Genomic DNA, 115,343 nt, shown 5'->3' on the forward strand with positions numbered 1-115,343 from the left:
TCTTGGTATTCTACTTCAATTTCAAAATCCTCAATACCTAAGATTTTCTCTGATAACTCGATAATGTTTAGTAATTTTTGTGGTTTTAAGCGATGTTCAAAATCATTGGCATCCCATAACTGGAAGTTAACAACGGTTTCTTTACGAACCGTTCCACCACAATCGATAAAGTTTTTGGTTATTAAACCCACTTCGGTTACATGGAAATGTTCTGGCACTGAAGTGCCGTCTGGTAATGTGAAGTTAACTGCTTCAACTGTTTTTAAAATGGTTTTAATTTGTGATAATTTCATAGTGATTTGTATTTATTGTTTAACAACATTCCTTTCTTTTTTTATCAAAGTGTTCAGTAATGTGTTGAAAGAAGCCCTTAATTTTTTCGATGCCCGGCTCGCTGATGCAATAACATATTGAGGATCCTTCAACGTTTCCTTTAATCAAGCCTGCATTTTTCAGTTCTTTCAGATGCTGGGAAACCGTTGGCTGTGCCAAAGGCAATTCGTTTACAATGTCTCCGCAGATACAAGTATCTACTTTAAGTAAATACTCTATAATGGCAATACGAGCCGGATGCCCTAATGCTTTTGCAAGAATTGCTAACCCATTTTGCTCATCTGTAAAGTGGTCTGTTTTAGTTGCTCCCATAGGATTATATTATAATTGAAATAAAGATGTTGATTAGAAAAGCTGCGTCACTAAAAAACAGCTACAATTTTTAGAACGCTGTGAAATAGATATCGATTTATCTAAAGCATTCAGTTTATTAATAAACTCTGCATTATTTTTATAAAGCTCTTTCAAATTTCTTTTTGTCAGTTCGAAGAGCGGTGTAGATTCATCCAAACTAAAGTATCGCCGGTCGTAAACGACAGGTGAATCGTATGGTACAAATCCGGGCAATGTATAGATTATGATCTTTTCAGAACAATCTATTTTATAGAGTTTTCCTTTATACAATCTCCAATCAGTCCTATGTATTCGAATACCCCATATATTTTTACTTTTTTGCTTTATTGAATCCAAGGTTGTATTAATCCAGCTTTCTTTATTCAATTGTTTACATGTGGGTGGATTTGGAAAAATATTGGTCAATATTGAATTTTTAAAGTCGTTGTGCGTTAGATATATACCATTAACGTCACTTTGGCTATTAGCTTCAAAGCAAAAAAGGCAAGATAATATAATGATTAGCTTCCACATAAGAGACATTATTATATTGCAATATTACAATATAATATTTATAAAAAAAAGCAAAGTCACGAAAACTTCACTTTTACAGGAAAATATAGTCCAGCACAACGCATTCCGAATGGCTTTAAAACACCAAAGAATTGTCTCTATCCAAATTTTGTTTATTATGCTAAAGTTGGCATTTGTTTGTCTATTCTTTTGTTTACAGCATTGTTCTTATATTATTTTGAAAAAGATATTGATATAATATAATCCTGTTAGAATAAATACAACACCTGCCACTACACGCATTACTTTTTCAAATTTAGTGATTGCGTTAAAATACATTCCTAATTTTTGAATGCTAAATGCTATAACAAAAGCAAATAGAATTACGGGTAAACCTGTACCAAAAGAAAAAGCAATAGGTAAAGCCAATCCTGATTTTATAGTCATAGGAAGCAACATTCCAAAATAAAGTGCTCCGCTATATGGACAAAAGGCTAAAGCAAACAAAGCACCTAATAAAAATGAACCTAACAATCCTTTTGTCTTGAATTTATCTGATAATTTATCCGTTATATTTCCTCCTTTGATGAAGTTGAACTTAATAACATCTAGCATTACCAGACCTAAAATGATTAAAACAAAACCAATGTATTTTTCGCCATTTCCTTGAAATAATTTGGCAACTTGAAATTTACTTGCCCCAAAATAAATAATGGCTGCTAAAGCCGTGTAGGAAAACATTCTGCCTAAAGTGTATAAAAAACCACTCAACAACACTTTCTTTTTACTATCAATAGTTTTGGCAATAAAAGCAGTTGCAGTAATGTTGGTTGCCAACGGACAAGGTGCAATAGCAGTGAGTAACCCCAATGTTAGTGCGGCTAACATTGGGGTTTCTCTGTTTTGAGCTAAATCATTTAACCATTCCATATTAAGACTTTAAAAACAGTTGGATTTCTTTTTTTAGTTCTTTTTTAAATTTAGCTTCATCGCCTGCATTCATAAAAGCAAAATCGGTTAAATCTTTTTTCTTTCCTGTTTTGGGATTGTAAAGGAATAATGCTGTTCCGATGGCTTCAAATTGAGTTGCTTTTTTCTCATTTTTTTCATCATCAACATTTACTAAAGAAAATGGAATGGCCGAAAAATCTTTCAATGTTAATCGAGCTAGTTTTTCTATTTTATTGCAAGTCATACAACGATGTTCCGAATGAAATTGAATGATTTCGATTGTTGCTTTTGCTGTTGTGGTTTTAGCTGTAGCTTTTTTTGTTTGCGAGTTTCCGTTGCAAGAAACAAATAACAATAGAAATGTTGCAATTGCTGATGTTAAGATTCTTTTGTTCATTTTTTTATATTAGTTAGTTCCATATTTATTTATAATTGCCAATTGTCCTGCGTGGTAAGCAGTATGTGAAACAATTCTGCCGAATGCTTCTGCTTTAGTTTTTGTGCCGAATTCTTTTGTTGTTATTGTGGTTTCCCAATCTTCATCAGTTTGTATTGCTATAATTTCTTTTAGCTTTTCAAATGAAAGTGTTACATATTCTATCAAGCTATCTAAATCTGTCCATTCGCCACTATCAAATTTCTCAATGACCGTTTTTGCTACGACTTTTACATCGGGAGCACCAAAAACATTTTTAGCAAACAATAGTTCTACATCGCCTATATGACGAATGAGAAACCCAACACTATTTACTGAGGGCACTAATTTTTTTGGCAAATCAGTTATCGTTATATTTTCTAATTGGTTAGAAAAACGTGTTCGTGCTTCCATCCAAAGTTCTAAAAAAAGCGTTGTTTTAGTTTTCATTTTTATAATATGATATTAAATAAATAGCCCGAAATAATGATACAAATGGTTACTACAGCAAAGAATATAGCAATCAGTTTCCAAGTCATTACTTTTTTAAGCATTGTAGCTTCGGGAATTGACAGGCCAACTACTGCCATCATAAACGCAATAGCCGTTCCGATGGGAATTCCTTTTTGAACAAATACCTGAATAATGGGTAACACTCCTGCTGCATTACTGTACATTGGCACACCTAAAATTACAGCAATAGGAACTGCAAACGGATTGTCTTTACTGATATAAGCTTCAAAAAATCCTGTTGGAATAAATCCATGCATTAATGCTCCAATACCAATACCGATGATAATGTAGATGAAAACACCTTTGATAATTAACCAAGCTTCATGAAAGATTAAAGGTAAACGCTGTGTGAATGTTTGTTTTTCTTCTTCCAAATCGCCTTCTTTTTCGGCATTTGCTAAAATGTTTTGTACCCAAGGCGAAAGGTGTTTTTCTAATTTTAGTTTTCCCAAAATAAAACCACCAATCATCCCTAATAAAATGCCACTTATGGCATAGATAAGCGTCGCTTTTAAACCAAACATTCCTATAAACATGGCTATTGCTACTTCGTTTACTAATGGTGATGTAATTAAAAAAGCAAAGGTTACACCCAATGGAATGCCACCCTTTACAAAACCAATAAATAATGGAACTGAACTGCACGAGCAAAAAGGAGTTATAGCTCCAAAGGTCGATGCAAATAAATATTCTAGCCCATAAAGCTTGTTTCGAGAAAGGTAATTCCTGATTCTATCAACAGGGAAATAGGAATTAACCATTCCCATTATGGTAGTAATCAAAAATAATAAGATTAGAATTTTAATTGTATCGTAGACAAAGAAATTTAGCGCATCGCCGAGTTTGCTTCCTTGTGCAATTTGAAATACGGTAAAAATTAACCAATCGGCTAAGTTTTGTAACCAATCAAACATGATTTTCTATTTTAATTAACAACAACTTGAAGAAGAACAACATCCGTCATCATTCCCTTTAGCAGAAGCAGCATTCCCTTTGGTTGGAAAACCTTTTTCTGCCCAACGAATCATTCCGTGTTGCATGTTTAACACATTTTCATATCCGTGATTTACTAAAAAACCTGCCGCTCTCAAACTACGACCACCACTTTTGCAAACCACAACTACTTTTTTATCTTTTGGGATTTCTTGAAAACGCTCTTCAAATTGCGTTAATGGAATGTGCATGATATTTGGCACATCGTAAGCCAATTCAGCTACTTCGTCATTTTCTCTAACATCTACTAACAATGCACCTTCCTTAATCCATTCCTGAGTTGTAGTAGGGCAAATTTCTTTTACTAAAGTTTGATTTTCCATTGCTCTATTATTTTAAAAATTCTTTGATTTCATCAATTTGAGCGATTCTGCCTTTTACTTTTATCACTTCGTCAACCAGCAACACAGGCGTAGTCAGCACATTGTATTTCATCATTTCCTCGATGTCTTCAATTTTAATGATTGTTGCTTCAATGCCCAATTGTTTTACTGCTTCTTCAGCATTGTGGAGGGTTGTTTTACATTTAGGGCAACCTGGCCCGAGTATTTTAATTGTTTTCATTTTTACTTTATTTAAGTGGTTTCCTATTCGTAAAAATACGAATAGGGAAATTAAATTTTTTTAGGTTAATAATTTGTTCATCAGGCTTTTGGCTAACGTCCAATTTTCTCTATTGATACAATACTTTACAGTTGGTGGCGTTATAGTTCCCTGTATTAATCCCGCATCTTTTAACTCATTTAAGTGTTGCGATAAAGTTGACTTAGCAATCGGTAATTCTTCTGCCATATCTCCATGATAGCAACAAGATTGCGAGTTTAACAGTTCTAAAATTGCTACTCTGACAGGATGGCTTAATGCCTTTGCAAAACGAGCAGTATCTATTTGGCTAGTGCTGAAATAATTGTCTTTAGTGGTGTTCATTATTTGAATGCTTTCTGTTCGTAAAGTTACGAATAGTATTTTGATTTGATCGCATACTTATAACTAAAAAGTGCCTGAAAATTTCAGGCACTTTAAGAACTAAAAATTATCGAGATAAAGCAAGTTAGCTTTTTTTATTAGCACAACATGATTTTTTATCTTTAGTACAAGCTTTCATTTCTTCTACTGTACACGTTTTCTTGTCTTTAGCACATTTTTTATCTTTTGTGCATGCTTTCATTTCAGCAGCAGTACATGTTTTTTTGTCTTTACTGCTTCCTTTTTTTTCTTGAGCACTTACATTCATTGCAAATAAAAATGTTAATGCTACGATTGAAACTATTTTTTTCATTTTATATGTTTTTAAATTATTGTAAACTTTTGATGTGTGTTGTTTTACGATACTAAAAACATATTTTCTGGTGGCTGCCATATAGCACTATTATATTTGTCAATAAGATTATTGTTGTATAGGACGTTTATACGCCTTTCAAATGATATAAAATTTTTGGGTACAGTATAATTACTATTGAAAACAATAAAAGACCCACTACTAAAATTTAAAGTGAGAATACATTTTTGTTTTGGGCAACCAGTTGAAGCGTCCTTCTTAGATTTACTTTCTCCGCATGAATTATTACACTTTTCAGACAGGTGCATTTTTATAACCCTAACAGTCGGTAACGATGTCAGAATTGAAAAATAGGACACTATAATAATTGCGAATATTTTCATTGGCCCAAATTTATGTATTTAAAATGAATAATATCCTAAATCAATAATTCAGTTATAATAAAGTCAAAAGATATCCCAGTAGAGAGTCTCCCAAGACTATGAATGCACTATTGATTTTTTTAAATCCAAATATCAAAATGATGCTTAGTAGGCTTTTAGAACTATAACTTTTTGAGGTTTTCCACCTTGGTAAATGTTGCTTTTTGGTTTAGAAAAAAATGCGACACTAAAATGCCCGTAAAAAAACATCCTTATAATCAGATATGTCAAAAATTAGTATTCCTTAATATACTATTACATTTGTTTTATAGTATTTTTACTTTTCAAAAAATCATCCCAATGCACGAACCTATTAAAAAATTATTTTCTTCTTTTTCAAACTCACTTATAGATGATATAGAAAAAAATGCTGTAATTCAGGAATCTAAGGCTGGTGATATTTTAATGCGAACAGGGCAATATATCAAAAGCACCGTATTAGTCATCAGCGGTAGAATAAAGATCTATAGAGAAGATGATAACGGTGGAGAGTTTTTCATGTACTACTTGCAACCCGGGCAGGCTTGTGCCATATCGATGATTTGTGCTACTAAAAATGAAACTAGCCAAATCATGGCTAAAGTGGTTGAAGATGCGGAACTAATTATGATACCGCTACCCTTAATGGATAAATGGATGATGCAACACCGCAGTTGGTATGAGTTTGTAATCGAAACTTATCGCAGCCGATTTGAAGAAGTCTTAGACGTAGTAGATAATATTGCTTTTAAAGCTATGGATGAACGATTAGTTTTTTATTTAAAACGACACAGGGAAGTCAGTAATACCAAAGTACTGAACCTATCCCATCAGGAAATTGCAATAGAACTTAATACTTCAAGAGAAGTAATTTCACGATTATTAAAAAAAATGGAGCAAGGAGGCTTGTTAAAACTACACCGTAATCAAATAGAACTGCTGAAGTAATCCTCTGTGATAAAAGTAACAGTGAACCGCTATATTTTGCGATAAGTTTGCCTTAAATTTATCCAAAGCATCAGTCATTATTGGAATTTCTTTAGGTTTAATAGGCGGTGGCGGTAGCATTCTTACTGTGCTATTTTTAAAATAAATCCTGAAAATGCAACTAGTTATTCCCTGTTTATTGTAGGTGCTACGGCTATGGTAGGAGCTTACAGACACTATAAATTAGGGAGCCTCAAAATCAAATATCTAAAAAAATAAATGGCTCCAAACTAGAGCCTGCCTTTGGTTGGTTTTAATTATGTTATCTCATAGTAAAATAAATTTTATTCTAATGATCTCATGCTGTGTAATTTATATCACTAAGTAAGAATAGTAAGCAGTAAAAATGTCCTGTATAAAATTACCGAAGACGAAAAAGGCGACAAAATTCCTAACCTAACATTGAATTATAATATTTGCCAAGCAGTACCTCCACAGCCAACTCCTGACTTTATTAAAAATAGCCCGCTACGAGAACTTAAAATTCCTTTCAATTTCAGGTAGATTTTTTTTACAGATATGTAACTAATATCACAAACTATAAGAAGTATAGGTTTTAATTTTACAAAAAAATTAAGAACAATGTTCACATACATAAAAAACATACTATCGCAAAAATGCCCACGATGCCATGAAGGAGAATTATTCACTGAAAAATGGTATAAATTAAATAATAATAAAATGAAACCAAACTGCAGTGTTTGTGGACAACGAACAGAATTAGAACCCGGTTTTTATCACGGTACCGGTTATGTAAGTTATGCACTTACAGTAGGGTATTCCATAATTATATTCATCTTATGGTTTGTAATCACGGATATCGGCATCAAAGACAAAAGGATATTTTGGTGGCTTGTTATCGATGTAGTTACCTTAATAGCATTACAACCCTGGCTCATGAGAATATCAAGAGTCTTATGGTTATCATGGTTTTTCCATGATGATGACCACCTGCATGCAAGCCAAAATGAAACTATAAAAAGAGATGTCGAAAAATTAGAGACAATAAATGCAAGCAGCAAATAAGATAGAAACTAAAATCTAAATAAGATGAAAATAGAACAAATATACACTGGTTGTTTAGCACAAGGAGCTTATTACATCACTGCTAATGGCGAAGCTGCCATAATCGACCCGCTTAGAGAAACACAACCCTATCTTGATCGGTTAGAACGTGATGGTGTGACTTTAAAATACATTTTTGAAACACATTTTCATGCTGATTTTGTTTCAGGACACATCGATTTAAAAAACGAAACCGGAGCACCTATCATCTATGGTCCAAATGCGGTATGCGAATTTGATTGTGTATCAGCAAAAGACGGGCAGGAATTTAAACTAGGCAATGTAAAAATAAAAGTTTTACATACACCAGGACATACTATGGAAAGCACCTGTTTTTTACTGATTGATGAAAACGGAAAAGACACAGCGCTATTTTCAGGGGACACACTATTTATTGGTGATGTGGGCAGACCAGATTTAGCCCAAAAAGCAGCGAACATGACAAAAGAACAATTGGCAGCCACTTTATTCCATTCCTTGCGAGATAAAATAATGATTTTAGACGATGATGTTACAGTATATCCTGCACACGGAGCTGGCAGTGCCTGTGGTAAAAACATGAGTAAAGAAACCGTCTCAACTATTGGAGAACAAAAGCGATTAAATTATGCGCTAAGAGCTAACATGACTGAAGCTGAATTCATCAAAGAAGTTACCGATGGTTTACTGCCTCCACCTGCTTATTTCGGAATGAACGTAGCCATGAATAAAAAAGGATATGAAAGTTTTTCTTCAGTATACAATAACGGAATGAGAGCCATTCACGCAGAAGAATTTGAAATAGTAGCCGAAGAAACCAAAGCTTTAATTCTCGATACCCGTAATAATGATGTTTTTTCAAAAGGGTTTATTCCACAGTCAATCAATATTGGTATTGATGGCGATTTTGCTCCATGGGTAGGGGCATTGATTGCCGATGTAAAACAACCTATACTAATCGTTTGCGAAGCGGGTTTTGAAAAAGAAACGGTTACCCGTCTAAGCCGTGTTGGATTTGATAATTTAATCGGACACTTAAAAGGGGGCTTTTCAGCATGGCAAAAAGCAGGAAAGGAAATAGATACGGTAAACAGGATTTCGGCAGAGCAATTTGCCAATGAAGTAAAAATTGGGGAAAGCAAAGTAATTGATTGCCGAAAAGAAAAGGAATATGAGGCAGAGCATTTGGAAGATGCGTATAGCAAACCTTTAGCATACATCAATGAATGGGTAAAAGACATCAATCCTGAAGAACATTTCTACTTGCATTGTGCGGGTGGCTATCGCAGTATGATTGCCGCTTCTATTTTAGAATCCAGGGGGTATAGAAATTTCACTGAAATTGCCGGAGGGTTTAATGCTATAGCAGAAACCAAACTTCCCACCACCGATTTTATTTGTCAAAGTAAAACTTTAAACTAATCAACCAATTTTTAAAAACTAAAAAAATGTTCGAAATACTCAAAAAAATGTTTTCAAATAAAGAAGACAGCAAATTATCCCAAATAGTAAATGATGGGGCATTTCTGGTAGATGTACGTTCACCTTTAGAGTTTTCCTCCGAAAAGGTAAAAGGCTCGGTAAACATTCCGGTAGATCAAATCCAAAATCACCTGGCTAAATTCAAATCCAAAAAGAACATTGTTGTATTTTGCAGAAGCGGTGCCCGAAGTAGTCAGGCAAAAGCCATTTTAGAACGAAATGGAATTACAAATGTGACCAACGGCGGTACCTGGAAGAATGTCGGGGCACTTTTAACAAAATAAAAAAAGAAATCATGAAAAAAAACATGGGAAGAACAGACCAGCTAATCCGAATTGTGTTAGCTGTCGTAATGGTAATTTTATATTTTACCAATACCATTAGCGGAACAGCCGCAATTGTTTTGGGAGCTTTAGCTGTGATTTTTGTATTGACCAGCTTCATTAGCTTTTGTCCGTTATATATTCCATTTGGCATCAATACATGGTCTAATAAAAAGAAATAAAATAATGGAACAACAAATTATCGTTGAAAATATTAAATGTGGAGGTTGCATGAATAGCATTCAAACCGCCTTATTAAAGTTAGACAACATAGAGAAAGTGGTTATCGACAAAGAGACAGAAACTATTACTATAACTGGTGATATAGAAAAAGTCATAGTAGTAAGCAAACTCAATGAGTTAGGCTATCCCGAAAAAGGCGATAATTCAATGCTAAAAATAGCAAAGTCTTATGTAAATTGTGCTATTGGAAAAATGAGTTAAGATGAAACAAATCCTATTTACAAACTGGCATACCATGCGTTGGCTCAGATTGGGACTCGCGCTTTTTCTGTTCTTTCAGGCATACACTACACACGAATGGTTTTTTATAGCTTTTGGAGTATTCTTCTTAGCCCAAGCTATTTTTAACTTAGGTTGCGGTGCAAACGGTTGTCAGGTTTCCTATACTAAAAAAGATAAAGATGAATGATTCATTTCAGGATATTATAAATTCCGACAAACCGGTTTTACTCGATTTCTATGCTGCCTGGTGTGGCCCTTGTCAAATGTTAGGGCCCATCCTCAAACATGTAAAAGACAGTTTGGGCGACAGAATTACAATTATTAAAGTTGATGTCGATAAAAATGAAGAAGTAGCAGCTAAATATCGGATTAAAGGAGTGCCAACGATGATGCTATTTCAAAATGGTGTACAACTATGGAGACAATCCGGAGTATTATCTAAAGAAGAGATTATTGAGGTTGTTTTTAAATTTAGTAACTAAAGAAATACGAAAACAAAACTATAAAGGAACATCAATATAAAAGTGTTTTTTATGGCAGAGTTTATTTAAAAAAACAAACTACTATAGATTATGAAAAAGAACTTAGCAATTCTAATTTTAGGATTGATTTTTATTTCCTGCAATAATAAAGCGGAAGAAAAAAAAATTAAAAAAAATACAGAGAAATATACCATGAAATCAATGGAAGTTAATGATGCCAGGGTTTCTTTGAAATTAAATCCAATGCAAAAACAGCATCAATTAATGAATATGCGAAGTCATGTAGAAGCAGTACAAAAAATTGTTTCACTTCTTGCTGTTGACAAATATGATGAAGCATCAGTAATTGCTTATGAAAAATTAGGAACAACAACTCAAATGAAATTAATGTGTGCTTCCTTTGGAAATGAAGATTTTGAAAATTTAGGGTTGGAATTTCATAAAAGTGCCGACAAAATGAGTGAGATATTTAAAGCCAAAAACAAACAAAATTCGTTAAATGCACTATCTAATACTATGAATTATTGTGTTCAATGCCATGCAACTTATAAACAATAAAGAAACTATGATGAGTGGATTACTATTTAATGTGTTTATAAAATCACCAAAAAATGAAAGCCTTTTGGAACGAACGATATGCAAATAAGGAATATGCTTATGGCATAAAACCCAATGAATTTTATAAAGACCAGCTAAGCCAAATTCCAAAAGGGAAAATCTTATTTCCGGCAGAAGGCGAAGGCAGAAATGCGGTATATGCAGCACTACAAGGATTTGAAGTCTTTGCCTTTGACATGAGTGAAGAGGGTAAACAAAAAACCGGGCAACTGGCTTTTGAGAATAAAGTAACAATCGACTATGAAGTCGCTTCAGTAGATGAAATAACCTATCCTCAAGATTATTTTGATACTATAGTTTTTGTCTTCGTTCATTTTCCGCTTAATGCTAGAAACCAATACTATCAAAAATTACTGTCCTATCTAAAACCTAATGGTGCTATCATTTTCGAAGCCTTTGGCAAAGCACAAATTCACCTCAACTCGGGCGGCCCAAAACAAGAAGATATGCTATTTTCAGAAGATGAAATAAAAAATGACTTCAAAAATATCGATTTTATAACTATAGAAACAGCCGACATTAATTTAGATGAAGGTGTTTTTCATCAAGGTAAAGCCAATGTCGTTCGTTTTTTAGGCACAAAAAAATAAGAAGAATAAACCTTATTTTTTTTCTCAAAAAAGCAAAAGTAATAGTCCCTTCTGTGACTTAAGTTACCTATAGACCTTAAATTTACTCATACATTTGAAAAAATAATTTTAGTATGGATGTTGAAATATTAGCTCGTATTCAATTCGCTTTCACTGTTGGATTTCATTATATCTATCCACCTTTAAGTATAGGCTTAGGTTTTATTATGGTCATCATGGAAAGCTTGTATCTCAAAACCGGAAATAAAGACTATGAAATTTTAGCACGTTTTTGGACAAAGATCTTTGCACTAACCTTTGGTATCGGCGTAGCAACCGGGATTGTAATGGAATTTGAATTTGGAACCAATTGGGCAACCTATTCCAAATATGTTGGCGATATTTTTGGAAGCGCTTTAGCTGCGGAAGGTATCTTCGCTTTTGCCTTAGAAAGTGGCTTCCTCGGAATCCTTTTATTTGGTTGGAATAGGGTCAGTCCAAAAGTACACCTTATGGCAACTATCGGGGTATTTTTAGGTTCTATGTTTTCTGCCGTTTGGATTGTGGTGGCTAACAGTTGGCAACAAACACCCGCTGGGTATCATATCGTAGGCACCGGATTGAATGCTCGCGCTGAAATAACCGACTTTTGGGCTATGGTTTTTAATCCGTCAAGTATGGATCGATTAATTCACACATGGCAAGGAGCCATACTCGCTGGAGCCTTTATGGTATTAAGTGTTCATGCCTATTATATTCGAAGACAACGATATGTTGAAATATCTAAAAAAGCATTCAAAATAGCCTTAATAGTAGCAATAATAGTTTCGGTAAGTCAATTGTTTTCAGGACATAGTTCTGCTGAAGGTGTTGCCAAAAATCAACCGGCTAAATTAGCCGCTTTTGAAGGACATTTTGAAAAATCTGCTCCGGCCGATTTATATCTCTTCGGTTATGTAGACAAAGAAAAACAAAAAGTCACTGGACTAAAAATACCAGGCGGTTTGTCTTTTTTGGTCAGTCAAAAATTTGACACACCGGTTACAGGTTTAAATGCATTTCCTGTTGAGGACAGGCCTGGGCAAATAAACGCTGTTTTTCAATTTTATCACATCATGATTTCGATTGGGATTTTGCTTATTCTGCTATCGTTATATGGCTGTTTTTTATGGTGGAGAGGAAAATTATTCGAAACCAAATGGATATTGTGGATTTTCTCATTTTCTGTATTATTACCTCAAATTGCCAATCAGGTAGGCTGGTTTTCTGCCGAAATGGGAAGACAACCTTGGGTAGTTTACGGATTACTCCGAACCAGTAAAGCTTTTTCTTTGGCAGTTTCTGCCCATCAGGTGTTATTTTCGCTTATACTGTTTTTCTTCGTTTATCTGATTTTATTCTTATTATTCATTTATCTGCTAAATAAGAAAATAAAAAACGGTCCTTATGACGAACACAATACCACCGAAAGACCATTTCAAAAAGAACTCACACAATCTATAATTGGTAAATAGTATGGAAACATTTTTAGGTATTGATTATCCAACCTGGTGGTTTATAATTGTAGGTGGTTTATTTTCAGGCTATGCCATTTTAGATGGTTTTGATTTCGGCGCAGGTGCCTGGCACTTATTTTTCAAAAAAGAAGAAAGCCGCAGGATAGCACTAAACGCAGTAGGCCCAGTTTGGGATGGCAATGAAGTTTGGTTAGTAATTGGTGGTGCTGCCTTGTTTGCTGGTTTTCCAATTATGTATGCCACATTGTTTTCGGCTATGTATACTCCGTTCATATTGTTTCTGATGTTCATCATTTTCAGAGCCATATCAATCGAATTCAGAAGCAAAGAAAAAATGTTATGGTGGCGCAAAATGTGGGACATCGCTTATAGCGTTTCCAGTATCATGTTGGCATTTTTGCTTGGGGTTGTTTTGGGTAATGTTCTAGCGGGATTACCACTAGATAAAAACTTTGAATACAAAGGCGGGCAATTACTAGATTTCTTAAACCCTTATGCCTTGATGGTTGGTTTTACCACACTATCCCTTTTTATGACCCATGGAGCCATTTACTTGCTTATGAAAACGGAGGGGCGTTTATATACTAAGCTCACTATTTTGCTTAAAAATGCGATGATATTTTTCATTGTGAGTTACAGCATTACAACGCTTTATTCTCTTATCTACATTCCACATCTTTCAGATATGTTCAAAAGCAATCCACTACTTTTTTCAGTACCGGTTTTTGCCTTCTTAAGTATATTTAACGTACCCCGTTTGGCAACCAAAAGAAAGTTTGGTTTGGCATTTCTGTTTTCTGCAATAACCATCGCTTTATTATTTGCTATAGTAGCCATAGAGCTCTATCCAACCTTATTAATTTCAACCATCAGTCCCGATTATAGTATTACTATTTACAATGCAGCCTCTTCTCAAAAATCATTGGGTATTATGCTTATTATAGCAGCTATTGGAACACCGTTAGTTTTGGGGTATACCCTATTTGTCTATACTACTTTCAGAGGAAAGGTAACCATAGACGAAACAAGTTATTAATTTTTTTAATCATTAAATCATGTCAGATAAACACAAATACCAGGTAAAATTAAACTGGATAGAAGATAGAAAAGGAACACTACAGTCCGATGTTTTAAATACCAAAATTGAAGTAGTAACACCTCCCGAATTCCCAAAAGGCATTCCCGGATTATGGTCGCCCGAACACTTATTCGTGGCCTCGGTTAACAGTTGTTTTATGACAACATTCTTAGCCGTTGCCGAAAATTCTAAACTGGAATTCACAAATTTTGAATGCAATGCTATTGGAACATTAGACAGAATGGAAGGTAAATTTTGCATCACCGAAATAACGCTTTCACCTATCCTTACTATTAAAGACGAAACATTCAGGGACAAAGGAATCCGCGTGATGGAAATGAGTGAAAAAGCTTGTCTTATTTCAAACTCAATCACTTCTAAAGTGATTTTACAACCCGAAGTTAGAATCGAGCCTTAATTATAAATATTCAGATATGGAAAAGCTAATCTTTGGCATTATACTATTACACCTGGTAGTGGGTTTCGGATGGTTATTCTACAAATTTGAAATTCAAAAAAAGAAACCTAAAAAATAATAGTGTAGGCCCATGAAAATAAAAGCACTTCATAATTAGCACCTATTTAATACTGCACTATTGACCATTCCTACTTTAAAAGTAGTCAAAAGTCAACTAGGGTGTAAAATGCAAATGCCAAAAGGATCAGAAAGGGAGTACATTTTAAATTTCAATTTTAACACTGGACGGCTTAAATAAATCAAAAAAAGTTTCAATGATAAGTTTTAGCAGCAGTCTTATTTCTATCAAATGGTGATACTCAAGTGCAAAAAAATAACACCAAATAAAAAAGCGAGAACAAAAATAACCTGCTCGGCTAAAGAAAATAAAAATGCTCTAAAGAAATCAGGCTGTTGCGTTAAATAGTTTTATGTTCATAAGTTCATTAAAGAAGTGTCTTAGTAATAAGGCACTTCTTTTTTTTTTACAGATTACTTTTGAATGTGATAAATATCACTTCTATTGGTGAATCGTTGTAATACCTTTACAATCAGGGCTTATTTCCTAAATAATAATAACACACAACTTAAAAAACACTAAGTATGGAATCAATCGAACAACAAGTAGTCTCAATGCCCAGAATTGGGGATAAGGCACCCGAATTTAAGGCAATAACTACACAAGGAGACATTAATTTTCCTGCTGATTACAAAGATAAATGGATTATTTTCTTTAGCCATCCTGCCGATTTTACACCTGTATGCACCTCTGAATTTATGACATTTGCCAAAAGGGAACCTGAATTCACGGCGCTTAACTGTCAATTAGTAGGGCTTTCCATCGATGGATTATACAGCCACATTGCCTGGTTAAGAACCATCAAGGAGAAGATTGAATTTAAGGGAATGAAAAATATTGAGGTAAAATTTCCATTAATCGAGGATATAACTATGGAAGTGGCAAAAAAATACGGTATGATTCAACCTGGTGAAAGTGCTACTAAGGCTGTAAGAGCCGTCTTCTTCATCGACCCAAAAGGAATGATACGCGCGATTATTTACTATCCGCTTTCAATGGGCAGAAATTTTGACGAATTAAAAAGAGCCCTGATTGCAATGCAGACTGCAGATACCTACAATATTGCAACTCCAGCCGATTGGAATCCAGGCGATGATGTAATTGTACCAACAGCTGGTTCTTGTGGTGTTGCCAAAGAAAGAATGGAAGACAAAGAGGAAATGACCTGCTATGACTGGTTTTTCTGTACCAAACCATTGCCTGTCGAAAAGGTGAAAACAAAATAATTAAAAACAACAATCATGTCAAAACCACATATAGTTATCCTGGGTTGCAATTTTGCCGGACTAACCACAGCAAGATACATCCATGCTGTCGTTAAAGACAAAGCAGATATTACGATAATAGACCGAAAATCACTGCTCACCTTTGTACCCAATATCCCCATGCAGATTTTGGCAAATGTTAATCCTGCAATTGACCTTCAATTCAAATTCATGTCTTTTTTAGAGCATGATGGCAGCGAATTCATTCAGGCAGAAGTAACCACTATTGACCCGGAAACTAATACAGTTTTTTATCAGCCAAACGAACGTTTAGGCCATCCGGTTCGCAAACTGCAATACGATTATTTGGTTGTAGCACTTGGTAATCGCCTGGCATACGATAAAATTGAAGGGTTTAATGAAAATGGCCATAGCGTAACCGATGTGTTTCTTGGGAATCGTTTACGCAATTATTTGCACAAAGAGTATAAAGGCGGCCCTATTGCTATTACTTCTGATATTTTTCATCAGGGCAAAAGCGATAAATTACCACCAAATTTACCGATTGCCTTAACAGCTTGCGAAGGCCCGCCTGTCGAGATGGCTTTTTCATTAGCACATTGGTTAGAAAAACAAAACAAAGGAAATGCAGCAACCATATTCTTATCTACTCCGGCCAAAGTAATTGCAGAAGATGCCGGTGAAACAATACTCAATCAACTCCTGCCAATGATGGGTAAAATGGGCTACAATTATCAGGCAAATACCAAAGGCATCAAAAAAGTGCATAAAGGCGGCATCGAATTCAATGACGGTTCAACGCAAGAAGCCGAAGTAGCCATATTGTTCCCGGACTGGCAAGCGCATGATTTCTTAAAAGAGCTGCCTTTTACTGATGATATGGGTTTTGTAATCACCGATTTATATATGCGCAATCCCGATTATCAAAATATTTTTGCAGTAGGCGACGCAGCATCCATTACGGTTCCAAAAATTGGTTCATTAGGGCACATGGAGGCAGAAGTTTTAGCCAAGACTTTAGGAAAAGAATTAGGTATCATTAAAGGCGATATTGCCCCTATGGAATTCGAATTACTTTGTATGGGAGATATGGGGGGCATAAAAGGATTTTATATGCGTACCAATGAATGGTGGGGCGGAAAAGAAAGTCATTTAGAAATGGGAGTGACACCTTATGCGCTCAAAATGGGCTTCAAGAAAATGTATTATACTCTTGGGGGTAAAATTCCACATTGGGGTTTGGCATTAAGCGAAATTGTTGGCGACCATACAGTTATTTAAGGCCTGATAAATAATTTGTAGTATAGATTTTATAAGATTTTAAAGAGTGTCTGTATCATCAGGCATTCTTTTTTTTGCTGTGTGACAATAGTTACTGACCAAAGAAAATGGCAAGCCTAACTTTGCTTCATCATTCAGAAAAATAATTATGAAACATCAATTTCTTATCACTATCGGAATTTTCAGCTACTCTCTTTTGGGTTACAGTCAAGATACTATTACTATAACTAAAAAGGACCTGCTCGAAAAAGTTTCTGAAGCCAATTTGCAAATCCAATTGGGGCAAAAGAGCTATCAAGCTGCCAAAGCTGAGTACCAAGAATCCAACGCACTTTTTTTGCCCAACATTACAGCAAGTCACACTGCCATTTCGACCACTAATCCTTTAATGGCTTTTGGTTCCAAACTAAATCAGGAAATTTTAACAGCATCCGATTTCAATCCGGCACTATTGAATGACCCGGCAAAAACCCAAAACTTTGCGACAGTCATTAGTGTGCAACAACCGCTGCTGAATGCGGACGGACTCTACGAAAGAAAAGCTGCTAAAGCTAAAATGCAAGCTTATCAACTGCAAACAGAACGTACCAAAGAATACATCCAATTAGAAGTGAGTAAAGCCTACATGCAATTGCAGTTGGCATATAAAGCAGTTTCTGTCTTAACCACAGCAACAACAACGGCCAAAGCGAACCTAAAATTGGTAGCCAATTATTTCAAACAAGGGTTGGTGCAAAAAACAGATGTTTTGAACGTGCAAATTCGGGTTAATGAGGTTTCCAATCAATTGCAATATGCTAAAAGCAACATTCAAAATGCCTCAGATTATTTGGGTTTCCTCTTAAATGAGGACGTCAAAAACAAAACATACAAACCTTCGGAAGAGCTGGAAAATTCAATTACAGTAACCGCTATAGCAACGGAGGTTCCCCAAAACAGAAAAGACATTCAGGCGATGGTACAATCCACATCGGCATACCAAAAAATGTATTTGTCAAGCAAAATGAATTTCTTACCAAGACTGAATGCCTTTGGGAGCTATGAATTGTATGATCAAACATTATTTGGCACCAAAGCCAACGGATATGTAGTCGGAGCACAATTATCCTGGAATGTATTTAACGGCTATAAATCCATCGGTAAAATGGCCAAAGCAAAAGCTGATTTTCAAAAAGCAGCTCTGGAAAGCGAACAATACAAAAAACAAAGTCAATTAGAAGTAAATAAGACCAATCGCCAATTACAGGATGCTGAAAACAAAGTAAAACTTTCGCAATTAGCTTTCGAACAATCACAGGAAGCCTACCGAATCCGTCAAAACCGTTTCGCACAAGGCTTGGAAAAAACTACCGATTTATTGCAATCGGAAACCCAAATGATCCAGAAAGAACTAGAACAGCTGCAAACGGTGTTCGAATATAATTTTACCAAACAGTATTTACAATTTTTAACCAATTAATCATGAAAAAGATATATATACCACTACTTACAATCGGATTAGCCTTGATAGTTTCTTGTTCAAAAGAAAAGAAAGAAGTAGCCAATAACGAACCGGTAATTGCAGTGAAAGTTAGCAATATCGCAGCAAATACTAATGGTGAATTTATAACAGCAAGCGGAAAAATAGAAGCCGAAAACAGTGCCAACGTCAGCACCCGAATGATGGGATATGTGACAAAGGTTCATGTTAAAGTAGGGCAAAAAGTAGCAGCTGGCCAACTCCTGGTAAGTATCAATAACACTGATTTACAAGCCAAAAAAGCACAAGTGGATGCGTCAATTCTACAAGCTACGGCGGCGTATAATAATGCTAAAAAAGATTTCGACCGTTTTACGGCTTTATTCAACCAACAAAGTGCTTCCCCAAAAGAATTAGACGATATAACCTCTCGTTACGAAATGGCAAAAGCCGGTTTAGAAGGAGCCAGACAAATGCGTAATGAAGTTATGGCACAATTCTCTTACTCCAACATTACCGCGCCATTCTCAGGAGAAGTGACCAATACCTTTGTCAAAGAAGGCGATATGGCGAATCCGGGTATGCCTTTAGTAAGTATTGAAGGTGCTTCACATTTACAAGTAACCGCTATGGTTTCAGAAAGTGATATCACTTCCATTAAAAACGGAATGAGCGTAAAAATCCTGGTAAAATCAACCCATCAGGAATTGACAGGAAAAGTAATTGAAGTCAGCGGCTCGGCTAAAAACACTGGGGGGCAATATTTAGTTAAAGTCAATTTGAATGCTGCAGGAAGTAAAGTCTTATCGGGTATGTTTGTAAATGTACAATTCCCATTGGCAACCAAAAAGCAAACTGCAACAGTATCATTCAATAAAGTTATTGTGCCTGAGAGTGTTTTAGTACATCAAGGACAACTAACTGGAATTTATACTATTGGCAATGGAAATACAGCCATTTTAAGATGGTTGCGCACAGGCAGGATTTATGGCAATCAGGTAGAAGTATTGTCAGGTTTATCTGCAGACGAACAATATATCGTTTCAGCCGAGGGCAAATTATACAACGGTGTAAAAGTGAAAATTGACTAACCCATTTTCATCCGAGCGTAGCCAATTGACGCAATAAATTTTCAAATCCTCCCATTTTTAAATTAAAAATCATGCAAGAAGGTATATCAGGTAAAATCGCCCATTTTTTCATTCACTCCAAATTAACCATTTTATTAATGGTAGGTTTGATGATAATCGGTGTTTATAGTTCATTTCTAATTCCTCGCGAAGAAGAACCGCAAATCAATGTGCCCATGGCAGATGTGATGGTGGGTTATCCGGGAGCCAATCCAACAGAAGTAGAAAGCCGTGTGGTCAAGCCCTTGGAGAAGATCCTTTCCAATATCAAAGGTGTAGAACATGTGCATAGTATGGCCATGAACGGAAAAGCAATGTTGATTGTTCAGTTTTATGTAGGTCAGGATGTAGAACGATCATACGTGAAATTATATGACGAATTGGCCAAACACGAAAATATGTTTCCCCAAGGCGTTTACAAACCTATTGTAAAAACCCGTTCTATTGATGATGTTCCGATGTTAGGATTAACACTTTGGAGCGATAAATTAAATGATTTCGAATTGCGCCAGATTGCCGAAGAAGTGACTTCCGAAGTAGAAAAAGTAAAAGATGTTGCCATCACCCGTGAAATTGGCGGCAGAAACCGAGAAGTAAAAGTGGTACTCGATAAAGATAAAATGGCTGAAAATGGTATAGATGCTTTGGGCATTATGCAGATGATTCAGGCTAATAACGGCAGTTCACAATCGGGCAGCTTTGTCAATAACGACAAAGAATATTTGATCACTACGGGACAGTTTTTAAAATCTTCCGAAGATGTGGAGAACCTGGTGGTAGGAATTAATGCGAATATGCCGGTATATTTAAAACAAGTAGCCAAAGTAGAAGATGGGCCTTCAACACCAAGCAGTTATGTGTCTTTTGGCTATGGCAAAGCGAATGAAAAATTTAAAACGGCAAAATCCGAATATCCTGCGGTGACCATTTCCATCGGAAAAGTAAAAGGTGCCGATGCCATGAAGATTTCGGAAAAGATATTGGAACGTGTAAACCAATTAAAGAAAACTATTATCACAGATGATGTTCATGTTGAAGTAACCCGTAATTATGGAGAAACCGCTTCAGACAAAGTGGGTGAATTATTACTACACTTAGGCATTGCTATTATTGCCGTAACGCTTTTGGTGATTTTGGCGATGGGCTGGCGTGGTGGATTGGTAGTATTCTTTTCGGTACCGCTAACTTTTGCCCTGACTTTATTTGCTTATTATTTGTTAGGTTACACACTAAACAGAATTACGCTTTTCGCCTTAGTTTTTGTCGTTGGTATAGTTGTGGATGACAGTATCATCATCGCCGAAAACATGCACCGTCATTTCAAAATGAAGCGACTGCCATTCAGGCAAGCGGCAATCTATGCCATTAATGAAGTCGGTAACCCAACCATTTTAGCCACATTTACTGTTATTGCCGCTATTCTTCCCATGGCATTTGTATCGGGTATGATGGGACCTTATATGAGTCCGATGCCGATTGGAGCTTCGATTGCGATGTTACTTTCTCTTTTTGTTGCTTTGACCGTTACACCGTATTTGGGGTATCATTTATTACAGGAAAAAGAAACACAGGAACACAAAGCCGAACATGGTTTAGAAACCTCATTCATTTATAAAATTTACAATAAACTCGAAGGGCCTTTATTGGAAAGCAGTAAAAAGCGAAGACTTTTAGTGGGTATTACGGTGTTGCTTTTATTAGGTTCGGTAACTATGTTTTTTACCAAATCCGTAGTAGTAAAAATGTTGCCTTTTGATAATAAAAACGAATTTCAAGTGGTGATTGATATGCCTGAAGGAACTACTTTAGAAAGAACAGCAGCAGTGACACAGGAAATAGCGCAATACCTTTCAACCGTTCCCGAGGTAGTCAATTATCAAAACTATATTGGCACATCAGCACCCATTACGTTTAACGGATTGGTTCGCCATTACGATTTGCGGGGTGGGAGTAATATGGCAGATATTCAGGTGAATTTGTTACACAAAGAAGATCGTAATATGCAAAGTCACGGTATTGCCAAAGAAATCCGCCCCGAAGTGCAAAAGATTGCCAAAAAATATGGTGCCAATGTTAAAATCATTGAAGTACCGCCAGGACCTCCTGTACTATCCACTCTAGTCGCTGAGATTTATGGACCTAATTACAAAGACCAAATCAAGGTAGCCAATCAAGTAAAAAACATTTTAGCAACAACTTCTGATATAGTAGATGTAGATTGGATGACAGAAGACAACCAAACCGAATACAGACTGGAAGTGGACAAAGAAAAAGCGATGTTGAACGGTATTGCTCCGCAACAAGTAATTGGAAACCTAACGTATCTTTTAAAAGAATATCCGGTTTCCAACCTATATGATGAAAACTCGAATGACAATGTGGGTATAGTGCTTTCGCTGGATGATAAGGACAAAACTTCGTTACAAGACATTGGGAATTTAAAAATCAAAGGCAGTCGTGGCAATGTGATTCCTGTGAGTGATTTGGTAAAAGTCGTTCAGGACACTTTGCAGAAAACAATATACAGAAAAGACCAGAAAAGGGTAGTGTATGTAACGGCGGATATGGCGGGTGCATTGGAAAGTCCCGTATATGCTATTTTGGGCATGAATGAAAAACTGCAAAAAATGAAATTGCCCAAAGGGTATAAAGTCAACGAACTCTATATGGAGCAACCTACTGATGAAAGCGATTTCACAGTAAAATGGGATGGCGAATGGCAAATTACCTTAGAAGTATTCCGTGATTTAGGATTGGCCTTTATGATTGTTATTGTGGTTATTTATATGCTGATTGTAGGTTGGTTCCAGAACTTCAAAACGCCAATGGTGATGATGATGGCGATTCCGCTTTCCTTAATCGGAATTGTATTGGGACACTGGTTACTTGGGGCTTTCTTTACCGCTACTTCTTTTATCGGAATGATTGCGCTGGCTGGAGTTATGGTGCGGAACTCGGTATTATTGATTGACTTTATTGAAATCCGGTTAGAGGAAGGAGTCCCTTTGAAACAAGCCATTATTGAGGCCGGTGCCGTGAGAACTACTCCAATATTATTAACAACCGGAGCTGTCGTAATTGGGGCTTCTATTATCTTATTTGACCCTATATTTCAAGGATTGGCGATATCGTTGGTATTTGGTGCCATAGTATCGACCATATTAACACTATTGGTTGTACCACTCATCTATTATGTTACCGAGAGAAAAAAATGGGAACAATAATTCTTTAAAAAGTAAAAAGTAAAAAATGAAATTAGTAATTATCACCTCCAATATAGTTTTTCAAAAGGATATCAAAGCCATTTTGAATAATGCGGGTATCAAAACCTATTCGTTCAGTAAAGTAACAGGTTATATGGATTTTTCAGATACGGCAACCAGTGAAAATTGGTTTGCCTCTGAAGTAAACGAAACGGAATCCATTCTCTTTTATGCTTTCGTTAAAAAAGAAAACGTGGACCAACTTTTCCAATTGGTCGATGAATTTAATACTGTTCAGGAACCGCTGTCACAAATTCGTATAGCGGTTCTCAACATAGAAAAATCAAATGATCAGACACACGAGAGCAAGCGAACTGACACACTAATCTAGAAGTCTAACATTAAAAAAATAAAAAAATGATCAACAGAATAATAAGAGCCATAGCAGGAACATTTATCCTAATCAGCCTTATATTGGCTATTTATGTTAATCAAAATTGGCTTTGGTTTACAGCCTTTGTAGGAGTTAATCTTTTGCAATCATCTTTTACCAAATGGTGTTTGATGGAAGAAATTTTAAGAAAATTAGGCGTTAAAGATTAGCAGGAACTTTTTTTAAGATATTGCAAAAGTCAATTGTGGCAAATTCATGGCACGGTTTTAAGATAAAGAATATGGTATTAGTGATTACGTAGCGCATATACACCCGGAATAAGGGAGATATGCGATATAAAGGTTACGCACAATTAAATTATTGATTATTAACGAAATATAAAATTACTTAAGCATATAACTCAAAAATCATTTTAAGTAATTTAAATAAGAATTAAAGAGCTAGTGTATTAACTCTTGATATTAGAAAAGGTATTAACTTCATTATCTTTTTTATCAAAATGAATGTACCCATTACAAGGCCAAAAAAAGTATCATTTATTACCTATTCAAAATTTTCTTTGTTACAAATTCATTAAAAAAGAAATCCCTGTAAATATTTCCGATCGGTATTTCATTTTTTCCAATATATACAGTATTGTTATCTACAGAATCTATTTTATTTACATTGATTATATAAGATTTGCTGACTCTGACAAGGAAATTTTTTGGAAGCAGGTCAAGAATGGTCTTAATATTCATCAGGGTAATCACTTTCTGATTTTCTATATAAATAACCACGTAATCTTTTAAACCTTCGATAAAAAGGATGTCACTGAAATGTACCTTAAACATTCTGCGGTCTGCCCTTACGAAAATATAGTCATCGGTTATGTTTTCTATATTACTGTCTATAGGGTCAGTATGGAATAACTTGCAATATGTCTGTGCTTTTTCGACTGCTTTTTGAAAGCGTTCTAATTTTACAGGCTTGATCAAATAGTCAATAGCGTCGACTTCATAACTCTCAGAAGCAAATTCATGAAAAGCGGTAGTAAATACCACTAAAGTTTTTTTAGGGATAGTCCTGGCAAATTCAATTCCGTTCACTCCCGGCATCTGGATATCAAGAAATACTAAATCAACAGTGTTTTTCGCCAGAAATTCCCTTGTAGCATCCACTCCATTAAATGAAGCTATAGATTCTAGGTTTTCTGTCTCATTAACCAGTTTTTGGATTGCTTTTCTTGCCAATGGCTCATCATCTACTATTATGCAGTTCATTTTACAATTTTAAAGTTAGGATAATGCAGTAGGTTTCCGGATTGTCTTCTATTTTCAAATCATGTGTCGAAGGGAACAGGAGTTCCAATCTTCTTTGAATATTGGCGATGCCTAATCCGCCTGGCTTATTAATTGCTTTTACGGCGGGTTTTGAGTTTATGCATTTGAAAAAAAGCTCAGTCCGGCGAACATCGAAGAACAAATTTACGTAGGATGATTTCGCTGAGTCATTATTATGCTTTACGGCATTTTCTACAAATGAAATAAATAGCAAGGGAGGAACCTGGACACCGCTCAACTCACCTTCTTTGGATATTAAAAAACTAAAATTATCCCTTCTGACTTTTTCCAAATTTAAAAAATCTTCCAAAAAATGAATTTCTGAAGTTAATAAAACTTTATCTCTGGAACTGTCATAAAGCTGATATCGAAGCAGGTCGCTCAGCTTCACCAGAACCTGCGAAGCTTTTTTGGGATCATCTTCAATTAAAACATTGGCATTATTGAGCATATTGAAAAGGAAATGAGGATTGATCTGATTCTTGAGCTGTTCCAGTTCGGCACCGGCTTTTGCCAGTTCCAGATCGTGAATCAGCTGGGCATCAGATATCCACTGCTGGAATAATTTAATTGCTGCCGATGCAATAATAAGCACCATGATCATAAAGGAATAGGTAAAAAAGTTAATATCGTCGTCCTCGTAAGGCAGCAGATAAGGTTTAAGATAATAAGAAGCAACCTGGTGTATGACATACGCCAATATCATGCCTAAAAGCACAGAAAGACCATAACTCAGGTATTTTTTTCTCAACAAAAATTTAGGCACAAAAAAATACATATTACTGTAGGCCAATAAAATTATCTGGAAAAAAATGACTATTCGATTATAGGTCTCGAAAGGCTGTACATAGTCCGGCGGACTGTAATACAAAACAACGATACTGAATGCGATCAGCAGCAAATGGCGGTGAAACCGGTACTTTTCTGAAATGAAAAACTCAGCCATCCAGTTGGTATCCATAGTTTTTCTGTGTAAAGTTTTATTCATGAGACAATTTTAGATTTCCAGCAAATGTAGCAATACGTGTAAATTATAAATTTTTACTATACAAAAGCACATTATTTATATACCAAAATAGGATTTTAAGATAGTAAACCTTTTCCATGCGCCTAAATAATAACATACAAGCCCCCCAGAAAAAAAGGATATCCCAGTAATGAATTTTTTGCTTTAAAAATCCAGCTTCTTTCGATGAAATCTCAGTGTGCATTTTTTTTACTATATGAAAATGCTGCTTTACTATATAAAGTAACGCATTTTGTATATATAAAATATGCGGGTTCAGCAAAAATATACTTTAGCCGGGAAATGTAACATTTAATCCTAAATTTTAATAAATGAAAAGCAGAATCCAACCCTTTCTATTACTCTTTTTTGCCTTTGTAGTTCATGCATATTCGCAGGAAAAAGCTACCCTTAGTGGCACAATAGCCAATGAATCCAATACCGAAACGTTAATTGGCGTAAACATTTACATTCCGGAAGCTAAAGTAGGCATCACTACCAATTCTTACGGATTTTATACCACGACACTGCCAAAAGGAACTTACACCGTTATCATAAGCTATATGGGATTTGATAATATTGAAGAAACTATCACGCTGACCGAAAACACAAAGATGAACTTTGGGATGACAGAAGTCAGCAAGACATTGGACGAAGTTGTAATTAAAAGCAATACGACAAAAGCAAACATCAGAAAGCCTGAAATGAGTACCAATAAACTCTCTATTGCCACCATAAAAAAGATGCCTGCCGTTTTGGGCGAAGTAGATGTCTTGAAATCGATATTGCAGCTTCCAGGGGTTACCAATGCCCAGGAAGGCGCATCGGGCTTCAATGTCAGGGGAGGTTCTGTTGATGGAAACCTTGTACTGCTTGATGAAGCCGTTGTTTACAATACCTCGCATTTATTCGGATTCTTTTCTGTTTTCAACTCTGATGTAATCAAAGATTTAAAACTTTACAAAGGAGGGATTCCCGCTAATTTTGGAGGACGGATATCCTCAGTTCTGGATATTTATCAAAAGGAAGGAAATAATAAGGAGTATCATGTTAATGGAGGTGTAGGATTAGTCTCAAGCCGACTGCTTGTTGAAGGTCCTATTGTTAAAGATAAAAGTTCTTTTGTGGTTGCAGGGAGAGGGTCTTACGCACATCTTTTTATGAAACTGGCAAATGAACCAAATTCAGCCTATTTCTACGACTTGAACGCCAAGTTCAATTACAAATTCAATGATAGAAATAATGTTTTCGTATCAGGTTATTTTGGTAACGACAACCTGAATTTTAATAACAGCTTTATAAACACTTACGGAAATAAGCTTTTTAATCTAAGATGGAACCATATATTCTCAGACAAGATTTTCTCTAATGCATCTGCCATTTACAGTGATTATGATTATCAGATCAAAGTAAAAACCGTTGGTCTTGACTGGAAATCAGATGTAAAAAATTACAATTTTAAATATGATTTTAAGCACTATTTTTCAAATGACCTGACTTTAAATTACGGTATAAATTCAATTTACTACAGTTTTAATCCTGGAACAATCAGGCCGTTTGGAGAGGGTTCAGCCATCAATCCGGATCAGATCGCCAAAAAATATGCTTTTGAAAATGCCGCATATATCAGTGCCGAACAAAACCTTTCTGAAAAATTATCACTGAATTATGGACTTCGCTACAGTAACTTTCAAAGATTAGGCGCACAGGAAGTGTACACTTATGCCAATAATCAGCCCCTTGTTTTCAATCAGGAGTTTCAAATTTATGAGGAGGCTGATCCTACAGGAACAATAAACTACAAGAAAAATAAAAAGATAGCAAGTTTTGACAACCTGGAACCAAGACTTGCCGTTGCTTATTCGCTAAACAGTGACCAATCCATCAAGGCCAGCTACATCAGAATGAGCCAGTATGTGCATTTAATTTCAAATACCGCTTCTGCAACTCCGCTTGATATCTGGGCCCCTAGTGACCAATACCTTAAGCCGGAAATTTTAGACCAGGTAGCACTGGGCTACTTTCAGAATTTCAAGGACGACAAATATTCCCTGGAAGCAGAAACCTTCTATAAAAAAGTCAAAAACAAAGCTGACTATATTGACGGCGCAGATTTACTTGGAATCGATGCTATAGAAAGGGTACTTTTAAACGGAGAGGCAAGATCGTATGGCCTGGAACTGATGTTCAAAAAAAATACAGGAAAGCTGACGGGCTGGGTTTCCTATACTATTTCTAAAGCAGAACAAAGAACACCAGGCAGAAATGCAGATGAGCCGGGTATAAATAACGGGGAATGGTACAGGGCAAATTATGACAAACTGCATAATTTATCTGTTACGGGCGCTTATGCTTTAAATCCCAAATGGACATTTGGGAGTATTTTTACTTTCCAGAGCGGAAAAGCTGCAACATTTCCTAATGGAAAATACCAATACCAGGGTATCACTGTGGCGAGTTATGGAGCAAGAAATGACGATTCTTTATCTGCATACCATCATTTGGATGTATCTGCAACTTATACTCCTAAACCCGACAAGAAAAAAGGATGGCAGGGTGAATGGAATTTCAGTATCTACAATCTTTACAGCAGAAGCAATGCAGCCTCGTACAGTTTTAGACAGAACGAAGATACGGGAGCAAGCGAGACAAGAAGAACATCCATTTTTGGTATTGTTCCGAGTGTGAGCTACAACTTCAAATTTTAAAAAATAAATAACAGACTTTAACTTTTAAAGAGATATAAAATGAAACTAGTACAAAAAATTCTCATACTATCCGCTGGACTGTTCTTGACAGGATGCGAAGACGTTATTACTGCCGATCTTGATACAGCACCGCCAAGACTGGTTATAGACGCTTCTATAGACTGGGTAAAAAACACGGCCGGCAATGAACAAAAAATTGTATTGTCGACAACGACCGGTTATTACAGCCCCGAATTCCCGACCGTCTCCGGAGCAGTAGTTACTGTAACAAACCCGTCAAATACGGTCTTTGAATTTGTAGAAATTCCCGGAACGGGGCAATATGTCTGCAGCAATTTCCTTCCTGTTATCGGACAGACTTATACCTTAAAAATTGTTTTGAATGGGCAGACCTATACTGCATCGGAAACATTGACAGCTGTTCCTGAAATTGAAGATCATATTGACCAGAACAACAAGGGGGGCGATACCGGTGATGAAATTGAAATAACATTCTACTATCAGGATGATGCAAGTCAGGCAAATGCTTATCTAAACAGTGTTACCCAGCCGCACACGCCGTTCCCCGAGCTTGAAGTTGAAGATGATGAGCACACTAATGGTAATTTAATGCAGGAATCCTATTCGCATGAAAAGTTAAAAGCTGGGGACCAGATAGACATAAGACTGTACGGAATTTCAAAAAGCTATTACAATTACATGTACAGGTTAATAGTGGCTTCTGGTAATGATGGCAGCCCTTTCCCAACCATACCAAGTGCAGTCCGTGGCAATATTGTCAATCAGACCGATAGCAAAAATTACGCTTTTGGCTATTTCAGACTGGCAGAAATGGATACTAAAAGCTATACGATTCAGTAATTAAGTTCTTGTAATGCGGTAAAATGCAGTTTTTTTTATCGCATTTTAACTTTTACAAATTCAGTTTAAAAATGGACAAGATATTGGTAACCGGTGCAAACGGACATTTTGGAAAAGGGGTACTGAAAGCCCTGCTCAATAATGGATTAGGAAAAAAAAACATTTATGCAATGGTAAGGGACAAAGCCAAGGCAGCAGACCTGCAATCTCTGGGTATCCATGTTGTTTTTGGAGATTATGAAGATTATGATTCTTTACTCAAAGCATTTTCAGGCATAGATAAGCTGCTTTTTGTTTCCGGAAGTGATGTGAGGAACCGTGTAGCACAGCACAAACTGGTTGTCAAAGCGGCTAAAAATGCTGGGGTAAAGCATATTCATTATACCAGCCAGCAGCACAAGAGTGACGATAGGGACTCGCCTATTTATTTTATTATAAAATCACATTTGGCGACTGAAACGGCTATTATGAACAGCGGCATAAACTTTACAATTCTGAGAAATGCCTTGTATATGGATATGCTTCCGGAATTTTTAGGTGAAAAAGTTGTAGAAGACGGTATTTTTCTGCCGGCAGGCCAGGGCAAGATAGTATTCACGCTCCGAAGCGAGATGGCAGAAGCCGCAGCCGTTATTTTGACATCTCGGGGTCATAAAAACAAGATCTATGAGATATCGGGCAGCAGTATTTCCTTTACAGAAATTGCCCAGAAAATTTCTGAAATAAAAGGACACAATATTACCTATCTGAGTCCCGATCCAAAAGTATTTATAAATGCAGCCGTAAAGAAAGGTGCACCAAGAATGCTTATAAAAATACTGGCAGGCTTTGCACAGGCAGCCCGAATCGGAGAACTGGACAGCGAAAGCCCGCACATGGAAAAGCTTCTGGGAAGAAAACCTTCGCAGGTCAATGATTTTTTACAACAGATATACAGTTGAAAAGAAATTATTATGACTCTTTAATTTCAATATAAAGACTTCATATTTTGTTTGTTTTAGTTAACGGAAAATGCTGGAAATTCAAAAGTTCAGCATTTTTTTAAATAAGAACTTTGCATGGAAAATTACAGCCGGAGGATACCAATCATATCCGGAATTTTAATACTACCCTAAGATAAAATGATGTAAGGCATCTGTCCATTAATGGAGAAATCTTGAAATGCATAGAAACGCACAATCGAAAGGGCGAGAATTTATTTTTAAAGACTACCATTTACGAATTGCTCAGGTTATTCGAGATTATGGAATGTTCGATAGAAATGAAGCACCAAATGACAGCAAAAAAGTTAATAAATAATATTTCTCTTGTTTTTAGTTGTTTTTTGCACCCAAGGCTTTTGCAAAAAGTCAGGGCTGCTTTCTCACCACGGAGCGCAATCGGGTTCATCAAAGATAATCCCAGCCCGGTCACTGGAAAATTGGTTTGATATGTTTTTTCTATCGAATCCATGCATTTAATTGTTATAATTCAATCCCCCTCGGTTCGAGTCCTTTCATGTCTGCCAGCGTGGTGATATATTTCAGTACGGTTAACTTCTACGTTTATTATCCAATTGTACCTGAATCTCTATGACAACATCAAATTTAACCTTTTAGCTTTTTTCACTTCATCCATATTTAGCTAATCCTTGATTTGCATACAACTTTCAGGGCTTTGCATACAGCCATTAAAGTGTCCTTAGCGAACTTTGACCTATAAAAAAACAATAGTATGGTAATGAAGAAAATAAATTTGGGAAGCGAAGGTTTGGCTGTACCTAGTATAGGTTTGGGCTGCATGGGTATGACGGGTTTTGAAGAAGGAAATATGTATGGAGCGGCGGATGAGCAAGAAGCTATTGCCACGATTCACCGATCGCTCGAATTAGGTGGCAATTTTTTAGATACTGCGGATTTATACGGCCCTTTCAAAAACGAGCAGTTGATTGCTAAAGCAATAGATGGTAATAGGGATAAATATATTATCGCAACAAAATTCGGCTGGGAAATAGATGGTAACGACAAAGTGACCTGGGCTATTAATGGCAAAAAAGATTATGTAAAAAAAGCGGTGGAACGTTCCCTTAAGAATCTTAACACAGATTATATTGATTTGTACTATATGCACCGACTTGACAAAAACACGCCCATTGAAGAAACCATTGGGGCGATGAGCGAGCTGGTGAAGGAAGGAAAAGTGGGTTATCTCGGACTATCGGAAGTATCTTCAGAAACTGTAAAAAGAGCTCACGCAGTTCACCCGATTACGGCGGTACAAAGTGAATATTCCTTATTTGAGCGTACAACAGAAGAACGTGGCATACTGGATACGCTGAATGAACTTGGGATAGGTTTTGTTGCTTATTCCCCATTAGGACGTGGCTTTCTATCCGGACAGATCCGAACCATAGATGACTTGCCGGAAAATGATTTTCGCCGGGCAATTCCCCGTTTCCAGGAAGCTCATTTTTACAAGAATATGGAGTTGGTTAAAGCAATTGAGGCAATGGCCGAAGAAAAAAAAATAACCGCATCACAGTTGGCATTGGCTTGGATTATAAATAAAGGCATCTTGCCTATTCCGGGCACTAAACGCAGAAAATATGTAGAGCAAAACATAGCGGCCACCGAAATTGAATTAAACGAAGCTGATCTGTCGAAACTCGAAAGCATTGTGCCGTTGGGTACTGATACCGGTAATCCATACGATGAGTTTAGTATGGGGCTTATTGATTAGCGTATTTGTACGGTTGCGTTTTAAGGATGCAACCGCTACTCTCTAGAATAAAATGCTTAAATTAGTAGTATGAATGCTATCAGATCAGTCTCAGAATTTCACCGGTTACTCTCTTTGCCCGAGCCACGCCATCCATTGGTCAGTGTGATCAACCTCGCCGAAACTATTTTCCTGGAAGATGATGTATGGAACGGTTTTGTGAATAGATTTTATTGTGTTGCCCTCAAAAGGGAAGCCAAGGGTAAGATACGATATGGCCAGCAACACTATGATTACGATAAGGGCGTTCTGAGCTTTACTGCACCTAATCAAGTCCAATACCTGGATCTGGACAACGTAGAATGCGGATCAGGTTACCTGCTTATTTTCCATCCTGACTTTTTGCTTGCCCATCCTTTGGCAAGCAAAATCAACGGTTATAACTTCTTCTCTTACGCTGTAAATGAGGCACTGCATCTTTCTGCTGAAGAAGAAGACGATCTTATTACAATATTAAACAAGATCGATAAGGAATGCCTGCATATTGATAAATATACTCAGGAAATTATCCTATCGCAAATTGAGTTGTTGCTCAATTATTCCAATCGATTTTACGAGCGGCAATTTATCACTCGGAAAAACCACAATCATCAACTGCTTACCAAATTTGAACTTCTTATTGAGGAATATTTTGACAGCAGTACTACAACGCAACCGGAACTATTAACGGTACAACGCTTGGCCGAACTCATGAACCTGTCTCCAAACTACCTGAGCGATCTACTGCGTATGCATACAGGGCAAAATACGCAACAGCATATACATCAAAGGTTGATTGAAAAGGCGAAGGAAAAACTCTCGACGACAAATTTATCGATAAGCGAAATTGCTTATACATTAGGCTTTGAACACGCACAATCTTTCAGTACGCTATTTAAGAAGAAAACCAGTTTGTCACCTCTTGAATTCCGGCAGGCATTCAACTGATAAGCAAGATAACCTATGAGGCTCATATAATAATAAGAAGCCTAAGCAGCCATTAAATCACTTAAAAGCTTCAAACCTTCCAAAAGTTGGTTAGAATTTCGTACCATAGGGATCACACCTTGCTTGAAGTTAGATAAAAAATACGCCAATGATACACAAGCACTAGCCAAAGCACTTGAAAAGTCATCACAAAAAATGAGTGAGGTTCTAAGCCAATTATTTGAAGTATTGCCAGATACAAACTTCACCCAACAGCTTTTTTTGCTCAGATGATTGCTCATGAAGCACATCATCGTGGACAAATTATGACAATTGTAACAAGGAATGGATTTAAAATTGATAAATCTGTTAATTTCGGGTTGTGGAATTGGAATAAAAAGTAGATTTGAGTCTAGTTCTAAAATTTGTTTTTATTTATAAGCCTTCTTTTCTTTCCAGATTGCGGCCAAAGAAACAAAAGAACACCGTTGTATTGATGTTGGATTTATTGTCATTTTATCCAGAACATATATTATTTGAGTATTTTGCAGTTGAGATAAAAAGATTTTGAGGTAATTCCAAGCGGTATAAACAGGGATATTTGGATATTGCTTTAAGTTTAAAACCAGAATTAGAAAAAATAAATGGATTTATTTCCATTGAGAGATTTCAAAGTATTTATAATCCCGAAAAAATATTGTCTTTATTTTTTTGGAAAAATGAAGAAGCAATTCGGGAATGGAGAAATCTTGAAATGCATAGAAACGCACAATCGAAAGGGCGAGAATTTATTTTTAAAGACTACCATTTACGAATTGCTCAGGTTATTCGAGATTATGGAATGTTCGATAGAAATGAAGCACCAAATGACAGTAAAAAAGTTAATAAATAATATTTCTCTTGTTTTTAATTGTTTTGCATCAATCTTAGAAATATACAACACATATAAATCTTGGGAACATATTTTTTAAGATCCTCAATTTTTAAAATATCATTTTTTATAGTTTCAAAGAACGTCAAAATTGGAATTAAGTGTTCGATTGCAGTCCCTGACACTCCACTAAGAAAAACCTCAATGAAAATAGACTGCACCCAAAATTTAGACAAATTTGATTTAATTCTTATGTTATTATAATAGTTTATGTAGCTTTTAATTTCTTGTTTTAGTTCTTCTATATCAGCAAATTTTTTGTATGTAAAACAGTTCTGATTTTAGCTCTTGTCGATTTCTTTAATGCGTTAATCAGTACTGATTAAATTTTGTCTGCATGCTAAGCATAGATTGTCCTTTCGGGCTATAAAACTATAACTCAATTTTTTCTTTGTGAAAAATGGGATATAACTTCAAAAATAGAATAATTGCAACAAATGGAGGGATGTTTTGACACAAAAGGATACTATAAAGCTATAGAGTTTTAAAGATATTTGCAACCATAATTTTTTATTGAATAACTAAGGATAAAAAAATAGTACTTTTTTAAGATCTAGTTTATTAATCTGCAAATAATTATTATAACAAGAAGTTCGATTTCCTATTCATCATAATCTGAAATTTGCCAGATTGTTTGATTTAAATCGGGTGATTTTTAAATGAATTTATTTAAGTCATTCTATGTTACGTTTTTATTCAATATTTATTTAAAATCAAATTAGTGTAATTTACTAGGATATAGATAAGAATAAATTGACTTTGAAAATTTTTGTTGTAGATAAAAAAAGTCAATTACTGTTAAAACGTGATTTGATGTATGTTGTGGGTTTGTAGTTTATTGTTTTCTTATAAATAGGAAGGTGATATTAAAATTGCTCTAAATATTAAGCAAGACAGTTTTTAAACTTGAATGGATTAATAAGGTTATTTTGCTCTAAAGCTAGGGAGTTTAATAGTCTCCCTGGCTTTTTTTATTAATAAACAAATGAAAAAAAATAAACTTTTACCAGGGTAATTATGGAAGCTTAAAATAAAATTTAAAAATGAAACATAGAATTTCTCTAATTATAATAATAAATTAATAAAAATGAAAAAATATTTTATATCCCTGTTTTTATGCATTAGCATCTTTTCTAATGCTAATGTAAAACTTCCTTTATTGTTTAATGATGGTATGGTTTTGCAACGTGAACAAAAAATTCCTGTTTGGGGTTGGGCAGACGCTAATGAGAAAATTGAAATTCGTTTCAACAAACAAATTATAAATACAAAAGCAGATAAAAATGGAAAATGGATGATAAATTTGAAGGCTGAAAAAGCTGGAGGTCCATTTGAATTTCTTGTTAAAGGAAAAAATACTATTGCTTTAAAGAATGTTTTAGTAGGGGAAGTTTGGATATGTAGCGGACAATCCAATATGGAATTTACCGTAGGTCAGGCAATGAATTTTACGCAAGAAATAAAGGATGCCGATTTCCCAATGATACGTCAGTTTCTAGTTGAAAAAGATATGGCATTAACTCCAAAACAGACATTAAAATCAGGACAATGGAATGAATGCAATAAAAATACGGTTGGTAGTTTTACTGCTGTGGGTTATTTTTTTGCTAAGAAACTATTTACTGAATTAAAAGTTCCAATTGGGATTATAAACACTTCTTGGGGTGGAACTTGTGTAGAAACATGGACTAGCAGAGAAGCTTTTGAAAGCAGTAAAGAATTTAAGGAGATGATTTCAAAAGTACCAAATATAGAAATCGATTCACTTTTAATAACTCAAAAAAAACAATTAATAGACAAGATAGAACAAATTCAAGGTTCAAAAATAGCAACTGATGTAACTTCTTTCAAAAACCTTACTTTTAATGATGTCAATTGGCCCGTAATGAATGTGCCAGGTTTATGGGAAAATCAGCAACTACAGGATTTAAATGGTGTAGTCTGGTTTCGTAAATCGTTTGAGATTTCAAAAGAAAATGCTGGTAAAGCAGTAACTTTAGAATTGTCTAAAATTGATGACCAAGATGTGACCTATGTTAACGGAGTTGAAATAGGAACTACCAATAATTATAATCAGAGTAGGGTTTATAATATTCCTGCGGGAGTACTTAAAGAAGGAGCGAATATTATTAGTGTAAAAGTTACTGATTATTCAGGAGGTGGTGGTATTTGGGGGGATGCTTCAAATTTAAAATTAACAGTGGAAAAAACAGTTATCCCTTTGGCAGGACATTGGAAATTTAACGTAGTAGATATTAAAAGTGAGCTTTCTCCAAATTCATATCCATCATTATTATTTAATGCGATGGTTAATCCATTAATTCCTTATGGAATAAAAGGAGTATTATGGTATCAAGGGGAAGCCAATGCAAGCCGTGCTGAACAATACAAAAAAGCGTTTCCATTGATGATAAATGATTGGAGACAAAAGTGGCATCAAGCAGACTTTCCATTCTATTTTGTTCAATTATCAAGTTTTGATGAATTTGGAGGAAACAGTAATAAAGGAAGTATGTGGGCAGAATTGAGAGAAGCTCAGCAATATACGCTGGAAACAGTTTGTAATACTGGAATGTGTGTGACTACGGATATAGGAGATGCAAAAGATATTCATCCTACCAATAAACAAGATGTAGGAAGCAGGTTGGCAGCCATTGCGCTTAATAAAAACTACAATCAAAAAGTAATTTATAGCGGTCCTAAATATGAATCAATCGAAATAAAGGATAATAAAATTATCTTGACCTTTAGTAGTGTAGGTTCCGGATTAATGACACCAGATAAATATGGGTATCTTAAAGGCTTTGAAATAGCAGGAAAAGATAAAATTTTTCACTATGCAAAAGCATATATTGATGATAATAAAGTTATTGTGTTTAACGATGAGGTGCAGGATCCTATAGCAATCCACTATGGATGGGCGGATGATGCCAGTGATTGCAATCTTTATAATAATGAAAAATTCCCCGCAATACCATTTAGAACAGATGATTGGGATATGACAACTGCAGGGGTTAAATATTATGCACAATAAGTTATTTGTGTTTAGTTTATTGATAATTTTGGTTTTATAATTAAACTTAAGTATGGAGGTAAATCATTATCAATTTGGCATATTATATTGATAAGAATAAATTCTTAGTTCTAATGTATATTATGTGTATGAGTCAGGAAAGTTATAAATGAGAAGGAAATCTATAAGTAATCTTTTGACAAGATTATATGATAATTTACAATTGTTCTTTATAAATAGGGTTTAATGAATTAAAGCAGAATATAAAAACACTCCTGATGATATAATTTGAAAAAAGTTATCAGGAGTGTTATTGATTAAAATGGTTTAGAAATATAATTTTTTAGAAGAGATACATTAAAATTTTGGGTAGTATTTATCTTTCTATATTAAAATTTTTAATTGATAGTTTTATTATGAAAACAAAAGTAAGACAAGTATACATAAATCTACTCGTACTATTTTGGACTATGTCTTTCCAAAATATTTTGGCACAGTCTAATTATATTTTTCACCACTTGGGCACAAATGACGGCCTTTCAAATAACAATGTAAAGGCCGTCCTTAAAGATAGTTATGGATTTCTTTGGATAGGCACCGAGTCAGGCTTAAATAGATACGATGGATATGGATTTAAAAATTATACCATGCAGAAGGGCATTTCCGGCGCACTTCAGGCAAATGATATATTTGGACTTCAGGAAGACGGCTTAGGCAATATCTGGGTTGACATAGGATATAATAATTACATGGTATATAAAAGAGATAAAGATAACTTTATATCAGACACCAATAGATTGCTGCTTAGCCTGGGGATCAAGTGTGACCCGAACGGAAAGATTTTTATCGATAAAAAAAAAGATATATGGGTATTTAATAAAGAAAAAGTATTTCACTATAACATTAACAAAAAAAGGACCGCCGTATATAAATTAAAAATACCTGTTAAAGAGATAATTTCTATCGCTGACAGCGATGAATACCTTTACACCATTGCAAATACATCTGGTGTCTGCTGGAAATTGAATAAAAGTTCAGGTGTGGTGTCTTTAATTGATTTACCTGACACTGTATTGCAGAATGCTATTAATGCCTGGAATAAAATTTATTTAGACAGCAGTAACGGGATATGGCTTTATTCTGGTAAGACGGAAAAGGTTTTTTACAAAAAAAACTACCGTGAGAACTGGAAAATATTAAGTCTGTCTTCTAAACTTAAAACCGAGACTAATAAGGTATTGTCTATTATCGAAAACCAGCCAGGGGAGGTCTGGATAGGAACAGATCATAAGGGGTTATTTATATATGATAAAAACAATGATTTGTTAAAAAATATAATAAGCAGCCCATGGGAAGAGACAAGTTTAGCATCAAACTATGTTCAGTATCTGTACAAGGACAATAATGAAACCATGTGGCTGGGGTACAATAAGAAAGGCCTGTCTTTATATCATGAAAGTTTTCGCAATTTTATTAATTTCAAACATCCTGAATGTTTTGATATCAGTGCTATAATGCAGGACAGCCGTGGTAATATCTGGCTGGGAACAGATGGAAATGGGGTATTTGTAAAAGAAAAAATTTCAGAAGCAATAAGAAAACTTCCTATTCCCAATGTCCCTATAGTCTGTATAGTAGAAGACATAAAAAACAGGGTTTGGATCGGCACATTTCAAAATGGGCTTCTGTGTTATGAAAATGGTAAAATAACTCAGTTTACCACGAAAAACAGTAAATTATCCAGTAATAATATCTGGAGTTTGAAAAAAGACAGATATGGGAATATATGGATCGGACCATTAGGCGGAAAAATTCAGTTAATAGAAGCAGAATCAAATTATTTGGATTCTCTGAAGACACCTGTTGATAATTTCATTTATGTGCAGGATATGTTTTATGATGGCGGTGATAAAATCTATGCCGCCACTGTATCGGGACTTTTGGAGATTGACATTATAAGTAATAAAAAGACTTTATATAAAGGCAATAAAAAAGCAAGTCAGCATTTTCCCCTTACTCAGATTGCAAATGTTTACAAAGATAAGCGTGGTATAATCTGGCTGGGCAGTAATAACGGACTGACCATTTTGGATAAAAAAAAAGATACGCTATATTTCTTTAATAAAGAAAAGGGTTTAAGTGATAATTCAATTAAAGATATAACAGAAGATAATTTTAATAATATCTGGGTAACCACAAGTAATGGTCTTTCAATATTAACTGTTACATCAGAACCTAATGGCAGTTATACTTTTTCAAGTAAAAATTTCTCAATTAAGGATGGTCTGATGGATAATTACTTTAACAGCCATGCTATCTGTAAACTGCAGAATGGAGATATTATATTTGGAAATGCAGAGGGTTTTACTTTTTTGAATCCCAGCAAAATGTTTGAAAAAGACCAGCCAATGGCAAAAGTCATTTTTACGGAACTGACTGTGGGAAGTCATACTATTCAGGCAGATTCATATTATGACGGCCGTAAGCTCCTGGAATATTCTATGCCATTAACTTCCAAACTAAATTTAAGGCATGATGACAAGCTTATTTCTTTACAGTTCACTACGGGAGATTTATTAAATGCAGACAAGGTTAAATATGTTTACAAAATAGAAGGCTTTAATGATCAGTGGACGCCAACCCAGGGAAATAAAATAGGAATATCCTCGCTTCCTACGGGAAATTATAAACTTTTAATAAAGGCATGCAATAGTGATGGTGTATGGAATGATGTCCCTACTGAATTATCTATAATTGTAATGCCTCCTTTCTATTTTTCGATTTGGGCTTTTATCATATATGCAATTTTAATTATTGGTATGCTCGTATTTTTTGTTCACAAGACAAAAGAAAAACATCTTATAAAGATGGAACAGCATCGACTTGAAGTCGATCATGAGAAAAAAATCCATATTAATGAGATTAAGTTAAGATTTTTTACCAATATTAGCCATGATTTACGCACACCCCTTACACTTATTATTACCCCTTTACAGATTTTATTAAAAGAAGCAACGAACGAAAGTATGCGAAAAAAGTTGGATGTTATGTATAAAAATGCACAACAACTAATGGCATTAATAAACTCATTACTTGATTTTCATAAACTGGATGTTGGTGTAGAAAGGCTGAATTTAAAATCCGGCGATTTTGTTAGTTTTATTAATGAAATTTACACTTCATTTTGTGTTTATGCAGAAGAACTTAATGTTAATTTCTTCTTATTCAATGATATGGAAAGCTTAATAATGCCGTTTGATCAGGATAAAGTTCGTAAAATACTCATAAATATACTTTCAAATGCATTTAAATATACCCCAAATGGCGGTGTTATAAGTATTCATATAAAACAGGAAAATGATACTGTTTGTGTCAGTGTTTCTGATTCAGGATCCGGTATTGTTGATAAAGAAAAAGAACATATTTTTGAAAGGTTTTATCAGGCTCAGCAAGAACAGGAAAAAACGGGTGCCGGAATTGGATTGCATATTGTAAACGAATATGTCAATCTTCACGGAGGAACAATAGAAGTTAATGATAATGTACCGAAAGGCAGTATTTTTACCTTTAGAATTCCGATTAAAATAGCAGATTCCGATACGGAAGAAGAATATTTAACAGAAAACCTTTTAAGCGAATTTGCTATTGAGGAACTGGAAAATGATGGTATGGCTACAAATAAAAAAATATTATTATTTGTAGATGACAACAATGATTTTTGTGAGTTTATTAAAGATAATCTGAAAGATATATATATTGTAATAACTGCCAATAATGGAGAAGAGGCTCTGGAATTGTTGAATAAATTTAATGTAACCATTATCGTTAGTGATATAATGATGCCTGTCATGAGCGGAACTGAACTTTGCAAACAGGTAAAAACAAATATTTACTGGTCACATATTCCAATTATCTTATTAACAGCACGTACTGCAGAAGAATATATTATGGAAGGATTAGAGCTTGGTGCTGATGACTATATAACCAAACCTTTTAATTTTGATCTGTTAAAATTACGCATTCAAAAATTTGTAGAATGGACAGAAAGGAGCCATGTTTCGTTTAGCCAAAAATTAGATGTCTCTCCTGCCGAAATCACTATTACTCCTTTGGACGAGGCCCTGATTGGGAAAGCCATTAAAGTCGTTGAAGAATCTATAAATGATACGGAGTTTTCTGTTGAAACTCTCAGTGTGGCTTTAGGTCTAAGCCGTGGACATTTATATAAAAAATTAATTGCCATTACAGGAAAAGGACCTAACGAATTTATTAGGACAATTCGATTGAAACGAGGGCGCCAACTGCTAGAAAAAAGCCAAATGAAAATAGCTGAAATAGGCTATGAAGTAGGTTTTAATTCCCCGACACGATTTGCTAAGTATTTTAGAGAAGAATTTGGTCTTTCTCCGTCGGAGTATTTACGCATTTATAAACAGCAATAACTAGATACCTGATTTGGGGATGTATGCTCCAGAATTTGCAAGTCATATTAAAGGAATTCGAGTTCAGGTGAAATAATGGTTTTATATACCTCTTTTTGTTGAGTGATTTTGATTTACTTTATTGGTCTCAGATATAGTTTAAAACTATGTACTTTAGTGCATTTTGCTTTAGCTTCTAAAAATATTTTAGCTACAAATTACACAAATTAAATTAGCGCTAATTTGTGTAATTTGTGGTTAACAAATAAGTGCTACTACCTTGCCGACTTTCAGTCTGCCAACATAATCCTATGGACTTTCAGTCCATAGTGGTTTAGTTAGATATAAAAGGGATGTTAAAAATTTTTGTCGCAAGATATAATTATTTCAACTTCATCTTTATACACAATTTGCTAGATAAATAGATATTAGGCTTTCCAGATTGGAGAGCCTTTTTTTATACACAAAATATTTGCACTGCTATTGGAAACCATTTTCATATAAGCTATTCTCGGAATGTTAGCCTGACTTTTAAACATCCTCTTTTTTAACATCGAAACAATGCTTTCTATTAAAAAAACATTAGTTCGTGTTTTATGATAGTTCCTGTTGAACTATAATTTTAAATTCATTGATTTCTGCATCAAGATTCTTCGTGAATTCTGTTAAATTTTGTCAAAAAAATGATAGAAGAACTATTGGACTCATTAATACCTGGGCTTTTCATGTTAAATTTTTATGTTAAAGAAGCTCAGTTTATTGTTAATACATTTTTATTTACTAATAAAATTATATTAATGAAATAAATTTAGCAGTTTTATTATGTTAATCTCATTAAATGACACAATTGGTAGTAGCTTTTGATACAAATGAGTCATAGTCTCGTTTTAGTTTATTGTTAATTTGTTCCCAATGCTACATAGAAAATATAAGAAAGTGAAATAAGAAACATTAGAATATTTCATGAACACACCTTTTCATGTAAAATTAAACCACTTAACTAATTAACTAACTAAAACTAATTAATGATGAATGAAAAACATGTAATTCAACGCTTTGTAAAAGCAAAAAAACTCTTTGGCAAGTATGCCCTAATGGCTATGCTTTGTTCGTTTAGCCTGGTATCAGCCCAAAGTTCTGATGTAAAAATTACTGGTACAGTATTAGAAGATTCGAACAGCCAGCCACTTTTTGGAGTCAGCATTTTTCTTAAAGGAACTAAGACAGGTGTGACTACAGACGTAGACGGGTCATTTTCTATTAAAGCTAAAATTGGAGAAACCCTTGTCGCAAGTTATTTAGGCTATGTAATTCAGGAAGTAAAGGTTACAGGCAGCCAATTAAAAATTCGTCTGAAAGAAGACCGAAAAGCATTAGACGAAGTAGTGGTAATTGGGTATGGTAAAGCAAAGAGAAAAGATCTTACAGGAGCAATTTCTTCTATTAGCGGAGATGAGCTTCGTAAAATACAACCCACAACATTTGACCAGGCTCTGCAGGGCAAAGTAGCCGGTGTAGTAGTGCAGCAGACTTCCGGTCAGCCGGGAGGTGGTGTGAATATACAAATACGTGGTCTGTCTTCTTTTGGCGGCAGTTCCCCCTTATATGTAATTGATGGGGTTATAATTGGCCAAAGTTATGGTGGGGCAAATGGTACAAATCCGTTAGCAACTATCAGCCCTTCGGACATTCAGTCTATTGACGTTTTAAAAGACGCATCAGCAACGGCAATTTATGGTTCGCAGGCCACTAATGGCGTAATTGTTATTACCACTAAGAGAGGCAAGGAAGGAGCGCCAAAAATCACTTATGAATTTACAACCGGATATCAGGAGATCATCAAGCAATATCCAACTATGGATTTAAGGGAATATGGCAAGTTTATTAACAACAGGGCTGCTGTTTGGGGTTTTGATACCAGACCGGAATTTGCTAACCCACAGTACTTAGGCAAAGGGACCAACTGGCAAGACGAATTATTCAGAAGAGCTCCGGTAAAAAGCCATACGCTTACTTTAAGCGGCGGTAATGACAAAACGCAGTATTTATTGTCGGGGTCTCATTTTAACCAGGAAGGTATAGCTCTGGGCTCTGAGTTTACCAGGACTTCGATGAGGTTAAACCTGGACAACAAAACTACAGACTGGTTAAAAATAGGGACCAGTTTACAGTTGACCCATATTGACGAGAATGTAAATTCAACAGGTTCAAGTGTTATTAGAGAGGCATTAGCTCAGACACCGGATATCCCTGTAAGAAATCCTGATGGCAGTTTTGCGGGAGAAGAAAGCAGCGAAGGATGGATTGCAAAACGTGTAAATCCTTATGCTCTTGCCCTTATTAATAGAAATAACCCTAAAAGAAATCAATTATTTGGTAATGTATATACAGACATAGCATTTACAAAGGCGTTGTCTTTTAGAAATGAAGTGTCAGGAAATTTCTCATTTAGGACAGAGGACAGATATAACCCTACTTACAAATTTGGCTTGGCTGAGAGATTAGTGAATGATGCATTTTATTCCTATAGCCAGGACTATTTTACGACTTTCAGAAGTTTCTTAACGTATGCTAAAGTGTTTAAAAGCAAATATAATGTTAACATATTGGCAGGACATGAGGCACAGTTGTCCCAGTACGAAGATGTTTCTGCAGCAAGAAGAAATTTCATTTCGGATGATATTACCAATATAGGCAGCGGTGATGCGCTAACAGCAACCAATGGCGGGGTTAAAAGAGAGAGTGCACAGGAGTCTTATTTTGGGCGTGTTAATTTTATTTATGATGACAAATATTTATTTACGGCTAATGCCCGTGCCGATGGTACTTCAAAATTTGCGGCAGAGAACCGCTGGGTGACCACTTATTCAGGAGCCTTTGCCTGGAAATTAAATAAGGAGAAATTTTTAAAAGGCTCAAAAATGGTCAATGAGTTAAAGTTAAGGGTAGGTTACGGTCTTACTAATAATCAGAATGCCGGAAATAATGCTAATTTGACTTTATTAAATTCAACTCAAAATGGTTTGGCTGGTAATGCACAAGTTACTTTTAATTTAGGAAACCCGGAAATTGAATGGGAAAAAACAGAATACAGCAATGCAGGGATTGACGCAGCACTTTTTGGCTGGAAACTTAATTTTTCAGTTGATGTTTATAATCGTCAGACAGACGGACTGTTGATTCAAATTCCCTTGCCATTGTATTCCGGAACAACTGCCGTGTATTCTCCGGGATCAATTGCAGCTCCATATATAAATGTAGGAACTGTTAGAAACAGAGGGGTAGACCTTCATTTGAATTCAAGAAATATAACAGGAAGCGGAGATGATTTTAACTGGAGTACAGATTTTACATTATCCCATAACAAAAATAAGGTACTAAAATTAAATACAGACGGTGCTTCATTGCCTGGGTACCTTGGGGGTGACATTGTTGCCCAAACGAAAGTGGGTGGATCTATTGGTGATTTTTACGGCTATAAAGTAGATGGGATATTTGCCACTGCGAGCGATTTTGAGACCCATGCTTTGCCTACAGATACAAATGGTAATGTTTTGCCAATTACACCAAATTCAGGAGGGGTATGGTATGGAGACCTGAAATTTAAAGACTTAAACGGGGATGGCGTAATTACAGAAAAGGACAGAACCTATTTAGGCTCGCCTATCCCGGATTTTCAACTGGGCCTTGGCAATACCTTTAGCTATAAAGGCTTTGACCTGAATGTTTTCTTTAGCGCCAATATTGGTAATGAGGTAGTAAATGGAATGAGGATTACCGGAGAAAATCCTTCGACAAACAATAGTTTCCTAAAATCATTAAATGATCATGCCGTTTTGGCTTTAATCAATCCAAATGGGTCGGCTTCAGATGTTAATAACGTATATGTTACCAATCCAAACACTACAATTGTTGGGCTTAAAAATAATGATAGCAACAGAAATCATCGTTTCTCTGACAAGTACGTCGAAGATGGATCTTTTATAAGATGCAGGAACATGACTATGGGGTATACAATGCCAAATGAGTGGATGCAAAAGATGCACATAAATTCTTTGCGTATGTATGTTAGTGTTACCAATCCTTTTCTTATTACAAAGTACAAAGGAATGGATCCGGAAGTAGGTTCATGGAACCCGTTAGCGGCCGGAATTGATAATGGCTTTTATCCACAAGCCCGAACATTTACTTTAGGGGTTAACGTAGGATTAACTAAATAAAAATTAAACTTAACAGATATGAAATCAATTTATAAAATAACTATTTTAACCCTGTTGGGCGTACTGGTTTTGAGCGGCTGCGCGGATGATTTTCTTGATCGTCCTAATCTGTCAGAGACAAACACTGAAAATTTTTATAAGACAAAGAAAGAAATCAGGCTGGCTACGGCGGGACTTTATGGCGGTAAAGTATGGGGACAATGGCATAATCAGGCCTATCTTCCATTAGGGGATATATTAAGCGGAAACCTTTATCTACAATACCAGGGGGCAGATCTGGTGCAGCTTAATACTTTTACCCTTTCAGGATCTAATGGACGTTTAACAATCGGCTGGACAGGACTATATATTATAGTGGCACACTGTAACAGCACAATTAAAGGTATTAATGAAAATACGCCGGAAACAGTTTCTGCCGCAGATAAAAATGCCGGACTGGCTGAGGCAAGATTTATACGTGCGATGGCCTACTATCATCTTGCCATGTTGTGGGGAGAAGTGCCTATTATTGAAGATAATACGAAGTTGATAAAATCACCTTTGGTAAATAAAAGCAGAACAGCAGATGTCTACCGGTTTATTACTGAAGATTTAACTTTTGCTGCCGAAAATCTTCCTAAAACTGATGAGAAAGGCAGGGTTACCAGCTGGTCAGCAAAAGGGATGTTAAGTAAAGTATACTTGACTATGTCAGGATTAGGACAAATGGGAGGTATGCGTAATGAGGAATACTTAGACAAGGCAAAATTCTATGCAAAGGATGTAATCGAAAATAGCGGTCTGGCTTTGCTTCCTGATTATGCCAATCTTTTTAAGACGCAATATAATGATAATCCTGAGTCATTATTTGCATTGCAATGGTCAAGTATCAGTAGTGGATGGAATGAAGGTAATCAATTGTTGACCTACTCGCCAAGTGTTGAGATTAATCCACAAAAATCATCAGCGTGGGGATCTCCGGCACCTAGTTATGATTTGTATCTGGCTTATACGGAGCAGGATTCTGTAAGACGTAAAGCGAGTATTATGCTGACAGGGGACCATTATGCCGAATTAAATGCTGCAGGAGGTGGTTATACTGCCACTGCACCGGGTATGAAAAAGCATATTATTGGTAATGAAGTAGATAATAATTCACCTACAATGACAGCTACATCTTCTATAGAGCATAATTCATTATTAAGATTGGCAGATATTTATTTAATATATGCAGATGCTGTCCTTGGTAATAATGCTTCTACAACTGATGCTGCCGCATTAACCTATTTTAATAAGGTAAGAACACGTGCAGGTGTTGATCCGGTAACAGTACTTAACACAGATGTTATCCTGAATGAAAGAAGAGTTGAGTTTGCTTGTGAAGGAGAATATTGGTATGATTTGGTAAGGCTTTCTTATTATAATCCTCAAAAAGCAGTTAGTATTCTCGGTAATCAAAAAAGGGTTCCGTTTGATTATGTAAAATCTACCGCAATAGCTACACCTAAAGATCCTATTGCGCCTATTTCTCCGGCTACCTTCGGTACTTTTACTTTAGAGTTGCCTGCATCAGAGATAATTGCTAATCCTAAATTGAACGAACCAGCAGTGCCTTATTATGAATAATGATAAAAAATATATAGATATGAAAAAAATATTAAATAACCGTATTAGTCATTTGCTTTTTTTAAGCATGATGCTGATTATTACAATACTGACATCTTGTAATAACGATGATGATGCAAATGGTACCCCTGTTATTGCAGCAGTAAGGAATTATGCGCCCGCTCCTAATGATACATTAGTGACAAGTATTGTACCTGGGCAATGGATTGTAATTCATGGGAAGAATCTAAAAGGAGCTATTCAGATAAGTATAAATGGTAGTCCTGCTCAGTTTGATGCCGCATTGTTTTCAGATAAAACAGCTGTTTTGCAAGTTCCAATGTCTGTACCATTTAATAATGTTGATCCGGAAGTTATAAATACCATAAAATATGTCACGAACGAAGGAACAACTACTTATAAATTTAAAGTAAATGCACCGCCAGCTACTATCACAGGTAATTCATTGCTTGCTAGTAATAAGGTAGGAGATTCGATTTATATTTATGGTACTAATTTATATTTGATAGAAAAATTGACGATAGGAGGTGTAGATATAGCACCACTAAAAACCGTAAGCAATGGTAGTTCTATCGGATTCGTGTTTCCAGAAATTAATGCACCACAGCCTTGGGAAGCGGTTGTTGTTGCTGCATCAGGTACTTATACTTTTAGTATTAGTATTCAACCGGAAATTTTGGCTGTTTCCTATGTAAATCCTTCGCAAGGTGACATAGTAAGAGTGTATGGTAAAAATTTGAATGGGGTTACAAATTTAAAATTTGGAGGTGCTACTATTTCTTCAGGGATTACAGAATCTCCTGATGGTTTCTGGATTCAGTTTGTAGCACCGAACAAGTCGAGTTACGCTGGCGGACCGGTAACTATTACTTCTACGTATGGAACCGTTACTACCGCTTATGACGTTAATAACAATGGTGTTAAGGGCGGTCTTTTAGCAACTTTTGAATGGGATGCTACCTATTTTGGTTATACTTGGTGGCAACATCTTAAAATAGGGAGTAGTTTATTAGACTTTAATGGTTCGATGGGAACAAGTACAAGTCAGGTAGGTTATTTTGATACTCCTATTTTAGCAGCAGGAGAATCAAATTTTGCCAATATGGGTAGTTCTGCTTCTGGTAATTATTGGATACCTGTGGCAAATATTTCAGATCCTGTTGAAAAATGGGGGCTTCAATTTGATATAAGTGTGGCTAAACCATGGAATGGTAGTACGCTTTATTTTCAAACGGCATTTGCTGGGGATACTTATGTAGCGCGTTATGAACCATGGAAAATTCCTGCTTCTAATAAGACACTTGATTTTAAAACGGATGGTTGGCAAACTGTAATCATTCCTTTATCTGAATTCAGAAAAAAGGATGCTGATAATGTTCTTGGAAATGGAGTTTCACTTACGAGTTTGAGTAGTCTATTAGGACCTACCGGTTCTAGTAATTATGTTATTACCCTTAAAAATTTTGGTACTGCATCAACTAAAACAGGGTTTTATGCGGCAATTGATAATATCAGAGTAGTCAAAATTAAATAATTAAATATTGTAATAACGATTAGAACCTGCGGTGTTCAATGAAAGTTAATTTTCCGCAGGTTTTTTTAAAATGAATAATAATTAAAAATAAAACAAAATGAAGAATAAACATTTTTACAAAATTCTAATGCTCCTTGTTGTCATGGTATTTTCTGTATCTTGTTCAAAAGATGATGAAGCACCAGAACTAACAGTTTCAACAAAAAACCTTTCTTTTGAAACTGAAGGGGGGACATCTGAGGAAGTTACTATTACCACAAACAGAACATGGAGTGCTAGTAATGCGGCAACATCGTGGTTAAAGTTAAGTAAAGCGAGTGGTAATAATGGGACAACAACAATAACATTAACAGCGACAAGTAACGAAACTGTATCTACCCGATCTGCTGTAGTATCAATAGAATCAAGCAATGGTCAGGCCCGAAGAATTGCAGTTACACAAACAGGCAGTTTATACCCAAGTTACAATCTGAGTCCAAAGCCAGCTGATGCCACGGGAATGAGTAGTACAGCTGTAGAATTGGCAGCCAAAATGGGACTGGGAATCAATATAGGCAATACAATGGAAGCTTTAGGCGGAGAGACAGCCTGGGGTAATCCGAAAATTACAGAAGAATATATTAAATTTTTGAAAGCGAAAGGTTTTAAGAATGTGCGTATTCCATGTTCTTGGGTTCAGGGATACCTAAGTGATGAGTCGAAAATGAAAATTGATGAGCAGTGGCTTAACAGAGTGCACCAAGTTGTAAAATGGTGTGTTGAAAATGATATGTATGTAATGCTGAATATTCACTGGGATGGTGGATGGCTGGAACATAACGTTATTGCTGCTAAAAAAGACATTACAAATGCGAAACAGAAAGCCTTGTGGGAACAGATAGCAACTAAAATGAGAGATTTTGATGAACATCTTATTTTAGCTGGTGCCAATGAACCGCCTTCTAAAGATGCTCAGGAAATGGCAATTCTTAATAGCTACCATGAAACGTTTATTAAAGCAGTTAGAGCTACAGGCGGAAAGAATAGTTACCGTACATTAGTTGTACAGGGACCTGGTACAAACGCTGTTAGAACGTATGAATTGATGAACCTTCCTTATGATGCTGTACCTAATCGTATGATGGTCGAAGTACATGAATATACACCTTCTCAGTTCGCCTTTGTAGACAAAGAGGTACTTGGTACATGGGAAGTGCCAGTTTTCTACTGGGGGGCAGGTAACCATTCTACTATTGAACCAAATCGTAATGCTACTTATGGAGAAGAGGCTACGATTCTTGAATCATTCAAAAAATTAAAAGAGAAATTTATTGATAAAGGCGTGCCGGTAGTATTGGGTGAGTATGCTGCGATGAGACGTGATAAATCTATTAGTCCATGGATTAAATTTGTCCCGAAAGATATGGATATGCACAACAAATCTGTTGATTACTGGAATACTTTTATCACAAAACAGTGTAAAATCAACGGTGTAGTCCCAATGTATTGGGAGGTTGGAAATGTTATGGACAGAAATAATAATACAGTAAAAGATCAAGCCATGGTTAATGCTCTTATTGCAGGGTTTAACTAAATAAAATACTTTTTTTTTCAGGGCAATCATGCATTGATGGCTTTTAAAAACGGGACTGATTTAAATATCTGTGACTCTTAGGAGTCACAGATTTACTTTACATAATGAATGTTACAATCACAATGAATAGTAAAAAATGTTAGATGTTTGAAAGGATGTCAATAAAAATCAATAATTAAATAGGAAAGGCTTGAAAGGCAACACTAAAAGACTATTGTACAAGGCGTTTTTTTAAACAAATAGATTAATGAATCGTATTCTTAAACACAATTATTAATATTTAAAACTCTTGTAAAATGAAAAAAATTACATTACTCTAAATGAAAAAATATTACCTAATATTTCTAATAATTTTGACCGCTTTTGCTACCCATGTTCAGACAGATTGGAAGGATGTTCAAATTAGAGGGTGGGTTTTGTTACCGGAATTATCTATAGTCAGAAGTAAATTTGAAATATACTTCGTATAGCCTAAGTTTTTTTGTCATTCATAGTCTTGGAGTGAAATAGTCATTTAAATAAAATAATCATTATGAAGATTCTCTTTTTTAAAGAAAATAAAAGCATGTATATAAAAAAAAAAGTTTTAAGTACAATCGTCATTATGTCTTTTCTGGGATGTAATGAATTCGCAGTAGCTCAGTCAAAAACAAATAAAACAAAAGAGGTTAAAGAAAACCTGATAGAAAAATTTGCGAATGTTTCGCCGAAACTTAGCTCTAATAACGCGAATCCTTTATTGGACTTTATGTTTACGGCCGACCCTACAGCTATAGAATATAAGGGGAGGATCTATGTTTATGCTACCAATGATCATCAACAGTATGAGAATGTAGGAAGGGATGGTAAAAACACATATCATCTTATCCGTTCATTGGTTATGATGTCTTCTGATGACATGGTAAACTGGACGTATCATGGTCTTATAAATACAGCGGAAATTTCGCCATGGACTCAAAATTCATGGGCTCCTTCAATTACGTCCAGAATAGAAGCGGATGGAAAGACACATTTCTATTTGTACTACTCCAATAGTGGTATAGGAACAGCTATGCTTACCTCTACTTCTCCTGTTGGACCATGGAGCGACCCATTAGGAAAAAACATAGTTGATCGTTCTGTACCTGGGGTGAATTGCGAGTCTCCATTCGATCCAGGAGTAGTTATAGATGATCAAGGTATTGGTTGGCTGGCTTTTGGAGGGGGAACACCTAAAACAGAATATATGCCGGGTAATTCCCGTATTGTTAAACTAGGAGAAGATATGACTAGTCTTGCTAGTGATATTGCTGAGATACCTGCTCCTTATTGTTTTGAAGCAAGCGAGCTTAACTTTATGAATGGAACCTGGGTTTATACTTTTAATACAAGTTGGAAACCACGCACGGAATGGCCTTATGACAATATTGACAAACCCAGCCAATGCAGTATGTCTTATATGACAAGTAAAACCCCCTTAGATTCGGACAGCTGGAAGTATCGTGATAGCTACTTTAAGAATCCAGGTGATTATAAAGTGGGACCTTATACAAATAACCACACGCATCTGTTTCAATTCAAAGGGAAATACTATATCGCTTACCACTCGATGTATTTACAGGATTATTTAGGCACAAAAGGTGGTTTTCGCAATGTAAGTATCGATGAAATACAGGTGGATGAAAAAAACGTGCACATACACATGGGCGAGGCGACTTATAAGGGGGCTTCTCAACTTAATCCATTGAATCCATTCGTTATCCAACAAGCAGAAACCACTGCTGCTACTTCGGGACAAGTTCAATTTGAAACTGTTGGGAATGTGGGCAATATGGTTGCCAAAGGAAAAACAGACAAACAATGTCTCATGGTTCGAGGAGCCGATTTCAGCAAACAGATTCCTTCCAAATTCGAAGCCAGAGTAAAAGGAAAAGGTAAAATTGATGTTTATGTAAATAATCTTAAAGGTACTCCTCTCGTTTCCCTTGTATCTGATGGGAAGGAATGGACTACGCTTTCAAAGAAAATTGCACTGAAAATAAATAAAGGAGTAGGGAACATCTATTTTGTATTTAACGGTGAGGGTTTTTTGTTTGATGAATGGAAATTCATTTATTAATCTGCTACTGGTCTTGTCAGCAGCAGCGTTTATTTATTCCCATGCTTTCTTGTTGGTGATAACAACAAGGAAGAAAAGTTAATAAAACTTTTTTGAGTTCAGATGATTCAGAATTTGAAACAGAAAAGATAGAATAATAATATTAAAATATTAAATATGAAAAACTATATACATAATGTAAAAGTTTTCTTTCTACACCTTGTTTTGGTATTTAGCCCGGTTTTAACAAACGCCCAGACTTATACATGGAAGAATGCACCCATCGGCGGAGGCGGATTTGTGACGGGAATCATTACCCACCAAACATCCGGCGATAAGTATTGCCGAACGGATGTGGGCGGAGCCTATCGCTGGGATGCCGCGAATAATAAATGGGTTCAACTACTCGACTGGTTGAAGGAGTCAGAAGGCGGATTTTATGGAGTGGAATCTTTGGCACTGGATCCGCAGAATTCCAATAACGTTTATATGCTTTGCGGCATCGAGTATATGAACAACGGAAGAACGGCTATATTGAAATCCACCGACAAAGGAAATACTTTCACGTATACCGATGTTACCTCCAAATTTAAGGCGCATGGTAATGGGAGCGGGCGAGGTAACGGAGAACGTCTTGCCGTAGATCCCAAAAACAGCAACATATTATTCTGTGGTACCAGAAAGAATGGACTATGGAAAAGTACGGATGCCGGCGTTATCTGGAACCTCGCCTGGAGTGGTGTCACTACCACTGCTAATGGTAATGGGATATGTTTTGTCCTCTTTGATCCTTCAGGCAGTGTGGTAAACGGCGTTAGTCAAACCATTTACATTGGCGTTTCCCGCACGGGCAGCGCGAACATTTATAAAAGTACAGACGGAGGTGCCACCTTTATAGACATTTCCGCAACCACTGGTTTTATGCCGCATCGGGTTGCTTTGCAGGGAACTACTATGTATGCCACCTATGCGGATGGTGCAGGTCCGGCCACCAATGGCGATGGGAAGTTATATAAGCTCAACACGGCTACCGGTGTGTGGACAAACGTTACCCCTGTTAGTTGGAAGGACCATTCATACGGCGGAGTAAGTATAGACCCAACTAATGTAAACCGGGTAATAGTTTCTTCCTGTGGCAGTTATACTAACAACCAGTTCGGTACCGGATGGGGAGACTTTGTTTTCCTTTCTATCGATGGAGGATCGACCTGGACACTTAAAAACGGCACCAACGCCTCCTATGATGCTAACGGTATGGAATGGTCAAGGGGAGGAGCGGTTAACTGGATGGACTGTATCGAGTTTGACCTTTCGAATCCTTCAATAGTACGGGTAATCGGCGGAGGTGGCGTATATACGTGTTCTGATATCACAGCCGCAAATCCATCATGGAAATACGATGTGATTGGAATTGAAGAAACAGCATTGCTTGACGTGACAAGCATTCCCGGAGGCCCGGTTATTTCCTCTTTCGGAGACGTAACCGGCTTTGTGCATGAACCGCTGACTTCTTATCCTTCAACCAGACTTTCTCCTTTAGGTGGTTATAATAACAATAGCATTGCTTATGCTGCTGCCAACCCAAGCAAAGTAGTAAGAATTGCCAATGAGGGAAATGTGGTTTACTATTCCAACGATAAGGGTGCTACATGGACGGCAGCCGCTACCAATATGGGTACTGCAGGAAGGGTGGCCGTCAGCGCTGATGGAGGCACAATCTTGCATTGCCCCTGGGGGTCCTCAACCACCTACTATTCGACCAACAATGGAGGAACTTGGTCGAGTTGTTCGGGTGTATCTCTCGGAAATGCTGCTCCGGTGGCCGACCAGGTAAATACCAATTACTTCTACATCTACCATCCATCAAGTGGCCAGTTGTTAAGAAGCACCAATAAGGGAGTCAGTTTTTCAGTAGCAGGTACTCCGGGTGCGTCAACAGCAAATCATCCGTGGGAATCGGCCCTGGCCCGGACAGTGCCCGGTCTTGAAGGCAATATCTGGATACCACTTGGCCGCAATGGATTAAAATATTCGACCAACGCCGGATCCATTTATACAACCGTTGCCAATGTAACTTATTGCAAAGCTGTCGGGATAGGAAAGGCAATATCCGGAGCCAGCTATCCTACTGTTTTCATCTGGGGAACAGTTTCAGGTGTGACAGGCCTTTTCAGGTCTACCGATCAGGGTGCCACATGGGCCAGGATAAATGATGATGCCAACGAATTTGGTGGTGCCTCATTCCTGATAGGAGACATGAATGTTGCCGGAAGAGTATTCATGGGTCCCGGCGGAGCAAGAGGTTTAATTTATTGGGATACTGCTGCCTTGTCTGTAGATGATATTTCAGGGGAGTCAAACTTTTCGATAGATTTTTATCCAAATCCATTTGTTAATGGTTTTAAGGTTGAAGCTGCAAAATCGAATGAACCAATTCGTGTTCGCATTTTTGATATTACGGGAAAAAAAGTAGAAGAAAAAGAATCCACTCCTGAATCAGCGCACTTGTTAATGGGATCTTCATTGAAACCAGGATTATACATAGTGCAGGTTGAAGGAGTAAACTCAAATTTCTCAAAATCATTTAAGATTATTAAAAAATAGATCTGTTTGTTGAGATTTGAAAAAATTATAAATATAAAAGTATAAAAGACATATGAAAATTGACCGGTTTATAGTGGTTTGTATCCTGTTTTCACATTTTTTGACAGCTCAGGAAAATTATGTATCGCCAATTAGGGACGGTAATGAACCGGTTGCTGCCGGAAAGTTTGTGCCAACATGGCAATCACTGCAGCAATATAAAACTCCCGAGTGGTTCCAAAACGCTAAATTCGGGATATGGGCGCATTGGGGACCTCAATGCCAACCGGAACAAGGAGACTGGTTTGGAAGATTTATGTATAATGAAGGTGGTGACCAATATAAATGGTTTGTTGAACATTACGGGCATCCATCCAAAGTTGGATTTAAAGAAGTCATTAATGATTGGAAAGCCCAAAATTGGGATCCTGAAAAATTGGTAGCGCTGTACAAACGGGCTGGAGCCCAGTATTTCTTTGCCATGGCAAATCATCATGACAATCTGGATTTGTGGGACAGCAAATACCAGGAATGGAACTCCGTACGCGTAGGACCTAAGAAAGATATTGTAACTGGCTGGTCAAAAGCAGCCAAAAAATATAATCTTCCGTTCGGACTTAGTGTACACGCTTCACATACATGGACGTGGTTTGAAACATCGCAGCGATCAGATAAAAACGGAGCGTTGGTCGGTGTTCCATACGACGGAAAGTTGACCAAAGCCGATGGTAAAGGAACATGGTGGGAAGGGCTTGATCCTGAGGAGCTTTATGCCCAAAATCATCCTTTGAGCGAAAAAAGCGATAAAGACTTATTTGCCCTTTGGGGTCAGTGGGATTGGGGCAATGGTGCATCGATACCTTCGCAGGCTTACTGTGAAAAATTCTATAATCGTACCATAGACCTTATCAACAAGTACAATCCCAATTTGCTTTATTTTGATGATAGTGTACTGCCTCTTCATCCTGTAAGCGATGCAGGATTAAAAATTGCGGCTGATTACTATAATCATAATATGGCAACCCACAATGGAAAGCTGGAGGCTGTCTTGTTCGGGAAAATGCTGAACGATGAACAAAAAAAATGCATGGTATGGGATGTAGAAAGAGGTGCGCCGGATAAAATTGAAAACCTCCCATGGCAAACATGTACCTGTATCGGCGATTGGCACTACAGTAAATCAGTTTATGAAAATAACGGATACAAGTCTGCGGCCACAGTAATCCACATGTTGGTTGATATTGTTAGTAAAAATGGAAACCTGCTGCTTAATATTCCTGTTAAGGGAGACGGTACAATCGATGATAAGGAGGTTGCAATTCTTGAAAAAATAGCGGCCTGGATGGATGTAAACAAAGAAAGTATTTTTGATACACGTCCGTGGAAATTCTATGGTGAAGGACCAGTTTCAGATGCTGTAAAACCGGGAGAATACAAAAGCTTTAATGAGGGAAAAGTAAAGTTTTCTGCCAATGACATCCGCTATAATCAAAATGGGAAAATTCTTTACGCCACTCTTTTAGGAGTGCCTTCCAAGAATATTTGCTTAAAATCGCTTGGCAAAAATAAAAACAAAGCCAAGATTAAGAATATCGAGATCCTTGGCAGTAAAGAAAAACTTTCGTGGAAACAATATGCTGATTCACTGGTAATTATAAAACCGAAGATTATACCGAACGATATTGCAATGGTGCTTAAAATTAAAAGAAAATAAACTTAACAACTAAGAAATAATATGAAAAATTTAATTATTATGAATGCCATGTTTTTTAGCAGAATAATCTTAATAACTCTTTTATGGGTTACCACAACATCATGCGGAAATGCAAATGATGATATAGAACCATTATTGGATATTTCTAAAAAATCGATTTCCTTACCAGCAGAAGGGGGTACAACAGATATAACTGTTACAAGTAATGACCATTGGAGTGTTAATGGTGTAGCATCATGGTTACAATTAAGTAAAACCAGTGGCAATGGTGGTGACATAGCAATTAAGTTGACAGCAGAACTAAATGTTACAGGTTCAACGCGCTCAGCAATATTGAACATTTCCCTCAATAATGGAAAGATCCTACGAACAGTTTATGTATCACAGGTTTCTAAGGATGTTGCTGTTACTCCAAAAGATCCCAATTTTTACATCTTTCTTTGTTTCGGACAATCGAATATGCATGGCGCAGCACCTATTGAAAGTCAGGACAAAGTAGGGAATAGCCGATTCAAGCTGTTACAGCCACTGGATTGCCCCAACCTTAACAGAACAAAAGCAACTTGGTACACTGCTGTTGCACCTACTTGCCAATGCGGTTCAGGTCTTTCACCTGCCGATTATTTTGGAAGGACTATGGTTGAAAAATTACCGGATAATATTACTGTGGGTATTATTAATGTTTCTGTTGCCGGTTGTGATATCAGGCTGTTTGATAAAGATAAGTACCTGGATTATGATTCCACATCTACAGATAGCTGGTTTACTAATCAGATAACTGGTTATAATGGAAGTCCTTATCAGTATCTTATCGACTTGGCAAAATTAGCACAAAAGGATGGTGTGATCAAAGGGATTCTTTTGCATCAGGGAGAAACAAACAATGGTCAGCAACAATGGCCATCCTACGTAAAGAAAATTTATGGAGACATGATGACCGACCTTTCTTTAAATGCTAATTCAGTTCCTCTTTTAGCAGGAGAATTATTTTCCGGTGAAAAAAATTGCTGTTCAGGTATGAATCCGATTATAAGAACGTTGCCTAATGTGATTTCAACGGCACATGTAATTTCTTCAGATGGTTGTACTGGACAAGACAGTGCCCATTTTGATTCTAATGGTTATAGGGAACTGGGCAGAAGATATGGTTTTGAAATGCTGCGTCTGTTAGGGGTTAAACTCTAACGTTTCTTCTTGAGTTTGTTTTGATTATTTAATATTTAAATGTACTAAATATAAAAATGGTCTAAAGAATTGCAAGAACATCAAGTTAAGAGATAAGAGAATAAATTATCTATTATTTATAAGAATGTATTAATAATAATAAAATGAACAGCCGCTAGTACTCAGGTTCGGGAATTTATCGTCATGTTTGGATGGTCGTTACCGATCCTATACATGTTGCACATTGGGGGTGACATTTCAATTCCTGAGGTGTCTTCAAAAAAAGCAGTTATACTGGTAAAAAACCAAGATAAAAAATGAAACAGAATCTGGACAGAGCATTGTTGTAAAAACACTTCTTTCAAACACTTCTAAAAAAGCCGGAAACCGCCAGACACAAGTTGAACTTCCGACTCATAACGAGAAAGAATTAACCCAAACTATACAAGTGTCAAATCCTAGGCTTTGGACTCTGGAAACGCCTTTTTTATATCAGACTCAGATTCAGATTTTAAAAGGTAAAAAAATGGTTGACGAAACAAAGACAGATTTTGGGATTTGTTCTATAAAATTTACAGATGAAAATGGATTTCAGCTAAACGGAAAAACAGTGGCAGTAACACTAGTCTAAAATTTAATTGCTGGAAGAACTAAAAATGAGATTATATACAGCTATAAATATGTTAATGAAAAAAATTAGATAATATTTAGATAAATTAAAATGAGAAGTACCTTAAAAATAAAAAGAATCGGGACAACACTGTTTTTTCTGTTAATGATCGCTGGAGAAACATTTGCCCAAAGTAAAGTAATTAATCTTTGGGACAAGAAAATACCCGGCGCTATTTCTAAATCGGATTATAAAGAGACTAATTCAGAAGACAGCTGGATGCAGTCTGTTACAAATCCAAGACTCGATATGTATCCCGCCCCTTCAGAAAAATCAACAGGCACTGCAGTTATAATCTGTTCTGGCGGGGGCTATGCTGGAATGGCTGTTGGACACGAAGGAAAACAGATTGCGCAGTGGTTAAATGGTCTAGGTATTACAGCATTTGTGTTAAAATATAGATTACCAGATATCAGTATAATGACAGATAAGTCTGCAGGTCCATTGCAAGATGGGCAGCAGGCTGTCCGATTGGTAAGAAGTCATGCCAAAAATTGGGAAATCAATCCAAAAAAAATCGGCATAATGGGTTTTTCCGCAGGTGGGCATCTCGCTTCTAGTCTTTCAGCCCATTTCAATGAAAAAGTATATGATCCAGCTGATACAACTAGTGCACGCCCTGATTTTTCATTGCTGATATATCCTGTAATATCGATGCGGGAGGATATAACACACATGGGATCCAGAGTTAATCTGCTGGGTGAAAATCCTTCTTCGGAACAAGTAAAACATTTTTCAAATGAGTTACAGGTTACTAGTGAAACACCACCGGCATTTTTGGTTCATTCAATGGATGATGCTGCTGTACCAGTAGAAAACAGTATGGAATATGCATTAGCTTTGAAGAAATATAAAATTCCTTGTGAACTTCATATCTACGAAAGAGGAGGGCACGGTTACGGCCTTGCTAAATCCGGCGGTACCGAATCTTATTGGAGCGAGGCATGCAGCAGATGGCTCAAAGAAAGAGGCCTTATTAATTAATAGAGGCAAATCTAATTTTAAAGCAGATGAATATTTTTTCTTAATAGAGATCTTCTTACGAATTATTTACAGATTTAATTTTATACTGATGCATATTGGTAATAATATGATTATTACAACAATTACGGCTATCTTTTGATACAAAATGTACCATAGTTTGGTGTTTTTCTTGTCAAATTTGCTTAATGAAAAAAAAGCGCTTTTACTATAAATCGACCATAGTAAGGTTATGGATAAAAGTAATAGCTGGCAGGGGGGGATGTTATTATGGGTTTTATTCAGAACGATTGTGTTCAGATACTTAAACAGATACATATTAGTTGGCACAGTTGATACCAAAACTGATTTTTCAAGAGATGATATAGGTAAGCTGAACTTTTTCATAGCCTATTTTTAACAATACATTCGAAAGATATCAAAAACACGTAAATAGTAATTATAATAATCAATATATCAAATGAAAAAGATTTTTCTACAGGCAGTTATTTTTATATTTTTATCAGCAAGCGGAGCTGCGCAGGAACTTCACCTGAAGTCTCCAAACGGCAAGATTGACATGGCTTTGGAAAGCGGCGCAAAAATTCGGTGGTCTGTCAAGCATGAAAACACACAAGTTGTAGCACCTTCTGCTATCTCATTAACATTAGGCAGCGGAGTAGTCTTAGGTAACAATGCAAAAGTTGTCGGCAGTAAAAAATCGTATTCGAATACTTTTTTTGAAACGCCTGTTTATAAAAAGAAAACGGTTAACGATGAATATAATCAGCTGACCATAAGCTTTAAGGGTGGTTTTGGTTTGATATTAAGAGCCTACAATGATGGGGCTGCTTATCGTTTTTTTACAACCAGCAAAGAACAGATCGTTATTGAGTCTGAAGAAGCTAATTTTAACTTCAGCGAAGATCATAAAGCTTTTGTTCCTTATGTACGCGACTTAAGGGAAAAAGATATGTATATCTCTGCTTTCGAAGCCACGTATGATGAAATACCCCTCTCTAAATTTGTAAAAGATTCACTGGCTCTTTGCCCGCTTCTGGTCGATTTAGGAAACGGAAAGAAAGCTGCTGTGATAGAAGCTGAACTGGAGGACTATCCGGGTATGTTCTTAACCCGCGGCAGTCAGACACCGTACGGCCTGCAGGGAGTATTTGCCCGTTACCCGAAAGAGGAACGTTTAGGAGGTTATAATAAAATGAACTATATGGTGGTGAAGAGAGAAAATTACATTGCTAAAACAAACGGCAGCCGCAATTTTCCGTGGAGGGCAGTAATAATTAGTGAGAATGACAAAGAGCTACTGAATAATGATATGGTTCAAAAACTTTCTTCACCTTCACAAATTTCGGATATAAGCTGGATAAAAGCCGGCAAAGTTGCCTGGGATTGGTGGAATGACTGGAATCTATCTAAAGTTGATTTTAAAGCCGGGATAAATACGCAGACCTACAAATATTACATTGATTTTGCTTCCAAAAATAACATAGAGTATGTAGTGCTGGACGAGGGGTGGAGTGAAGAAACAAATATACTGAAGATTTCACCCACTATGGATATTGAAGAACTTATCAATTATGGAAAGCAAAAAAATGTTGGAATTATTCTCTGGGCTTCCTGGTATGCCATAAATCTGGTTCTGGATGATGCTTTTTCCAAGTATTCCAAAATGGGAGTAAAGGGTTTTAAAATTGATTTTATAGATCGTGATGATCAAAAAATGGTGAAGTCGATCTATAATATTGCTGAAAAAGCGGCTTCTTATAAACTTCTTATTGACTATCATGGAATGTATAAACCCACTGGTATTCAACGAGTATACCCAAATATTGTCAATTTTGAAGGGGTTAAAGGCTTGGAAAACGCCAAATGGACGCCAAGTGATGATATGCCGCACTATGAAACTGCTATCCCCTTTATAAGAATGCTGGCCGGACCTATGGATTATACACCAGGAGCTATGCGAAATGCGACAAAAGCAGATTTCCGGCCAAGTAATTCGCTTCCTATGAGTCAGGGTACAAGATGCCATCAGCTAGGCATGTATGTTGTTTATGAGTCACCTCTGCAAATGATGGCTGATAGTCCTACGGCATATGAGAAAGAGCCGGAAAGTACCAGTTTTATAGCTAAAATCCCCACCACTTTTGATGATACAGTTGCACTTGACGGAAAGGTTGGAGAATATGCGGCCATCGCCAGAAAAAAAGGCAATGTATGGTTTGTAGGCGGTTTAACAAACTGGTCGGTCAGGGAAATGGAAATAGATCTGTCTTTCCTTGGAAAGGGAAACTTCACGGCAGAAATTTTTAAAGATGGAATTAACGCGGATAAAGATCCTACAGATTATAAACGTGAAATGCTTAAAGTGACAAATACGGATAAATTGACAGTAAATATGGCTGCTGGAGGCGGTTTTGCCATTATAATTCATCCGGAAAAGTAGTTAAAATATCCTGAAATAATCCTCTGTTATTTAAACTAAGCCTGATGATTGTTTAGAACAATAATACAAAAGAATACAAATATCATGAAAAAAAGAAAAATAAGCATTTTAATATTACTATTTAGTCTGTTGTCTGTCTGCGGATGGGCACAAGAGCCTGTTTACCTGGATACAAGTAAACCTATAGAAGTTCGTATAAAAGATGCCTTGTCACGAATGACATTAGAAGAAAAAGTGGCACTTTGCCATGCCCAGTCAAAATTCAGTTCAAAAGGAGTTCCCCGTCTGGGCATTCCGGATGTATGGTCTTCTGATGGATCGCATGGTGTGAGCGATGAGAAATTATGGGATGAATGGAGCGGGGCGCAATGGACAAATGACTCCTGCACCGCTTTTCCTGCATTAACATGTCTTGCGGCAACATTCAATTCCGAGATATCGCTGCTGTATGGTAAATCTATTGGAGAGGAAGCCCGATACCGAAACAAAACCATGTTGTTGGGACCTGGAGTCAATATTTATCGTACCCCGCTCAATGGCCGGAATTTTGAATATATGGGCGAAGATCCTTTTTTGGCCTCACGCATGGTGGTTCCATACATTCAGGGCGTACAGTCCAATGGGGTTGCTGCGTGCGTAAAGCATTTTGCATTGAACAACCAGGAAATTTCCCGTGGCGAAATCAATGTGAATGTAAGCGACCGGGCGCTGCACGAAATTTATCTTCCAGCCTTTAAAGCTGCGGTTCAGGAAGGAAAAGTGTGGTCCATCATGGGCGCCTATAACAAAATATGGAGTGTGCATAGCTGTCACAACGACATTTTGTTGAATAAGATCCTGAAAACTGATTGGAAGTTCGATGGCGTGGTGGTCAGCGACTGGGGCGGCGTACACAATACCGATGAAGCTGTCAATGGCGGACTTGATATTGAGATGGGTACTTATACCAATGGATTGACAACACAAGGACATTTCCCTTTTTCCAGCTATTATTTGGCCGATCCGTTCCTGAAAGGAATTAAATCGAGAGAATATGAAATGTCGAAACTTGATGATAAAGCAAGCCGTATCCTGCGGATGATTTTTCGCACTACCATGAGTGCCAATCGCCCATTTGGACGTTTTGTATCGCCCGAACATAGCTTGGCAGCCAGACAAATAGCAGATGAAGGTATTGTCCTGCTTAAAAATGACAAACAGTTTTTGCCTATTCCACAAGGAAAATACACAAAGATTGCCGTGATAGGCGAAAATGCTGTACGCAGCCTGATTGTTGGGGGAGGTTCTACGTCGCTGAAAGCGGCTTATGAAATTACACCATTAGAGGGATTAAAGAATAAATACGGTGAAGATCATATTGTTTACAGCATGGGATATGCTTCAGGCCGCCCACTATATGGATCGGAAGAGCCTTCTAAATTAAATATAGACTCCTTGCAAACTGCGGCTATTGAAGTTGCCCGTCATGCCGATGTGGTTCTTTTTGTTGGCGGGTTGAATAAAAATTATTTTCAGGATTGTGAAAGTGGTGACCGTCAATCGCTTAGTTTACCATTCGGACAAGATAAACTCATTGAAGCGATACAGAAAGCCAATAAAAATACTGCCGTGATTTTACTAAGCGGAAATGCGGTTTTGATGCCCTGGCTGGATAAAACACCAGCAGTTGTACAAGGTTGGTACCTCGGCTCTGAGGCGGGAAATGCTTTGGCCGATATTATTTCCGGTGAAGTAAACCCTTCAGGGAAACTCCCTGTCTCATTTCCTAAAAAACTGGAAGATGTTGGGGCACATGCCTTTGACAAATCCTGTTATCCGGGTGATGGCGCCAACGTGTATTACAAAGAGGATATTTTAGTTGGATACCGTTGGTTTGATACTAAAAAAATTCCAGTCCTTTTCCCATTCGGATATGGATTGAGTTATACCACATTCCAATACGGAAAACCCACAGTTTCTTCAAAATCAATAACAACAGCCGATTCATTAGTTGTGACAATTCCGGTAAAAAACACAGGAAAAGTTGCGGGCAAAGAAGTGGTACAATTGTATGTCAATGATGAAAAATCGAGTTTGCCCCGTCCGCTTAAAGAACTAAAAGGGTTTGAGAAAATTTCCTTAGAACCGGGAGAGGAAAAAACAGTCAGTTTCACCTTGACAAAAGAGGCTCTTTCTTATTATGATGACAAAAAAAAGGAATGGATTGCAGAACCCGGTAATTTCAAAATTATGATTGGAGCTTCAGCCACCGATATCAGGGGTACAGTTGACTTTATTTTGAAATAAGACATTACAACGATTTTATATGGGTTCACTGCGATTGAAAGCAAGCCCGCTTAATTTGGACGATAATGATTTGCCGATTTTGCAGGACGAAGGCAGGAACATATTGATTTTTTCAGCTGCCACTATGTTCTCATTAAAGAAAACACAGCAGTGAGACGAAGCCGGGATGACAATCTTCTACCCGAGTCAGTCAAATAACGACCTTTTTTAAAAAAATAGAAAAGGCAAGCACAACCGCTTTTCCGTTATAAAATGGGTACACGAGTTCATACAGCATGCGAAGTGGAAATTCCGCATGATACTATGTTATTTGAAAGTTGAAGGTAGTAAGGATTTTTATAATTCTATTATTCTTTGAATGGGAAAGGTTTTAAATTTTTATAAAATCAATATCTTGTATCTGAGTAGAAAAGTATAAAATTTAAAAAAAATGAATCAATTACGAAAAATATTAAGACTGTCAATGATTTTATCGACAGTCATTTCAGCAGGCATAACAAATGCCCAAACAGCAATGGTTAATTTTGAATCCCGCAATTCAACTAGTTTGAATGGGAAATGGAAGATAATGCTTGATCAGGGAAACATTGGCGACTGGAAAAAATTTTGGATAGAACCAAAGCCCGAGAAAAAAACGGATTTTTTCGAATATTCATTTGACGGTGCACCAGAACTGAATGTTCCGGGTGATTTTAACTCGCAGCTGTGTGAGTTGACTTTTTATGAAGGTACTGTATGGTACAAAAAAAAGGTAACCGTTTTGAAGCAGAAGAATTCAAGACAGTTTCTGTATTTTGGTGCAGTAAATTATATTGCAGATGTATATTTGAACGAAGAAAAATTGGGCAGTCATGAGGGAGGCTTCACACCGTTTCAATTTGAAGTTACCGATAAACTAAAAGATGGCGATAATACAATAATTATAAAAGTTGATAACCGTCGTTTAGGGAACGGTATTCCTGGTTACGGCTATGATTGGCTGAATTATGGAGGCATTACACGCGATGTGGAAATTATACAAACCCAAAGAACTTACATCCACGATTATTTTATTCAATTGAAAAAAGGCAGTTTGAATGATGTTTCGGGATGGATTCAGCTAAATGGCGAAAAACCAAACCAAAAGATTACGGTAAGAATACCGGAACTAAATATTGTTTACAGAACAAAAACGAATAACAGTGGTTATGCAAAGCTTGAGTTTTCCTCTCAATTCAAGCTTTGGTCACCTGAAACGCCTAAACTTTACAAAGTAATTGTAGAAAGTGAAACTGATTCTATTGTTGACGAAATTGGTTTTAGGAGTATTGAAACTAAAGGAAGTGAAATCTTACTGAACAAAAAGCCTGTTTTTCTTAAGGCAGTAAATATTCATGAAGAAAATCCAATGAAAAAAGCAAGAGCATTTTCATTGGAAGATGTCAGGATATTGTTGAATTCAGCTAAAGAATTGGGTTGTAATATGGTTAGATTAGCGCATTATCCGCACAGTGAAAATATGATTAAGGAAGCCGAAAAAATGGGGCTGATGGTGTGGAGCGAACTGCCGGTCTACCAGCATATTAAATTTGATGACAGTCTTGTTCCTCAAAAGATAGAACTAATGCTGCAGGAAATGATTAGCAGAGATAAAAACCGATGTGGAGTTGTAATCTGGAGTCTTTCAAATGAAACGTACTCTGGCACTCCAAACAGGGATAAAGCACTTATTGACCTAACTAAAAAATGCAGGGAAATTGATCCTGCCAGATTGGTAACCCACGTTATAAATACACAAGGTTATACAAACAATTCATTCAATGTATGGGACCCACTTTATAATTATTCCGATTTAATAGCTATTAATGAGTACATAGGCTGGTATATTCCCTGGCAGGGAAAACCTTCCGAAGTGAAATGGAAAATAGATTTTTCTAATAAACCTGTATTTATCTCTGAGTTTGGAGGAGAAGCATTATATGGAAACAGAAATGATCCGCCAGACCAAGCTTCTTCCTGGTCTGAACAATATCAGGAGCAGATTTATAAGAATCAGATAGAAATGTTTAACACCATTCCTAATTTAAGTGGTGTTTGTCCTTGGATATTATATGATTACAGATCGTTGGGAAGAATGAATCCAATGTATCAGAAGGGCTATAATAGGAAAGGTTTAATCTCTGAAAATGGTGAAAAGAAAAAAGCCTGGTACATTATGAACGAATATTATAAAAATAATTAAAAATTAAAATGACAGAATGTTGCAGGTGCTATAGGTTTTAAATAAAAAGGATGATCACAAAGACTGCAAAAAATGTAAATAAATAGTAGAAATGAAAGAATTAATCAAAGCAGGTAGTCGACTATTGTATTCAGGCAAACATGTATGTAATCATTAATAGCTACTGGATACGGGTTGGCTCTTGCTAATATTTAGATTTAAACTATGTGAATTAAGTTTATAATCATTTCGTTTTTATAACTCAATACCGAAAATCTAGGAAATGGAGAAATTTCTGTCACCTTGATATTTACTCGAAAACGCATTTTAATCATATTAAATATTTGATAATCAGTGTTATATATTGTTGATGATTTGTTTTTTGGGTTATAGAGTTCTACATTTATGAAATTTAAACTGTTGAACTATGCTAGAAATTAGTTTTGGAATAATCTTCTTTTTGAAAACCCCGCGGAAACCAGCAAATAGGTATATCTATCTGAGAATTACCGTTGATGGAATTCCTAAAGAAATCTCCACAAAACGTAAGTGGGATATGAATAAATGGGATGAGAAAACAAAATGAGCGGTCGGTACTAAAGAAGATGCAAGGACTATTAACTTATTTTTAGACTTTTTGGTAATCAAGATCAATCAATTTAGAATGGATTTGATGTATAACGACAGAACGATTACTTCCCAAAAGATTATTGATTGCATACTTGGAAAAATAGCGTCAAAGGCTAAAGTACTGGAAGAATTCCAAATGCATAATAATGAAATTTACGCCTTAGTCCCGAAAGAATTTGCTAAAGCAACATACGTTCGCTACAAGATAACCAAAGCTCATATAAAAGAATTTATTAAATTTAAATACGATATTGATGATATATAAAGAGGTTAATATGTGCTATAAATTAGCGGTAATTGAAACCAAACTCCGTGCTAAATGAAAGTCTATCAAATAACTGACATAATTCCCGAACTAACCAAACCGACTGAATATTCTGTTGGCGTTTTTGAAGATACACCAGACCCCGAAATTGAATGGCCTCACAGACACGCTTTTTATTCGGTAGTTTGGTTTACGCAAGGAAGCGGAATTAATGTAATTGATTTTGACGAATACAAAATTCAGCAAAACAGAGTTTTTACCATCAACCCGAAACAAATCCACAATTGGAACTACTCCATTGACAGTTGCGGATATTTTTTGCTTATTGAAGAACCGCTTGCAAAACAGCTAAACCTTGACTTTTCATTTCCGTTTGTTGACATAGAAAAAGACGATTATAATTTCATTGAAGAAATTTTTAAACGAATGTTGTCAAAGAATAATCAACGGACAGCAATTCCTTATTTATTTTCACTTTTGAGTAGTTCTGAAACATCAAAAAAAAGCGATACCATTACGAAATTTAAAAAAATGGTTAGTGAAAATTTAGATAAAAACCTGGCAATTGAACAATATGCCGAAAAACTCAGTGTTACTACAGAAATCCTAAACCAGACCTGCAAAGATGAAACAGGATTTACCACAAAGCAACTTCAATTAGACATTAAGATAACCGAAGCAAAAAGATTGATGTTGTATTCTTCGTTAAATACAAGTGAAATTGCTTTTAAATTGGGATTTGAAGACAACTCTTATTTTTCACGAATTTTCAAAAAGAAAACTGCTTATTCTCCTGCCGAGTTTCAGAAAAAGTACCTAAAAAAAGAAAAAAAGTCCTAACAAAACAGGTGGCGTTGAAGCTAATTTTGTCTGTAAAAAAGATGAGATTAGTTGCAATTATTTCGCTCTTAGTATTGAGCATCAATGCAAGCGGACAAATAAAATCAAAAACAATGCGATCAGAAAGATTTAAAACAGGTTGGGAAAAACTCAAAGAAATAGATGGAGAAGCAGGAGAAAAAGTAATTGAAGGTTTGAAAGATATTTCTCCCGATTTGGGAATTTTTATCATTGAATATGCTTTTGGCGACATTTACATGAGAGATGGTTTAGATTTAAAATCCAAAGAAATTGCAGTAGTAGCCGCATTAACTGCGATGGGAACCGCTCAACCACAGTTAAAAGTACATATCAACGGAGCTTTGAATACAGGAAGCTCAATCAACGAACTGAAAGAAGTCATTTTGCAAATGTCTGTTTATTCGGGTTTCCCAAGTTGTATCAATGCAATGAACACTTTGAAAGAAGTTTTGGAAGAAAGACAAAAACACGGACTTAAAGACAAAATCGGAAAATCGGCTACAGAAACAAAATCAGACAGATTAAAATTAGGAGAACAAGAATTGTCAAAATTGGACAGTTTTCAATTGGACAGATTAAAAAAAGCTTACAATGATTTTTCGCCTGAATTGTTAAAATTCACATTGGAATACGGCTACGGAGACATTTTTTCAAGAGATAATTTAAGCAACAAATACAGACAAATTGCAACCATCTCTGCATTAACGGTTTTAGGAACAGCACAACCACAACTCAAATTTCATATTAACGCAGGTCTGAACATCGGACTTACCGAAATTGAAATAAAAGAAATAATGCTTTTAATGACTGTTTATTCTGGTTTTCCATCTGCAATTAACGGAACAAACGCACTGAAAGAAGTACTGACAGAACGAGCGGAAAAATAGCAACGAACCAACATCCTCTTGTTTTACCGAATACTTCATTTTATATTTTCGAAAAACATCAAAATTGGTATTAAGTGTTCGACTGTAATCCCTGACAGCCCACAGAAAGACAAACAAAGCCACTGGAAGACAGTGGCTTTGTTTTTTATTTAAGTCTCGTTTTGAATATTTAAATTTAGTTTTTCATTAAATTCTTTTTTCCCTTTAGATGTTATCATTATTGCTCTGGAGTTAGCGATTTTTCTAATCCAATCTAATTCTAACATTTTATTTAAAATAGCCGTTGCCAGTGATCCAGAAATATGATGTTTTCTTTCACTCCAATCTAAACAAGGTTTTGCAAATGTCCTTCTTTGCTTTTTTAATTCCAAAAGGTCAATGCCAAAATCTTTGAAAAATAGTTCGCCTTTTTCTGTAATTAGATATACTTTATTTTTTAGTTTAAGATAATTTTCTGAGAGCAATTTTTCCGTAATTTCTACACCAATTTTTCCAGCCAAATGGTCATAACAAGTTCTACAGTGTTTAATATCGGAATTGTTAGTGAAAATTTTTCTATGCTTATCTTTAGGGATTAAGTTTGCAATTCCTTCAATTGCCGAAGCCACTTCTTGATTTGATATTTTGTAATATTTATGTCTTCCCTGACTTTCAACACTCAAAAGTTCGGCATTTACCAATTTTGACAAATGGATACTAATATTTTGAGCTGAAGTTTCTACTATATTGGATAATTCGATTGCAGTGTAGGCTCTATTGTCAAGCAAAGTCCATAAAATTACAGACCTCATTGGATTGCCTATCAAAGCGCTTATTTCACTTATTTCAGTATTCATACTATTACAAGCATTGTTAAGTCTAAATTTAAGTGTTAAAGATAATGCGTTTTTATATTTGTGAAAAACTTATTCAAAATGAAAAATACAAAACTGACTTTATTATTGGTTTCTTTGACTTTTGTTCCATTATTTTCACAAAACAAAAATGACATCTCTCAATTTAATCAAATCAATACTATGGAAATTTTAAAAACTCAAAGTCATATTTCAAATTTAGAAATAGCTATAAATCATATTGTGCCAAATGTTGTTTCAAATGACTATCCAATTCTTTTTCTTCACGGTTCAACATTTCCAACTGCACTTTCTTTTGGTTTTAAAATGAATAATGTTTCCTGGATGAGCAGTTTATCCTCTAATGGTTATGATGTTTACGGACTTGACTTTCTAGGCTATGGAAATTCTGACCGTTATCCCGAAATGGAAAGTACCTCTAAAAGAACTAAAGTTGTCGGGCGGGCAACTGATGTTTGTTTAGATGTTGAAAAAGCAGTTGAAATGATCTTAAAGAAAACAGGTAAAAATAAAATTTATTTAATCGGACATTCCTGGGGCGGTACAGTTGCTGGATTGTTTGCAACAAAATTCCCAGAAAGAATAGAGAAATTGGTGCTGTTTGCAACAATAACGCCTAGAAATGAGACTTCTGCAATTGAAAACATTGAAGGTTCTTATAATGAAATGACACCAAAAGAAAGAATTGAGAGAATGAAAAATTTAACTCCAAATGGTAAAATTTGTCGATTAGAACCTGAAATTTTCGAGAATTGGGGAAGCATTTGGGCAAAAAATGATCCTTTAGTAGTAAAATTTAAAAGCGAAAGCATTCGTTTTCCATCTGGACCTTCACAGGATGTTGAAGATTTGATGCACAATAAACCGTATTTTAATCCTAAAGATATTAAATCAAAAACATTAATTATTAGAGGCGAATGGGACAAATACCCAAATAATCTTGATGCTGGAAATTTATTTACTGCTTTAGAAAACGTGCAGTCAAAAAAATATGTTGTTATTGAAAAAGGTACTCACGTTTTGCATTTAGAAAAAAGCAGAAATGATTTATATGATGAAGTACTTTCTTTTTTAAAACAAGGAATTAATTTTAAAGAAATTAATAAACATAATATTGCAGTGATTTTTGAGGTAATTCCAAGCGGTGATCATAAACAGGAATATTTGGATATTGCTTTAAGTTTAAAACCAGAATTAGAAAAAATAAATGGATTTATCTCCATTGAGAGATTTCAAAGTATTTATAATCCAAAAAAAATATTGTCTTTATCTTTTTGGAAAGATGAAGAGGCGATTCGGGAATGGAGAAATCTTGAAATGCATAGAAACGCACAATCGAAAGGGCGAGAATTTATTTTTAAAGACTACCATTTACGAATTGCTCAGGTTATTCGAGATTATGGAATGTTCGATAGAAATGAAGCACCAAATGACAGTAAAAAAGTTAATAAATAATTATTTCTCTTGTTTTTAATTGTTTTTTGCACCAGCCTTAGAAATATACGACACACATAAGTCTTGGGAACATATTTTTTAAGATCCTCAATTTTAAAATATCATTTTATAGTTTCAAAGAACGTCAAAATTGGTATTAAGTGTTCGATTGCTGTCCCTGACACTCCACAAGTTACTACAATTAGTTTCAAAACCCCACAAATCTTACAGTTTGTGGGGTTTTTGTTTTTAGGCAAGTAGCAAATTATTCATTTAATCTTAAACCTTACGAAACAAATTTTTCTTAAGAGCTGATTTCAAGCCTATATCCTTTGCCACGTATAACAACAATTTTGATGTTCGGATCATATTCCAGTTTTTTTCTAAGTTTTGATATGAACATATCCAGACTACGCCCCACAATAACACCTTCATCTTCCCATATTTCTTTTTGCAGCCGGCTTCTCTCTATGGTCTCGTTGGGAGACAATGCAAAAATGAGCAATACACGGGTTTCCGTTGCGGTCAGATCTATTGTCTTTTCATTCATGATAAGCTTCCGATTCTTCGCATCGAACAACACTGAACCCAAAGTGAACCTATTAGTATGTTGACTGTCAGGTAAATCTCTTCGTGGCTTAACAGATCTCAAAAAAATAAAACCAATAAATGCTAAAAATGACAGACCACCCAAAAAATATTCATTCTTTACTGTAGCCAACCCATTCGGTTTGAATTTAATGTTAATCATGTAACATGCTATGGGCTGCTTTCTTCCTATACAGGCTACAATATCTTCTTTCTTATTTTTGGATACGGCAAATCCATAGGCTACACTAGAGTTGCCACAGTTCAGAACGTTAACAATATAATTATGTGCGAGCGGGTCTTTGGCCAACAAACGCCTGGCCGTATTCACCAGAGAGTCCGGTTGAAAAGTAAGATCATTTTCAAACCTGATTTGGTATTCATTTTCTGCAATCTTTTTTACCGGAAGCACCCTTGATGTACTGTCCTCCGATTGTAAGAGTATCTCATGTCCGATCCTGCGGAGTAAAACTTCCCTTCTTGCGATAGCAAAGTCATCACCATCCTCTGTACTGAAAGCCACGCAGATTAAAGAGATCGATAAGAGTAGTATCAACCCTAACAGGTATTTGCGTTTTCCGGAGAGGAGATTTCGACTAAAATGCATAATGTCAAGTTTTTATTTACAAAGTTTACATTTTTATTTACAATTCAAATCCCTCAAGCCGAAAAATATCAAATTAAATTCGCTGAAACAATTGGATAAGATATGAAATCGTCACTAAGAACAAGTTTATGCAAACAAACACCAGTAAGTAAAAGGTGATACCAATATGACCGCTAACAAATAAATTTTACATATATGAAAAATAAAACAAATGTTTTATACAGCTTGATTATCATGCTGGCAGGAGTAGTCAATTTTCCCGTACAAGGGCAACAAAAAAATGGCACTCAGGATGCCGTTGAAACCAAAGACGTATCCACTTCTCAAGGACCCAACAGCATTGTTCGTACCATCAAGCAAGATAGAAAGGGCAATATTTGGATTGCTTCATGGGAGGGTGTTTTTAAATATGATGGAAAATCTTTTACCAACATCACCAGTAAAGTGAGTGCGGCCCGCTTCTTTTCTGTTTTAGAAGATAGAAAAGGAAATTTCTGGTTCACTTCTGTTGGCTCAGGTGTTTATTATTACGATGGGAAATCTTTTCAAAATTTTACAACTAAGGATGGGCTAGCGAGTGATCGGGTTGGAGATATTTATGAAGATAAAACCGGTACTATTTGGTTCAGTACTGAAAACGGAGCAAGCCGTTACGATGGGAAATCCTTTCGGAATTTTAAAATGAAAGAAGCCCCCGCCGTTACTCCTGCTGATTCTCTGCATAGTTCAGTTTACCAACATTCGCTTCCAGAAGTTAGTTGGATGCATAATGATGTTAATGCTATCATTGAAGACAAAACAAAAAAACTTTGGTTTGGTACAAGGGGCTATGCCTTTGTTTATGACGGAAAGACATTTACCACTATAACCAATGCAGCCGGCAAACCTTTTGCCAACGTCCGTTCGATAATCAAAGATAAAAAAGGCAATATCTGGCTGGGTGGTTATGATGGCCTTTGGCGCTATGACGGCAGTACATTTACCAATTTTAGTCAGAAGTTTGTTGGTTATATCTACGAAGATAGAAAAGGCAATATTTGGACTAGTTCAGAAAGTGCTAATGTTCAGGGTTGGGTACTTTCGCGCTATGATGAAAAGACATTGACCGATGTAGCCCCAATTGTAACTGAAATAATAAATAAACCAATGATCTTCGGGATCTTAGAAGATGATAAAGGAAATATTTGGTTTGGCGATTTCGATGGGGTGCGTCGTTATGATGGAAAGACCATCACGGACTTTAAAGGTGCAGCTGGTCAGAAATAATGTTTATTGCTGATTTAAAAATCATTTAATCAATTATTATTAATCAATATAATTTCTATAGTATGAACAACAAGCTAACAATCACTTATTTAATTTTAATTATTGCTCCTTTCTTCTTCGGCTGCCGTGGACCTGTAAAAGAGGAAAATAAAAATAATGCACCGGCAAGCTCCTTATCCTTACATGTTGGGAATGAAAAATATGTTGTAATTGATACTAAGGAAAGTACTGTAATATGGAAAGGTTCAAATCTAATTGGTTCAAACAGTCACACAGGGTATGTCTATATATCAAAAGGAGAACTGATTATTGAAAACGGTCAACTTATGGGTGGTACAGTTGAAGTCGACATGAATACAATTGAAGATGAAAACCATGGGAGAAATAGCGGACTTGTTAATCACTTAAAAGATCCTGATTTTTTTGATGTTAAAAAATTTCCCTTTTCTACAATCGTACTTACTAAGGCTGCATCAATAAATGGTGAGAACAAGAAAGTTGCTGGCAACCTGACCATTAAAGGTATCACACACCCAGTTATTTTTCCTGCCAAAATGGAAGTTAAGGAAGGAATTGTCAAAGTGAAAGGCAAGCTGGTCATTGATCGAACAAAATGGAATGTCCGTTATAAATCAGGAAAATTCTATGATCTTTTAGCCGATCAAACTATATCTGATTCCATTGAATTCCATATAAAGATTGTAGCAAAAAAATAAACATATGAATCTATAAAAGACTTTAATTAAATTCAGATCATGTTATTCTATTCCGGTACAATAGCTTTTAGATTTTACTCCATGGACATTATATTTTAGATTATAAATGTAAAATACAACAAACAGACTAACAATAACTTGGCACTAATAAAAGAAACATGGAAATACAACAGCGATTTTTAACGTCCTCTTATTCTAATTTTATATTTTCGAAAAACGTCAAAATTGGTATTAAGTGTTCGATTGCTGTCCCTGCACTCCACACATTTAAAAAAAAATGGTCACAAAAGCCGATAAATCTTAAGATTTATCGGCTTTTTGCTTTGGGGCATATACCAAATTATTCATTCAATCTTAATACGAAAGGGACAAAATCTAGACCCTAAAAAATTCTACAATTTTGGGCCTCGCTAAATTCCCTTAAGCCTTGTAAACACTGTACTAAAAACCAGTTTAATGCTGGTTCAAAAAGTGTACATCTTGTTTGCTAAAAGTTTAAAAATTAAATTGAATACTAATTAAAAGGTCACCACCATGAAAGCAAAAATCACTGTGCATATTTATGCAAAATCTTCAAAAGCAAATAAAAACGGTCAATTGCCAATTTATTTCAGGCTAACTGTAAACGGAGAACGTTTTGAATTCAGCACTAAAAAATTCATTGACAAATCAAAATGGTCTTCGGAACAATCAAAAATGAAAGGCAACTCAGAAGAAGCCAGGTCATTAAATAACTAGATTGGTTGGATAAAGACCCAACAACTCAATATGAAGGAAAAATGAAAGAAGTTGAAAGAGATTTTCTAACCGAAGAGGAATTATTGAAAATCTATAACAAAAAAATATCGTCTGAAAGACTACAATTAGTAAGAGACATCTTCATCTTTTCATGTTACACCGGCTTAGCTTACATTGATGTAAAAGGACTGAAAAAAGACCATATTGGTATAGGCATTGACGGCGAAAAATGGATTTTCAAAAACCGTCAAAAGACAGAAACAAAATCTAAAATTCCAATTTTACCAATAGCTGAAGAAATTATTGAAAAATATAGTAATCACCCTAAATATCTAAACGAAAATAGTATTTTACCCATACTTACTAACCAAAAAATGAATGCTTATCTAAAAGAAATGGTGATCTATGTGATTTTCCAAAAGAAATAACTTTCCATATGGACAGACATACGTTTGCTACTTCTGTAACACTCACTAATGGAGTACCCATCGAAACGGTTAGTAAAATGCTTGGCCACAAAAACCTGCATACAACTCAACATTACGCAAAAGTATTAGATAGAAAGGTGAGTGAGGATATGAAATCACTAAAAGTAAAATTAAGCATTCCAAACAGTATTTATAAAAGCAAATCTTCATAAACAAAATATCTAACAACAAATATAAATTTGATTTTCATAACTTTGCTACATGGAAAAAATAGAAATCAATAGTTTTAAAGATTTAGACCCTGAATTAAAATTAAAAGGATTTAGTGCTTATAGTTTTGAAAGTTCAACATACGTAATAAGATCTTACAATAGAAAAGACTTTTATAAGATTTGTCTAAACAGAGGTAAGAATATCATCCATTATGCAGACCGCACATTTGAAACCAACGAAACCATTCTTTTCTTTGGAAATCCAAATATTCCATATGCCTGGGAAACAATTTCACCTGTATTTAGCGGTTATGCTTGTCTTTTCTCTGAAGAATTTTTCCAAATGAGCAATCGTGTAGACTCATTACTGCAATCGTCTCTTTTTAAGATAGATGGAACACCAATTCTTGTTTTGAACGAAGAACAGGATAAAGCCATAAGCCTGCTTTTTGAAAAAATGATTGATGAGCAAGAAACCACATATAATCATAAAGATGATTTGATTAGAAACTACCTTCAACTAATCATTCATGAAGCATTAAAAATGCAACCGTCTGAAAACTATTCAAATACCAAGAACGCAAATTCTCGTATTGCATCCGTTTTCCTTGAATTATTGGAAAGACAGTTTCCAATTGAGACCATTGACCGAACATTAAAATTAAAAACACCACAAGATTACGCTTCTGCTCTTTTTATACATGTCAATTATCTCAACCGAGCTGTAAAAAATACCACTGGAAAATCAACTTCAACACATATTTCAGAGCGTATTATCAGTGAGGCAAAAGCATTATTACAGCACACCGATTGGAATATAGCCGACATTGCTTATGCTCTTGGGTTCGAATATCCGTCCTACTTTAACAACTATTTCAAGAAGGCTACAAATACTAATCCTAAAAATTTTCGTTCAACCGAGGTTTGATTTTCTTAACTATCGGTTTGATTGTTGTTAACATCTTAATTGATGTTAGCAGTAATTTTGTATTTGATAATAATGAAGTATCATTAAATTTTCAAAATCAAATATAAACGAGATGGAAACACCAAATACAAATATTTTTACTAGAGACAAAACAGGTGAAACTATACAGCTTGATGATCCTAAATATTCAGATTTATTCAAGGTTATTAAAAAAGCCATAAGGACGACTACAAAACTTAATAGTCTTATCACAGACGATTTACAAGAGATAAACAGTGTTTTTAGTGAACTTATTGGTAAAAAAGTAGATGATACTTTTTTTATAATTCCTCCTTTTTATTCAGATTTTGGAGAAAATATCACTATTGGAAAAAATGTTTTTGTTAATCACGCCTGCACTTTTATGGATCGTGGTGGAATTACCCTCGAAGATAATGTGCTTATTGGTCCAAAAGTAAATCTTATTACGACCAATCATCCTTTAAATCCCAACGAAAGGAGAGCTACTATTTCAAATCCAATAATCATCAAAAAAGGTGCATGGATTGGCGTAGGGGCAACAATTTTACCAGGTGTTACAATTGGAATTAATTCGATAGTTGCTGCTGGTGCTGTTGTTTCTAAAGATGTCCCTGATAATGTTATTGTTGGGGGAATTCCAGCTAAAATTTTAAAAAACTTAGAATTTAAAAATTAGAAAAATGAAATACATAAAATTAATTGCTTTTGCAACACTAGTAATGATTACTTACTCCTGTAATCAAAATTCAAAAACTGATAAAATGGAAGCTAAAAAAAATAATGATAGTTTGACCTTTAAACTAAGCGAAGAAGTGATAAAAGAAAATGTGCAATTCAAAAACCGATACGGAATTACGATTGCAGGTCACTTGTATATGCCGAAAAATATGGACAAAGCTAAAAAATATGCCGCTCTAGTATTGAGCGGTCCATTTGGTGCGGTTAAAGAACAATCATCGGGTTTATATGCCCATGAAATGGCAAAAAGAGGGTTTGTAGCTTTGGCTTTCGATCCCTCGTTTACAGGCGAAAGTGGTGGCGAAGTTCGTAATGTAGCTTCTCCTGATATTTTTACAGAAGATTTTAGTGCTGCAGTAGATTACTTTGGTCTACAATCATACGTTGACCGAAACAAAATTGGTGCCTTAGCCGTATGTGGTTTGAGCGGAATGGCAATTACAGCAACTGTAAGTGATACACGAATTAAAGCCGTAGCAACCGCATCAATGTATGATATGTCTCGTAGCATCAGCAAAAGCTATATGGACGGCTATACCAACGAACAACGCCATAAAGTTATCGACTATCTAAGCCAGCAACGTTGGGTGGATGCAGAAAAAGGAACTTATGCTCTAGGATATCACGAAGTTCCGTTTGACGAAAAAGGAAATATTGTAAAAGGAACAAAACTTTTACCAGATACCTTACCAGAAAATCCAAATCTAGTATTGGCTGATTTCTATGCATATTACAAGACCAAACGTGGTTATCATCCAAGATCAATAAATTCAAATTCAGCTTGGACTGCTACAACGCCGATTTCATTTTTTAACTTTCCAATGCACGCAAATTTAGATTTGCTTTCGCCAAGACCAATCATGCTAATTGCTGGAGAAAAAGCACATTCTCGCTACTATTCTGAAGATGTTTACAAAATGGCATCAGAACCAAAAGAATTAATAATTGTGCCTGGTGCTACACATTGCGATTTGTATGATAAAGTAGATATGATACCTTTTGACAAATTAGCAGAATTCTTCAATAAAAATTTAAAATAAAAGTATGAAAAATGTAATTCTCACTTCTTTAATTGTTTTTAGTATTCTAGCATTGGGTAGTTGTTCGAAAAATAATGACGACAACTCAAATCCTACTAATAATTCGCAACCTGTAGAAACTAATGCCGCTAACACTAATTATACTCCAGCTTTTCAAGGTCAGACCAGGATAGGTTCTGTACAGGCTACTTCTGCCTATCAAGCGGATATACTAACAACTGCACTTACTAGTCCATGGGGTATAACTGCATTATCTGATGGTAGATTATTAGTTACCCAAAAAGCAGGAAGCATGCGTATCGTTACCAATGAAGGAGTAGTTAGTAATCCTATTGGCGGAATACCCGCTGTAAATGCTGCAGGACAGGGCGGATTACTCGGTCTTTGTATCGATCCTCAATTTACCACAAATCGAATGGTATATTGGGTTTTTTCAGAAGTAGTTTCTGGAGGCAATGTTGCTTCAGTAGCCAAAGGAAGATTATCCAATGATGAAACTACTATTGAATCCGCTACAGTAATTTACAGGGCTAACCCCGCACGTTCCAGTAGTGCACATTATGGAGGACGAATCCTTTTTGATCAAACGGGAAACTTAATGGTAAGCACAGGCGAAGGTTCAGATATTTCAACACGGCCACTTGCGCAATCCGTTACTGTCGCATTAGGCAAAATAATTCGAATCACTACAAATGGTCAGGCTGCTACTGGAAATCCTACTTTTTCACAACCAGGTGCACTTCCGGAATTATTCAGTATTGGACATAGAAATCCTCAAGGAATGGCCATACATCCCATAACAGGTGACTTTTGGCAAAGCGAACATGGGCCAAGAGGTGGTGATGAAATCAACCGTCTTACTGCCGGACAAAATTTTGGATGGCCTATTATTTCCTACGGTATTGAGTATGGTGGGCAACCTATTGGTGAAGGAATTCAACAACAAGAAGGTTTGCAACAACCCGTTTATTATTGGGATCCTGTAATTTCACCAAGCGGAATGACCTTTTACACTAGTAACCGCATTCCAGAATGGCAAAATAATTTGTTTATTGGAGCACTTAGTGGTATGCACATTGTTCGACTTGTAATTGAAAATAACCTTGTAACAGGTGAGGAAAGATTATTAGCAGATCAAAACCAACGATTCAGAGACATAACACAAGGGACTGATGGTGCTCTTTATACAATTACAGATCAAGGTAGGTTGTACCGTATTGACCGCCAATAGAAGAATACACAAAATAAAAAAATCAGAATAAGAATGATAGCTTGATTAATGCAAGTGAAATTAATAACGCTTGGGATAAAGTCGTAAATAGAGAAGCGAGGTACAGATATGTAATTGAAGCTGGAACATTCTAAATCAATAAAAAAACTATGAAATATTTAAGTACTACTTTGATGATTCTAATCTCGTTGACAATAAGTATTGCCAGTTGTGCAAACGATGAATCACCAAACAATTCAAGCGATGGCAATGGTGTAGAAAACGATAACCCAACAAGCAGCAACATGAAAATAACTGTCGGATCTGCTGTTTTTACAGCCACACTTTATGACAATTCTTCGGCTATAGCATTCAAAGCAATATTGCCACTAACAATTAATATGAGCGAACTGAATGGCAATGAAAAATATTTTTACTTTTCGGGCACTTTGCCTACCAATGCAACACCTGGAGGAACTATTCAGAATGGCGATTTGATGCTTTATGGAAACAACTGCTTGGTATTATTTTACGAAGGTTTTAATACCTCATACAGCTACACAAGATTAGGAAAAATTAATAACACATCAGGATTGGTAGCTGCCTTGGGAACAGGAAATGTTACTGTAAAGTTTGAATTGGAATAAATTGACGTATTGATATTTAATTATGTCAATGTTTTTATGCTAAAATTCTCTCGTATTTGACAAAAACATAAAATTTATAAAATTATGGATAGAAAAGAATTCTTAAGAAATGGTCTTCTTGGTTTAGGTGTGATAGTAGCCTTACCTACAGTTGTTACCTCTTGTTCTAATGATGATGAAAGAGATGCAAATGTTCCTGATAATCCAGATAATTGTGCGGTTTCTCCAACTGAAACTATAGGACCTTTTCCCATTCTCACTCCTTTGGAATATATAAGAGCCAGCATAATAGGTGACAGAACAGGCGTACCTCTGTTGATGACTTTAACAATTCAAGATCAGAGTAACGGATGCACTCCATTGGCAGGCGTATATGTAGATGTTTGGCAATGTGATAAGGATGGTAACTATTCTCAGTATGGAGGAAATTCACTGCAAACAACAAATTATACTAACCAAAATTTTCTTAGAGGAAGACAAACTACAAATGCAAATGGGCAAGTGTCATTTATCAGTATATTTCCAGGATGGTATCCAGGCCGTGCGCCACACATACACGTAGAAGTACGAACAACAACTGGAACTTCTCTTTTGGTAACACAAATTGCATTTCCTACAACTATATACGCAGCTGTTTATGAAACATCTGGTTATAATGGGGCTCCTGATAGATCCAACACACAGGATAGTATCTTTTCAAATAGTTTAAGCCAAAATATGGCTGATAGCGTTACTGGCAACATTACAGATGGATATATGCTTTTAAAAACTATTACGGTAATCTAGATTAATTGATTGGGAAACCCCCAGAACCTACTAAAATAATATTGCCTAAATGCACTACCAAGAGAGTGCCAAATTGCCTAGGAAAGAAGCAGCCGGTACAATTTCGATCTTATTCATCGAAAACTATTCTATGCTGTGGTGGATTTTCGCTTAATTTTTACATTGCTTTTAATACCTGTACTTCCCAAAGAGAGGCATTTCTGTCTTCTGAATTTTTTACGGTAACTTTTACATATCTCGCTTTTACAGCTTTTTGATGCAGCATTTGCTTGTATCCCTGAACTGCCTCATGACTATGATCCGTATACAACTGCCAGTTCTGATAATCCGTCGATGTTTCTATTTTGAAAGTGACGTATTTATCTGGTACGAATAGCATCAAAAGAAAATTCCTGCCCCAAATCTATTGTAACATCATCACTTGGTACAGCAGCAGTTGTCCAGCGTGTGTCGTATCTTCCATCAATAACTTTACTTGCTTCAAAACCTGCATTTTCCCTGCTCGCGAAGGCATTTTTATTTAAAGCCAGATTAACGTATTTGCCTTTTTTATTTAAAATTTTGCCTAAATCATCAACATAAGAGATCAGATTTATTCTGCCGTTTTTAAATTCGACTTCCGAAACCGTAGGAAAACGATAATCACATGTCGGGCTTCTCTTATAAGATCCTGCCTGTGATAAAACATAAAAGAACAGCCGTCGATTTCTGTAATCGAATGATGTCCCGGACCTGAAATCCCTGCTTTTTCATCTGTTTTTAAAATCGGACTGTTTGCAGCTTCTTCATAAGGCCCTTCAATATTTTTTGATACTGCATATCGAACTTTATAGCTTGTTTCGTCACAGCGTCCGCCAGCCCACATGCAGTAATACAGCCCTTCTTTATACACTAGGTTACGTTCGAGTTGCCGAACGGTTATACAGTTTTTTGAGGCAACTTCGCGAATGCTGAGCATACCTTTTGATAGAGCAATATCGACTAATATGCGCCTTAAACTATAATCTATATCTTTTGCCCTGCTGGTAAAAAAAGTATCAAGATAGATCTCGGAATCTTTTGATAGGCTCGAAGTATTAAAAGAAAGACGTTTGTCAAATTCAATTGTTGTGTCTGTAAGTTCTTTTTGTGATGTATATGTGTACAGGGATGAAAACATACCGGGTTTAATACAAACTCCATGCAGTTTTGTATTGGGCTTTATATAACTTTCCTTAAAGGAAGTCATCACTCCAACTACGTAGGTTTTACTATGCTCCATTTTCGTCTGCCCTTTATCGGTTAGGCAATCATCGCCCAGATTTACGACAAGACCAGCGCATACATCAGGAAATATACGTTCCCATTGGGTTGTCATCCAAACTTCCTTCAAGACTCCAGTAGGAATGGATGAAAGGCTGTAGGCCATAACAAGGTTTCACTTCACTATATGCCATCAGTGATTTATTTGTATGCTTATTATTTTTATACTGATGTTGTACAAGTAATCCGGCATGCCTTGGATTGCTTAGCGGATACTGTAAAAATAATAATAAATGATGAATGATGAAAGGCTGTTTTAATACTTCGCTATTTATCAATTCCGCGTTGAAATTCCAATTTCTTTCCAGATTTTATTTTTACGTGTATAGGCCTAACCTTTATCTTCTAAACTCTATAAGAATATTTATTCTATATACTTAAAAAAGGGTTAAAAAAAGGAATCAAGTGTTCGATTGTGTAACCCCTGACACTTCACAAAACTTCAACAGAAATGTTGGAGTTTTGTTTACCTTGTATTTAAAATTTTTCTCAAAAATTTCTATTCTTTAAAATTTATTACTTTTACCATCAATTATACCTTTTATAATATGGTGTTGCAAAAAGTATTTGAATTAAATTATAAAAAACTGGGCTTACTTCCTATTGACGAAGAAAGTCTGTCAAAAATCAATAATGATGCACAATTTAAAGCATTGATAAAAATACTTTATCTTCCAAAAGGCTATACCCTCACCATTGATTTCAATCACTATACCACTTCTCAAGACAGTCTGTTTTTTGTAAATACCAATCAGTTTTTACAAATTCAAAAAGCTGGAAATGAGAAAGGCTATTTTATCTTTTACAACCGCGACTTCTATTGTATTCAGATTCACGACGAAGAAGTAGCCTGTGACGGATTGCTGTTCAACAACATCTACAATATGCCGATGACGGTTTTGAATGATGCAGACAAACAGTTGATTCAAAATCTATTCCTGCAAATCAATGAAGAATTGGATTTAAAAGATTCTTCTGAAGAGGAAATGATTCGGACTTGCTTAAAGCAAATATTATTAAGAGCCGCTCGTGCCTGGAAAAAGCAGCAATTAGGACAGGAAATGCTTGCTCAGGATAGCGAAATGGAGTTCTTTCGTCATTTTAGCAGGTTAGTTGAAATTCATTATAAAGAAAAGCACACCGTAGCCGATTATGCCGATTTACTGTATCTGGCACCGAAAACCATTACCCATAAATTCAAAAAATTAGGTTTATCACAACCAAATGACATTATTAAAGACCGAATTATTCTTGAAGCAAAACGGCTGATCATTCATACCAATAAGACTTCAAAGGAAATTGCGTATCAATTAGGATATGAAGATCCTGCCTATTTCAATCGGCTCTTTACCCTAAAAACAGGAGATAGTCCGGGGAGTTTCAGGAAAAAATACAGTGGAAACAATTAAAAACTTTAGCCAGTCAGCCTTTTGACTGGTTTTTTTTGCTCAAATTTTAACCCAGTAGCTTACAAAATCGTATCTAAATCATATAAAATCACCTTGAAGGGAAAAATATACAATCTTTAAGGAATAATGACTCTGTTTCCGAACGTATAACTGTCGCAACTTTGTAGTGTTAAAATTAATCATTTAAAAATAAACATTATGAACAGATCAGCAAAAGCCGTTTGGAACGGTACAATCAAAGAAGGAAAAGGAAACCTGACTACTCAAAGTACAACCTTAGATCAAACACCTTATTCATTTGTTTCAAGATTTGACGAAGGAAAAGGAACTAATCCGGAAGAACTAATGGCGGCAGCACATGCAGGTTGCTTTACGATGAAGTTAAGTTTAGACCTGACAACCGCCGGATTCAATCCTGAAGCTTTGGAAACAACAGCAGTCGTAACATTAGACAATGGCGTTATCACAAAATCAGCCTTGACACTATATGCGAAAATCGATGGCATTTCGGAAGAACAATTTTTGGAAATCGCACAAAAAGCTAAAGAAACTTGTCCCGTAAGTAAGGCATATAATCTTGAAATCACTTTAGAAACTCATTTAAATTAATCATTAAAAAACATTCATAATGAAAACAATAAAATCAATAGCACTACTTTTAATACTAACATTAAATACAATTGTCATGGCACAGGAAAGACCTTTCAAAGGAGAAAACGACCCTCAGGTATTCACTTCTGTTCAATCATTTTTAAAAGCATTGAACTCTGGGGATGGAAAACCATTGGAACAACTAAGTCCTGCAGATGCTCGTCAGGTTTTGATTGGAGCACAAAAATCTGTTGAAGTAGATTATTCAGGAATTGAAGAATCAGAACGCACCATTTCTCAAAATGGATATACTGTAAAAATTCATATTACAAAACCAAAAGGAGCTAAAGCTAATGCACCAGTTTTTATTTTCGTTCACGGTGGGGGATGGATTTTAGGCGATTATCCAACTCATAGAAGATTGGTTCGTGATTTAGTTGTTCAAAGTGGAGCTGTAGCCGTATTCCCGGATTATTCTCCTTCTCCAGAAGCCAAATACCCTACCGCTATCAACGAAATTTATGCTGCTACAGAATGGGTTTCTATAAATGGAAAAGAAATTGGTGTTGATGGAAAAAACCTTGCCGTTGTGGGAAACAGCGTTGGTGGAAATATGGCAGCGGTAACAGCATTAATGGCAAAAGACAAAAACGGACCTAAAATCAAATTGCAAGTTTTGTTATGGCCTGTTACTGATGCAAATTTTGAAACAGAATCTTACAACCTGTTTGCAAACGGAAGATTTCTATCTAAAAATATGATGAAATGGTTCTGGGACAGCTATTTGCCAAATACTTCAAAAAGAAAAGAAATATATGCTTCTCCACTACAAGCTTCATTGGAACAATTAAAAGGTCTGCCTGTAACACTCGTTCAAACTGCCGAAAACGATGTCTTGAGAGATGAAGGCGAAGCTTATGCAAGAAAATTAGAACAAGCCGGAGTTCCTGTAACCTTGACAAGATACAACGGATTGATACACGATTATGGCTTGTTGAACCCGATTGCCAATGTTCCTGCAGTTCAAACTGCTATTTTGCAAGCTGCAGCTGTTATCAAAGCGAATTTGAAATAAACTTAAAGCGTGTACTTGAATTTTAATGAAAACTCTTCGGGAAACTGAAGAGTTTTTTGGTTTTAGAATTGATTAATGATTTTTCTCCGAATTTATTTTAAAAGCATCATCTTTTGCACAATTGTCTTTTTCGGTTGTTTGTTGCTTAATAAATAAGATTTAATTTTTGAGACTAAAAATTAAATCTTAATCGAAGATACAAAACACTACCTGTAGCCCAAGTGGATTACAATATATTCTGAAAAATTATCAAAATTGCAGTAGGGCAGAATTGACTAAAGAAAATACTATACTACAAATAAAAATTGCAGAAAGAATTCAGTTTTTACGCTTAAAAACAGGGCTCTCGCAAACGGATTTTGCTCAAAAACATCCTATCGGCAGACAGGTTATCAATCGATGGGAAAGTATAAAAAATAAGAGGTGTTACCGTATATTCTATTCAGAAATTTTGTAAAATGCTAAATATCACGTTGAAATATTTTTTGATGATGAAACTTTTAATTAAAGATAGGGAAGAGGCTATCCGAAAAGTATGGACACCTCTTTTTTAATTTGGGTAGCTGTCGGAATTCTCCTTATCAATAGACATAAATTCAGCGGTTAAACTAAATGCAACAATCTCTAAATCAGATATTTTTTCTTTTCTGCCCATTCCAGTTTCAACACTAATTCACAATTCATAGAACTTATAATTTCTAAAACGCTATAATAATTTTTTACTATATTTGACATAGGCGCTGGTTTGTTTATTGACTTAAATATATTGATTTTCAGTACTTTGACAAGTGTTTTATCAGGCTTTTTTATTTTAAATAGTTATATTTTTGCTTTAAACATTGCACCATGGGGTTAAACATGCCGATATTGTGAAGTCTCTTTATAAAATAAAAAAAAAGAATTTAATCAGAAGCAAAAATGAATACGAAAAACAAATACGGTAACTTGATAACCAAAAAAAGTATAAAATAAGTAAAATAAGATGGTAGCAGCAGTTACTTTGAAAGAGTAATTTCATATTACTAAGAAAGAATCAAATTATCAATCAAAATTTAAAAATGAAAAAAAAACTAATAACTCTTTTATTTGTATTTACTGTTATCAATATGTCAGGGCAAATACCAACCACGTCAAACCTTGACAAAACTAAGTCTGATAATGAAGTTTTAATTCCTAATGATAAGATCGTTAATAAAGTCATAAATCCGCTTAAAAAAGTCCCATTAGATGAAGCATTAATTCTAATTTATGATTACGACGGCTCTCTTTTTTCATTTGATTTAGAATCCGAACAAATTAGCTGGACTGTAAAAGCTACAGATTTCCATACTGAAATGTGCGCAAATAAAGTAACGCTAAATGATGGAGTTATATACGTTCCGTTTATTAACGGTGAAATTTTCGCAATTGATAACCAAACCGGTGCTGTTTTTTGGAAATCAAGGATAGGTAATAGTACAGATCAAATTATACTAAAAGATCAAATCCCGATCATAAATGATGGAAAACTATATATAACTGCTCAAAATCAAAACATTTACGCTCTTGATATAAAAGATGGCAGTTTAATATGGAACTATAAGCTGGATTCTCCCAATAATGATATTCCGGTTCTCTATTTTGACAACAAAATTTTTACCCAAAGCGGGACCAATTTTTATAGTTTTGACGCAAATACCGGAAAACTTCTTAATCAAAAAACCTTTGAGGAAGCTATGCACGGAAAACCTGTAACAGATGGTGAAAATGTATTTATAGCAAATGAAAAAGATGTGCTTTTTGCCCTAACTCCTAATAAACTAGATATTATATGGCAATTTAAATTAGATGAAAACCAACATAATATCAAGGAACGTATATTTTGCAAAGACAAAAAAATATATTTTGCTGCACAAGGCTCAGAAGTTTCTTCTGTATATGCTGTTGATACAAAAACAGGAACTCAGCTATGGAAAACTGATTTTAAAGATGACAATATCGAATACCTCACAGAGGAAAGTGATAATGTTTGGGGATATACCCGTAAAGGAAAACTTTTTCAATTAGACATAGCGAATGGTGAAATAGCATTTGAAGTAAAATTAACAACCAAACCTATTTCAAATCTTGAATTTGCGGATGATGATTTCTTGTTTTATTATTCTGATGCTGCTTTAATTCAATTTGAATTTAAGACACGAGACGAAAACGAAATTTATCTGCGAACCTCTATTAAGGACGACGTCTATAGCGCATATCTGAAAATAATCCGATAGTGAAGTCACAATATTGATTGCAGTTTTTATTTTTTCACATAATACTCCCAAACTGCCTTTGTAATATCTGCGATTATTTTTTCGGTATCTTCTTTTTTTTCGGTAATATTTTTCAGGTAAACCGAAAGAATAAAATGTTTTCCATTAGGAAGTTTCACAATACCAACATCATTCAACGCAACCCTCAGATTTTCATCATTAGTTCCTGAAATTCCAGTTCTATGCGCCAATTCGGTGTTTTCGGGAAGTCCGGCTTTCATCCAGGTAATTCCTCTTGAAGTTTCTGTCATTATTTGGTAGAGGTATCTTGTGGTGGCTTTTTTCAGGATTTCCCCTTTGTAAAATTTTTCAAGTAATTCTGTTGTTGCCAAAGGCGTTGTTGTGTTTAAATAAAGATTTCCCCAGATTGACATTTCCTGTTCATTGACTTTTATGACAAAGTCTTTAATACCTTGTTTATGAATGAATTTTTGAACTGTTGCAGTTCCTCCAATAATTTTCAAAAGAATATCACATCCATTATTATCGCTGTGCGAAACTGTATATTTTAGCAATTGATCCAAAGTCAAATCCATATTTCCATTTGGAAATTCGTCCCTTATCGGACTCCATGTTTCAGGAAGTAAATCTTCTTTTTTGATGAAAATTTTATAATCTAATTTCAAATTTCCTTTATCAACCTGATTTAAAACCGCCAACGCAATGTGAAATTTGAAAACGCTCATCATCGGAGCTTCTAAATTTCCATTGATGCTTAATGTGTCTTTATCTTCAATTCCTTTGATGGAAATTCCAGCGGTTAGTTTTTTTGTCGAAATTATTTGCTCTATTTTTTGCCGAAGTCCTGATGGAGTTTGAGCAAATGTTTGAACCGAAGAAAGAGAAATACATAACAGAAATACAATTTTTTTCATATAAGTTTTATTGGTCTCAGAAATAGTTTAAAACTATGCACTTTAGTGCATTTAGCTTTAGCTTCTAAAAATATTTTAACCACAAATTACACAAATTAGCGCTAATTAATTTGTGAAAATTTGTGTAATTTGTGGTTAATAAATAAGTATTGCAACCTTGCAGACTTTCAGTCTGCCAACCAAACCTCTGCACTTTCAGTGCAGAGTGGTTTAGTTCAAAAGTTTACTTTCTTTTATGATTTTTCTAATTTCCTGCTCAAAATAATAAGCAATGTCAAAATTTTCGTTTGCTTGATTTTCCATAACAATAACGCTGGTTTTTGTTTTAGGATAATATAAATTGACGGCAGTAAATCCTTCGTCGGGATGAAAACCTGTGTGTCCAATTTCCATTATGCCATCTTTATCATTTATTCTTAATCCATACCCATACCCAATAGGTTTTTCGCTAAAAAGTTGGTGTGCATTGGTTATAGAGTAGTTAGTCATCAATTTATAAGTGTCTGGTTTTAGTAATTTGCCATTGTGTAAACATTCGTTCCATTTTGCTAAATCAGGAGCTGTTACTATTAAATGACTGCCAAAATAATTATGAGCATCAAAACTTAATTGTTCGTTGAATTTATATGATCCGTCTTTTTTTATGGTGTGTCCTTTTGTTAAAAAGGTATTATTGATTTCGTTAGGATAGTAACTTTTATTCATGTTACATTTTTTGAATAAAGAAGTTACTAATTCCTGAAAACTTTTGCGACTTTGCTTTTCAAGAACTTGCCCTGCCACATAATAACCAACATTGGAATAACTAAAAGCTGTTCCTGGGGTAAATTTTAAAGGTTTATCCATATTTTCACTATTCAATCCCGAAGTATTGTTAAGTAAATGATGAACAGTAATAGTGTCTGCCCAGGAATATTTAAAATCTGGTAAATATTTCCGAATAGGTGTTTGCAAATCAATCGTTCCTTTTTCTACCTCTTGCAAAATAAGCGCAGCCGTAATTTGTTTGGCAATTGACATTGTAGAAAACCTGTCAGAAATTTTTAATAGTGTTTTTTTGTTGAAATCAGAATAACCGTATGCTTTTGCATATTTTGTTTTTCCGTTTTGCTGAATGAAAACCACCCCGTTAAAACTTCTTGGATTTTTTGCCTGAATTAAGCGGTCTGTTTTTGTTGTATAGTTGTCTTTTTTTTGTCCGAAATTATAGGAAGTAAATAAAATCGTGATGGCAAAGCAGGTTAGTCTAAAAAAATGTTTCATTTAAGTGCTCAAATTTTTGATATGAATTGGTCTGTGTCGGTTATAACGTTCAGCTGTAATATTGCCACTAATTTACATGTATGTCTCATAGGGTTCTTATATAACTTACCTCATAAATCGAGTTCTGATTTTTAGCAAATATAAGAATTATCCTTAATATAAATTATTTGTATTTTCAAGTATTTAAATGAATATCGGAAATAAATTTCGGGAAAGTTTCCTTAAATCCTGGAGAAAATAGTTGGTAAAAAGGGGCGTAAGGACTACCACCTATTTCAGGAATAATTTTATAAAATTCCATGACCTTAAGAATACTGCAATTTTGGATTTGCAGTTTTTTTATTGGTCACAGATTTTAGTTTAAAAGCAGGTACTTTCTTTAGTGCGTTTTCTTTCGCTTCTAAAAAAAATTAGCCACAAATTACACAAATTAATTAGTGCTAATTCGTGTAATTTGTGGCTAATAAAATTCATTTTGGTCTAATGTGATATTAGCACTTATTATATTAATGTCAATAAATACCCAATAAGCGAACCGCCCAAAACAATAAAAGCACTATTTATTTTTTTGTACCTAAAAGTAATTGCAATACTTAAAATCGCAATGAATATTGTCCTCCAATCTGTAATAGTGTCTTTGCCCATATCAAAACAAACCGCTACAATAATGGCTACCGAAGCCACATTAACAGCGTCAAGAAATGCAGAGAATAGTTTTGAGTTCCGCATTTTTTTTACAATTGGATTCAACAATGCAACAAACACAAAAGAAGGTAAAAATATAGCGATTGTTGCAACAATTGCACCGGTGAGCCCGTTGATTTGATACCCAATAAATGTTACAGATGAAAAGACAGGGCCAGGAGTAAACTGCCCCACAGCAATTGCATCAATTAATTGCTGTCTGCTTAAAAGTCCTGTCGAAACTAATTCCGTATCAAGGAAAGCGAACAAAACATAACCACTGCCGTAAAGTATTGCGCCAATTTTTAGAAATATCCAAAATAGATTAGAATTAGTTGCAGAGAGAATTGTGGTGTTAGTCAATTGCAAAAATGTCAATGGAAATATACTATTGGCAGTGTTTAAATTTCTGTTTCGAATAAAAGCCAGAAATAAAGCGAGGAAACCAGCTCCAAACATCAGGTAAATTTCATTGAAATGCAACAGGGAACTGATTAAAACTAAAATTCCAATGATTGCTAATTCAATTGATTTTATTGATTTTTTTGCCAAAGGAAAAATTGCACCAAGGATAATAGCAATGATTGCAGGTTTTATGCCATAAATGAAAGGTTGTACTTGAGGAAGTTGTCCGTATTGTTTATAAAGCCAGGCAAAAATGCCTGTAATGAAAACCGCTGGCAGAATAAAACAAAGTCCTGCTACAATTAAACCTTTCCAACCCGCTTTTTCATGTCCGATATGGATAGCCATTTCGGTACTGTTTGGTCCGGGAATTAAATTGGTTGCGCCTATTAAGTCAAGAAAGTGTTGTTCGGTCAGCCATTTTCTCTTCGCAACCACTTCTTGCTGCATCATGGCAATATGCGCCGCAGGACCGCCAAAACCAATTACGCCAAGTTTTAGAAAAAGTTTAGCAATATCTTTTAGTTCAGCGTTGCTATTCATTCTTCGTCATTCGATTGTCAAGTGACCATAAGCCACCGCCTTTTATTAAAAGAAAAATACTGCCTAAAAGCATTGCCCAGTCGGTTCTGCTTCCGTGTAGCATTTCCCAAAAACCCTTGTCGGCTAAAACTTCTGCCTTTGTTGTAGCAATGGCAACAAGCATAATGATGATTAATGGAATACTCGCAAGCCTTGTAAACAAACCAAGTAAGACCAAAACACCACACACAATTTCAAAACTTGCAACAAAACTTCCTAAAAACTCAGGGGCAGGTAATCCAATTTTTGCAAATCGACCAGCACCAAGGGTTTCAGTAAATAAAAATTTCTGAATTCCTTCAGAAAGAAATACTACTCCTGTCATTAGTCTGATCAGGATAGTAGTTTTGGAATTGTCTGTACTTATTAATTTATAAAATCTCATGTTAATCATTTATTTAATTATTTTTTTTAGCCCCCCTTATAATCATTAATATAATGGCGTATTCCTCCTGGAAAAGGCTCATGACCTGGTCATAAACGTTCAATCAATGGTTTAAAAAATCCGGTAATAACAAAGTAACTAATTCCAATTAAAATAAGCATGCTCATTGATTTGCTTTTGTACTTGTGTGAAGTAAAACTATTAAAAGCAAATAAAGAGGAAACCAAGTAATTTACCGATTGCAAACCACATTACCTCACCCAAAAAGGAGTATGATTACCATTCATTTATATTACTAACGTATTGGTGATTGTCTTACTGTTGGTGTTTTTACTGAAAAATAAGGTACTTTTTCCATAGCATGACAGGCATTACAATTTATAGTCATTGTTTCAAAATTTTCATCAAATACTTTTCTATCTTTATTTTTAAGGCTTTCTTTCATTTGAGGTAAAACATTTGTCAAAAAATATTCTGCTGATTTGGCTCTTTTTGGTCTTCGCTGTAATCCATTCTCAATGGCAGTATTGATTTTTTCTAACTGATAATTTGCGTATTCCCAATTTTGGTCTTGACCAGCCCAATATAATTCCTGATAGCGATAACCTACCTCAACCATTGTATTATCAAAACCTCTAAACTGTTTTTCGATAGTTTTAATTTGTTCTGACTGTGTTCCTTTTATCCAATTCCCCTGAATAGTGTTGTTTTTTGTTTCTCCATTACAAGACGTGAGAATGAGAACTGCTAAGAGAATAAAAAGATATTTCTTCATAGTAATTATTGTTTTATAAAATGCAAACGAATCAAGGGACAAATATCGTACAATAAGATTTGTCTGTTGCGGTATATTTGAAAATAACATGGTATCATAATTTATTGTTTACGAAACATGAGAGGTGTATGACCGGTATATCGTTTAAAGTATTTTACAAAATGTGAAGGGTGTCTAAATTCTAGTGAATATGAAATATCTGAAATAGTATTGTTTTATTTGAGGTATTGCTTGGTCTGGTAGTTTGCTTAATAATGCCTTTAGTAATCCTTCAATTATAGAAAAACTATTTTCGCTGATAGTTTCGTTTTCTTTTGTAAGTAGTTCAAAGAGCAATTCAATGGTATTGTTATCTTTTATATGTAAATAAGATAAACTACTTATTTTGGCCAGCAATACTTTAAGTTCACGATCGAAACTTTTGTCAATAAATGCCTTTTTTAAGATTATTACATGTCCTTTGGGTTCATTTAGTAATTCCCAATGATGTATTTGTTCTTTTCTTACAAAGAAAATGACAGGAAGTTACCAATGCTAACTCTCTCCAACTAAATTACTGACTAAAAGTCCCTGTTTTTAGATGAAATGTTTACAGTTTTATCAATTCGGTATAGTAGTATTCGCGAATTACTTTTTAGTTCCAAATGTTTTATGTCTTTGCTGCAAAAAATACGTGTAATCAAATAAAAAATAGGTTAAAAGCTGTTAATTATTGTTTTGACAGATGCTTTATATAAGAAAGAATAAATAAATTTATCACTGATATTGGTGTCTTATAATTTAATTCTGGCCTATTGGCAAACTCAAAAGGACTATAAAATATTAAGTAAATTATAATATTAATCTTTTACCTTCTATTAAAGCTTATATTTGAAGTAAATGGTAATGTAACAATGAATAAAAAAAAGAATATTAGGATTTTACTCACGGATGATGATGAAGATGATAGAGAATTTTTTGCAGATGCAATTGTTGATCTTCAGCTTAATTTTCCAGTTGAGTTTTGTAAAAATGGTTTAGAACTTTTAAATCGTCTGTACGATAAAGATCTTGATATTCCGGATATCATTTTTTTAGATTTAAACATGCCAGGAATGTCAGGTTTTGAAACATTACAGCAAATTCGGGAAGATATTCGATTTAAAAATATTCCGGTTATTGCAATTTACTCAACCTCTGCAACCTCAGATAGTATAAAGAGCACTTTTGGTTTAGGTGCCAATGCCTACCTGGTCAAGCCAGTTTCATTTGAGGATTTAAAAAAATTATTAAGAAAGGTAATTGAAATGGATTGGGGAGAAAAATCTAAGAGTTCTGAAATGGAATCTTATATTATTACGACTTAGATTAAAAGGAATTATGTGTTTGTAATACAATGTCTTATAATTGGTGTATTGATTTACCTCAGGTTGTACGATCAAATACTAAATAAGAAATCAATAAGAAATAATGCAGAAGCAAAAAAACATCTTGCCACAGGCGACACGCCAGGATTTTCCCATTGTGGGTATTGGAGCTTCTGCAGGAGGACTTGAAGCCTTTAAGCAATTTATAAATGCAATTCCTGATGATTCAGAAATGGCTTATGTCATTGTTCAGCATCTGCATCCCATGCATGATAGTATGCTTACAGAAATTCTTTCCGGTGTTGCCAAAATTCCCATTAACGAAATTACAGATGATATTAATTTGGCTCCAAACACAATTTATGTAATTCCTGAGAATAAAATACTTACTTCCTTTGATGGGGTTTTAAAATTAAGTCCCCGAATAAAAGATACAAAAAACCAGGCAATAGATATATTTTTTAATTCTTTGGCCGAAGTCCATCTTGATCTGGCTTATGGTGTTTTACTCTCAGGTAATGGATCTGACGGAACAATTGGTTTAAGAGCAATAAAAGAGCATGGAGGTGTTACGTTTGCACAAAATCTTGACGCTTCTAATAATGAAATGCCTCAAAATGCTATCAATGCGAATGTTGTTGATTTTGTAATGTCACCCTCAAAAATAGTAGAAAAACTAATTGAGATATCTAAAAAAAAATCCAGTAGTATTGAAAATAGTGATGGAAATGAGGAGCACGCATTTAAAGAAATAATTAAAATTTTGCACCATCACAGTGGAGTTGATTTTAGTTATTATAAACAAACCACAATACACAGACGTATCGCCCGAAGAATGTCTTTGAATAGAATTATGAGTTTAAAGGATTATCTTAAAATATTGCAAGACGATAAATTAGCGACAGAAGATTTATTTAATGATCTCCTGATCCCTGTTACGGAGTTTTTTAGAGATGTTAAAATATTTCAAACCTTACGTGAAAAAGTTTATCCTTTGCTAAGTAAAAATGTAACCGAAGGAAACGTAATACGAATATGGATTGCGGGATGTTCTACTGGCGAAGAGGCTTATTCACTGGCTATTTCCCTTCATGAATTTTTAGGGGAAAATTTGGAAGGAAAAGAAATTCAAATTTTTGCTTCGGATATTTCAGAAGTAGCAATTGCAAAAGCAAGGACTGGATTTTACAGAAAGTCTCAGATGAAAAACGTATCTGAAACTATTCTGACCAAATATTTTACAGCGAATACAAATGGTTATAAAATTAAAAGGCAAATAAGGGATTTGTGCATTTTTGCAGTTCACAATTTTTTGACAGATCCTCCTTTTGCTAAAATGGATTTAATTGCGTGTAGAAATGTATTTATTTATATGGATTCATTTTTACAGAAAAAAGCACTTACGACTTTTCACTATGCCTTAAAAGAAAATGGTTTTTTACTTTTAGGAAAATCAGAAACAGCTGTTCCGGCGGGTGAACTTTTTCAACCATTTGAAAAAGCAGGTAAAATTTATACGCGTAAACTTGTTTCAGGCAGGTTTGTCCATTCAGGTATGGGATCAAGCGGCAAGCCGGCAAATTTAAGAGCAGATATTCCAGGAAAACAAATTATTAAGGAAGATTTTAGAAAAAGCGCAGAATCACTTTTACTTTCTAAATACACACCCGCCAGCGTCATTGTAAATGAGCAAATGGATATTGTGCATGTTAACGGAACAATTGCTGAATTTATTGAACTTTCGCAGGGTAAACCCACTTTTAATCTTCTAAAAATGGCCCGTGAAGGACTGGCTTTTGAACTTCGTAATGCCTGGCATAAAGCAAAGGAAACAGCATCACTTATTGTAAAAGAAGGAATTCAGATTAAAAATAAAGGAAATATTAGCGAAATAACTATTGAAATACAACCTCTTGCGGATACATCAGAGCCTTATTTTTTAGTCTTATTTTACAAAACATCCAACGAGAAACAAGATATAATCTCAAATGAGTTTACTGCTGAGGAAATGCGTGATAATGTTTACTTAAGGAGGATTGTGCAGCTTGAAAAAGAACTGGCAAAAATTCATGATGACGTAAATGCCATTAGTGATGAACAGGATGCATCTAAAGAAGAGTTACAAAGTGCCAATGAAGAATTATTAAGTGGGAGTGAAGAGCTGCAGAGTCTTAATGAAGAATTAGAAACCTCTAAAGAAGAATTACAATCCAGCAACGAGGAACTTTTACAAATTAATCAGGAACTTTTAAATAAACAGCGGCAAATTAATATTTCCAAAAATTATACAGAGGCCATCGTTGCTACGCTTCGAGAACCTATTGTGGTGCTTGATATTAACCTGAGAATAAAAAACATTAATAGGGCTTTCTCTAAAAAATATAATATAGCCAAAGATGAAGCAGCTGGTAAACTGATCTATGAAATTCAGAACCATCTTTTTGATAATATACCCATGCGCGCAATGCTTGAAAAAGTACTTCCTGAAAAAATGCAGCTGGATGATTATCAGATATCAGTAAATCTGTTGCCTTACGGCGAAAGTATTATGTTACTTAATGCCAGGCAAGTTACTAATGAAACCAGTAAAGAACAATTGATTTTGCTGGCTATTGAAGATATTACAGAACGAAGAATTATCGAAAAGAGATTACAGGTACTTTCGGATGGTTTTGAAGCCAAAGTACAAGAGCGAACTTTAGATTTGCTTACCTCTAACACAGAGCTGGGAACCACAATCAAACACCTGCATCATGCCAATGTTCAATTACAAGAATATGCCTATGTAGCAAGTCATGATCTGCAAGAACCATTGCGTAAGATATTGATGTTTATAAGCAGATTGTTAGGAATGGAAGAAAATATTTCTAAAGAAGCCCTTGTCTTATTAGAAAAAATCAGTAAATCGTCTACAAGAATGAATACCCTTATTAAAGATTTACTGGCCTATTCGTACCTTAGTAATCCCGATAGACAATTTGTTTCAACAGACTTAAATTTGATTATTAAAAATATCCTCGTTGATTTTGAATTAATGATTGAAGAGCGTAATATTGAAATAAAACTGGAGAAATTACCGGTTATTAATGCTATTTCATTACAAATGAATCAGCTTTTTTACAACCTGATTAGTAATGCCCTTAAGTTTTGTAAAAATGACGATTCGGTTTGTAAAATAGAAATTAGTTCGAAAAAACTTACTGTAGCCCAGGTTAAAAAACATTTATCTTTAGACCCTGCTGTTGCTTATTGTGAAATAGTGATTAAAGACAATGGAATTGGTTTTAATGAACAATTTAAAGATAAGATTTTTACAATTTTTCAAAGACTTCATAATACTGAAGCGTATACCGGTACTGGTATCGGACTTTCGATCGGTAAAAAAATTGTAGAAAATCATAAGGGGATTATTTTTTCCAGGGCAGAAGAAAACATTGGGGCTGAATTTCATATTATACTGCCCATTTAAAAATATATCAAAACAGATTAGAATTAATTTTAATGGTCTCAGATATAGTTCAAAAGAACAAATAGACCATTATATATGTTTAAATGGTATAAGTTTAATTTAAAAAATAAAAAAGCAATAACGACTAAAAGTTATTGCTTTTTTTGAATTAACCTTATGAAAAAAAATCTTTTATGGAGTGTCTACTGCTACTTTGTAAGTTGGATCCTCGATAATATTTACTTCTATTACTGCCTGGGCATTTTTAAGAAGTTCCCTGCAATCAGCACTAAGGTGTTTTAATTCGACTGTTTTACCTGCCTGAGAATATTTCTTAGTCAGGTTATTTAAAGCTTCAATAGCTGACATGTCATTAACGCGACTTTCCTTAAAATCAATTATTATTTGTTCTGGATCAGCTGCAACATTAAATTTTTCAGTAAAATTCATTACAGATCCAAAGAAAAGAGGTCCGTAAATTTCGTAATGTTTAATTCCTTTTTCATCAATGTAGGTTCTGGCGCGAATGCGTTTGGCACTTTCCCAGGCAAAAACCAGTGCTGAGATAATTACACCAATCAATACTGCTAAGGCTAAATTATGCAATAAAACAGTAATTATAGCGACTAATATTCCAATGAAAATATCATGTTTTGGCATTTTATTGATAATATTAAAACTAGCCCATTCAAACGTTCCGAAGGCTACCATGATCATTACACCTACTAATGCTGCCATTGGCAGTCTCCCAATTACGGGTGCACCAAAAAGAATAATCAGCAGTATAGTTATTGCAGCTATAATTCCGGAGAGCCTTGCTCTTGAACCGGCTGAAAGGTTAACTAATGTTTGTGCAATCATAGGACATCCTCCCATACCAAAAAAGAACCCATTAGTAATATTGGAAGCTCCCTGGGCAATACATTCCCTATTGCCATTACCCCGCGTACCTGTTATTTCATCGACTAAGTTTAGTGTTAGTAATCCTTCGGTTAAACCAACTGCTGCCACGATAAGTGAGTAAGGCATAATGAGTTTTAAGGTTTCGAGATTCAATGGAATATTTGGAATGTGAAATGGGGGAAATCCACCATCGACAGAGGCAATATCCTGCACGGTTTTGGTATTTATACCAAAGACAAGTACTAGTACGAAAATCACTATTATAGCAACCAGAGACGAAGGAACTGCTTTGGTTATTTTTGGAAACAAAACGACTATAGCGATAGTCAGGGCAACCAAACCAAGCATGATATAAAGACTGGAACCTTGTATCCAGGTGCTTTCTCCATTAATTAAGGTTTTGAATTGTTCTAATTGTGACATAAAAATAATTACAGCCAGTCCGTTCACAAAACCATACATTACGGGTTGTGGAACCAATCGTATAAATTTACCCAATTTGAAGATACCAATAAGAATTTGAAAAACTCCTGCCAGGGCTACTGCCGCAAATACATATTCAAGGCCATCAGATTTCATTAGTGCAATAAGGACAACTACAGTGGCTCCGGCACCACCTGATACCATTCCGGGTCTTCCGCCGAAGATAGCTGTAATCAGTCCAGCTATAAAAGCGGCATATAATCCCATCAAGGGAGGAAAACCGGCTAAAATGGCAAAAGAAAGAGATTCAGGTATCATGGTCATAGCCACAGTTAAACCTGCTAATATTTCATTTTTATAATTGACTTTCTGTGAGAAGTCAAATAAATTGTAAACTTTTTTCATGTATATAGTATGAGAGTATGTATCTGTTAATAATAGTGAACAGAAAAACATACAGATAAGTAATCGGTAGTATTATTTTAGGCTTTGCCCGACGATTTTAAAGGCTAAAATCAAGGCGGGGTAACTTTAATGAAGTATGTAGTAGTGCTATTTTTCATAAGGAGTTGCAAAAATAAATAAAAATAATCGTTTTGCAAGTATCGGTGGTTAAAAAAAGGTTTACTTATATTGGCCTAATGATATTGCTTGTGGTAATCTCTTTTAAATATGACTGTTACATAACAATAGCATAAACTAACTTCATATTTTAATATGTAAAATTGCAATCGTTTACAAAATTCGGCATTTTATAAGATAAATACATTTTATGATTTTATATTCTTTTTACCTTAAGGACATTTCCTTAATTCGTCTGGGATTGTTATTGTTCCTTGTCTTGAATACTAACATAGCAACTGCCCAAAAAAAAGCTAATCTCGAAGGTGTGCAGGTTGCCTTTTTATCAGATGTGCATTTGCAGGATTTATTTGGGACATTTTCAGATAATGATTACCATGGAATCCTAAATCCAAAAAACGGAAAATATACTTTGATGCGAACGATGGCGTCTCAATTGCATTCAACACGAATTTTTAATGAAAATTATTTTGCTTTTATTGCCGCTTTAGAAGATATCGCAAAGCGAAAAATTAAATACGTAGCACTTCCCGGTGATTATACCGATGATGGTCAGCCAATACACGTGCGTGGATTAGAAGAAATTCTGGATCAATACCGAAAAAAATATAACATTGAATTTTTTATCACAACAGGAAATCATGACCCTGTTGGGCCTTTTGCACAGGAATCAGGCAAAGAAGATTTTTTAGGAAAGGACGGTAAAAGTCAGCCCATTTATAGCAAAACAGATCTGTATAAGCCGAATTTAAATTTAGAACAGCCAGTAGTTGTAACCGCTGATATTGCTAAGATGGGTTATTTAGGAATCACAGAAGGGTTAAAAAATTTCGGTTTTTATCCAAACAAAAAATACAAATTCTGGGCAACACCTTTTTCAACATATAACAGTCAAAATTATAGTTATGATAAAGCTGTTCAAGCCGCTTTATTATCAAACCGGGTTTATGATGTTGCGCCGGGATACGAAGTTCCGGACGTAAGTTATGTCGTTGAACCTGTTGAAGGTTTATGGTTAATGGCGATTGATGGTAACGTTTATATTCCGAAGAAAAATGCAACGGCAGATACTAAAGACCCTAAAAATTATTCAGAAGCAAGTACGGGGTATAACAATGTGCTTTCGAATAAAAAACATCTTATAAAATGGGTTGAGGTTATTTCGGCGCAAGCGAGGCAACAAGGTAAAACGTTGATAGCTTTCAGTCATTTTCCGATGATTGATTTTAACGATGATGCTTCCGCAGAAATAAAAGAATTATTAGGGACAAACAAATGGCAGTTAAACCGTGTTCCGGTTGAAGAAGTAGCCCGGGTTTTTGCTGATGCAGGTTTAAAGATTCACTTTGGTGGTCACATGCACATCAATGATACGGGAATGAGAACAACAGCAAAAGGTAATACTCTAGTGAATATTCAAACGCCATCATTGGCGGCGTATATTCCTGCTTATAAATTACTAACGATCAAAAAAGAGAATTTAGTCGATATTCAAACTATTACAATTAATGAAGTTCCGAGATATAATGAACTTTTCGATTTGTATAAAATGGAATATCAGTTTTTAGAAACCCAAAATACAAAGGACATTTGGAATATAGATATCCTAAAAACCAAAAATTATCACGATTTTACTGATTTTCATTTGAAGGAATTAGTTCGTTTGCGTTTTCTAGCCGATGACTGGCCATCATCTTTTAAAGATTTTATCCTGAATGTTTCAGGCGAAGATTTATTGGTTTTGGCAAATATAAATTCGGATCAGGATTTTGATATGGTTCTGAAAAACAGAAATAATTTAAAAAAAGAATGGAAAGAAGCAGAAGATAAAATGGAGAAAGTTTTAGCTGAAAATAATCTTAAAAGAGAAGATTTTAATTGGACAGGTTATGATTTTCTTGTTGATTTTTACCGTTTCAGAAGTGCTGATGAATTGGCTTTAGTAGATGTTGGAGAAGCACGAGCCAGACAATATAAAGTATTATCGCAATTGTTCTTTGGGAATCATAAAGAAGATTCCTCAAAAGAAAAGCCATTGCAAAACCAAATGCGATTGTTTTTGATCATCTTCAATAAATTCATGCACGAAGTTCCGGCAGATCATTTTACTTATGATTTGAAAACGGGCGGAATTTACCGCAAACACTAAGATTTATGCAAAGTGCACAAAGCTTTATGTAGATAAAAGTCTCAATAAGGAGCTATTGCGAGGAACGAAGCAATCTCACTATCAAAATTTCACATTTTAATCGCCCCAATATTGTCATTTCGACGAAGGAGAAATCACATGCGCTGCATCCACACAGAGCGCTGCTCTCTGGATGTGATTTCCGGTTTTCAACAATATCAAGGATACAATTAAGTTTTTGTGTTAGTTTATTTTTTTTACAAAATGTCTGCTTCTTCCCGGGAGCAGGCTTTTGTTTTTTATGATGTTTATACGTTAAAAAAAAGCAAATCATTTATGGCTAAATGATCTTTCAATTGTGGCAGTGTTACACGACTAGTCGCCACCACATCCGCCACAGGAACTACCACAAGAACTGCCGCATGAATTTCCACAGCTTGTCCAGCTATTGCCGGAATCAATACCGCTGCTGTTCAAATAATTGGTTAACGGAATAAAAGAACTTACCAGGATTACTTTTCCATAGAGAAAATAATTCCACTCCCAATCTTTTTCAGCTTCTGTATTGCTTTTTTCTTTTTTGAAAAAAAGAGGTATTGTGTAGGTGAACATATAGTTTTTTATTCTTTTCAAATAAAAATTAGAGCATAATACTAAAACAATTATCAAAAATAATAAATAACCTATAGGTTTGTCTCTGGAAACCCCGGAAAAAATTCTGCTCAAACCTATGCTTAACGCCAGTCCCAAAACAACCATTCCGGTGATTAAAATTATTATAAATTGTTTTGAGTTGAAAATAGTTTCCTTTATTCTTGTAACAGCTTTTTGTAATTGTTCGAATAGTGGTTTCTTTATTACTATTTTATATAATTGCGGATAAGGAATTGGTTCGTATTCTTTCATGATTTCGATGATACAATTTTCATATTGATTATCAGTTAAGTTATCATCAATCAGATTTAATCTTTTGTTATTTAATACTTCGATTTTTTTATTGCTGATTAAATTGTTTACCACTCCATGAACAACAAATTCTAATTTGCCTTTTTCAAGAAAAATCAACTCGAAAGGACTTAAATTTAATAAAATGGAAGACTTTATTTTATTGAAAATCGAATTAAAAATTGCCTTGGTCAAAAATTCTGACAGAGCAAATAATGAGGCAAATAGCAATACGTAATAAATTAAAAAATCAGGATTTTGAATCTGTATTAAAATAGGTTTAGCTATATAATAAATAGGAAGGATTAAAAGTATAAATAAAAATAAAAATATTTTTTTAAGTAATGTAATTTTTAGGTAACTTTCATTTAGGTTCAGGGCATTAAATTCATTGATATGACCCCAAATTGCATCCAGTTGTTTTCCAAAGTTGATTTCGTATAATTCTTTAGTTTTTTCTTTAGCCTTTTGAAATTTTTCGATTTCAGACCGGTTATGTGTGGAAGGAATGTGTTCAATTCTTTTAGACAGCAAAAGACAAAATTCAGAATAAGAATTTGTAAAAATCAAATGCTGATGCCAAACAATATCCACTATCTCTGATGGCGATACCATCTCGTTGTATGTTGCTGCCAAATACATGAACTTTTTATATTCAAGAATTGCTGTTTTTGTAAAATACAATGTCCAGTTATTTTCAAATGCCAATCTTGTTGAAAATCCATATTGATCATTTGGATTGTCTAAATTAAATTTTTGAATTTCTGACCAAAGTGTAGTATCCATTAGCGTGCTTTATATTTATTGCTAATATATTATATTTTTGTATCGTAATTATAAAAAAGCACCACTTCAGGGACTGATTTAGGTTTTACTCACTTTTGGATAGTTTACTTCACAAACTCAAAAGTTATAAATTCTTCAGGCTGATGAAAACCGAAATCAGTGGTTGTATAAGGCTCTAAGGCCAGATATTCTGTTGTGTTCCCGTAATCTATCCTAAAAGCATTTCCCTTCCATTTTGTTTCTGCTGAAGGCATGAATATGCTATATAAAGATTTTTATCATTCCATAAAAATGAAACAATAGTATTTTGAGAAGCAGTTGCCCCTGAATTATGAACAACAAAAGGTGTTGAAAAAGTTTTTTTCAATTAGATAAGTCGCCATCAACCGTAATTTTACCCGCCATTTTATGAATCGGAATCGTTTGGGACTGAATTACCATAGAACAGACTAAGCATAAGAAATAGAAAATTGGGCTGGCTTTCATAAAATATTTCAGAAGATTTTAGATGCTTAAATAGAGAATAATGAATTTTAACAGGGTGATTTTAGAACATGAATTATTAAATTATTAAAAAAATGATAGGATTGTTTACTTTTGTTAAAGATTCGTTTTGTTTTTAAAAAGCCTGTATTATCAAATTTATAAATTAATGAAAAAATATTTTGCCATCATTTTTATTGTGTTTTTTATCTGTTTTGCTGCCAATGCACAAGGACTGCTAAATAAGTCAGCCACGGTTTTTACGCATCAGGATACTTTACGCGGAAGTCTCACAAAAGAAAGAACATGGTGGGATTTAAAGTATTATCATTTGGATGTAAAAGTAAATCCTTCAGAAAAAACCATTACAGGAACTAATACTGTTCGTTATACTGTGTTGAGCGAATATAATACCATGCAAATCGACTTGCAGGAACCTATGCAGATATATAAAGTATCGCAGGAGGGCAGGGAATTGAAATTTAAAAGAAACGGAAACGCCTTTTTTATTCAGTTAGAAGCAATCCAGAAAATAGGGGAAATTAAAGAAATTCTAATCTCATTTGGAGGAAAACCCAAAGAAGCTGTCAAACCACCGTGGGATGGTGGAATTACCTGGAAAAAAGATAAAAACGGAAACGATTTTATAGCTTCAACATGTCAGGGTTTAGGCGCTAGTGTCTGGTGGCCAAACAAAGATCATATGTATGATGAAGTCGAAAATATGCTGATCAGCGTAAATGTTCCCGGGCATTTAACAGATGTTTCAAATGGCAGGTTACAAAGCATTAAAAAACTCAAAGACGGAACGAAAACCTTTAATTGGTATGTGTCCAATCCAATTAATAATTATGGTGTCAATATCAATATTGGGGATTATGTTAATTTCTCTGAAAAATACAAAGGTGAAAAAGGGGATTTAGATTGCAATTATTATGTTTTGAAAGACAATCTGGCTGTAGCTAAAGAACATTTTAAAGAAGTGCCAAGAATGTTAAAAGCATTTGAAAATTGGTTTGGGCCTTATCCTTTTTATGAAGACAGCTATAAATTGGTCGAAGCACCATATTTAGGAATGGAACACCAAAGCAGTGTAACCTATGGGAATCGCTATAAAAATGGATATCTAGGAACTGATTTAAGCGGAACGGGCTGGGGGTTAAAGTTTGATTTCATTATTGTTCACGAATCAGGCCACGAGTGGTTTGCCAACAATATTACCTATAAAGATATAGCGGATATGTGGATTCACGAGAGTTTTACCAATTATTCAGAAAGTCTTTTCGTGGAATATTATTATGGAAAAGAAGCCGGTGCGAAATATGTTAGGGGATGTCGTAAAAACATAGATAATGACAAGCCCATTATTGGTCATTATGATGTAAACACTGAAGGTTCAGGAGATATGTACCCAAAAGGCGCCAACATGCTGCACACCATTCGCCAGATTTTGAATGATGATGTGAAATGGAAGTCGATTTTAAGAGGTTTGAACAAAACTTTTTATCACCAGACTGTAACCACCAGACAAATTGAGGACTATATGAGTACTGAGGCAGGATTGGATTTGGATAAAATTTTTAACCAATACCTAAGAACAACCCAAATTCCAACATTTGAATATTATTTTAAAAATGGTTATTTAGAATACCGTTGGTCAAATTGTGTTGAGAAGTTTGATATGCCTTTAAAAGTGACTTTAAATGGAATAGAAGCCTGGCTGAAACCAATACCGGAATGGAAGAAAGAAAAAGTAACCGCTGAAAAATCAACATTAGTAGTTAATAAAGATTTTTATGTAACGGATTATAATATTACAGAATAATTTAATCTTATAAAACAAAACCCGACATGGTTAACATGTCGGGTTGTTTTTAGTATATCTAAAATAATTAGATAGCAGTTACAATTGCAAGAAAATCATCTGCTTTTAAAGCAGCTCCCCCAATTAATCCACCATCAACGTCAGGTTTAGAAAAAATCTCTTTGGCATTTTCAGGTTTTACTGAACCACCATATAAAATTGAAACGTCATCAGCAATATCGTTTCCAAAAGCTTTACGAACAGTTTCTCTAATAAATTCATGCATTTCCTGAGCTTGTTCAGGAGAGGCTGTTTCACCAGTTCCAATTGCCCAAACCGGCTCATAAGCCAAAACTACATTTGACCATGATTCTTTTGAAATATGGAATAATCCGTCACGCAATTGATTTTCAACAATATTAAAGTGATTATCAGATTGACGGTCTTTTAATTCTTCTCCAAAACAGAAAATTACAGTCATTTCATGTTTTAAGGCAGTATCAACTTTATTAGCAATTAAAGCATCAGTTTCGTTAAAAATAGCTCTGCGCTCTGAGTGACCTAATATTACAGTATTTACTCCAACGCTTTTTAGCATGTCAGCAGAAATTTCTCCTGTAAAAGCCCCGCCTTCAGCCTGGTGAACGTTTTGTGCCGAAACACCAATAGGAGTGTTTTTTAATTTGGCAACAGCAGCTGCAAGGTTGATAAATGTTGGTGCAACAATTACCTGAGCATTAGTTTTTGCTGGTATTTTTGTAATTAATTCGTTTAATAATTCTTCGGTTTGTTCAGCATTTTTATGCATTTTCCAGTTTCCTGCAACAATTTGTTTTCTCATTTTTGGGTAGTTATTAATTTTGTTTTTTAGATTTTGATGAATTGAAATCGGAGCCTCACTCTATTTCAGGTTTTTTAATGTTTCATTAATTTTGTCAAAGTCGGTTTCAATGGCACGGTATAAAGCAATTTTGCCAGTTTTGTCAACAATGATATATCTTGGAATCCAGTCTAAGTCAATTGCTTTTCCAAAAACGCCTTTCATACCGTCATTCATCATATAATGGTCGCCTTTTAATTCGTGCTTTTCAATTCCGGTTTTCCATTTATCAGCAGTTTTATCTGCCGATATGAATAAATAAGAAACATCCTGATTGTTCGCTTGCAGTTCTTTTACTTTAGGCATGGCTTTTACGCAATCACCACACCAGGAAGCCCAAACTTCAATGACCAAAGTTTGTCCTTTGTATTTTTTTAAAATGTCCTTAAATGCAACCTGACTTTCATCAACAGCTAATAATTTCTCAGATAAAGCTTCTTTCGAAAAATTGCTCTTTTGTGCTTTTGTACATGAAAATGTAGCAAAAGCAATAAGTAATATAACTAATTGTTTCATTTTTATATCTTTTGAACAAAGTTAAACAAACAAATTGAAACAAAAATGCAGAATATTAAAATTCAGAAAAGCCTTTGTTTTATGTTCAAAAAAGGAAATCTGTTTAAAGAATAAAAAATGAAATCGTAATAGTTTTGCCTAAATTTTTGATTTTTTATTAATTCTCTAAAATCATGAATAATAAAAACTATTTATTTGGTTTTTTATTTCAATAATAAAATGCTGAAAATGCCTAAAAAATATCTATTTTATACTTTTATCATCTCAGAAGTCAATTTTTAGAGAAGCTTTAAAAAAGTCTTCAAAATTAACTACATTTGCATGTAATTTAAACTTAGACTATGACGAGGATAATTACACTTTTCTGTCTTTTGACAATACAAATCGGTTTTTCTCAATCAGCCGAAAATTATTTAGAAAAAATCAGAAACAACGAAGCTGCCCTAACAGCTTTTTTTCAGCAAATGCCAAAAGGAGGCGATTTACACCATCATTTTTCGGGATCAATTTATACAGAACCTCTTTTGGAAAGAGCTATTACAGAAGATTTTTACCTGAATCTGGAAACTATGGAAGTTTCAAAAACGAAACCTTCCAAAGGCAATTGGGAAACTTTTTCATCTCTTAACAATAAAGGAAAACTGGCATTCTATGAACAACAAGTCATGCAAACCTGGTCGGCCAAAGATTATAACGGTGTATCAGTTCCTTCAGATGATTTGTTTTTTGATTCTTTTGATAAATTCTTTCCCGTAATTGACGGTCATTTTGCAGAGGGTTTATTGGAATTAAAAAAACGTGCACTTTCTGAAAACGTGAGTTATATTGAAACACAATTATCGATTATTCCTTGTGAGATGAAGGTAAATGATCTTACGGATTTTAATCTGAAACTTCGTCAGGCTGCCAGTCAAAAAGAGGAGAAGGCTGTTTTAAAACTTTTAGATGATTTGTATAAATCAATTCAACAGAAAGATGCTAAAAAATATGCAGCCGATTTCAATACTAATTTCATAGCAAAACTGCACAAGGATTTAAAAATAGATGATGACTGTTTTACAATGCGTTATCAGAATTTTGTACTGCGTTTTATGGAACCAGTTGATTTATTTAAAAATCTGGTTATTGCTTTTATTTCGGCTAACGAAAGTAAATTGGTTGCAGGTGTAAACATCGTTTCTCCGGAGCATGGCGAAAATTCGATGAAAGATTATTGGCTGCATATGGTCATGTTTAAATACTGCCATTCGCGTTTTCCGGATGTAAAATATACGCTTCATGCAGGTGAATTGACCTTAGGATTGGTTCAGCCCGAAGATTTAACCTGGCATATTAATTCAGCTATTTATGTAGCTGGAGCCAATAGAATAGGGCATGGAGTAGATATTGCTTATGAAGCAAATTCGTATGATTTATTGCGTTATATGTCAAAAAATAATATTCCTATTGAGATCAATTTAGCCAGTAACGAATTCATTTTGAAAGTAAAGGAAAACAGGCATCCGTTTACACTTTATAAAGAATTCAATGTGCCAATCGTAATCAGTACAGATGATGCAGGGATTTTAAGAACCAATATGACGGAACAATATGTTTTACTGGCAAAAAGATACCCTGATGTTTCGTATGCAACGATAAAACAGTACGTTTACAATAGCATCAATTACAGTTTTATTCAGGATGCATCCGTAAAAAAGCAATTATTGAAAGATTTAGATAATAGATTTAAAACCTTTGAGGCTAAATTTTCTAAAAATTAATATATAAATAAAATCTGCCAAATCTGCTAAATCTGCGTAAAAATTTAGATTTAGCAGATCGGGCAGGTCAAATTCATTTGTAATCATTATGATTTTAGAAGCTGTATTTTTGTTTGTAAAACCTGATTTAGCACCTCAGTTCGAAGTTGATTTTGCGAAAGCAAGTCAATTTATTTCATCAATTGACGGATATTTGGGACATCGTTTAGAAAAATGTCTGGAAGTTGGAAACAAATATCTTTTATTAGTCGATTGGAACACACTTGAAGATCACACTGTTGGTTTTAGAAACTCTGATGCTTATTTAGAATGGAAGAAGATTTTGCATCATTATTACGAACCTTTTCCTATTGTAGAACATTTTGAAAATGTTTTTGAAAATAAAAAATAGCTCACAGATTTGATGGATAAAACGGGTTTACACAAATTTTATATTTTAAAGATTGGTGATAATTCGGGAAATTTGTGGCAAAAACTTTAACTAATGAACATCAAACTTATCGCCATTGGCAAAACAGATAATAAATCATTGCAAGCTTTAATCGATGATTACACTAAACGTTTATCATTTTATATCAAATTTGATTTAGAGATTATTCCGGATATCAAAAACGTAAAAAATTTATCTGAAAGTCAGCAAAAAGAGAAAGAAGGCGAATTGATTCTCTCAAAATTAACGCCAACGGATCAGTTGATTTTATTGGATGAAAATGGAAAAAACTTTTCGAGTGTAGGTTTTTCAGAAGAATTGCAAAAAAAGATGAACTCCGGAATCAAAACGCTGGTTTTTGTAATTGGCGGTCCGTATGGTTTTTCGGAAACGGTTTATGCTAAGGCGCAAGGTAAAATTTCACTCTCGCTCATGACATTTTCACATCAGATGGTACGTTTGTTCTTTATAGAGCAGTTATACCGTGGCTTTACCATTTTAAGGAATGAGCCGTATCACCATCAATAAAAGATTTTAGGTTATTAATTTGAATTTCAAAACGAATAAATCGTTGATTATTTATTAATGAAAGATTCATTATGATTATAAGAAAAAATAAATAAATTAGCCTTCAAAACCAAAACCATGACAAATCTACCAAAAGGGAGTAAAAAATTATTGAATGCCTGGGCTTTTTATGATTGGGCAAATTCCGTTTACACCCTTACAATAGCTTCAGCAGTCTTTCCTATTTTTTATGAAGCTTTATTTTCGGATCGAAGCCATTATATAGAAATTTTCGGATTGGAGCTTAAAAATTCAGCCCTGATTAGTTTTACTACAGCCTTAGCCTTTTTATTTGTAGCCTTTTTTTCGCCGTTATTATCAGGTATTGCTGATTATGTTGGGAATAAAAAATCGTTCATGAAATTTTTCTGTTATGTTGGAGCTTTATCCTGTATGGGATTGTATTGGTTCAATCTTGAAAATATTTACATTGGATTATTGTTTTACTTTCTGGGACTAATTGGCTATTGGGGAAGTTTGGTTTTCTATAATTCCTATTTACCGGATATCGCATTTCCGGAACAACAGGATAAAATTAGTGCCAAAGGATATTCTTTAGGATATATCGGAAGTGTTATTTTGCTGATTATTAATTTGATAATGATTATGGGGGCAGCTGATGGTGAAGCAAAAATGCAGGCTATGAGATATTCTTTCGTAATGGTAGGAGTGTGGTGGATTTTATTTAGTCAGTACAGCTATTATTTTTTACCTAAAGGAAGCAAGGAAACCAATAAAAAGTTATCCAATGATGTTGTATTTAATGGTTTTAAAGAATTAAAGAAGGTTTGGGCTATATTGAAAGATAATATTCCTTTGAAAAGATATTTGGGTGGATTTTTCGTGTCAAGTATGGCTGTTCAGACCGTAATGCTTGTGGCTACATACTTTGGCGCTCAGGAAATTACATGGGCTTCTAAAGAAGAAAGTACAATAGGATTAATCATCTGTATTTTAATAATACAATTGGTTGCAGTTGTAGGAGCTGTATTAACTTCACGGGCTTCAGCGAAATTTGGAAATGTTCCAACTTTAATAGTAATCAATAGCATTTGGGCAGTCTTTTGTGCATTGGCTTTTTTCATTACCTTACCGATGCATTTTTACGTTATGGCAACAGTAGCAGGATTTGTAATGGGTGGAATTCAGGCTTTATCACGCTCCACATATTCAAAACTATTACCCGAAACAGAAGATACTGCTTCATTTTTCAGTTTTTATGATGTTGCCGAAAAAATCGGAATCGTAATCGGAATGTGCCTTTATGGTATTATTGATCAGATAACCGGAAGTCCGCGCCTGGCTATTGTATTTTTAGGGCTCTTTTTTGTGACCGCTATTTTCCTGTTAAGAAGAGTGCACAAAAAATAATTAATAAATTATATTCTCAATAATAAACGCAATTATCATACATTTGATTTTTGCGTTTTTATTTTAAATCGAACAATAATTGAATCCTTAATGACAACCGAATATTTTCTTGATAAAGAATATAATACTATAATTTATGATAGGGATGGGGCGAATTTCAAGGATTTTGAATGTTGTGTTTTTAATAACTGTAATTTTTCTGCCTGCACTTTTTTAGCCGTTACTTTTATAGATTGTGTGTTTAATGATTGTGTTTTTAATGAGGCAAAAATCAATTATGTGGCTTTTAGAACAGCAACTTTTAATCGTTGTGAAATCAAAGAGGTGAATTTCGCTATGTGTGACAAACTCATTTTTGAGATTCATTTCAATGATTGCATTCTGGATTTCTCAAAATTTTATACTTTAAAAATAAAGGGAACTACGTTTACAAATTGCAGTTTGGCAGCTGTTGATTTTATGGCTACGGACCTTACAAGTGTTGTTTTTGATAATTGCGATTTGTATCGGTCAGAGTTTAATAAAGCAATTGCCAACAAAGCCAATTTTGAAACCAGCTATAATTATACTATTGATCCATCCAAAACAAAATTGAAGAAAGCTAGTTTTGCCTTAAAAGATGTAAAAGGCTTGTTGTTTAAACATGATGTCATTGTAAGCTGATTACAATCGTTTCTCCATTACATAATCTTCCATCAAATACCCGTTTCCAATTTCAACATCTACTTCTTCTATAACTTCAAAACCTGTTTTTTTATAGAAATTTAAAGCCAAATTAAATCGGTTTACATTTAAGGATAAAACCTCTGAATGATTTTCTAAAGCCAATCTTTCAACTTCCTCAATCACTTTTTTCCCGATACCTTTTCCCTGCGTTTCCGGTAAAAGATATATTTTATGAATTCGTGTTACCGCATCACCTTTATAATTATGCTCAATTCCGATAAAGCCTAATGTAGAATTTGTATCCAAAACCAAATAAAATAATTGCTCTTTTTTCTCAAATTGACAGGTTAGGGTTTCATCAGAATAAATTAAATCCAACATATAGTCTAACTGAGCTGGAGATAAAATTTTACCATATGTAATGGGCCAGGTTGTATATGCTATTTTCTGAATGGTTTTGATATCTTCAACTGTTGCTTCTAAAATTGTAATCATGAAATTAAAATGCTTTTTATTTAGTAAAAACTTGATTTTCCTGTTCACTGACTCTGATAAATGTAGTTCGTTTGGTCAATTCTTTCAGTCTTGAAGCACCAACATACGTACAGGTACTGCGCAAGCCTCCTAATATATCCAAAACGGTGTGGATCACTTTTCCTTTAAAAGGTACCTGAACCGTTTTTCCTTCGCTTGCCCTATACTCAGCTACACCACCAACATGTTTGTCCATGGCTGTGGTTGAACTCATGCCATAAAATTGTTTAAATTGCTGACCATCAATTTCAATTAATTCACCACCACTTTCGGTATGACCTGCCAGCATCCCGCCCAGCATTACAAAATCAGAACCGGCACCAAAAGCTTTGGCAACATCACCGGGAGTACTACAGCCTCCGTCGCTAATAATGTGTCCGCCCAAACCATGAGCTGCGTCTGCGCATTCTATGATGGCCGAAAGTTGTGGATATCCAACCCCGGTTTTTACACGAGTAGTACAAACCGATCCCGGTCCAATTCCGACTTTCACAATATCTGCTCCGGATAATAGTAATTCTTCTACCATTTCGCCTGTTACTACATTCCCTGCAATAATAACCTTGTCAGGATATTGTTTGCGGGTTTGCTTTAAAAACTGTACAAAATGCTCAGAATAGCCGTTTGCTACATCAATACAAATAAATCGTAGCAACGGATTTGCAGCAATAATTGCAGCAATTTTAACAGCATCTTCTTTTCCTGTTCCTGTACTAATCGCGATATAATTGTAGAAATCAGGGGATACATTTTGCAAAAAATCATTCCATTCCTGAAGTGTATAATGTTTGTGAATAGCTGTAAATAGCTTTTCTTTAGCTAAAACAGCTGCCATTTCAAAAGTGCCTACTGTATCCATATTAGCCGACATAATTGGGATTCCTGTCCAGATAGCTGTACTGTGCAAAAATTTAAAATTCCTTTCCAGTGAGACTTCAGCCCTGCTTTTTAAAGTAGATCTTTTGGGTCTGATCATCACATCTTTAAACCCTAATTTAAGTTCGGTTTCTATTCTCATGGTTTTTAAATTTTGATACTCTCAAATATATTAATTTTGAAAACGACTGGCTTTATAAGAATTCAAAAACTAATCTTTAGTTATTAACATTTCACTGATTTTAAAAGCCTTTCAAATTCAGAATAGATTACTGTTTTGATTTTTTAGAGAAAAAACCTAAAGCTCTTTATCGTTAATTACTTATATTTGTTGACCTAAAAAATAACTAAATAGTGACTCAGATCAATAAGTTAAAAATATTCAATGATCCCATTTATGGCTTTATTTCAATTCCGAATGAGCTTATTTATGATTTGATTCAGCATCCGTATTTTCAGCGTTTACGCCGTATTTCACAAATGGGATTATCGTATTTGGTTTATCCGGGAGCTAATCACACTCGTTTTCACCATGCCCTGGGCTGTATGCATTTGATGCAAAAAGCAATTGAAACGCTTCGTTTTAAAGGAGTTGCTCTTTCTTTAGAAGAAGAAAATGCGTTGTATATCGCTATTTTGTTACACGATATTGGACACGGGCCTTTTTCGCATGCTATGGAAAAAAGCATTGTAGAAGATGTTCACCACGAAGCTATTTCTCTATTATTTATGAATCAGTTGAATGACGAATTTGACGGAAAGTTAAGTTTGGCTATTCAGGTTTTTAAAGGTGATTATCACAGAAAATTCATGTTACAGCTAATTTCCAGTCAGTTAGATATGGATCGGATGGATTATTTGAAACGTGATAGTTTTTATACAGGTGTGGCAGAAGGAAACGTCAATTCGGAAAGATTGATTCAGATGATGAATGTGGTAGATGGAGTTCTGGTCATTGAAGAGAAAGGAATATATTCAGTTGAAAAATTTCTGCTCTCCAGAAGACTGATGTATTGGCAGGCCTATTTGCATAAAACCAGTTTGGTGGCCGAATTAATTTTGATGAAAGCCTTAAAAAGAGCGAAGGAACTGACTTTAAAAGGAATCATTTTACCTTGTAGTGATCCTCTTTTGTATTTTATGCAAAATAAAGTTACGTTAGAAGATTTTGATACTGAAAGATTAGATTTATTTTCTCAATTAGATGATTTTGATATTATTAGTGCATTGAAAGCATGGCAAAAGCAGGATGACTTTATACTTTCCACTCTGAGCAAAATGATTATCAACAGGGATTTATTGAAAATTAAATTAAGTGGAGAAAAAATTCCATTAGAAGAACTTCAGGATTTAAAAGAAAAATTTGCTAAAGAACATAACATATCACAATTAGAGGCGGATTATTTTATATTTAAAGGGAAAATTAAAAATCAGGCATACAGTAAAGAAGCAGAACCGATAAGAATTTTTAAAAAAGATAAGACAATTGAAGATGTTGTGGAAGCATCGGATCAGCTGAATCTGAAATCATTATCTAAATTGGTTACAAAATATTACATCTGTTATCCAAAACAACTTATTTAAAATTAACATTTAAAACCTATTTTTTATATTTTTGTCGGAATGAAACGAACCAGTACATTTTTTTTGAATATAAGCAGAACGTTATGTAGCGAGTTCCATCTTATTCTTATAAAAAAAATATAATCAGATAAGATGAAATTTACAGCAGAACAAATAGCAGGAATTTTAGAAGGAGAAGTTGTTGGAAATCCCAATGCCGAGGTTTTCCGACTGTCTAAAATAGAAGAAGGAGAGGAAGGTTCTCTTACTTTTTTGGCAAATCCAAAATATATCAATCACATTTATACCACAAAAGCTTCTGTAACAATTGTTAAT

At 35.0% G+C, this 115,343-nt stretch carries 103 protein-coding genes and 3 pseudogenes (2 of these 106 running past the window's edge); 74 read left to right on the plus strand and 32 right to left on the minus strand.

The genetic code is table 11. The annotated features are described in order from the left end of the window. The 11 genes from J2W48_RS10635 to J2W48_RS10685 form a co-directional block, all read right to left on the minus strand. A protein-coding gene (locus J2W48_RS10635; protein WP_310281086.1) for a DUF6428 family protein crosses the window boundary here: on the minus strand, positions 1-293 show its 5' portion. It extends 175 nt beyond the left edge of the window; 293 of the gene's 468 nt are visible here — the first part of the coding sequence; the start codon lies at positions 291-293; its stop codon lies off the left edge, out of view. Between the two features lie 19 nt (positions 294-312). Further along, on the minus strand, positions 313-645 hold the full coding sequence (locus J2W48_RS10640) for an ArsR/SmtB family transcription factor (RefSeq protein WP_310281087.1): 333 nt from the start codon (positions 643-645) through the stop codon (positions 313-315). Positions 646-678: 33 nt separating this feature from the next. Further along, positions 679-1,092, minus strand: a complete 414-nt coding sequence (locus J2W48_RS10645; protein ID WP_310281088.1) for a hypothetical protein — start codon at positions 1,090-1,092, stop codon at positions 679-681. A 315-nt stretch (positions 1,093-1,407) separates the two neighbouring features. Next, positions 1,408-2,109, minus strand: coding sequence for an aromatic aminobenezylarsenical efflux permease ArsG family transporter (locus tag J2W48_RS10650; RefSeq protein WP_310281090.1), 702 nt, complete (start codon positions 2,107-2,109; stop codon positions 1,408-1,410). Between the two features lies 1 nt (position 2,110). Further along, positions 2,111-2,527 carry a nitrophenyl compound nitroreductase subunit ArsF family protein gene (locus tag J2W48_RS10655; RefSeq protein WP_310281092.1) on the minus strand — a complete coding sequence of 139 codons (417 nt, stop codon included), beginning with the start codon at positions 2,525-2,527 and terminating at the stop codon, positions 2,111-2,113. Between the two features lie 9 nt (positions 2,528-2,536). Further along, positions 2,537-2,995: a DinB family protein gene (locus tag J2W48_RS10660; protein WP_310281094.1), complete on the minus strand. Its 459-nt coding sequence runs from the start codon at positions 2,993-2,995 to the stop codon at positions 2,537-2,539. 2 nt (positions 2,996-2,997) lie between these two features. Next, entirely contained in the window at positions 2,998-3,972 is a 975-nt protein-coding gene (locus J2W48_RS10665) for a permease (protein ID WP_310281096.1), read from the minus strand. A gap of 15 nt (positions 3,973-3,987) precedes the next feature. Continuing rightward, positions 3,988-4,374 (minus strand): rhodanese-like domain-containing protein, encoded by a 387-nt coding sequence (locus tag J2W48_RS10670; protein WP_310281097.1) that lies wholly within the window; start codon positions 4,372-4,374, stop codon positions 3,988-3,990. Between the two features lie 7 nt (positions 4,375-4,381). Beyond that, entirely contained in the window at positions 4,382-4,615 is a 234-nt protein-coding gene (locus J2W48_RS10675; RefSeq protein ID WP_310281099.1) for a thioredoxin family protein, read from the minus strand. A 60-nt stretch (positions 4,616-4,675) separates the two neighbouring features. Then, positions 4,676-4,978 carry an ArsR/SmtB family transcription factor gene (locus J2W48_RS10680; protein WP_310281101.1) on the minus strand — a complete coding sequence of 101 codons (303 nt, stop codon included), beginning with the start codon at positions 4,976-4,978 and terminating at the stop codon, positions 4,676-4,678. 124 nt (positions 4,979-5,102) lie between these two features. Beyond that, the gene (locus tag J2W48_RS10685) at positions 5,103-5,330 is read right to left on the minus strand and encodes a hypothetical protein (protein ID WP_310281103.1); all 228 of its coding nucleotides are present in this window, start codon (positions 5,328-5,330) and stop codon (positions 5,103-5,105) included. A gap of 722 nt (positions 5,331-6,052) precedes the next feature. Between J2W48_RS10685 and J2W48_RS10690 the strand changes: the two genes are divergently transcribed. From J2W48_RS10690 to J2W48_RS10790, 21 genes and pseudogenes are all read left to right on the plus strand, one after another. Continuing rightward, the gene (locus J2W48_RS10690) at positions 6,053-6,679 is read left to right on the plus strand and encodes a Crp/Fnr family transcriptional regulator (RefSeq protein WP_310281105.1); all 627 of its coding nucleotides are present in this window, start codon (positions 6,053-6,055) and stop codon (positions 6,677-6,679) included. A 31-nt stretch (positions 6,680-6,710) separates the two neighbouring features. After that, a pseudogene (locus tag J2W48_RS10695) lies at positions 6,711-6,922 on the plus strand (hypothetical protein); the annotation flags it as partial. Positions 6,923-7,399: 477 nt separating this feature from the next. After that, a complete protein-coding gene (locus tag J2W48_RS10700) occupies positions 7,400-7,744 on the plus strand; it encodes a hypothetical protein (RefSeq protein WP_310281107.1) in 345 nt (114 codons plus the stop codon). 24 nt (positions 7,745-7,768) lie between these two features. Then, a complete protein-coding gene (locus J2W48_RS10705) occupies positions 7,769-9,184 on the plus strand; it encodes an MBL fold metallo-hydrolase (protein WP_310281109.1) in 1,416 nt (471 codons plus the stop codon). A 26-nt stretch (positions 9,185-9,210) separates the two neighbouring features. Then, positions 9,211-9,528 (plus strand): rhodanese-like domain-containing protein, encoded by a 318-nt coding sequence (locus J2W48_RS10710; protein ID WP_310281111.1) that lies wholly within the window; start codon positions 9,211-9,213, stop codon positions 9,526-9,528. Positions 9,529-9,539: 11 nt separating this feature from the next. Next, positions 9,540-9,749, plus strand: a complete 210-nt coding sequence (locus J2W48_RS10715; RefSeq protein ID WP_310281113.1) for a YgaP family membrane protein — start codon at positions 9,540-9,542, stop codon at positions 9,747-9,749. Between the two features lie 4 nt (positions 9,750-9,753). Further along, positions 9,754-10,011 carry a heavy-metal-associated domain-containing protein gene (locus J2W48_RS10720; RefSeq protein ID WP_310281114.1) on the plus strand — a complete coding sequence of 86 codons (258 nt, stop codon included), beginning with the start codon at positions 9,754-9,756 and terminating at the stop codon, positions 10,009-10,011. A gap of 1 nt (position 10,012) precedes the next feature. Next, positions 10,013-10,219 (plus strand): hypothetical protein, encoded by a 207-nt coding sequence (locus tag J2W48_RS10725; protein WP_310281116.1) that lies wholly within the window; start codon positions 10,013-10,015, stop codon positions 10,217-10,219. After that, complete coding sequence (trxA, locus tag J2W48_RS10730) at positions 10,212-10,514, plus strand: thioredoxin (RefSeq protein ID WP_310281118.1); 303 nt, start codon at positions 10,212-10,214, stop codon at positions 10,512-10,514. Before J2W48_RS10725 ends, trxA begins: the two co-directional genes overlap by 8 nt. A gap of 90 nt (positions 10,515-10,604) precedes the next feature. Next, positions 10,605-11,072, plus strand: coding sequence for a hypothetical protein (locus tag J2W48_RS10735; RefSeq protein ID WP_310281120.1), 468 nt, complete (start codon positions 10,605-10,607; stop codon positions 11,070-11,072). Between the two features lie 53 nt (positions 11,073-11,125). Further along, on the plus strand, positions 11,126-11,722 hold the full coding sequence (locus tag J2W48_RS10740; RefSeq protein ID WP_310281122.1) for a class I SAM-dependent methyltransferase: 597 nt from the start codon (positions 11,126-11,128) through the stop codon (positions 11,720-11,722). A gap of 113 nt (positions 11,723-11,835) precedes the next feature. Then, positions 11,836-13,215 carry a cytochrome ubiquinol oxidase subunit I gene (locus J2W48_RS10745; RefSeq protein WP_310281124.1) on the plus strand — a complete coding sequence of 460 codons (1,380 nt, stop codon included), beginning with the start codon at positions 11,836-11,838 and terminating at the stop codon, positions 13,213-13,215. Position 13,216: 1 nt separating this feature from the next. Then, entirely contained in the window at positions 13,217-14,254 is a 1,038-nt protein-coding gene (gene cydB, locus J2W48_RS10750; RefSeq protein WP_310281127.1) for a cytochrome d ubiquinol oxidase subunit II, read from the plus strand. Between the two features lie 19 nt (positions 14,255-14,273). Beyond that, positions 14,274-14,714, plus strand: a complete 441-nt coding sequence (locus J2W48_RS10755; protein WP_310281128.1) for an OsmC family protein — start codon at positions 14,274-14,276, stop codon at positions 14,712-14,714. Between the two features lie 642 nt (positions 14,715-15,356). Next, complete coding sequence (locus J2W48_RS10760) at positions 15,357-16,058, plus strand: peroxiredoxin (protein ID WP_310281130.1); 702 nt, start codon at positions 15,357-15,359, stop codon at positions 16,056-16,058. Between the two features lie 15 nt (positions 16,059-16,073). Beyond that, positions 16,074-17,339: an NAD(P)/FAD-dependent oxidoreductase gene (locus tag J2W48_RS10765; RefSeq protein WP_310281132.1), complete on the plus strand. Its 1,266-nt coding sequence runs from the start codon at positions 16,074-16,076 to the stop codon at positions 17,337-17,339. Between the two features lie 148 nt (positions 17,340-17,487). Further along, entirely contained in the window at positions 17,488-18,798 is a 1,311-nt protein-coding gene (locus J2W48_RS10770; RefSeq protein WP_310281134.1) for a TolC family protein, read from the plus strand. A gap of 2 nt (positions 18,799-18,800) precedes the next feature. Beyond that, positions 18,801-19,889 carry an efflux RND transporter periplasmic adaptor subunit gene (locus tag J2W48_RS10775; protein ID WP_310281136.1) on the plus strand — a complete coding sequence of 363 codons (1,089 nt, stop codon included), beginning with the start codon at positions 18,801-18,803 and terminating at the stop codon, positions 19,887-19,889. A gap of 71 nt (positions 19,890-19,960) precedes the next feature. Continuing rightward, the gene (locus J2W48_RS10780; RefSeq protein ID WP_310281138.1) at positions 19,961-23,152 is read left to right on the plus strand and encodes an efflux RND transporter permease subunit; all 3,192 of its coding nucleotides are present in this window, start codon (positions 19,961-19,963) and stop codon (positions 23,150-23,152) included. A gap of 25 nt (positions 23,153-23,177) precedes the next feature. After that, positions 23,178-23,522, plus strand: a complete 345-nt coding sequence (locus J2W48_RS10785; protein ID WP_310281140.1) for a hypothetical protein — start codon at positions 23,178-23,180, stop codon at positions 23,520-23,522. A gap of 26 nt (positions 23,523-23,548) precedes the next feature. Next, positions 23,549-23,734 (plus strand): YgaP family membrane protein, encoded by a 186-nt coding sequence (locus J2W48_RS10790; protein WP_310281142.1) that lies wholly within the window; start codon positions 23,549-23,551, stop codon positions 23,732-23,734. Positions 23,735-24,064: 330 nt separating this feature from the next. Here J2W48_RS10790 and J2W48_RS10795 read toward each other — a convergent pair whose 3' ends face one another. Both J2W48_RS10795 and J2W48_RS10800 read right to left on the minus strand, forming a co-directional pair. Next, positions 24,065-24,787 carry a LytR/AlgR family response regulator transcription factor gene (locus tag J2W48_RS10795; protein ID WP_310281144.1) on the minus strand — a complete coding sequence of 241 codons (723 nt, stop codon included), beginning with the start codon at positions 24,785-24,787 and terminating at the stop codon, positions 24,065-24,067. Position 24,788: 1 nt separating this feature from the next. After that, positions 24,789-25,835 carry a sensor histidine kinase gene (locus J2W48_RS10800; RefSeq protein ID WP_310281146.1) on the minus strand — a complete coding sequence of 349 codons (1,047 nt, stop codon included), beginning with the start codon at positions 25,833-25,835 and terminating at the stop codon, positions 24,789-24,791. 350 nt (positions 25,836-26,185) lie between these two features. On the opposite strand from J2W48_RS10800, the gene J2W48_RS10805 reads away from it, so the two are divergent. The 7 genes from J2W48_RS10805 (at position 26,186) to J2W48_RS10835 (ending at position 33,977) form a co-directional block, all read left to right on the plus strand. Next, a complete protein-coding gene (locus J2W48_RS10805) occupies positions 26,186-28,561 on the plus strand; it encodes a TonB-dependent receptor (RefSeq protein ID WP_310281148.1) in 2,376 nt (791 codons plus the stop codon). A 39-nt stretch (positions 28,562-28,600) separates the two neighbouring features. Then, entirely contained in the window at positions 28,601-29,422 is an 822-nt protein-coding gene (locus J2W48_RS10810; protein ID WP_310281150.1) for a DUF4249 domain-containing protein, read from the plus strand. Between the two features lie 71 nt (positions 29,423-29,493). After that, the gene (locus tag J2W48_RS10815; protein WP_310281152.1) at positions 29,494-30,363 is read left to right on the plus strand and encodes an SDR family oxidoreductase; all 870 of its coding nucleotides are present in this window, start codon (positions 29,494-29,496) and stop codon (positions 30,361-30,363) included. A 220-nt stretch (positions 30,364-30,583) separates the two neighbouring features. Further along, a complete protein-coding gene (locus J2W48_RS10820) occupies positions 30,584-30,721 on the plus strand; it encodes a hypothetical protein (RefSeq protein ID WP_310281154.1) in 138 nt (45 codons plus the stop codon). 420 nt (positions 30,722-31,141) lie between these two features. Beyond that, complete coding sequence (locus J2W48_RS10825) at positions 31,142-32,140, plus strand: aldo/keto reductase (protein ID WP_310281156.1); 999 nt, start codon at positions 31,142-31,144, stop codon at positions 32,138-32,140. A 69-nt stretch (positions 32,141-32,209) separates the two neighbouring features. After that, positions 32,210-33,106 carry a helix-turn-helix domain-containing protein gene (locus J2W48_RS10830; RefSeq protein WP_310281158.1) on the plus strand — a complete coding sequence of 299 codons (897 nt, stop codon included), beginning with the start codon at positions 32,210-32,212 and terminating at the stop codon, positions 33,104-33,106. Between the two features lie 580 nt (positions 33,107-33,686). Next, positions 33,687-33,977 (plus strand): antibiotic biosynthesis monooxygenase family protein, encoded by a 291-nt coding sequence (locus J2W48_RS10835; protein ID WP_310281160.1) that lies wholly within the window; start codon positions 33,687-33,689, stop codon positions 33,975-33,977. Positions 33,978-33,991: 14 nt separating this feature from the next. Here the strand turns inward: J2W48_RS10835 and J2W48_RS23095 are convergent. Further along, positions 33,992-34,279, minus strand: a pseudogene (locus J2W48_RS23095) (IS3 family transposase); the annotation flags it as partial. Between the two features lie 824 nt (positions 34,280-35,103). On the opposite strand from J2W48_RS23095, the gene J2W48_RS10840 reads away from it, so the two are divergent. The 19 genes from J2W48_RS10840 to J2W48_RS10925 all read left to right on the plus strand — a co-directional run bounded on the left by J2W48_RS10840 (position 35,104) and on the right by J2W48_RS10925 (position 69,143). Continuing rightward, on the plus strand, positions 35,104-37,050 hold the full coding sequence (locus J2W48_RS10840) for a sialate O-acetylesterase (protein ID WP_310281163.1): 1,947 nt from the start codon (positions 35,104-35,106) through the stop codon (positions 37,048-37,050). A gap of 395 nt (positions 37,051-37,445) precedes the next feature. Then, positions 37,446-41,471: a two-component regulator propeller domain-containing protein gene (locus J2W48_RS10845; protein WP_310281165.1), complete on the plus strand. Its 4,026-nt coding sequence runs from the start codon at positions 37,446-37,448 to the stop codon at positions 41,469-41,471. Between the two features lie 1,007 nt (positions 41,472-42,478). Then, a complete protein-coding gene (locus J2W48_RS10850; RefSeq protein ID WP_310281167.1) occupies positions 42,479-45,670 on the plus strand; it encodes a SusC/RagA family TonB-linked outer membrane protein in 3,192 nt (1,063 codons plus the stop codon). An 18-nt stretch (positions 45,671-45,688) separates the two neighbouring features. Then, entirely contained in the window at positions 45,689-47,275 is a 1,587-nt protein-coding gene (locus J2W48_RS10855; protein WP_310281169.1) for a RagB/SusD family nutrient uptake outer membrane protein, read from the plus strand. Positions 47,276-47,294: 19 nt separating this feature from the next. Beyond that, positions 47,295-48,809, plus strand: a complete 1,515-nt coding sequence (locus J2W48_RS10860; RefSeq protein ID WP_310281171.1) for a glycan-binding surface protein — start codon at positions 47,295-47,297, stop codon at positions 48,807-48,809. Between the two features lie 97 nt (positions 48,810-48,906). Next, positions 48,907-50,382, plus strand: coding sequence for a cellulase family glycosylhydrolase (locus J2W48_RS10865; RefSeq protein ID WP_310281173.1), 1,476 nt, complete (start codon positions 48,907-48,909; stop codon positions 50,380-50,382). 532 nt (positions 50,383-50,914) lie between these two features. Continuing rightward, positions 50,915-52,480 carry a glycoside hydrolase family 43 protein gene (locus J2W48_RS10870; RefSeq protein ID WP_310281175.1) on the plus strand — a complete coding sequence of 522 codons (1,566 nt, stop codon included), beginning with the start codon at positions 50,915-50,917 and terminating at the stop codon, positions 52,478-52,480. A gap of 156 nt (positions 52,481-52,636) precedes the next feature. Beyond that, positions 52,637-55,063, plus strand: coding sequence for a T9SS type A sorting domain-containing protein (locus J2W48_RS10875; protein ID WP_310281177.1), 2,427 nt, complete (start codon positions 52,637-52,639; stop codon positions 55,061-55,063). Between the two features lie 52 nt (positions 55,064-55,115). Continuing rightward, entirely contained in the window at positions 55,116-56,756 is a 1,641-nt protein-coding gene (locus J2W48_RS10880) for an alpha-L-fucosidase (RefSeq protein WP_310281179.1), read from the plus strand. 21 nt (positions 56,757-56,777) lie between these two features. Continuing rightward, positions 56,778-57,941: a sialate O-acetylesterase gene (locus J2W48_RS10885; protein ID WP_310281181.1), complete on the plus strand. Its 1,164-nt coding sequence runs from the start codon at positions 56,778-56,780 to the stop codon at positions 57,939-57,941. A 319-nt stretch (positions 57,942-58,260) separates the two neighbouring features. Then, a complete protein-coding gene (locus J2W48_RS10890; protein ID WP_310281341.1) occupies positions 58,261-58,551 on the plus strand; it encodes a hypothetical protein in 291 nt (96 codons plus the stop codon). Positions 58,552-58,641: 90 nt separating this feature from the next. Then, the gene (locus J2W48_RS10895; RefSeq protein WP_310281183.1) at positions 58,642-59,574 is read left to right on the plus strand and encodes an alpha/beta hydrolase; all 933 of its coding nucleotides are present in this window, start codon (positions 58,642-58,644) and stop codon (positions 59,572-59,574) included. Positions 59,575-60,031: 457 nt separating this feature from the next. Next, positions 60,032-62,014: a glycoside hydrolase family 97 protein gene (locus tag J2W48_RS10900; protein ID WP_310281185.1), complete on the plus strand. Its 1,983-nt coding sequence runs from the start codon at positions 60,032-60,034 to the stop codon at positions 62,012-62,014. Between the two features lie 84 nt (positions 62,015-62,098). Then, complete coding sequence (locus tag J2W48_RS10905) at positions 62,099-64,300, plus strand: glycoside hydrolase family 3 C-terminal domain-containing protein (RefSeq protein WP_310281187.1); 2,202 nt, start codon at positions 62,099-62,101, stop codon at positions 64,298-64,300. A gap of 430 nt (positions 64,301-64,730) precedes the next feature. Beyond that, positions 64,731-66,521, plus strand: coding sequence for a glycoside hydrolase family 2 protein (locus J2W48_RS10910; RefSeq protein WP_310281189.1), 1,791 nt, complete (start codon positions 64,731-64,733; stop codon positions 66,519-66,521). A gap of 406 nt (positions 66,522-66,927) precedes the next feature. Next, on the plus strand, positions 66,928-67,086 hold the full coding sequence (locus J2W48_RS23100) for a hypothetical protein (RefSeq protein ID WP_409025173.1): 159 nt from the start codon (positions 66,928-66,930) through the stop codon (positions 67,084-67,086). Between the two features lie 51 nt (positions 67,087-67,137). Further along, positions 67,138-67,395: a hypothetical protein gene (locus J2W48_RS10915; protein ID WP_310281191.1), complete on the plus strand. Its 258-nt coding sequence runs from the start codon at positions 67,138-67,140 to the stop codon at positions 67,393-67,395. Positions 67,396-67,449: 54 nt separating this feature from the next. Beyond that, positions 67,450-68,235: a helix-turn-helix domain-containing protein gene (locus J2W48_RS10920; RefSeq protein WP_310281192.1), complete on the plus strand. Its 786-nt coding sequence runs from the start codon at positions 67,450-67,452 to the stop codon at positions 68,233-68,235. A 41-nt stretch (positions 68,236-68,276) separates the two neighbouring features. Continuing rightward, positions 68,277-69,143 (plus strand): carboxymuconolactone decarboxylase family protein, encoded by an 867-nt coding sequence (locus J2W48_RS10925; RefSeq protein ID WP_310281193.1) that lies wholly within the window; start codon positions 68,277-68,279, stop codon positions 69,141-69,143. A 149-nt stretch (positions 69,144-69,292) separates the two neighbouring features. Here the strand turns inward: J2W48_RS10925 and J2W48_RS10930 are convergent, their stop codons facing one another. After that, the gene (locus J2W48_RS10930) at positions 69,293-69,979 is read right to left on the minus strand and encodes an ArsR/SmtB family transcription factor (RefSeq protein ID WP_310281195.1); all 687 of its coding nucleotides are present in this window, start codon (positions 69,977-69,979) and stop codon (positions 69,293-69,295) included. Between the two features lie 78 nt (positions 69,980-70,057). Between J2W48_RS10930 and J2W48_RS10935 the strand changes: the two genes are divergently transcribed. Then, positions 70,058-71,452: an alpha/beta fold hydrolase gene (locus tag J2W48_RS10935; protein ID WP_310281197.1), complete on the plus strand. Its 1,395-nt coding sequence runs from the start codon at positions 70,058-70,060 to the stop codon at positions 71,450-71,452. A gap of 283 nt (positions 71,453-71,735) precedes the next feature. Here the strand turns inward: J2W48_RS10935 and J2W48_RS10940 are convergent, their stop codons facing one another. After that, positions 71,736-72,542, minus strand: coding sequence for a winged helix-turn-helix domain-containing protein (locus J2W48_RS10940; RefSeq protein WP_310281199.1), 807 nt, complete (start codon positions 72,540-72,542; stop codon positions 71,736-71,738). 318 nt (positions 72,543-72,860) lie between these two features. Here J2W48_RS10940 and J2W48_RS10945 point away from each other — a divergent pair, with 318 nt between their 5' ends. From J2W48_RS10945 to J2W48_RS10995, 11 genes are all read left to right on the plus strand, one after another. After that, positions 72,861-73,892 (plus strand): ligand-binding sensor domain-containing protein, encoded by a 1,032-nt coding sequence (locus J2W48_RS10945; protein ID WP_310281201.1) that lies wholly within the window; start codon positions 72,861-72,863, stop codon positions 73,890-73,892. A gap of 62 nt (positions 73,893-73,954) precedes the next feature. Beyond that, entirely contained in the window at positions 73,955-74,608 is a 654-nt protein-coding gene (locus tag J2W48_RS10950; protein ID WP_310281203.1) for a YceI family protein, read from the plus strand. A gap of 534 nt (positions 74,609-75,142) precedes the next feature. Then, positions 75,143-75,346, plus strand: coding sequence for an Arm DNA-binding domain-containing protein (locus tag J2W48_RS10955; protein WP_310281206.1), 204 nt, complete (start codon positions 75,143-75,145; stop codon positions 75,344-75,346). 5 nt (positions 75,347-75,351) lie between these two features. Beyond that, positions 75,352-75,774 carry a site-specific integrase gene (locus tag J2W48_RS10960; protein WP_310281208.1) on the plus strand — a complete coding sequence of 141 codons (423 nt, stop codon included), beginning with the start codon at positions 75,352-75,354 and terminating at the stop codon, positions 75,772-75,774. A gap of 8 nt (positions 75,775-75,782) precedes the next feature. Further along, on the plus strand, positions 75,783-75,986 hold the full coding sequence (locus J2W48_RS10965) for a tyrosine-type recombinase/integrase (protein ID WP_310281210.1): 204 nt from the start codon (positions 75,783-75,785) through the stop codon (positions 75,984-75,986). 49 nt (positions 75,987-76,035) lie between these two features. Then, a complete protein-coding gene (locus tag J2W48_RS10970; RefSeq protein WP_310281212.1) occupies positions 76,036-76,914 on the plus strand; it encodes a helix-turn-helix domain-containing protein in 879 nt (292 codons plus the stop codon). Between the two features lie 112 nt (positions 76,915-77,026). After that, complete coding sequence (locus J2W48_RS10975) at positions 77,027-77,611, plus strand: sugar O-acetyltransferase (protein WP_310281214.1); 585 nt, start codon at positions 77,027-77,029, stop codon at positions 77,609-77,611. A 4-nt stretch (positions 77,612-77,615) separates the two neighbouring features. Beyond that, entirely contained in the window at positions 77,616-78,713 is a 1,098-nt protein-coding gene (locus tag J2W48_RS10980; protein ID WP_409025174.1) for an alpha/beta hydrolase, read from the plus strand. Between the two features lie 4 nt (positions 78,714-78,717). Continuing rightward, the gene (locus J2W48_RS10985; protein WP_310281216.1) at positions 78,718-79,944 is read left to right on the plus strand and encodes a PQQ-dependent sugar dehydrogenase; all 1,227 of its coding nucleotides are present in this window, start codon (positions 78,718-78,720) and stop codon (positions 79,942-79,944) included. Between the two features lie 149 nt (positions 79,945-80,093). Further along, on the plus strand, positions 80,094-80,570 hold the full coding sequence (locus J2W48_RS10990) for a cyclophilin-like fold protein (RefSeq protein ID WP_310281217.1): 477 nt from the start codon (positions 80,094-80,096) through the stop codon (positions 80,568-80,570). 84 nt (positions 80,571-80,654) lie between these two features. Beyond that, complete coding sequence (locus J2W48_RS10995) at positions 80,655-81,356, plus strand: dioxygenase family protein (protein ID WP_310281219.1); 702 nt, start codon at positions 80,655-80,657, stop codon at positions 81,354-81,356. A gap of 157 nt (positions 81,357-81,513) precedes the next feature. On the opposite strand, the gene J2W48_RS11000 is transcribed toward J2W48_RS10995, so the two are convergent. After that, positions 81,514-81,735: a discoidin domain-containing protein gene (locus J2W48_RS11000; protein WP_310281221.1), complete on the minus strand. Its 222-nt coding sequence runs from the start codon at positions 81,733-81,735 to the stop codon at positions 81,514-81,516. Between the two features lie 213 nt (positions 81,736-81,948). Continuing rightward, complete coding sequence (locus J2W48_RS11005) at positions 81,949-82,764, minus strand: family 43 glycosylhydrolase (RefSeq protein WP_310281223.1); 816 nt, start codon at positions 82,762-82,764, stop codon at positions 81,949-81,951. Positions 82,765-83,206: 442 nt separating this feature from the next. On the opposite strand from J2W48_RS11005, the gene J2W48_RS11010 reads away from it, so the two are divergent. The 3 genes from J2W48_RS11010 (at position 83,207) to J2W48_RS11020 (ending at position 85,733) form a co-directional block, all read left to right on the plus strand. Beyond that, complete coding sequence (locus tag J2W48_RS11010) at positions 83,207-84,067, plus strand: helix-turn-helix domain-containing protein (RefSeq protein ID WP_310281225.1); 861 nt, start codon at positions 83,207-83,209, stop codon at positions 84,065-84,067. Between the two features lie 198 nt (positions 84,068-84,265). Continuing rightward, positions 84,266-84,676, plus strand: a complete 411-nt coding sequence (locus tag J2W48_RS11015) for an OsmC family protein (RefSeq protein ID WP_310281227.1) — start codon at positions 84,266-84,268, stop codon at positions 84,674-84,676. 19 nt (positions 84,677-84,695) lie between these two features. Next, positions 84,696-85,733: an alpha/beta hydrolase gene (locus tag J2W48_RS11020; protein ID WP_310281229.1), complete on the plus strand. Its 1,038-nt coding sequence runs from the start codon at positions 84,696-84,698 to the stop codon at positions 85,731-85,733. Positions 85,734-86,301: 568 nt separating this feature from the next. On the opposite strand, the pseudogene J2W48_RS23205 reads toward J2W48_RS11020, so the two are convergent. Beyond that, positions 86,302-86,468 (minus strand): annotated as a pseudogene (locus tag J2W48_RS23205) (IS982 family transposase); the annotation flags it as partial. A 323-nt stretch (positions 86,469-86,791) separates the two neighbouring features. Between J2W48_RS23205 and J2W48_RS11030 the strand changes: the two are divergent. Further along, positions 86,792-87,988 (plus strand): outer membrane protein assembly factor BamB family protein, encoded by a 1,197-nt coding sequence (locus J2W48_RS11030; RefSeq protein WP_310281231.1) that lies wholly within the window; start codon positions 86,792-86,794, stop codon positions 87,986-87,988. A 26-nt stretch (positions 87,989-88,014) separates the two neighbouring features. Here J2W48_RS11030 and bla read toward each other — a convergent pair whose 3' ends face one another. The 6 genes from bla to J2W48_RS23105 form a co-directional block, all read right to left on the minus strand. Beyond that, a complete protein-coding gene (gene bla, locus J2W48_RS11035) occupies positions 88,015-88,902 on the minus strand; it encodes a class A beta-lactamase, subclass A2 (protein ID WP_310281233.1) in 888 nt (295 codons plus the stop codon). A gap of 210 nt (positions 88,903-89,112) precedes the next feature. After that, positions 89,113-90,165 carry a serine hydrolase domain-containing protein gene (locus tag J2W48_RS11040; RefSeq protein ID WP_310281235.1) on the minus strand — a complete coding sequence of 351 codons (1,053 nt, stop codon included), beginning with the start codon at positions 90,163-90,165 and terminating at the stop codon, positions 89,113-89,115. A gap of 501 nt (positions 90,166-90,666) precedes the next feature. Beyond that, complete coding sequence (gene chrA, locus J2W48_RS11045) at positions 90,667-91,797, minus strand: chromate efflux transporter (RefSeq protein WP_310281237.1); 1,131 nt, start codon at positions 91,795-91,797, stop codon at positions 90,667-90,669. Beyond that, positions 91,790-92,221, minus strand: coding sequence for a DoxX family protein (locus J2W48_RS11050; protein WP_310281239.1), 432 nt, complete (start codon positions 92,219-92,221; stop codon positions 91,790-91,792). Before J2W48_RS11050 ends, chrA begins: the two co-directional genes overlap by 8 nt. Before the next feature lie 295 nt (positions 92,222-92,516). Then, positions 92,517-92,996, minus strand: coding sequence for a membrane lipoprotein lipid attachment site-containing protein (locus J2W48_RS11055; protein ID WP_310281241.1), 480 nt, complete (start codon positions 92,994-92,996; stop codon positions 92,517-92,519). Between the two features lie 101 nt (positions 92,997-93,097). Beyond that, the gene (locus tag J2W48_RS23105) at positions 93,098-93,202 is read right to left on the minus strand and encodes a helix-turn-helix domain-containing protein (RefSeq protein ID WP_409025175.1); all 105 of its coding nucleotides are present in this window, start codon (positions 93,200-93,202) and stop codon (positions 93,098-93,100) included. 687 nt (positions 93,203-93,889) lie between these two features. On the opposite strand from J2W48_RS23105, the gene J2W48_RS11060 reads away from it, so the two are divergent. Beyond that, a complete protein-coding gene (locus tag J2W48_RS11060; RefSeq protein ID WP_310281243.1) occupies positions 93,890-94,342 on the plus strand; it encodes a response regulator in 453 nt (150 codons plus the stop codon). Between the two features lie 103 nt (positions 94,343-94,445). Beyond that, a complete protein-coding gene (locus J2W48_RS11065; RefSeq protein ID WP_310281245.1) occupies positions 94,446-97,811 on the plus strand; it encodes a CheR family methyltransferase in 3,366 nt (1,121 codons plus the stop codon). A gap of 171 nt (positions 97,812-97,982) precedes the next feature. On the opposite strand, the gene J2W48_RS11070 is transcribed toward J2W48_RS11065, so the two are convergent. Beyond that, positions 97,983-99,521, minus strand: a complete 1,539-nt coding sequence (locus J2W48_RS11070; protein WP_310281246.1) for a SulP family inorganic anion transporter — start codon at positions 99,519-99,521, stop codon at positions 97,983-97,985. 367 nt (positions 99,522-99,888) lie between these two features. On the opposite strand from J2W48_RS11070, the gene J2W48_RS11075 reads away from it, so the two are divergent. Continuing rightward, positions 99,889-101,847 (plus strand): metallophosphoesterase, encoded by a 1,959-nt coding sequence (locus J2W48_RS11075; RefSeq protein ID WP_310281248.1) that lies wholly within the window; start codon positions 99,889-99,891, stop codon positions 101,845-101,847. Between the two features lie 354 nt (positions 101,848-102,201). On the opposite strand, the gene J2W48_RS11080 is transcribed toward J2W48_RS11075, so the two are convergent. Both J2W48_RS11080 and J2W48_RS11085 read right to left on the minus strand, forming a co-directional pair. Then, positions 102,202-103,557, minus strand: coding sequence for a glycine-rich domain-containing protein (locus J2W48_RS11080; protein WP_310281250.1), 1,356 nt, complete (start codon positions 103,555-103,557; stop codon positions 102,202-102,204). Between the two features lie 104 nt (positions 103,558-103,661). Then, positions 103,662-103,811 (minus strand): DOMON domain-containing protein, encoded by a 150-nt coding sequence (locus J2W48_RS11085; protein WP_310281252.1) that lies wholly within the window; start codon positions 103,809-103,811, stop codon positions 103,662-103,664. 398 nt (positions 103,812-104,209) lie between these two features. Here J2W48_RS11085 and J2W48_RS11090 point away from each other — a divergent pair, with 398 nt between their 5' ends. Next, positions 104,210-105,865 carry a M1 family metallopeptidase gene (locus J2W48_RS11090; RefSeq protein WP_310281254.1) on the plus strand — a complete coding sequence of 552 codons (1,656 nt, stop codon included), beginning with the start codon at positions 104,210-104,212 and terminating at the stop codon, positions 105,863-105,865. Between the two features lie 67 nt (positions 105,866-105,932). On the opposite strand, the gene tpiA is transcribed toward J2W48_RS11090, so the two are convergent. Continuing rightward, positions 105,933-106,685 (minus strand): triose-phosphate isomerase, encoded by a 753-nt coding sequence (gene tpiA / locus J2W48_RS11095; RefSeq protein WP_310281255.1) that lies wholly within the window; start codon positions 106,683-106,685, stop codon positions 105,933-105,935. A gap of 60 nt (positions 106,686-106,745) precedes the next feature. Next, on the minus strand, positions 106,746-107,240 hold the full coding sequence (locus J2W48_RS11100; protein ID WP_310281257.1) for a TlpA family protein disulfide reductase: 495 nt from the start codon (positions 107,238-107,240) through the stop codon (positions 106,746-106,748). A gap of 341 nt (positions 107,241-107,581) precedes the next feature. Here J2W48_RS11100 and J2W48_RS11105 point away from each other — a divergent pair, with 341 nt between their 5' ends. The 5 genes from J2W48_RS11105 (at position 107,582) to J2W48_RS11125 (ending at position 112,031) form a co-directional block, all read left to right on the plus strand. After that, positions 107,582-109,000, plus strand: coding sequence for an adenosine deaminase (locus tag J2W48_RS11105; protein WP_310281258.1), 1,419 nt, complete (start codon positions 107,582-107,584; stop codon positions 108,998-109,000). 88 nt (positions 109,001-109,088) lie between these two features. Then, on the plus strand, positions 109,089-109,391 hold the full coding sequence (locus J2W48_RS11110; protein ID WP_310281260.1) for an antibiotic biosynthesis monooxygenase family protein: 303 nt from the start codon (positions 109,089-109,091) through the stop codon (positions 109,389-109,391). 93 nt (positions 109,392-109,484) lie between these two features. Beyond that, positions 109,485-109,958, plus strand: a complete 474-nt coding sequence (rlmH, locus tag J2W48_RS11115; protein ID WP_310281261.1) for a 23S rRNA (pseudouridine(1915)-N(3))-methyltransferase RlmH — start codon at positions 109,485-109,487, stop codon at positions 109,956-109,958. A 117-nt stretch (positions 109,959-110,075) separates the two neighbouring features. Then, a complete protein-coding gene (locus J2W48_RS11120; RefSeq protein WP_310281263.1) occupies positions 110,076-111,368 on the plus strand; it encodes an MFS transporter in 1,293 nt (430 codons plus the stop codon). Positions 111,369-111,458: 90 nt separating this feature from the next. Then, positions 111,459-112,031, plus strand: coding sequence for a pentapeptide repeat-containing protein (locus J2W48_RS11125; RefSeq protein ID WP_310281264.1), 573 nt, complete (start codon positions 111,459-111,461; stop codon positions 112,029-112,031). Here J2W48_RS11125 and J2W48_RS11130 read toward each other — a convergent pair whose 3' ends face one another. Both J2W48_RS11130 and J2W48_RS11135 read right to left on the minus strand, forming a co-directional pair. Next, positions 112,032-112,529: a GNAT family N-acetyltransferase gene (locus J2W48_RS11130; RefSeq protein ID WP_310281265.1), complete on the minus strand. Its 498-nt coding sequence runs from the start codon at positions 112,527-112,529 to the stop codon at positions 112,032-112,034. Between the two features lie 16 nt (positions 112,530-112,545). After that, complete coding sequence (locus J2W48_RS11135; RefSeq protein ID WP_310281267.1) at positions 112,546-113,586, minus strand: GMP reductase; 1,041 nt, start codon at positions 113,584-113,586, stop codon at positions 112,546-112,548. 212 nt (positions 113,587-113,798) lie between these two features. Between J2W48_RS11135 and J2W48_RS11140 the strand changes: the two genes are divergently transcribed. Both J2W48_RS11140 and lpxD read left to right on the plus strand, forming a co-directional pair. Further along, positions 113,799-115,028 (plus strand): HD domain-containing protein, encoded by a 1,230-nt coding sequence (locus J2W48_RS11140; protein ID WP_310281269.1) that lies wholly within the window; start codon positions 113,799-113,801, stop codon positions 115,026-115,028. 132 nt (positions 115,029-115,160) lie between these two features. Beyond that, positions 115,161-115,343, plus strand: the beginning of a protein-coding gene (gene lpxD / locus J2W48_RS11145; protein ID WP_310281270.1) for a UDP-3-O-(3-hydroxymyristoyl)glucosamine N-acyltransferase. Its footprint extends 861 nt past the window's final position; 183 of the gene's 1,044 nt are visible here — the first part of the coding sequence; its start codon is at positions 115,161-115,163; its stop codon lies off the right edge, out of view.

This window comes from Flavobacterium piscis, from assembly GCF_031457575.1.
Taxonomy (GTDB): Bacteria; Bacteroidota; Bacteroidia; order Flavobacteriales; family Flavobacteriaceae; genus Flavobacterium; species Flavobacterium piscis_A.

Bases quoted from the DNA above. Each gene is read 5' to 3' on its own strand.
- J2W48_RS11110 (WP_310281260.1), top strand. From the start codon at position 109,089: ATGATTTTAGAAGCTGTATTTTTGTTTGTAAAACCTGATTTAGCACCT.
- J2W48_RS10955 (WP_310281206.1), top strand. From the start codon at position 75,143: ATGAAAGCAAAAATCACTGTGCATATTTATGCAAAATCTTCAAAAGCA.
- J2W48_RS10920 (WP_310281192.1), top strand. From the start codon at position 67,450: ATGAAAGTCTATCAAATAACTGACATAATTCCCGAACTAACCAAACCG.
- J2W48_RS10845 (WP_310281165.1), top strand. From the start codon at position 37,446: ATGAAAACAAAAGTAAGACAAGTATACATAAATCTACTCGTACTATTT.
- J2W48_RS10745 (WP_310281124.1), top strand. From the start codon at position 11,836: ATGGATGTTGAAATATTAGCTCGTATTCAATTCGCTTTCACTGTTGGA.
- J2W48_RS23100 (WP_409025173.1), top strand. From the start codon at position 66,928: ATGCTAGAAATTAGTTTTGGAATAATCTTCTTTTTGAAAACCCCGCGG.
- J2W48_RS10675 (WP_310281099.1), bottom strand. From the start codon at position 4,615: ATGAAAACAATTAAAATACTCGGGCCAGGTTGCCCTAAATGTAAAACA.
- J2W48_RS11085 (WP_310281252.1), bottom strand. From the start codon at position 103,811: ATGCCTTCAGCAGAAACAAAATGGAAGGGAAATGCTTTTAGGATAGAT.
- J2W48_RS10865 (WP_310281173.1), top strand. From the start codon at position 48,907: ATGAAGAATAAACATTTTTACAAAATTCTAATGCTCCTTGTTGTCATG.
- J2W48_RS11030 (WP_310281231.1), top strand. From the start codon at position 86,792: ATGAAAAAAAAACTAATAACTCTTTTATTTGTATTTACTGTTATCAAT.
- J2W48_RS11020 (WP_310281229.1), top strand. From the start codon at position 84,696: ATGAAAACAATAAAATCAATAGCACTACTTTTAATACTAACATTAAAT.
- J2W48_RS10945 (WP_310281201.1), top strand. From the start codon at position 72,861: ATGCTGGCAGGAGTAGTCAATTTTCCCGTACAAGGGCAACAAAAAAAT.
- tpiA (WP_310281255.1), bottom strand. From the start codon at position 106,685: ATGAGAAAACAAATTGTTGCAGGAAACTGGAAAATGCATAAAAATGCT.
- J2W48_RS10825 (WP_310281156.1), top strand. From the start codon at position 31,142: ATGAAGAAAATAAATTTGGGAAGCGAAGGTTTGGCTGTACCTAGTATA.
- J2W48_RS10650 (WP_310281090.1), bottom strand. From the start codon at position 2,109: ATGGAATGGTTAAATGATTTAGCTCAAAACAGAGAAACCCCAATGTTA.
- J2W48_RS10665 (WP_310281096.1), bottom strand. From the start codon at position 3,972: ATGTTTGATTGGTTACAAAACTTAGCCGATTGGTTAATTTTTACCGTA.
- J2W48_RS10995 (WP_310281219.1), top strand. From the start codon at position 80,655: ATGGATAGAAAAGAATTCTTAAGAAATGGTCTTCTTGGTTTAGGTGTG.
- J2W48_RS10705 (WP_310281109.1), top strand. From the start codon at position 7,769: ATGAAAATAGAACAAATATACACTGGTTGTTTAGCACAAGGAGCTTAT.
- J2W48_RS11090 (WP_310281254.1), top strand. From the start codon at position 104,210: ATGAAAAAATATTTTGCCATCATTTTTATTGTGTTTTTTATCTGTTTT.
- J2W48_RS10655 (WP_310281092.1), bottom strand. From the start codon at position 2,527: ATGAACAAAAGAATCTTAACATCAGCAATTGCAACATTTCTATTGTTA.
- J2W48_RS10925 (WP_310281193.1), top strand. From the start codon at position 68,277: ATGAGATTAGTTGCAATTATTTCGCTCTTAGTATTGAGCATCAATGCA.
- J2W48_RS11080 (WP_310281250.1), bottom strand. From the start codon at position 103,557: ATGGATACTACACTTTGGTCAGAAATTCAAAAATTTAATTTAGACAAT.
- J2W48_RS10930 (WP_310281195.1), bottom strand. From the start codon at position 69,979: ATGAATACTGAAATAAGTGAAATAAGCGCTTTGATAGGCAATCCAATG.
- J2W48_RS10855 (WP_310281169.1), top strand. From the start codon at position 45,689: ATGAAATCAATTTATAAAATAACTATTTTAACCCTGTTGGGCGTACTG.
- chrA (WP_310281237.1), bottom strand. From the start codon at position 91,797: ATGAATAGCAACGCTGAACTAAAAGATATTGCTAAACTTTTTCTAAAA.
- J2W48_RS10870 (WP_310281175.1), top strand. From the start codon at position 50,915: ATGAAGATTCTCTTTTTTAAAGAAAATAAAAGCATGTATATAAAAAAA.
- J2W48_RS10720 (WP_310281114.1), top strand. From the start codon at position 9,754: ATGGAACAACAAATTATCGTTGAAAATATTAAATGTGGAGGTTGCATG.
- bla (WP_310281233.1), bottom strand. From the start codon at position 88,902: ATGAAAAAAATTGTATTTCTGTTATGTATTTCTCTTTCTTCGGTTCAA.
- J2W48_RS10990 (WP_310281217.1), top strand. From the start codon at position 80,094: ATGAAATATTTAAGTACTACTTTGATGATTCTAATCTCGTTGACAATA.
- J2W48_RS10880 (WP_310281179.1), top strand. From the start codon at position 55,116: ATGAAAATTGACCGGTTTATAGTGGTTTGTATCCTGTTTTCACATTTT.
- J2W48_RS10715 (WP_310281113.1), top strand. From the start codon at position 9,540: ATGAAAAAAAACATGGGAAGAACAGACCAGCTAATCCGAATTGTGTTA.
- J2W48_RS10805 (WP_310281148.1), top strand. From the start codon at position 26,186: ATGAAAAGCAGAATCCAACCCTTTCTATTACTCTTTTTTGCCTTTGTA.
- J2W48_RS11010 (WP_310281225.1), top strand. From the start codon at position 83,207: ATGGTGTTGCAAAAAGTATTTGAATTAAATTATAAAAAACTGGGCTTA.
- trxA (WP_310281118.1), top strand. From the start codon at position 10,212: ATGAATGATTCATTTCAGGATATTATAAATTCCGACAAACCGGTTTTA.
- J2W48_RS10895 (WP_310281183.1), top strand. From the start codon at position 58,642: ATGAGAAGTACCTTAAAAATAAAAAGAATCGGGACAACACTGTTTTTT.
- J2W48_RS10885 (WP_310281181.1), top strand. From the start codon at position 56,778: ATGAAAAATTTAATTATTATGAATGCCATGTTTTTTAGCAGAATAATC.
- J2W48_RS11015 (WP_310281227.1), top strand. From the start codon at position 84,266: ATGAACAGATCAGCAAAAGCCGTTTGGAACGGTACAATCAAAGAAGGA.
- J2W48_RS10670 (WP_310281097.1), bottom strand. From the start codon at position 4,374: ATGGAAAATCAAACTTTAGTAAAAGAAATTTGCCCTACTACAACTCAG.
- J2W48_RS10860 (WP_310281171.1), top strand. From the start codon at position 47,295: ATGAAAAAAATATTAAATAACCGTATTAGTCATTTGCTTTTTTTAAGC.
- J2W48_RS11135 (WP_310281267.1), bottom strand. From the start codon at position 113,586: ATGAGAATAGAAACCGAACTTAAATTAGGGTTTAAAGATGTGATGATC.
- J2W48_RS11075 (WP_310281248.1), top strand. From the start codon at position 99,889: ATGATTTTATATTCTTTTTACCTTAAGGACATTTCCTTAATTCGTCTG.
- cydB (WP_310281127.1), top strand. From the start codon at position 13,217: ATGGAAACATTTTTAGGTATTGATTATCCAACCTGGTGGTTTATAATT.
- J2W48_RS10975 (WP_310281214.1), top strand. From the start codon at position 77,027: ATGGAAACACCAAATACAAATATTTTTACTAGAGACAAAACAGGTGAA.
- J2W48_RS10950 (WP_310281203.1), top strand. From the start codon at position 73,955: ATGAACAACAAGCTAACAATCACTTATTTAATTTTAATTATTGCTCCT.
- J2W48_RS10765 (WP_310281132.1), top strand. From the start codon at position 16,074: ATGTCAAAACCACATATAGTTATCCTGGGTTGCAATTTTGCCGGACTA.
- J2W48_RS10970 (WP_310281212.1), top strand. From the start codon at position 76,036: ATGGAAAAAATAGAAATCAATAGTTTTAAAGATTTAGACCCTGAATTA.
- J2W48_RS10660 (WP_310281094.1), bottom strand. From the start codon at position 2,995: ATGAAAACTAAAACAACGCTTTTTTTAGAACTTTGGATGGAAGCACGA.
- J2W48_RS10640 (WP_310281087.1), bottom strand. From the start codon at position 645: ATGGGAGCAACTAAAACAGACCACTTTACAGATGAGCAAAATGGGTTA.
- J2W48_RS11100 (WP_310281257.1), bottom strand. From the start codon at position 107,240: ATGAAACAATTAGTTATATTACTTATTGCTTTTGCTACATTTTCATGT.
- J2W48_RS11055 (WP_310281241.1), bottom strand. From the start codon at position 92,996: ATGAAGAAATATCTTTTTATTCTCTTAGCAGTTCTCATTCTCACGTCT.
- J2W48_RS11005 (WP_310281223.1), bottom strand. From the start codon at position 82,764: ATGGCCTACAGCCTTTCATCCATTCCTACTGGAGTCTTGAAGGAAGTT.
- J2W48_RS10935 (WP_310281197.1), top strand. From the start codon at position 70,058: ATGAAAAATACAAAACTGACTTTATTATTGGTTTCTTTGACTTTTGTT.
- J2W48_RS11120 (WP_310281263.1), top strand. From the start codon at position 110,076: ATGACAAATCTACCAAAAGGGAGTAAAAAATTATTGAATGCCTGGGCT.
- J2W48_RS10785 (WP_310281140.1), top strand. From the start codon at position 23,178: ATGAAATTAGTAATTATCACCTCCAATATAGTTTTTCAAAAGGATATC.
- J2W48_RS10740 (WP_310281122.1), top strand. From the start codon at position 11,126: ATGAAAGCCTTTTGGAACGAACGATATGCAAATAAGGAATATGCTTAT.
- J2W48_RS11040 (WP_310281235.1), bottom strand. From the start codon at position 90,165: ATGAAACATTTTTTTAGACTAACCTGCTTTGCCATCACGATTTTATTT.
- J2W48_RS10710 (WP_310281111.1), top strand. From the start codon at position 9,211: ATGTTCGAAATACTCAAAAAAATGTTTTCAAATAAAGAAGACAGCAAA.
- J2W48_RS10905 (WP_310281187.1), top strand. From the start codon at position 62,099: ATGAAAAAAAGAAAAATAAGCATTTTAATATTACTATTTAGTCTGTTG.
- J2W48_RS11060 (WP_310281243.1), top strand. From the start codon at position 93,890: ATGAATAAAAAAAAGAATATTAGGATTTTACTCACGGATGATGATGAA.
- J2W48_RS10680 (WP_310281101.1), bottom strand. From the start codon at position 4,978: ATGAACACCACTAAAGACAATTATTTCAGCACTAGCCAAATAGATACT.
- J2W48_RS10820 (WP_310281154.1), top strand. From the start codon at position 30,584: ATGCATAGAAACGCACAATCGAAAGGGCGAGAATTTATTTTTAAAGAC.
- J2W48_RS10725 (WP_310281116.1), top strand. From the start codon at position 10,013: ATGAAACAAATCCTATTTACAAACTGGCATACCATGCGTTGGCTCAGA.
- J2W48_RS10800 (WP_310281146.1), bottom strand. From the start codon at position 25,835: ATGAATAAAACTTTACACAGAAAAACTATGGATACCAACTGGATGGCT.
- J2W48_RS10840 (WP_310281163.1), top strand. From the start codon at position 35,104: ATGAAAAAATATTTTATATCCCTGTTTTTATGCATTAGCATCTTTTCT.
- J2W48_RS11050 (WP_310281239.1), bottom strand. From the start codon at position 92,221: ATGAGATTTTATAAATTAATAAGTACAGACAATTCCAAAACTACTATC.
- J2W48_RS11105 (WP_310281258.1), top strand. From the start codon at position 107,582: ATGACGAGGATAATTACACTTTTCTGTCTTTTGACAATACAAATCGGT.
- J2W48_RS10795 (WP_310281144.1), bottom strand. From the start codon at position 24,787: ATGAACTGCATAATAGTAGATGATGAGCCATTGGCAAGAAAAGCAATC.
- J2W48_RS10700 (WP_310281107.1), top strand. From the start codon at position 7,400: ATGAAACCAAACTGCAGTGTTTGTGGACAACGAACAGAATTAGAACCC.
- J2W48_RS10760 (WP_310281130.1), top strand. From the start codon at position 15,357: ATGGAATCAATCGAACAACAAGTAGTCTCAATGCCCAGAATTGGGGAT.
- J2W48_RS10830 (WP_310281158.1), top strand. From the start codon at position 32,210: ATGAATGCTATCAGATCAGTCTCAGAATTTCACCGGTTACTCTCTTTG.
- J2W48_RS10850 (WP_310281167.1), top strand. From the start codon at position 42,479: ATGAATGAAAAACATGTAATTCAACGCTTTGTAAAAGCAAAAAAACTC.
- J2W48_RS10780 (WP_310281138.1), top strand. From the start codon at position 19,961: ATGCAAGAAGGTATATCAGGTAAAATCGCCCATTTTTTCATTCACTCC.
- J2W48_RS11000 (WP_310281221.1), bottom strand. From the start codon at position 81,735: ATGCTATTCGTACCAGATAAATACGTCACTTTCAAAATAGAAACATCG.
- J2W48_RS11125 (WP_310281264.1), top strand. From the start codon at position 111,459: ATGACAACCGAATATTTTCTTGATAAAGAATATAATACTATAATTTAT.
- J2W48_RS10875 (WP_310281177.1), top strand. From the start codon at position 52,637: ATGAAAAACTATATACATAATGTAAAAGTTTTCTTTCTACACCTTGTT.
- J2W48_RS11065 (WP_310281245.1), top strand. From the start codon at position 94,446: ATGCAGAAGCAAAAAAACATCTTGCCACAGGCGACACGCCAGGATTTT.
- J2W48_RS11130 (WP_310281265.1), bottom strand. From the start codon at position 112,529: ATGATTACAATTTTAGAAGCAACAGTTGAAGATATCAAAACCATTCAG.
- rlmH (WP_310281261.1), top strand. From the start codon at position 109,485: ATGAACATCAAACTTATCGCCATTGGCAAAACAGATAATAAATCATTG.
- J2W48_RS10690 (WP_310281105.1), top strand. From the start codon at position 6,053: ATGCACGAACCTATTAAAAAATTATTTTCTTCTTTTTCAAACTCACTT.
- J2W48_RS10910 (WP_310281189.1), top strand. From the start codon at position 64,731: ATGAATCAATTACGAAAAATATTAAGACTGTCAATGATTTTATCGACA.
- J2W48_RS10775 (WP_310281136.1), top strand. From the start codon at position 18,801: ATGAAAAAGATATATATACCACTACTTACAATCGGATTAGCCTTGATA.
- J2W48_RS10980 (WP_409025174.1), top strand. From the start codon at position 77,616: ATGAAATACATAAAATTAATTGCTTTTGCAACACTAGTAATGATTACT.
- J2W48_RS10815 (WP_310281152.1), top strand. From the start codon at position 29,494: ATGGACAAGATATTGGTAACCGGTGCAAACGGACATTTTGGAAAAGGG.
- J2W48_RS11070 (WP_310281246.1), bottom strand. From the start codon at position 99,521: ATGAAAAAAGTTTACAATTTATTTGACTTCTCACAGAAAGTCAATTAT.
- J2W48_RS10810 (WP_310281150.1), top strand. From the start codon at position 28,601: ATGAAACTAGTACAAAAAATTCTCATACTATCCGCTGGACTGTTCTTG.
- J2W48_RS10790 (WP_310281142.1), top strand. From the start codon at position 23,549: ATGATCAACAGAATAATAAGAGCCATAGCAGGAACATTTATCCTAATC.
- J2W48_RS10770 (WP_310281134.1), top strand. From the start codon at position 17,488: ATGAAACATCAATTTCTTATCACTATCGGAATTTTCAGCTACTCTCTT.
- J2W48_RS10685 (WP_310281103.1), bottom strand. From the start codon at position 5,330: ATGAAAAAAATAGTTTCAATCGTAGCATTAACATTTTTATTTGCAATG.
- J2W48_RS10965 (WP_310281210.1), top strand. From the start codon at position 75,783: ATGGACAGACATACGTTTGCTACTTCTGTAACACTCACTAATGGAGTA.
- J2W48_RS10985 (WP_310281216.1), top strand. From the start codon at position 78,718: ATGAAAAATGTAATTCTCACTTCTTTAATTGTTTTTAGTATTCTAGCA.
- J2W48_RS10755 (WP_310281128.1), top strand. From the start codon at position 14,274: ATGTCAGATAAACACAAATACCAGGTAAAATTAAACTGGATAGAAGAT.
- J2W48_RS10735 (WP_310281120.1), top strand. From the start codon at position 10,605: ATGAAAAAGAACTTAGCAATTCTAATTTTAGGATTGATTTTTATTTCC.
- J2W48_RS10900 (WP_310281185.1), top strand. From the start codon at position 60,032: ATGAAAAAGATTTTTCTACAGGCAGTTATTTTTATATTTTTATCAGCA.